This window comes from Colwellia aquaemaris (assembly GCF_057548755.1).
Genome location: NZ_BAAJLV010000004.1, coordinates 403,701 through 499,625 on the forward strand (window position 1 = coordinate 403,701; position 95,925 = coordinate 499,625).

Annotated in this window: 80 protein-coding genes, 1 other RNA gene and 1 pseudogene (1 of these 82 cut by a window edge); 35 read left to right on the top strand and 47 right to left on the bottom strand. The window is 39.1% G+C overall.

The genetic code is table 11. The annotated features are described in order from the left end of the window. The 21 genes from AC27HL_RS13780 to AC27HL_RS13880 all read right to left on the bottom strand — a co-directional run. Window positions 1-10: the beginning of a DUF2971 domain-containing protein gene (locus AC27HL_RS13780; RefSeq protein WP_487081627.1), read on the bottom strand. Its footprint begins 935 nt before the window's first position; the window shows 10 of its 945 coding nt (coding positions 1-10); the start codon lies at window positions 8-10; its stop codon lies beyond the left edge, outside the window. Window positions 11-19: 9 nt separating this feature from the next. Then, window positions 20-2,485 carry a hypothetical protein gene (locus AC27HL_RS13785; protein ID WP_487081628.1) on the bottom strand — a complete coding sequence of 822 codons (2,466 nt, stop codon included), beginning with the start codon at window positions 2,483-2,485 and terminating at the stop codon, window positions 20-22. After that, window positions 2,475-6,392, bottom strand: a complete 3,918-nt coding sequence (locus tag AC27HL_RS13790) for a hypothetical protein (protein ID WP_487081629.1) — start codon at window positions 6,390-6,392, stop codon at window positions 2,475-2,477. Before AC27HL_RS13790 ends, AC27HL_RS13785 begins: the two co-directional genes overlap by 11 nt. 171 nt (window positions 6,393-6,563) lie before the next feature. After that, window positions 6,564-6,959 carry a group I intron-associated PD-(D/E)XK endonuclease gene (locus tag AC27HL_RS13795; protein WP_487081630.1) on the bottom strand — a complete coding sequence of 132 codons (396 nt, stop codon included), beginning with the start codon at window positions 6,957-6,959 and terminating at the stop codon, window positions 6,564-6,566. Between the two features lie 247 nt (window positions 6,960-7,206). Continuing rightward, complete coding sequence (locus AC27HL_RS13800; protein WP_487081631.1) at window positions 7,207-7,551, bottom strand: hypothetical protein; 345 nt, start codon at window positions 7,549-7,551, stop codon at window positions 7,207-7,209. A gap of 44 nt (window positions 7,552-7,595) precedes the next feature. Then, a complete protein-coding gene (locus tag AC27HL_RS13805; protein ID WP_487081632.1) occupies window positions 7,596-8,468 on the bottom strand; it encodes an MbcA/ParS/Xre antitoxin family protein in 873 nt (290 codons plus the stop codon). Next, the gene (locus AC27HL_RS13810; protein WP_487081633.1) at window positions 8,461-9,930 is read right to left on the bottom strand and encodes a TnsD family Tn7-like transposition protein; all 1,470 of its coding nucleotides are present in this window, start codon (window positions 9,928-9,930) and stop codon (window positions 8,461-8,463) included. Before AC27HL_RS13810 ends, AC27HL_RS13805 begins: the two co-directional genes overlap by 8 nt. Then, complete coding sequence (locus AC27HL_RS13815) at window positions 9,903-10,895, bottom strand: TniQ family protein (protein WP_487081634.1); 993 nt, start codon at window positions 10,893-10,895, stop codon at window positions 9,903-9,905. The genes AC27HL_RS13810 and AC27HL_RS13815 overlap by 28 nt, the downstream gene beginning before the upstream one ends. Window positions 10,896-11,003: 108 nt before the next feature. Then, the gene (locus AC27HL_RS13820) at window positions 11,004-12,308 is read right to left on the bottom strand and encodes an ATP-binding protein (protein ID WP_487081635.1); all 1,305 of its coding nucleotides are present in this window, start codon (window positions 12,306-12,308) and stop codon (window positions 11,004-11,006) included. A gap of 12 nt (window positions 12,309-12,320) precedes the next feature. Continuing rightward, entirely contained in the window at window positions 12,321-14,525 is a 2,205-nt protein-coding gene (locus AC27HL_RS13825) for a hypothetical protein (RefSeq protein ID WP_487081636.1), read from the bottom strand. Then, complete coding sequence (locus tag AC27HL_RS13830; RefSeq protein WP_487081637.1) at window positions 14,522-15,394, bottom strand: TnsA endonuclease N-terminal domain-containing protein; 873 nt, start codon at window positions 15,392-15,394, stop codon at window positions 14,522-14,524. Before AC27HL_RS13830 ends, AC27HL_RS13825 begins: the two co-directional genes overlap by 4 nt. Then, window positions 15,394-15,540 carry a hypothetical protein gene (locus AC27HL_RS13835; protein WP_487081638.1) on the bottom strand — a complete coding sequence of 49 codons (147 nt, stop codon included), beginning with the start codon at window positions 15,538-15,540 and terminating at the stop codon, window positions 15,394-15,396. The genes AC27HL_RS13830 and AC27HL_RS13835 overlap by 1 nt, the downstream gene beginning before the upstream one ends. Before the next feature lie 747 nt (window positions 15,541-16,287). Further along, window positions 16,288-18,141, bottom strand: a complete 1,854-nt coding sequence (locus tag AC27HL_RS13840) for a hypothetical protein (protein WP_487081639.1) — start codon at window positions 18,139-18,141, stop codon at window positions 16,288-16,290. Between the two features lie 474 nt (window positions 18,142-18,615). Next, complete coding sequence (gene eruA / locus AC27HL_RS13845) at window positions 18,616-22,659, bottom strand: NACHT domain-containing antiphage protein EruA (RefSeq protein WP_487081640.1); 4,044 nt, start codon at window positions 22,657-22,659, stop codon at window positions 18,616-18,618. A 299-nt stretch (window positions 22,660-22,958) separates the two neighbouring features. Then, on the bottom strand, window positions 22,959-25,844 hold the full coding sequence (gene gcvP, locus AC27HL_RS13850) for an aminomethyl-transferring glycine dehydrogenase (protein WP_487081641.1): 2,886 nt from the start codon (window positions 25,842-25,844) through the stop codon (window positions 22,959-22,961). Between the two features lie 238 nt (window positions 25,845-26,082). Next, window positions 26,083-26,472: a glycine cleavage system protein GcvH gene (gcvH, locus tag AC27HL_RS13855; protein WP_487081642.1), complete on the bottom strand. Its 390-nt coding sequence runs from the start codon at window positions 26,470-26,472 to the stop codon at window positions 26,083-26,085. A gap of 147 nt (window positions 26,473-26,619) precedes the next feature. Then, on the bottom strand, window positions 26,620-27,708 hold the full coding sequence (gcvT, locus tag AC27HL_RS13860) for a glycine cleavage system aminomethyltransferase GcvT (protein WP_487081643.1): 1,089 nt from the start codon (window positions 27,706-27,708) through the stop codon (window positions 26,620-26,622). A 398-nt stretch (window positions 27,709-28,106) separates the two neighbouring features. Beyond that, window positions 28,107-29,390: a UbiH/UbiF/VisC/COQ6 family ubiquinone biosynthesis hydroxylase gene (locus AC27HL_RS13865; RefSeq protein WP_487081644.1), complete on the bottom strand. Its 1,284-nt coding sequence runs from the start codon at window positions 29,388-29,390 to the stop codon at window positions 28,107-28,109. 66 nt (window positions 29,391-29,456) lie between these two features. Then, window positions 29,457-30,710, bottom strand: coding sequence for a 2-octaprenyl-6-methoxyphenyl hydroxylase (gene ubiH / locus AC27HL_RS13870; protein WP_487081645.1), 1,254 nt, complete (start codon window positions 30,708-30,710; stop codon window positions 29,457-29,459). Window positions 30,711-30,804: 94 nt separating this feature from the next. After that, window positions 30,805-32,148, bottom strand: coding sequence for a Xaa-Pro aminopeptidase (pepP, locus tag AC27HL_RS13875; RefSeq protein ID WP_487081646.1), 1,344 nt, complete (start codon window positions 32,146-32,148; stop codon window positions 30,805-30,807). 61 nt (window positions 32,149-32,209) lie between these two features. Beyond that, a complete protein-coding gene (locus AC27HL_RS13880) occupies window positions 32,210-32,779 on the bottom strand; it encodes a UPF0149 family protein (RefSeq protein ID WP_487081647.1) in 570 nt (189 codons plus the stop codon). Between the two features lie 252 nt (window positions 32,780-33,031). Here AC27HL_RS13880 and AC27HL_RS13885 point away from each other — a divergent pair, with 252 nt between their 5' ends. Beyond that, window positions 33,032-33,337, top strand: a complete 306-nt coding sequence (locus AC27HL_RS13885) for a cell division protein ZapA (RefSeq protein ID WP_487081648.1) — start codon at window positions 33,032-33,034, stop codon at window positions 33,335-33,337. Between the two features lie 141 nt (window positions 33,338-33,478). Further along, window positions 33,479-33,660: non-coding RNA, 6S RNA (gene ssrS, locus AC27HL_RS13890), on the top strand. A gap of 435 nt (window positions 33,661-34,095) precedes the next feature. On the opposite strand, the gene AC27HL_RS13895 is transcribed toward ssrS, so the two are convergent. After that, window positions 34,096-35,379 (bottom strand): MDR family MFS transporter, encoded by a 1,284-nt coding sequence (locus AC27HL_RS13895; RefSeq protein WP_487081649.1) that lies wholly within the window; start codon window positions 35,377-35,379, stop codon window positions 34,096-34,098. 225 nt (window positions 35,380-35,604) lie between these two features. Between AC27HL_RS13895 and murI the strand changes: the two genes are divergently transcribed. Both murI and metK read left to right on the top strand, forming a co-directional pair. Then, complete coding sequence (murI, locus tag AC27HL_RS13900; protein WP_487081650.1) at window positions 35,605-36,417, top strand: glutamate racemase; 813 nt, start codon at window positions 35,605-35,607, stop codon at window positions 36,415-36,417. Window positions 36,418-36,593: 176 nt separating this feature from the next. After that, window positions 36,594-37,781: a methionine adenosyltransferase gene (gene metK / locus AC27HL_RS13905; RefSeq protein WP_487081651.1), complete on the top strand. Its 1,188-nt coding sequence runs from the start codon at window positions 36,594-36,596 to the stop codon at window positions 37,779-37,781. Between the two features lie 133 nt (window positions 37,782-37,914). On the opposite strand, the gene AC27HL_RS13910 is transcribed toward metK, so the two are convergent. The 3 genes from AC27HL_RS13910 to AC27HL_RS13920 form a co-directional block, all read right to left on the bottom strand. Next, window positions 37,915-40,440 (bottom strand): ABC transporter permease, encoded by a 2,526-nt coding sequence (locus AC27HL_RS13910; protein WP_487081652.1) that lies wholly within the window; start codon window positions 40,438-40,440, stop codon window positions 37,915-37,917. Between the two features lie 8 nt (window positions 40,441-40,448). Beyond that, on the bottom strand, window positions 40,449-41,129 hold the full coding sequence (locus tag AC27HL_RS13915; RefSeq protein WP_487081653.1) for an ABC transporter ATP-binding protein: 681 nt from the start codon (window positions 41,127-41,129) through the stop codon (window positions 40,449-40,451). Window positions 41,130-41,195: 66 nt separating this feature from the next. Further along, window positions 41,196-42,530 carry an efflux RND transporter periplasmic adaptor subunit gene (locus AC27HL_RS13920; RefSeq protein WP_487081654.1) on the bottom strand — a complete coding sequence of 445 codons (1,335 nt, stop codon included), beginning with the start codon at window positions 42,528-42,530 and terminating at the stop codon, window positions 41,196-41,198. A 222-nt stretch (window positions 42,531-42,752) separates the two neighbouring features. Here AC27HL_RS13920 and AC27HL_RS13925 point away from each other — a divergent pair, with 222 nt between their 5' ends. The 4 genes from AC27HL_RS13925 to AC27HL_RS13940 all read left to right on the top strand — a co-directional run bounded on the left by AC27HL_RS13925 (window position 42,753) and on the right by AC27HL_RS13940 (window position 47,108). Next, the gene (locus tag AC27HL_RS13925) at window positions 42,753-44,210 is read left to right on the top strand and encodes a sigma-54-dependent transcriptional regulator (RefSeq protein WP_487081655.1); all 1,458 of its coding nucleotides are present in this window, start codon (window positions 42,753-42,755) and stop codon (window positions 44,208-44,210) included. Next, entirely contained in the window at window positions 44,200-45,579 is a 1,380-nt protein-coding gene (locus AC27HL_RS13930) for a sensor histidine kinase (protein WP_487081656.1), read from the top strand. Before AC27HL_RS13925 ends, AC27HL_RS13930 begins: the two co-directional genes overlap by 11 nt. A 287-nt stretch (window positions 45,580-45,866) precedes the next feature. Further along, entirely contained in the window at window positions 45,867-46,847 is a 981-nt protein-coding gene (locus tag AC27HL_RS13935) for a helix-turn-helix domain-containing protein (RefSeq protein WP_487081657.1), read from the top strand. 81 nt (window positions 46,848-46,928) lie between these two features. Continuing rightward, window positions 46,929-47,108: a glycine cleavage T C-terminal barrel domain-containing protein gene (locus tag AC27HL_RS13940; protein ID WP_487081713.1), complete on the top strand. Its 180-nt coding sequence runs from the start codon at window positions 46,929-46,931 to the stop codon at window positions 47,106-47,108. Window positions 47,109-47,220: 112 nt separating this feature from the next. Here the strand turns inward: AC27HL_RS13940 and AC27HL_RS13945 are convergent, their stop codons facing one another. Together AC27HL_RS13945 and AC27HL_RS13950 are read right to left on the bottom strand one after the other, a co-directional pair. Next, window positions 47,221-50,346: an efflux RND transporter permease subunit gene (locus AC27HL_RS13945; protein ID WP_487081658.1), complete on the bottom strand. Its 3,126-nt coding sequence runs from the start codon at window positions 50,344-50,346 to the stop codon at window positions 47,221-47,223. Between the two features lie 10 nt (window positions 50,347-50,356). Continuing rightward, window positions 50,357-51,550: an efflux RND transporter periplasmic adaptor subunit gene (locus AC27HL_RS13950; RefSeq protein ID WP_487081659.1), complete on the bottom strand. Its 1,194-nt coding sequence runs from the start codon at window positions 51,548-51,550 to the stop codon at window positions 50,357-50,359. 349 nt (window positions 51,551-51,899) lie between these two features. Here AC27HL_RS13950 and rsmE point away from each other — a divergent pair, with 349 nt between their 5' ends. From rsmE to AC27HL_RS13975, 5 genes are all read left to right on the top strand, one after another. Next, on the top strand, window positions 51,900-52,658 hold the full coding sequence (gene rsmE, locus AC27HL_RS13955) for a 16S rRNA (uracil(1498)-N(3))-methyltransferase (protein ID WP_487081660.1): 759 nt from the start codon (window positions 51,900-51,902) through the stop codon (window positions 52,656-52,658). A gap of 95 nt (window positions 52,659-52,753) precedes the next feature. Beyond that, window positions 52,754-53,710 carry a glutathione synthase gene (gene gshB / locus AC27HL_RS13960; protein WP_487081661.1) on the top strand — a complete coding sequence of 319 codons (957 nt, stop codon included), beginning with the start codon at window positions 52,754-52,756 and terminating at the stop codon, window positions 53,708-53,710. 69 nt (window positions 53,711-53,779) lie between these two features. After that, complete coding sequence (locus AC27HL_RS13965; protein WP_487081662.1) at window positions 53,780-54,334, top strand: YqgE/AlgH family protein; 555 nt, start codon at window positions 53,780-53,782, stop codon at window positions 54,332-54,334. Beyond that, window positions 54,334-54,783, top strand: coding sequence for a Holliday junction resolvase RuvX (gene ruvX, locus AC27HL_RS13970; RefSeq protein ID WP_487081663.1), 450 nt, complete (start codon window positions 54,334-54,336; stop codon window positions 54,781-54,783). The genes AC27HL_RS13965 and ruvX overlap by 1 nt, the downstream gene beginning before the upstream one ends. Before the next feature lie 147 nt (window positions 54,784-54,930). After that, on the top strand, window positions 54,931-55,860 hold the full coding sequence (locus AC27HL_RS13975) for an AEC family transporter (protein WP_487081664.1): 930 nt from the start codon (window positions 54,931-54,933) through the stop codon (window positions 55,858-55,860). Between the two features lie 84 nt (window positions 55,861-55,944). Here AC27HL_RS13975 and AC27HL_RS13980 read toward each other — a convergent pair whose 3' ends face one another. The 3 genes from AC27HL_RS13980 to AC27HL_RS13990 all read right to left on the bottom strand — a co-directional run bounded on the left by AC27HL_RS13980 (window position 55,945) and on the right by AC27HL_RS13990 (window position 58,807). Next, entirely contained in the window at window positions 55,945-56,490 is a 546-nt protein-coding gene (locus tag AC27HL_RS13980; RefSeq protein ID WP_487081665.1) for a DsrE family protein, read from the bottom strand. Window positions 56,491-56,599: 109 nt separating this feature from the next. Next, complete coding sequence (locus AC27HL_RS13985) at window positions 56,600-57,727, bottom strand: PilT/PilU family type 4a pilus ATPase (protein ID WP_487081666.1); 1,128 nt, start codon at window positions 57,725-57,727, stop codon at window positions 56,600-56,602. Window positions 57,728-57,763: 36 nt separating this feature from the next. Further along, window positions 57,764-58,807, bottom strand: a complete 1,044-nt coding sequence (locus AC27HL_RS13990; RefSeq protein ID WP_487081667.1) for a type IV pilus twitching motility protein PilT — start codon at window positions 58,805-58,807, stop codon at window positions 57,764-57,766. 70 nt (window positions 58,808-58,877) lie between these two features. Here AC27HL_RS13990 and AC27HL_RS13995 point away from each other — a divergent pair, with 70 nt between their 5' ends. The 4 genes and pseudogenes from AC27HL_RS13995 (at window position 58,878) to AC27HL_RS14010 (ending at window position 61,681) form a co-directional block, all read left to right on the top strand. Then, on the top strand, window positions 58,878-59,558 hold the full coding sequence (locus tag AC27HL_RS13995) for a YggS family pyridoxal phosphate-dependent enzyme (protein ID WP_487081668.1): 681 nt from the start codon (window positions 58,878-58,880) through the stop codon (window positions 59,556-59,558). Window positions 59,559-59,664: 106 nt separating this feature from the next. Next, window positions 59,665-60,486: pseudogene (gene proC / locus AC27HL_RS14000) on the top strand (pyrroline-5-carboxylate reductase); the annotation flags it as partial. A gap of 146 nt (window positions 60,487-60,632) precedes the next feature. Continuing rightward, window positions 60,633-61,181 (top strand): YggT family protein, encoded by a 549-nt coding sequence (locus tag AC27HL_RS14005; RefSeq protein WP_487081669.1) that lies wholly within the window; start codon window positions 60,633-60,635, stop codon window positions 61,179-61,181. Between the two features lie 59 nt (window positions 61,182-61,240). Beyond that, a complete protein-coding gene (locus AC27HL_RS14010) occupies window positions 61,241-61,681 on the top strand; it encodes a DUF4426 domain-containing protein (protein WP_487081670.1) in 441 nt (146 codons plus the stop codon). 85 nt (window positions 61,682-61,766) lie between these two features. On the opposite strand, the gene AC27HL_RS14015 is transcribed toward AC27HL_RS14010, so the two are convergent. Next, window positions 61,767-62,663: an EamA family transporter gene (locus AC27HL_RS14015; protein WP_487081671.1), complete on the bottom strand. Its 897-nt coding sequence runs from the start codon at window positions 62,661-62,663 to the stop codon at window positions 61,767-61,769. Window positions 62,664-62,770: 107 nt separating this feature from the next. Between AC27HL_RS14015 and AC27HL_RS14020 the strand changes: the two genes are divergently transcribed. From AC27HL_RS14020 to tadA, 3 genes are read left to right on the top strand one after another with little or no spacing between them, the layout of a single operon-like run. Further along, window positions 62,771-63,382: an XTP/dITP diphosphatase gene (locus AC27HL_RS14020; RefSeq protein ID WP_487081672.1), complete on the top strand. Its 612-nt coding sequence runs from the start codon at window positions 62,771-62,773 to the stop codon at window positions 63,380-63,382. 1 nt (window position 63,383) lies between these two features. Next, entirely contained in the window at window positions 63,384-64,529 is a 1,146-nt protein-coding gene (gene hemW, locus AC27HL_RS14025) for a radical SAM family heme chaperone HemW (RefSeq protein ID WP_487081673.1), read from the top strand. A gap of 3 nt (window positions 64,530-64,532) precedes the next feature. Further along, window positions 64,533-65,084 carry a tRNA adenosine(34) deaminase TadA gene (gene tadA / locus AC27HL_RS14030; RefSeq protein ID WP_487081674.1) on the top strand — a complete coding sequence of 184 codons (552 nt, stop codon included), beginning with the start codon at window positions 64,533-64,535 and terminating at the stop codon, window positions 65,082-65,084. Between the two features lie 32 nt (window positions 65,085-65,116). On the opposite strand, the gene AC27HL_RS14035 is transcribed toward tadA, so the two are convergent. Next, entirely contained in the window at window positions 65,117-65,536 is a 420-nt protein-coding gene (locus AC27HL_RS14035) for a VOC family protein (RefSeq protein ID WP_487081675.1), read from the bottom strand. A 256-nt stretch (window positions 65,537-65,792) separates the two neighbouring features. On the opposite strand from AC27HL_RS14035, the gene soxR reads away from it, so the two are divergent. Beyond that, on the top strand, window positions 65,793-66,257 hold the full coding sequence (gene soxR, locus AC27HL_RS14040; RefSeq protein ID WP_487081676.1) for a redox-sensitive transcriptional activator SoxR: 465 nt from the start codon (window positions 65,793-65,795) through the stop codon (window positions 66,255-66,257). A 3-nt stretch (window positions 66,258-66,260) separates the two neighbouring features. Here the strand turns inward: soxR and AC27HL_RS14045 are convergent, their stop codons facing one another. Both AC27HL_RS14045 and AC27HL_RS14050 read right to left on the bottom strand, forming a co-directional pair. Continuing rightward, window positions 66,261-66,641, bottom strand: coding sequence for a hypothetical protein (locus AC27HL_RS14045; protein ID WP_487081677.1), 381 nt, complete (start codon window positions 66,639-66,641; stop codon window positions 66,261-66,263). A 30-nt stretch (window positions 66,642-66,671) separates the two neighbouring features. Then, window positions 66,672-67,256, bottom strand: a complete 585-nt coding sequence (locus AC27HL_RS14050; protein WP_487081678.1) for a MarR family winged helix-turn-helix transcriptional regulator — start codon at window positions 67,254-67,256, stop codon at window positions 66,672-66,674. Window positions 67,257-67,460: 204 nt separating this feature from the next. Here AC27HL_RS14050 and AC27HL_RS14055 point away from each other — a divergent pair, with 204 nt between their 5' ends. After that, on the top strand, window positions 67,461-68,051 hold the full coding sequence (locus AC27HL_RS14055; protein ID WP_487081679.1) for a carboxymuconolactone decarboxylase family protein: 591 nt from the start codon (window positions 67,461-67,463) through the stop codon (window positions 68,049-68,051). Between the two features lie 37 nt (window positions 68,052-68,088). Here AC27HL_RS14055 and AC27HL_RS14060 read toward each other — a convergent pair whose 3' ends face one another. Beyond that, window positions 68,089-68,247: a hypothetical protein gene (locus AC27HL_RS14060; protein WP_487081680.1), complete on the bottom strand. Its 159-nt coding sequence runs from the start codon at window positions 68,245-68,247 to the stop codon at window positions 68,089-68,091. Window positions 68,248-68,361: 114 nt separating this feature from the next. Further along, the gene (mltF, locus tag AC27HL_RS14065; protein WP_487081681.1) at window positions 68,362-69,807 is read right to left on the bottom strand and encodes a membrane-bound lytic murein transglycosylase MltF; all 1,446 of its coding nucleotides are present in this window, start codon (window positions 69,805-69,807) and stop codon (window positions 68,362-68,364) included. Between the two features lie 185 nt (window positions 69,808-69,992). Here mltF and purL point away from each other — a divergent pair, with 185 nt between their 5' ends. The 3 genes from purL to AC27HL_RS14080 all read left to right on the top strand — a co-directional run bounded on the left by purL (window position 69,993) and on the right by AC27HL_RS14080 (window position 75,274). Beyond that, on the top strand, window positions 69,993-73,919 hold the full coding sequence (purL, locus tag AC27HL_RS14070) for a phosphoribosylformylglycinamidine synthase (RefSeq protein ID WP_487081714.1): 3,927 nt from the start codon (window positions 69,993-69,995) through the stop codon (window positions 73,917-73,919). Between the two features lie 266 nt (window positions 73,920-74,185). After that, window positions 74,186-74,461 (top strand): hypothetical protein, encoded by a 276-nt coding sequence (locus tag AC27HL_RS14075; RefSeq protein ID WP_487081682.1) that lies wholly within the window; start codon window positions 74,186-74,188, stop codon window positions 74,459-74,461. 138 nt (window positions 74,462-74,599) lie between these two features. Then, on the top strand, window positions 74,600-75,274 hold the full coding sequence (locus AC27HL_RS14080; RefSeq protein ID WP_487081683.1) for a nitroreductase family protein: 675 nt from the start codon (window positions 74,600-74,602) through the stop codon (window positions 75,272-75,274). Window positions 75,275-75,313: 39 nt separating this feature from the next. Here AC27HL_RS14080 and AC27HL_RS14085 read toward each other — a convergent pair whose 3' ends face one another. Then, on the bottom strand, window positions 75,314-75,523 hold the full coding sequence (locus AC27HL_RS14085; RefSeq protein WP_487081684.1) for a hypothetical protein: 210 nt from the start codon (window positions 75,521-75,523) through the stop codon (window positions 75,314-75,316). A 27-nt stretch (window positions 75,524-75,550) separates the two neighbouring features. After that, complete coding sequence (locus AC27HL_RS14090) at window positions 75,551-75,898, bottom strand: ribonuclease E inhibitor RraB (RefSeq protein ID WP_487081685.1); 348 nt, start codon at window positions 75,896-75,898, stop codon at window positions 75,551-75,553. Window positions 75,899-76,283: 385 nt separating this feature from the next. Between AC27HL_RS14090 and AC27HL_RS14095 the strand changes: the two genes are divergently transcribed. Then, window positions 76,284-77,153, top strand: coding sequence for an RluA family pseudouridine synthase (locus tag AC27HL_RS14095; RefSeq protein WP_487081686.1), 870 nt, complete (start codon window positions 76,284-76,286; stop codon window positions 77,151-77,153). Window positions 77,154-77,235: 82 nt separating this feature from the next. On the opposite strand, the gene dapA is transcribed toward AC27HL_RS14095, so the two are convergent. From dapA to AC27HL_RS14120, 5 genes are all read right to left on the bottom strand, one after another. Beyond that, window positions 77,236-78,144, bottom strand: coding sequence for a 4-hydroxy-tetrahydrodipicolinate synthase (gene dapA / locus AC27HL_RS14100; protein WP_487081687.1), 909 nt, complete (start codon window positions 78,142-78,144; stop codon window positions 77,236-77,238). 66 nt (window positions 78,145-78,210) lie between these two features. Beyond that, window positions 78,211-78,606 (bottom strand): Ig-like domain-containing protein, encoded by a 396-nt coding sequence (locus AC27HL_RS14105; protein ID WP_487081688.1) that lies wholly within the window; start codon window positions 78,604-78,606, stop codon window positions 78,211-78,213. A gap of 19 nt (window positions 78,607-78,625) precedes the next feature. Next, window positions 78,626-79,423: a hypothetical protein gene (locus AC27HL_RS14110; protein WP_487081689.1), complete on the bottom strand. Its 798-nt coding sequence runs from the start codon at window positions 79,421-79,423 to the stop codon at window positions 78,626-78,628. A 74-nt stretch (window positions 79,424-79,497) separates the two neighbouring features. Continuing rightward, complete coding sequence (locus AC27HL_RS14115) at window positions 79,498-80,364, bottom strand: LysR substrate-binding domain-containing protein (RefSeq protein WP_487081690.1); 867 nt, start codon at window positions 80,362-80,364, stop codon at window positions 79,498-79,500. A gap of 223 nt (window positions 80,365-80,587) precedes the next feature. Then, window positions 80,588-81,355 carry a DUF4097 family beta strand repeat-containing protein gene (locus tag AC27HL_RS14120; protein ID WP_487081691.1) on the bottom strand — a complete coding sequence of 256 codons (768 nt, stop codon included), beginning with the start codon at window positions 81,353-81,355 and terminating at the stop codon, window positions 80,588-80,590. A 160-nt stretch (window positions 81,356-81,515) separates the two neighbouring features. Between AC27HL_RS14120 and AC27HL_RS14125 the strand changes: the two genes are divergently transcribed. The 4 genes from AC27HL_RS14125 (at window position 81,516) to AC27HL_RS14140 (ending at window position 85,875) form a co-directional block, all read left to right on the top strand. Beyond that, window positions 81,516-82,790 (top strand): CinA family nicotinamide mononucleotide deamidase-related protein, encoded by a 1,275-nt coding sequence (locus AC27HL_RS14125; protein WP_487081692.1) that lies wholly within the window; start codon window positions 81,516-81,518, stop codon window positions 82,788-82,790. Between the two features lie 213 nt (window positions 82,791-83,003). Beyond that, window positions 83,004-83,330 carry a hypothetical protein gene (locus AC27HL_RS14130; RefSeq protein ID WP_487081693.1) on the top strand — a complete coding sequence of 109 codons (327 nt, stop codon included), beginning with the start codon at window positions 83,004-83,006 and terminating at the stop codon, window positions 83,328-83,330. A 39-nt stretch (window positions 83,331-83,369) separates the two neighbouring features. Next, window positions 83,370-85,055 (top strand): flagellar assembly protein A, encoded by a 1,686-nt coding sequence (locus AC27HL_RS14135; RefSeq protein ID WP_487081694.1) that lies wholly within the window; start codon window positions 83,370-83,372, stop codon window positions 85,053-85,055. A gap of 46 nt (window positions 85,056-85,101) precedes the next feature. Next, window positions 85,102-85,875, top strand: coding sequence for a DUF2884 family protein (locus AC27HL_RS14140; protein WP_487081695.1), 774 nt, complete (start codon window positions 85,102-85,104; stop codon window positions 85,873-85,875). Between the two features lie 155 nt (window positions 85,876-86,030). Here AC27HL_RS14140 and AC27HL_RS14145 read toward each other — a convergent pair whose 3' ends face one another. Then, entirely contained in the window at window positions 86,031-87,680 is a 1,650-nt protein-coding gene (locus AC27HL_RS14145) for an electron transfer flavoprotein-ubiquinone oxidoreductase (RefSeq protein ID WP_487081696.1), read from the bottom strand. A gap of 289 nt (window positions 87,681-87,969) precedes the next feature. Between AC27HL_RS14145 and AC27HL_RS14150 the strand changes: the two genes are divergently transcribed. The 4 genes from AC27HL_RS14150 to AC27HL_RS14165 all read left to right on the top strand — a co-directional run bounded on the left by AC27HL_RS14150 (window position 87,970) and on the right by AC27HL_RS14165 (window position 90,948). Continuing rightward, window positions 87,970-88,722, top strand: coding sequence for an electron transfer flavoprotein subunit beta/FixA family protein (locus AC27HL_RS14150; RefSeq protein WP_487081697.1), 753 nt, complete (start codon window positions 87,970-87,972; stop codon window positions 88,720-88,722). After that, entirely contained in the window at window positions 88,719-89,645 is a 927-nt protein-coding gene (locus AC27HL_RS14155; protein ID WP_487081698.1) for an electron transfer flavoprotein subunit alpha/FixB family protein, read from the top strand. Before AC27HL_RS14150 ends, AC27HL_RS14155 begins: the two co-directional genes overlap by 4 nt. 80 nt (window positions 89,646-89,725) lie before the next feature. Then, window positions 89,726-90,121, top strand: a complete 396-nt coding sequence (locus AC27HL_RS14160) for an SUI1 family translation initiation factor (protein WP_487081699.1) — start codon at window positions 89,726-89,728, stop codon at window positions 90,119-90,121. Between the two features lie 38 nt (window positions 90,122-90,159). Next, complete coding sequence (locus AC27HL_RS14165; protein ID WP_487081700.1) at window positions 90,160-90,948, top strand: response regulator; 789 nt, start codon at window positions 90,160-90,162, stop codon at window positions 90,946-90,948. A 26-nt stretch (window positions 90,949-90,974) separates the two neighbouring features. Here AC27HL_RS14165 and AC27HL_RS14170 read toward each other — a convergent pair whose 3' ends face one another. Then, window positions 90,975-92,519: a sigma 54-interacting transcriptional regulator gene (locus AC27HL_RS14170; protein ID WP_487081701.1), complete on the bottom strand. Its 1,545-nt coding sequence runs from the start codon at window positions 92,517-92,519 to the stop codon at window positions 90,975-90,977. Window positions 92,520-92,847: 328 nt separating this feature from the next. On the opposite strand from AC27HL_RS14170, the gene megL reads away from it, so the two are divergent. After that, complete coding sequence (megL, locus tag AC27HL_RS14175) at window positions 92,848-94,059, top strand: methionine gamma-lyase (protein ID WP_487081702.1); 1,212 nt, start codon at window positions 92,848-92,850, stop codon at window positions 94,057-94,059. Between the two features lie 71 nt (window positions 94,060-94,130). Here megL and AC27HL_RS14180 read toward each other — a convergent pair whose 3' ends face one another. Next, a complete protein-coding gene (locus AC27HL_RS14180) occupies window positions 94,131-94,568 on the bottom strand; it encodes an HIT domain-containing protein (protein WP_487081703.1) in 438 nt (145 codons plus the stop codon). Window positions 94,569-94,589: 21 nt separating this feature from the next. Then, window positions 94,590-95,522, bottom strand: coding sequence for a ribosome biogenesis GTPase YlqF (gene ylqF, locus AC27HL_RS14185; RefSeq protein WP_487081704.1), 933 nt, complete (start codon window positions 95,520-95,522; stop codon window positions 94,590-94,592). Window positions 95,523-95,925 lie beyond the last annotated feature (403 nt).

The following is a 95,925-nucleotide window of genomic DNA, read 5'->3' on the forward strand; positions in this document are numbered from 1 at the left end:
CTATATTCATCGGAATTTATTACCTCTCAAGCAGGTCTGCGCCCAGTGACTGATTTGGCTCACTTTGGCAGTCTCGCCAACGCCTTATCAATGTTGCGACACATGGGTTTCCTGCAAGTTGATTCATCCTTACCCAGTCAACATCAACTAAGGCTGCTATCAACTCAGGACTAAACTCTCCCATCAAACTATGCCATTGCCTAATACTTGGCTGGCGAGTAATTTTATTCTTAGGTGAAGCAATACCGCCGACAACAAAATAGTGCTGTTCTTTGTCGTACCATAGTTTAGATATACCCGGGATATCTCTTACCCACCCCTTCGCATCTCGCAAGGGTAGCTGTAACACATAACTCAGTGTTTCATCCCACACAGATATAAGCTTAGTATCATTCTTAGGTTTTCTTTCTTCGTCAGTCAAATCTGGATACTTGTTTAACTTCCACTTATCAAACATTAGTGACTTTATTTTTCTATAGGTACACTCTTTTGTGCGCTCAGCAACAAGCTCTTGCAGCGCGCCCCTCCAAAAAGCCATTAACAAACCCAGCTCATTACCAAGCTTTTTACCGTCAGTCTCTCTAATAATATTCTCTGCAACTAACTGCTCAACAATCTCTCTCACTTCTTGCTCTTCAGGCAATAGCCAATGCTTAAGTTCGTACATTTTTTCTTGCTTGAGTAACTTGTCCCTTGTATCGACAAGGCCATCGGGCAACATGTGAGGTGTTTCATACTTAGGGTCTTGAAACATCACGCTAACGTTAGTTTCATCCTTTTCAATCACAAACGTTAATCGTCTGGCAAACTTAGTTAGCTTTTCATCAGGGCTACCAAACCCCTGCATTACAACTTCGGGTCTATAGTTATATGGCCACTGACTATGCAACAAGCCAAGTAGCATCGCTACAGACAAACCAAACTCACTGAGAAGTTCATCACACAACGTAGTCCTTTCTTTGTTTGGCGGGTCAAAAGGAATAAGTACTGGACGATCGACCCTAGTCGTAAATAAATAACCGTCAGTTATGACAATATGATTTTCATTGAATAAATTAGCTTGCTCAGGAAAAGTATCATCAAGCTTAATTTTAGTATTTAGTAGTACGTGCTTTAGCTCGAGCTCTTTAATAACGACCTCTAGCTTCATACGGAGCTCTTTATCTTTACCCTTTATATCTAACTGTTCAACTGTGTAGCGATAATAATCAGAATCTCCTTCTGGGCTTAATATGCCGTCATGTTCAACTAGTAAACCTTTTTCTACAGGATCTGAGTCCAAGTCGTTTGGGTTTACATTAATATGTTGGCACGCAACTTTATGCCTCAGTTTCAAGGTAAGAGGGTACCGATCATCTACAACATTTGGAGTCTGATCTAATAGCACCAATACACGCTGATCTGGCTGAAACTTTATGTCGTCTAGTTCATCTGGATTAACAGAAGGAAGTACATTTAATTTTGCCCCGATGTTTTTTGCATCAAGCAGTTTTTGCAACTTTCCAACAACTTCATCGGTAGTAACGGTTTCAGACACCCGTAAATCAATAACATCAATCACCTTATCTAAACGAAGACTAGAGAATGAACCACGATTGGCGCTGGTTTTATATTTTGTTTTGATTGGTAAAGGGCTTAATTTAAGTTCTTTAGGTATTAATTCAAAACCATAATTAGCAGCTTCAGCAATAAAGGCATCTTGCACAGGTTTTAAAATATATGGCCAACTTCTCTCTAAAGCCTTTGCAGAGCCGACATCTAAGAACGCTCGTTGAGTTCGCTTATTTTTACTTTTCCTTATCTCTTGGTAAGTAGCACCTGATAACTTTTCCTTTGAGCTAGGAAGGTAACGAAAAAGGACATTATTCTTACTGTACTTCCATAATGAGCCTCGCCAACCAGATTTCGTTTCGCTTGGCTTCACTTCTCGTAGAGGAATATTCTCATGAAATAGCACAACCTCCGTTGCCTCTCCTGACTTCAGCAGTTGAGTTCTGCAATCCAAGCTAATGGCATTTATACCGCCAGATGCACCACCTTTACCAGACCACTTATCAACTTGAAGTAAAGGACGCCCCATGGTGTGGCTTCCCGCGCAATGGGCGTCGAACGCTCTCGCTTTTCTCATTATTAGACGAACCCAAACAGGATTTTGATCCGATGAGTATCGAACGCGTTTGGGTGGTACCTGAATTCCATCATCATTAATTATAATCGGCGGCTTAGCGGATTCATCGGCAACGGCAACAAACAAGCCAAATTGTCCCTGATAGCTTTTCATTAAATAAGGAGTATGGTTCTCTGGTGCAGAGAGTTGATCATCAAGCCCTTGCTCCCAGACTTTCCACCGGAATGTCTTTTTCAACTCATAGTGGTACACAACTAACTTTTGTGCTTTTTCAGCATCAATTAAGTCATCGCGGTATATCAGGTGTGATAGAGGCAGTTTCTTTACCACTACATCTTTATTATTCTTACTGCTCATCGTATTCAACTCCATGATTATTTATAACGCGTACTAACTCTTCAAAACCTAGTGTAAGTTCTTCATAAGCAGCCGAGGAGAGGCAACCGTCCAATACAAATATTGATGCGTTTTCTTTAGTGCTAGGACGCAAAGCTTCATCAAAACAATGAAGAGGTTGTCTCGCATCTCGTCCAATAAAATTGGTAATGACTAGTTTTGCATTTTTGCCGTATACGGTTCGCAGGTTAGCTAACTTATCGATTAAACCCAAGGGCGCATCGGAAGCAACGGCTCCTGCTGCTAACCAATCTTGATATTGCTTATCTGCATCATCAAGCGTATTTGTACCCCAGAATTTTGCATCAATATAAAAAGGCTCATTTTTCACCTTAAAGTCTACTAATTCGAGCGCCCGTATATCATCTAAGTTTGCATCTGTTTCAATTTCTTCTTGCGCTAAACAAGCTCTCACCGCTTCTTCCCCAAGGCGTCCCTGTAACAATCGCTGTGTAACTTTCGGGTGGAAAATATACATTTCTTCTAGCGCATTACCAGGTGGATTAATTGAAGTTCTGTAACCTCGCTTATTGAACCAATCGAGTACTGCTGAAGATTTCTTTATATGTTCATATAATCGATTAGGGTTATATTTGATCCTTCCTGGTGCAGGATCTGAGAAAAATTGCCACGTGTCTGGGTCATACCAAATATTTTCAGTTAATCCGGCTTCTGGCTTTTCTATACATGCCCATTTGTGCAACTCTGTATTTAAGCGAAATGAGTTTTTCAGTGGCTTCCATGCATAATCTAGCTGTAGAACGGCTCTTCCTAAGTTTCGCCAAATAGAAGCAATGTTTTGTATGTCGATACCTTTACTACGTGCCTCTCTCAGAGCAGGTACTAGGATAGTATCTATTAATTTTACTGCCTCATCACCGGTTTGCTGCGGTGTCATGAACAACGATATTAAATCGATATCCGCCTTGTCCTGACGCGTTAAAAGCATATCAATAAGCTGATTATTAAGATCTGAAATTTGCGGCTTGTTATTTGTATATTCAGGTAAAGCCGCAAAATCCGTTAATACTCTCGCTAAGTCTTGTGAAAGATGAATTTCAACTTCTGGAACTTCTACCCAAGCTCTTTCTATCCTGCCAACCTGTTGTTGTATATCTGCAGCTGTATTTTTTATGCAGTCAGAGCTTCGCTTGTAAACATCATTTACAATAGATAGACCTTCTTTACGGTTTTCCATGATAGGTAAGATAAATTGCTGATGTTGTCGCCGTGAGATATCACCCGCCCTCATCAGTTTTTCTAGATTACGCAATTGATAACCGGCATGTGCCAGTTGACTCCCGCTATCATCATGCTCTGATTGCGAAAAGTAAAAATGCTTCGATTCAAGTAAATAGAGGCAGGTTAAATCCATCTGTTTATTGCTTGTAGCATCGATAAAATCTAAATTTATCCCATTTGTTGCTGAGGCAACCTGCGTTAAAACCAACACTATTCTGCCGGTATCAAAAGCAGCTTGATACGCTTCATAAAATCCTGAGCGTTTTTGAGATTCTGCTGCAAGCAAACAAAGCATAACCTTTTGCCCATGGACCGTTACAGGAATAAATGTATCCTTAAAAGAGGCTAGTATTTCATACTGGCTTTGCTCTATATCTAGTGACTTATCTTTAGTAAACCATGTTAAATAGGACTCGTTTTCTATGCCATTCAACCACTTTTTAAAGAAACGAGTTGAGTTGACAAATGCTAATTGTCCCTTATGCGCAGATCTCTTGCCCGCTTTTTCAACAACATCAAGTAAGCCAAGTAATATACTCAAACGGTGTTTGAAAGTAGTCTCAGGTATAGGTAGATCACCATCTTGGAAAAATGAAGGGGCTAAACTAGCCTCTAGCTCACTATATTTTTCGCTCTCTCGTTCTTCATCAACAATTAGTGTTAGCTTTGATTTTCGGATGGCTTTTTTTGCTTTAATGATTTGAGCAATGACTTGTTGCTGCAAAATTCGGTCTTCTTCAGTTTGAATATACGGAATAGGCTTTTTAAACCAAGACTTGGGGCGGTCTATAAACTCTTCACCTATAGTACTCTTAGTTATAGATTCGTTTCTAGCTTCGGCAATATGTTGTAATGCAGACTCTACCCACCTAATGTCGAAAGAACCTACAGCTCTTTCTATACATGAGGTTGCTGACAAACCAAAGACTAAGTTTCTACTACATAATGAAACCAGAACACCTTCTGGTGTAGTAGGTAAAAACGCCCGGCGGATCTGTAGTCTATAAGGATCGATATCTGCGTCACTAGCATTTTGTTTCAATTGCCAATTAGCTAAACCATAAATATTAGCGTGTGAGTTAGGCAATAAGTTCGATTTACTAAGCTCTTCGAGTTCAGCTAAATCTGCGCGCGGTAATGAAAACATAGCAATGCTAGGTAAAGCTGAACCGTAATACGAAGGGCGATAATCATTAACAGCATCAAAAAGTAAGTGGCTCAGCTTATACAGATAATCTTGTGCATCTTCTAGTGTTCCTGATAAATCAGATAACATCAGGCTAAAACGCCTGATAAATTGTTCCATCAACCTTAAAAATTCATCAACATGGATCCCATTTTCCGATACCGTTTCACTTGGGGTCATTACCTTAACATCATAACCACAATCACCTCTTGTCATTGAAAGCCGATTACTTGTCACTAAATGATCGGAGCGAAACAAATACTGCGTTTTAAATTCTTCCTCTTGTCCTATTGGTACTAACAAAGCCCGAGCATCCGATAAGTTAATCGACTTTTCTTCAAGCTGTTGTTCGAGATCATTAATTAATTTTTCTAAACTATTACTGATCGTTTGAGCGGGCTCTTTATCAACCAACTTCATTCGCTTCAAAAGACGTTTACCGCCTTCAAGTAATTGACCTAAACATTCCGGTGGCTCTTGCACCAATTGTGCTTGAGATAGCGCCTGTTGAAGAACATCAGCTTGATAATCAAACTCATCGATAAAAATAACATGCCCATTAAGTTCACCACTCGACATACGCACTTTGCGCTTGCCATCATAAAAAGAAGAAAACATTTTTTGAGTAGTCATGATCAATAAATGCTGCTGCTCATCATGCCAAGCAATTGCTGGGAAAACGCGTCTAATCCAATCGTTTCCCCTATATTCTCTTAATCGTTTATGGGCTATTTCAAGCTCTTGATTGTCTTTGCTATCACGACGAGAGAGTAGCTTTACTTGACGCTCAAGCTTCGCCATATTTTTAAGTAATAGCCGTTCAATAGTGGAGCATAAACGACCTATTTTTTCTTCATCTTGTTGAACATAGTCGCTAACATAATTCGAACCAGCTTTAATGCGCTGGACTCGAACAGCCAAGCTTTTCAACTTTTTGCATAAACTTAACAGATCGCCTTTAAGATCATGTTGAGCAAACAATCCTCGACTCTGCATGTTTTCAATTGATTCAAAGCAGCAGGGAAAGTCTTTAGCGCTTGTTTGTTCTTCATGTGGCAATGGTGACTTCGTAACTGCAGCAATTAGGTTGTCATCCTGAGCATATAAAACAGAGACTTGCAAAGGCTCTCCGCTTGAGTCGGTCTGCTTTGATGCTTGATGAAATACATCATGAAGTATATTCCAACGATGAGTAACAAAGATTGACTGGTAGTTAAGGTTTCTTATCGATTCAAGCGCAGCAAGAGCACCATCTTCAAACCCTTTGGTGTGCAAAGAGCTGCTTTTACCGCCGCCAGTAGGGCCTTCTATCGTGCAGAACCCTGCTATATCGTGACGGTTATACTTTCGGCTTTTTGGGGACTGGACTGCAAGTTTAATTGCTGCAGCTACTGTATATTCAATAATAGCGTTATACGAACGCATTTGTGGTGTGTTCATTTTCTTACCTCATTCATTTCGGGTTATCGAGGTTAAGCTCAACTTATAGTTGAGCATCAAATTGTAGTTACGCATAAATGGCGCACTTCATTTATGCCATACAAACATAAACAGTTCAACTTTTAATCACTTACAATAACTAACAGGCTCAATTACTATTTAGTTAAGAAGTTAGATTTGCTGAAATGCCTTAACAAAGTTCTTCGGGTGCTGGTGAAACCTGACATGGTCTGGTGAATTTAACCGCTTCTTGCGTTGGGTGAATTGCCTAGCGATGTAACCCCAGTTACCAGTGCGAGAGAAGTAAACCACATAATCGATGTTTACGCCTTTCCACTTGTTTTCAACTAATGTTGCTTCATCATTACTTTCAATTGATTTGACTTGAATCCGGTAAAAAGTTGAGCCGTCTGAAATTACAACATCTGTTTTCTGGCCATGATCTATCATTGGCATGAAAACATCCCAGCCATCATTAAGCAACCAACTGGCCGCTAGGGTTTCATATGAAAGAGTTTTATAGTGTTTAATGGCGCTAGATTGAGGTGTAGTGTTTTTAATAGGCATAGCAATATCCGATAAAATTGATGCCGTATGTCAGATTATGGCCTTCTGAATACGAACCGGATCCGCGCATGCGTAATCCCCAATTAAATCTCACTATATAGCTAATGCTTATATCGAGTAGTAACGAGCTGCCAGCCCTGGTTATCCCTTTATCGGTATTCGCCATTAATACTACTTTCAGACCTGATGGCCGTGAAATGAGTGTAGGTTTAATTTAAACGATGTTTTTAGAGTTTACAACCATGGTTTACGATAACAGCTCTGTGTAGCTTATAACCTCAAGTTCCGCACCTACTACTGGTGGATTATCAATGATTTCAAACAAGACATTACGAGCGTAATCACTGAGCAAACCTTCATTGCGTTTTACCATTTGATAAGTACTACCTGAGCACTGTTCCCACTCAATTACTCCATGTGATTCAATAAGTGTCGAGGTGTCATCTGCACCAGAGGATAGACGCCAGTTATCCGGTCCAAAGCTGCCAAATACTTTATAAAATGTATTTCCATTGTGCTTAACTTTAATGATATTCCATCCATCTGGTGCGTAAATTCGTGGCTTATTGGTATCAAATAGAGATCGCATCATAATTCAACTCATAAATAATTAATTTGGTTATAGGCTGGTATTTTTTAACACTGCTCAGCCCTTCTTCGACTATCAGCAGCACCGACAAGAGCGTCATGCAAAGTTGTATCTTTAATTGCTTCTGCAGGTTTAAAACCTAGCAATGAATTTTGAGTACAAAACCACGCATACTTAGCTTCATCTGGTATACAGTTTAAAAAGTGCAAAACATCTTGTAAGACTGGGTAAATCTGCTTTCTATGCTGATTGACTTGAAAAAGAGGGATAACAAGAATGCCTTCATGAACAAAGCCAAAGAGCTTGTTTAAATAGATAAGTTTGTTGATATGCTCTAAGCCGTTATTACCTTTGTAGCCAATCAGATTGGCAAAATCTGCTGCGTTAACAACTGGGTAATTATCAATATTTGATGTTACCAATGAACGCCAAAGCTCAAATTGTTTTTCTTCAAACTCAGTGTTAAACACATCATTACAGGAAGTGGGTGTTACAGCCTTTATAGGGTTCAATATATGGCGTTCGTATTTCTCGCTAATAATGTCTGTGCCAGATTGTGAAGAAAGATAGGCCTGAACTTCCTCTAGCTGCGCTTCTCCTTTGCGCATATACTCAAAAGCAGACTGACCATTGAACACTTCATTGGGTTTCTGCACCCACGCATCAGCTTGCTTTGAATCACTAAAAACGGTTTGGAGCGAGCGGTAAATATTTATTATGCGTGATGCGCACAAAACCGTAACAACTTTATCGATACTAGCTTTATTTATACCAAGCAATTCATTCTGGTCACTTTCATCGATGAACCAAAGCGTCATAATTCGCTTGGACACTTTAACTGCCACATCATATGTTTTATCGTCAATTCGGCCTTCATTTATGCTTTGAATAATGCCAGTAACTACATCTCCTCTAATCATGCTCTCTCCGGTTATTACGTTCGTTGCGAGGTATTTCGCTAGGTAAGTTTTGATATAGCCACTTTTTATCGTGCTTATAGCACCAGTAGTAAGAGGCTCTTACTTGCTTTTGGATTTCGCCACGAGTTGCACTAGGTCGCTTGCGTAAATGAACAATAATTGATTGGCGATGACGATATCGCTTTTGATAAAAACGGAGCTTTTCACGTAGCTTTTTGACCGATGGAAATTGCGTTAGTAACTGTTCTACAGCACCTACTGAACACTCCATAGCCTTTGCTATTTGCTGTGTTTTGAGCCCTTCCTTTAGCATATCTAGAATTTGCTTGCGCTCTGCTGCAAAAAGGTGCTGAGCACGCCTTTCTATTTCAATCCCATTTTGGATTGCTGTAGATTTGGCAAAACCAATACTCACCTTTGCTGCTTTTGCTGATTGACGAAGGCTTTCGCCATTTCTCAGCTTTTTAGTCAACACCTCAATCTGGGATACGCTTACCCTAAGGTCATTATTTTCAGGCGACAAGCTAACTTGCTTGTCATCTTCAGGATTCTCATAAGCATCAAGAAAACTTTCGATGCCACCAAAAAGGGGAATTATTACGGCTAGGTGCTTAAGGGGGTGATGTTGAGCGTCTGGCTGGTACATTAGATTTACCGGAAAAGTACATATCGATTTAAGTCTAAACAATACCTCATAAACGCTATCAGCAAGTAAACCTTGCCAAAAGCCCTCAAGAGAGCCTAGCCATATAGTTTGTCTAACATTGCCACTGGCTGTCGCTAAACCGTTTTGCTTAAGAGCGTTAATATACGTAGAAGTAATTCTTTCAGGCACTAGCTCTTCATGATTTTCTTGCAAAAGACGTGTACTTTGCTCGGCTAGTAAAGAAGAAATATGGGATCCTTCCACTGCATTGAACTCGTCATCAGTTAAACTTTGCGGGGGCAGTACAAATACTTTGCGTTTTCTGCCTGTGCCTTTCAACTTAGCTTTGTGCAAGTAGCATACATTAACCCAAGGTAGTTGGTGTTCACGATGCCAATATGCGACACCAACCTTTTTTAAGTCATTCTCAACGCAATGCGGGCAGTAAAACAACATTTGCTGTTCTGGAATACGATTGGCAAGTAGTGAAAACTTACTATAACCATCACAGCAATCAGACTTGGCCAGTACTTCAAAAACATCGTCGTAAACATGCGCGCGAATAAACGGGCGAAAGTATGGGAGGATCGTATGTTGAGTTAATAGTTTCTCGGTACTGATGCCAGAATAATCTGCTAATGGCTTAACATACGCGGGAAATATGCTAGTCAATTGCTCACCGCTATATTGCATAAATGATTGAAGAAATTGACTATCGCTGCCAGCATGACTCAACGAACCGATCCTACAGAGCCAACTGTATAGTGTTTCGTTAGGGAATGGCGAAGCTAAGCTACTGCACCTAGCGTCGGCCATGATTCACCTATAAACGCCAACCACAGCAAGACGCTTAATGGAGGCCAGTTTCTTGCTTGGTAAGCTCCAACTTCAATGTTTAATACTTTTCCCGTCAGTGCGCGCTCTGGCTGGCGGAAAAAGATATCAAAGCCATTGGATATTACCCAACTTTTGAATTCATTTTGTATTTCTTCAATAGCAAAAATTGCGCGTTCTGTATTGTTACGGATAACCTTTGAATGAAAGTTCTGCACGCCTCGTTGCATAATATGATTGTGACGATGACTAAGCAGGCTTTCTCGACTATTTAATAAGTCAAAACTAGCATGTTCTACCCAATCTAATGTATCGCTTGGTAAGAACTTTATTGGCTCAACCTTTTCGCCACATGCATAGCAAACACCATCGATAGGCGGTAATGGTGCTTCACGCAAGTCTTTAACTTCAAAACCACACCATTTGCATGTTGAGCTCAGCGCTTTTTTGCAATGTTTATAACAGCGAACTACAGATGGCAATTGATGTGCAACATGCCAGTAAGGTGTGCCAAATTTATCTGTATCTTCTTCTAAACATAGATCACACCAACGCCACTTTTCTGCGTACTTCAATACCGAGTTGTAGCGTGTCGTAGGTGTTGATGTTTGCTTCACTCTTTTACGAGTCTTGCTAAAACATCCTTGATACTTGGTCTGTTTGATAATAGAAAATAATTGGCCGTACTTCGCCAGCGGAGCATAATAAGGTAACAACGTGTGTTCAGCTAATGCCTCTATTCTATTTAAGCCCGCACCATAGTGGCGCAAGACATCGTCAACCATTGGGTGATGAACATACTTGGTAGACAACCGCATGGCATTTTCAGACAGTATATTTAAAACCCGTTTATCATTCTTACCGGACAATAAATACCATCTAGCAATAACACTTAGCATATGCTCACCATCGAGCGGTTGTGGCAAAAATGAAACAACGTTATTCATTAGCGCCATCTTGCAGATAGTTCTTCATATCATTGGCATCTATTGGTTTATGAGGCTCCGGCATACCAAAAGGTGTTGAGTTATTTACAGGGACTGCTTTTGCTTGTTTTACACGACGTTTTTCTCGATTACTTTTAACTTCTTTGTCAGTAATACAAACATTTCCATGCTCATCTTTTTCGATTGCTTTTTCAAACCCCTTAATATTGCCTGTACGAAGTTTTTTAGCGCCACTGATATAAGGCTGAACTGACTTTTATACACCGACTCTAAACGCGCTACATCGTCAGTTTTATAAGCTGCTGCCTTCTCTGGATTCTTGTCTCTAAGTTGACACAATGTCTCATGATGTAAGTACGCTAATCTCGTCATCACGGCAGGTAAGCCAGCACTCAAGTGATGAAACCTTTCCCTAAACTTTTCGCCAGGAAGTTTTTTATTTGAGCAAAGTTCAGGCATAAATAGCGCATCAAACATTTTATTGAAAAAGCTATCTGAAAGTCTGTAGGTTGTGAAACGAAACTCTCTATTGGTCAGCATTCTTCGAGCAATTGTGAAGTCTGCCCCGTTATCTTCAACAAGTAGCGAATCTCTTCCTGTGCTGGTTGTTGATAAAATAATAGGGATACCGAGTTTATTAAATAGTGCTTCAAGCGTAGTTAGGTCGGGGGAATCCTTTGTTTTTCTATACTTCAACATGAACTGCAGCTCATCCACATGTACAAGACCTAGGTGATGGATTACAGCGATAAGCTGCATTTGCCCTAAATGTCGCTCGACGCTTCTACTACCACCTTTATCTTTCCACTCATCGTAATAGTTAGTACCTAACGCTTCATCCACGGCGGCAAAAAAGTTTAACGCCAAAGCTTTGGGCGCAGAAGTTGCGGGTAAATCAAACGAAACCCATACCAGTTGGCTTTGTTTGAATGCTTTTCCTGCGAAAGATTCATGATCAATAATCTGCGGAATAAGGCTAAGCGCGGCTCTTATGGTTGTCGTTTTACCTGTGCCGCTATGGCCACTGACCAGCACACTATTAGCGGTTGTTCTTCTCAGCGACTTATCTTTAAATAATTTACCATCTCTAGCTGACTGCGCGACATCAAGCTGAAGCTTGTTTGTTTCTGGTCCCAATGGGGAGTATAAAGAGTAAGCGTGAAGGACTAGGCTCATAAACTTGTTATAAAGTGCATACAGCTGTGGTACCGGGATATGTATCTGGTCTAATTTCAGCAACTCAACCTGCTGATATACCTCCGGCAAGTCCCAGTAGTTATTTTCAATTACCGGCACAGCGGTCAACGATGAAACGATACTTTCTCTGCTAGTACAAACAGGTATAGCAGCTGTTAATGGGTTCTTGTTTAGTGCTTCAACTTGGTGTTGGTTGTATTCTGCTTTAATTCTCATAAGTTACCTTCCTTAGTTTCCATACATCTCATCATCATATTCAGCCAGATATTCTGTCTGCGGTTCATCATAATCATCAATACTCAGTACTTCGTTTGTGCCTATAACGTTCTCAGCTGTCTGAAGCGCCTTTTGAACTTGTTTTCGAGTCTTAATTCCTGTTTGTATTGATTTATTACGATTTGGTGGAGCAAGCTCTAGCTCCGTGCGCTTTTCTTCTCGGCTAGCTTCGGTAACAGAGTCCCAATAGAGTTTTGAAATTAATGCATTATTACGATTCGCATGTTTTAGATCTTTCTCACCGTCGAATAGGTGTAAGACACTTTCCCAATGATGATTCATGAGTGGATTGGCGCCATTAATATTCTTTGCTTCAAGCTTGATATAGTGCCCCTCATCAGTCTTGTGCCAGATGTTATCAATCCAGTCCCTAACTGGTTTTACCATAATTTTGAATGACTTATGATGACGCGCCTTAGCGTAAAGCTTATTTTCTTTGAAATACGGGTGATGGTACTCAACACCTTCGTAATAAACGCAGTCTTTTCGTACTGTTGCTTGCTTCTCTGGCATGAAAGCCCAGCGCACTTTAGCTTCATCTTCCTGTAATGTTTTGCGCATTCGCGAAGGAAACTCCTTAATACTGCTTTCGTATATATCCTGCGGAGTGATACCTGCGTTGTTAGTTATTGCAAAAAAGTTACGACGTTTAGTTCTATCTGCTGATTGATCGTGGTGAATAATCTCTGCGATGACTTCTTTCATTAAATCATCATAATCTAACTCTGCTTGGTTAGAAGGGTGTTGTTCATCACGTCTTGGTGCTTGTGGCATTGCGCCAGGTAGGTAATGAATTTTCTCGTTCAGCACACCAAATTTTCGCTCTACAACCCCTTTTGCATCGCCGCGAAACACGGCTGTTAGGTTAAAAGTTTCTACGCCAATTTCCGACTTCAAAACGCTACGAATTAAGTCATTAGGGTACTCATTACCATTGTCGATTGTAATTTCACGCGGGATGTATCCGGTTGGCCATTGCTTTTTGTCTAGCCGTAAACCATACCTAGCGGCAAAATCTACCTTATCTAAGCAAGCATTTGCTAACGCCATCGCTGCACCTTGCCAATTTGGGCCATCAAAACCGATATACATGCCTACAATCATCGTTGAGTAAACATCAACAACGAGATATAGAACGGGTCTTCCCATGCTATATCGACCCGAATTATCAAACGGATACTTTACGTAAATATCTAAAACAGTAGCGTCAACTTCATAGCGTTGATTTGCACACATTACTCCATCGAAGGAGCTTCCTTGTTTATCCTCGCAATCTTTCTTAAATGCCAGCTCACCAACTTTAAGTTTGAGCAAGTCTGCTCGTCCAATCACCTTCTTAAAGTGATATCGAAACTGATCATATGTAATAAGCCGCCCCTCTTCGTAAGGAATACGGATAACTTGTTTGTTTATACCTTTTCCTCGGATGAGTTCATGACTTAGAAAATTTTTAACAAACAAACGATATGCAAAAGCAAACGTAAAGTTTGGGTGATTTTTCTTAATAAAAGCCGCAACTCTTTTAATCCACTTTTTATCTTGCTTGGTAACCGCGCGTGCTTTAGATCTTATTTTTTTCTTCTTTTTCTTACCGTTTGGGCCACGTTTAGTCGCATTATTTTCCTCATTCTCGCCCATTTTATAACCAGTACCGCAGTTTTTTAATTTGAACGGTAGCAAAGCATTCTTCACGCTTAAGAAGAAAACAAAGCGATTGAGGTGGCGATAGAATAGGCCTTTGTGTTTTACTTCACTTGTTTCAATCAGGTCATTTATTTCATTAGCTACGCCGCTGCCATACAAGTATTGGTCAATCATTTCACTCGTCGAAAGTGATTCAATCTCACGAAAGTTTTTATCTCTTTTTTCTAACCACGACGAGCGCTTCAATTCATTATTGATCCATTGATCACTTTGGGTAAGTATCGTCGGATAGTTATACTGTTCCGTTTTTAGCTTCTTTTTTCGGATCTGCTCTTCTAATTGATCAACAGCCTTAACTGTGGGCTTACGATAGCTTTTATTCCCAGCATCTTCGTCTGCCCTTAAATTTAAATCATAAATTGCGCAATACGACATGTCCGAGCGAATGTGGCAAATTAGCCAATCGATTTCATGCTTTTGGCTGACTAACCGAGATCCTACTGAAATACTCATGAGGCTAGCTCCACAGGACGGTTTAGCTGAAGACACGAAGAGTGCTTTAGTGGGAGCATCTGATGCAGCACAGTATGTTGAAAAAGACTCAACGAAAGGCTGTCACCTAAATTAAGTAGCTTTGCAACTTCTGAAAGTAGAAAAGACAAAGGTTTGCGAAAATAGGTGTTCCATACCGAAATAAATACTGTCAAATACTCAACAAGTAACGGTTTTTCAACGTCAAGATCCCACGCAGGTTCGCAGAACTTGATATTCCAGTATTCCTCTTTAGTGGCGTCCTTTTCTGTAACCTCATGATATTTAACGCTTCTACGTCGCCAGTACTCTCGTTCAATCGCAAATTTTTCCCATGTGCGTATATTCTTACGCTTTTTCTTTCCCTTTAATTCATCACCTCGATGCCAACTAGCGATCTCTTCACCACTAGAGTCGAGTTCAAATATTTGATCGAAGCATTTAAAACTGTATGCTTCTGTGATGACTTGAGTTGCATTATTGGGGTCCAATCGCTGTGCAACAAAGTCAGTTGTCATAACAAATGCTTCAGACGTTTCCCAATTTCTTGCATGTATGAGATTTCCGGCAACAGCAATATCTAGCGTTTCATCGAGATCAAGAGCGTATTGCTCCATCACTCTTATCGTCCCTGGCTTCCAAAGTAATTTGTGATACTTACGAAGTTCGCCATCACTAAGCAAATGTACTTCGCGCTTTTGTTTTTTGCAGAAGTGCCAATGTCTACGACCAACTTTATTTACCTGCCGCACCGTTAGATACGGGCGATAGTTTTCTATATCAGCAATATCTTTTTTCCACTGGTTAAACTTCTTAACCGTTTTTGGTGTTGGTAAAATTTCTTTAGTCATTACGCACTAGCCAATTTAGTTAGAGCAACAAGCTTTCTAACAAGTCGACATTCACCATCACTCAAAACGTGAACAGTTCGACTTTGCTGATTCCATTTCTTATGCTTTTTAACTTGTGCCAGTTCAGGTAAATATTTTTGCTGCATAATCACTAATCTTTTTTCTAAATACTTATATAATATTTACACCACAAAAGGCTGTATGTAAACACAGTAAAAATCACACAGCGTAGACATAACCATTTGTTTTACTTGCGATTCGCAAGTGTTAAGCCTTGTGGTTTTTATCATTGCGAATCGCAAGTTTTGTTTTCAAGATCGATTAAATCTCAATAAGATAGGAGAGAAGAAATTTTGCTTTTTGTTGCAGATGAATCGGTCTTTTCAGGGGTAAAAAATTAGAAAAATTTACCAAAAAAAATGTGAAAAAAATTAGATTTTTTTATCTGGTTGGTTATTTTGTGTACAAAATAAAGATCTTAATCTTCAATTAGGCTAAGTAATTTTGACTCAATTTCGCCAGATGACAGGCTTAAATCGGCGATAATGAATCACAAACCTTCCTCTTGGGTTTCAACTTATTGATCGTAATTATCACCAACGGATTAAATCAGTAAATAAAATTTTTACGTTACGGGCTATTAAGAGCAAACAATAGGCATCCACAAAATGCAAATTACTATTTGCACAAATGAAAGTTAATAGTGTTTAGTTCCAAATTGAATCGAACCACCAATACTATTAATAGGTTGTTAACTAGGTTATATAATAGTTTGCTACACAAAATAATTATGCAGATTTCTATATAACTAACACCATAAATTTAAAGTCAAAATCTGCAATATCAGCTACCGCTACTACCATAAAATGCTCAGTTAAAATGGCCACCTTAAATTACATTGAACAGGCGTCATTGTCAGGAAAACGAAGCCAGTCAGGTAAGCGATTACCCCTCTTCCATTTTCGAATTGAAGATACGAAATGTTCAGGTGAATTAAAAAGCTCTTGCAGCCACTTTAACTCTTGCCAAGCTCCAGACATTGGCCGAAAGGCATGCCACTTGTCATCATGGAATATTTCTATCGTTTTTGCTGCATTGTGTCGGATCTGTCGACCTGTAGTCGACGTTATTTGACACGAAAGATTTGCACCAGTGATTAGGGGGTATATAGGTTGACCATCCAAACCATACACATTCATTCCTGCATCAAAACCTACTCCTTCTACAAAAAACTTTTCTCTGCGCTTCAGAAAATAGGCCGAAACAGTGGATTTTAACGAATTGGTCTCTCTGGCCGCTTCCGCACAACTTTTGTATACTCCAAAGTTGTACATTACACCAGAAGATGGCGTATAACGACACGGCTTGCTATGCTCAGGATAAATAGGCTCGCCAGTTAAAGTATCATACTCATTGAAACCAAAGGGAAAAGGTATTTTTTTTGTCTGATACCTATTTTTGAAGGTATCAAACATACCTGCAGCTGAATTAGGACGAGCAAGATTTAATTGTTCACTTGCTTGCTGAAGCGATGTATAAAAATTGCCGCAAAGCTTATAGAAGTATTTCAAGCGACCACTAGACATGAGCAACTCAGGCTCGATTTCTGGATATGGCCCGCCATCTGATTCCGGTAAATTTAACCCGATCGGGAACGCACCAAAAGTCTTCCACCTTTTTACCTGTGCCATAAAGTTGAAGTATCCGCCTCTGGTATGTTCATACACCTGGTACGCTGCTTTCATATTTTTAACAGGCTCCCCATAGACAATCATTGGGCGACTGCTCATTTCTGTCATTTGAATAGCTGATTTTGCAAGCCTTTTTTCAATGAGTGTAATGGGCCTCTCAGTGTAAAGTGTTAGCCCCTCCTCATCGAGGATATTAAATCCCTGTTCAAAGTGGTCTAACTCAGTCATGAGCCTGAATTTCCTTACAATATTGGCTGCGCTATCGTCCATCGCAACTGCTGCATCCGTTAGAGTTTTAAAGTCTCCTTTAGGTACGCGGTACTTAGGATAAGTATATCGAGATTCCCAGGCTTTCTTGTTCCCATCAAGCTGATTTTGCTTTTTAACTTCAGCAATTTCTTGGACTGAATTTTCGGGATAAATTCCATGCATTTGATCATCTGATAGGTAATTAAACCCACTTGGGAAACAATTTCTAGAAAGCCAACCTGAATACAAAGCTTTAAAGTTTGAGTAACTGTGGCAATAACGTTTTTCAAGGGCTTCTTCAGTTGAAACATTCAAAACCTTGGAGAGGATATCTGCAATTTCCTCGGCACTGTGTGCCTCAAATGCATCCTTGATTCCAGCATAGTTTTGCTTGTTAAATTTGACTGGTGTTAATGCCTTTTCTCTTAACATTTTGGCTACATGCTCTGGCATTTTCAAGCCTCTTACACCATCTCCCCCTTCAGTCAGATTAGTTAATATACCACTGTTATCACACCGTCTTCCCCAATGCTTAATGAGTTGAATTTCAAGCTCTTTGGCTCGCTCATATGTATCCATATTGATCAACTGGATAAGCACATTATCCCTGCCCACATGACGTATTGCGTTATATTTGTGAACGTTCTTGACTGCATCCATATATGTCTCTGTTCCTGCGGCTTCAAGATAATGGAATGCAAAACGTCGTTCTTTACCAATACCAACGTAAAAAGGGAGTGGTTCTCCCTCGTGTACCTTGTCCTGGCGCCGCAATATGTATAGGTAGGCATCTACATTACTCTTCAAAGCCAAGTGTGACCGAACAACTAGATCAATATAAGGAAACGATCTTATTTTCCCTACGAAGGGTATGTTGAAATAAGGGTGTGAAATGGTCTTCTCCTTGCACAGCTATAATGGGAAAGCTAACCATAAAAACAGTGAGCTACGCTATTATTCAATTCTCGATTTATCTAATAAGATCAATGTGATATGTCACACTCACCTCATACAAAACCTGTAGTATTGTTCGTTGTCGTAAGTCGATGCAGCCTGACTTGGAAGTAACCGTGAACCACGGACTGTCGCAAGAACATGTACTACTGCATTTGTTTGTTAATACGTCCTGTAAAATAAACGACACACATATGGCTAGTTTCTTCAGCAACTATTTCAAGCAGTCTATAGAAGCTTAACCATATGTCTGTTTTTGGCACAAAATAACAGCCAGAGTTGATGACATCTATTTATCTAGCCTAAATCAATACCTTTCAACCTGCATTAGCTTCGAGATACATCTAAAACAAATACATCAATAAGTTTTTTTAGCTCTGGTGGTAATTGCTGTTCTATCTCTACTTTTAGCTCATTGGCCGTAGTTATTCCGTGTAATTTACGATTAGCTACTTTTTCACTGGGGCCAAACCAAATAACGAGGTAAATTCCCTGCTGCTCAGCATCAGGGTGAATTGAGTATCGTTCGTAAAGTTGAGTTGTAGCTGCAGAATACAACTCTGAATGCCATTGCCCTTTTGCTTCGATAACAAGAAGCTTTTGCTCCCCTCCAAATGCCTTTGTTGCCGTTATATCAATTCGATTTTGATTTTTAGTTTGATGTTCTGATCTAATAATTATATTCAAAGGCTGAAGCATAACATGAAGGCGCTCGGCAACAATTTCAACTGAATTAACTTCATCTAGTCGACCATAGTTTCCATTGGTATCTTTGTTATAAAAACGATTAGCTGCATTGAACTCCCCACCTTGTATTTCTTTTTGATAGCGTTCTAACGTATGAATAATTAACGCACGTAGTCCTTCGACAGTAACCACCTCATTATTATCTAACAACTCAACAATATCCTGGGCTGATGGTGGCTCAAAATCTCTTAAAGCCAACTTTCTTTGCTGCTCCGCCTTAATACCTTTTAATGGCAAATGAATGTCTTCATAGCATTTATTATGAAGTAGACGATTAATGACGGTAATTGCTTCCTCGGGTACATCACTGTTCATACACCAAATAATATCTGTTATAAATCGATAAGCTACTTCATTTTTGGGGCTACCTGTTCCCCAATGGCTTGGTAAATGGACTTTTGGCCACTTGTCATAGAAAGCAATTAATATAGCCTCAACCATTTGAGAATTAGGTTTAGGCCAGTAAGGATGTTCTCCTCTGTTAAATGACCCCGAACGGCTCTCAAGTAAAAAAATAGACTGCTTATCTGACTTAAGCCAATCCCAATAAGGCTCAGCCTCTTCTAAGGTTAAAAAATAAAAGGCCCTAATAAACCAAAACTTACACTGATTTAGATGTTTTTCGTCACTTTTCATTTCTGGCAATTGTGAAAGTAAGGCATGACAACGGGTACGTATAACGTTATCTAATTTACTTCGCTCAGAGTATTGAGCAGCAATATCAAATAACTCATCTAAAGCATATATATCAAGTTTTTCAAAATGAGATAACCAGTTAATCGCAAGTTCTCCGCGTAACGAAGCGAAAACTTCATCATACTTTAGTAAACCTATCTCTGGATGTTTACAGTTTCCATTAGCCAACTGTGGTTCTAGATATAGAATGAGAAATTTTTTGGCCGACTCGATATCGGGAAATACTAGACGATCTACTTCAGCTTTTAGCGAGTCTCGTTCCGCCTGCTCAAATTCCTGATAGCTCACGCTTAAGTTGGTTCGAAGAGCCAATAACATTGCTGGCTTAACGTTCTCTAGGTGGCCATTTAACCTAAAAATTTCTATGCACGCTGCTAATAATATAGTTTCGACGTACATACATTGGGAAGCGCATTGCAATTCTGCGAGCTTTTCTAAACTAGGGACGTCTGGTTCAATAAAGTCAAGGCATTTGCATAACGCCATTCTTACTAACTTTTCATCCCCTACTTTTTCGTTAATTTCGGCTGGCTTGTTAAGTACTAGGTATGAAAAAAAACGAAGAGCACCAAAATCTTCTCCTTTTTCAATCATCTCTCGATTATTGTTAAAGTAAGCGATGTTTTCTATACGAGTTTTATCCTCTTGATTTTGCCTACGCCTCATAATACGGCGATGTCTCTGCTCCCATTTAACATATTCTTCCTTTCTCGCCATCCTTGCTTTTCTTACCTTTAATGCCCACTTACGCATAAACGCTGGCTTACTATTAGCTTGGCTACGCATATGCTGTTTAATAGGATTTTTATTGCCTTTTTTATTGTCTTGGTGATAGTGAGCTGGGATGAAATGTTCCCATAATTCAACATTATTATTGTCATATGCGAAATCTACAAGAAACTGAATATCATTTGGACGCAAGCACAAGCCTGCATGAGAATAATGCCCATTGAACTTATCGATTCGCATTTGAAAAATAGCGTCACTATTGGTTAGGTTTCCAAATACATGAGCAATAATTTCTTGCCGTAGTTCATGGTTTTCTTGCAGTGCTTTAACAGAAGCTATATCGTTTGTTCTTCCGTATCCCGAGAAGTTTAGATTTTCTACCCATTGCCATATTTGCAATGGCTGTAATGGTGGTTTTGCTAATTCAAAGAAACGATCTAATAGCGCCCCAATAATTTTGCTAATTCCAATACGACAATCACATTCATAAGCTTTTTTGCCACAAGTACAGGCTAAATCTTCACTTAATCGATCTAATAAAGGAGTAACCACGCTAAGTGATAAACTCGAAATCAATGATTTAATATAGTATCGGCTTTCAAATGTTCGTTCAGAACGTTCTGAGCAATTAGAATAAAGTTGAGCACAGTTTCTAAAATAACGTTCTAGCTCTTGTAGTGAAAAATTATCAATAGAGGTTTTGGTTATCACATGAGTTGCAAGTCTTAGTGAATCATTATTTGCCTCATCAATTAATTGTAACACGTCAGGGTAAGTATCATATTCATTGCAATCAAGAAGGCTAATGATAGCTTGCAAGCGAGTAGTAAAGCTTTCGCTTGAACAGTGAACTATTTGCTGCAACTCCACTAAAAGTTGCGAAACGGCAGGTGAACCTTTTAGTAACTCCAAAATAAATTTACGTAAATCACCATCATTATTTGTCGTAATAATCGTTTTGATTTCGGCTACAACCTCCTCTGTGAAGAAGCCTGCCACACTATAACTACGCCAAAAATCGCCACGCCTAAAATATGGATCGGCTACTTCAACTTCAACCAGTCTAGTCAACAGAAAACGTTTGGATGAATGAGATAACTGAGATGGATCTCCATTAGCAATAACAGCGTAAGGATCCAGTTCAATAATTACCCTTTCAAGGTCTTGATTTCCTAACGATGCCATCCAAGCAACTAAGCCACGTAGTTCATCTCGAACTACGCCATTAGGAGCAATTACTGAAAAACATTGTTCAACTGTAAGCGAATCTGATGGAGTACAAATGCGTTTAACAAGGTTAGTAGCTGCGCCATACTCCGCAACTATTTTATGAATAGGTCGGTGTTGGTCGGAATTGTCACCTAGCTTGAACAGCTTAGTCGCTAATAGTGCATTTTGATCATTTTTATCCACCTTTAACAATGAATATATCGAAGGGTAGATCCTGTCTTGGCTAGTTTCGCTTACACTAATACCCTCTGAGCCCGATAAAAGTAGTTTCGCAAAGACTTCTGATGCTAAAGAAACTTTATCCTCTACGGTTAGCGTAGAGTTAACTTTAACTGCATTATTTACTTCACGCGCTAAATGGTACAAGGCTTGTTGGAATATTGTGCTTTTATCTGAAAAGTGTCCGTCGCTTTCTATGTATGCATCAGCAAACAACTTCAAAAATTGAGGGTTAGGTAGTATAGGGCTAAGCTCAAACCTCCCGATTTCAGCATTGAAGTCGTCAAAATCATCTCTACCGGTATGATTAGAATAAATAGCTCTCTGTTCTACTTCATCAAACTCAGAGAGTTTAACAATTAAAGGCTCTTGACCAATAAACTGTTTAAAAACGCTTGATGATGAATTGCCCCACTCCGACGAGCGACTTGAAATTATGACGTAGTTTGGACGTACAGATGAAACCTTGCCTAATAACTTATGAATACCAGCATCATCAATTTTAGCCAGTTCATCAAAAGCATCTAATACTATTGCACCGTCGTTTACTGCAACATCGATATAATTAAATACGCTTGCAGTTATCGTATTTGTATTTAGCTTACGAGCTAAACTGTTTAATAACTCTGTTTTTCCTGCGCCTGGCTCGGCAAGAATAATAATGTATTTAGATTCAGTTAACAGCTGAACCTCAGTGAAAATATGGTCTTCACGAACAAGTCTTCGTTCAATATAAAAGTCGTCGCTCATCTTATTAACAAATAACCAATATGAGAGTTTACTCAAGCAATTTTATTACTGTGACTTTCACATAACTGTAGGAAATTTCAAGGCAAAATATCAATTAAATAATAGTTATTTCCCTGTTTATGCAGCTAACTAATCATCGTGAGTTTATATTTAGTTATAGACTTCTTTTACCACAAAAAAGGCGAATCATTTCTGATTCGCCTTTAACTGCTCTATGAATTACTCAGTCACAAACTTAATTCCGGTCACAAACTTAATTACGACAGTCACAAACTTAATTCCCGACTGACAACTAGTTACTAGTCTTTATAAGTATCCACACTCGGACAAGAACAAATCAGGTTTCTGTCCCCGTATACATCATCAATACGGTTAACCGTTGGCCAGAATTTATTTTCTGCCACTGCTGCTACTGGGTAAACCGCTTCTTTAATAGAATACGCTCTATCCCACTCGCTGGTAATGTCAGCCATAGTATGCGGTGCATTGTGTAATGGGTTGTCATCGCTTGACCACTCGCCAGATTCTACTTTACGCACTTCGTTACGAATACAAACCATAGCTTCAATGAAACGGTCAAGTTCAACTTTTGATTCAGATTCCGTTGGCTCAATCATGAAGGTACCCGCTACTGGGAACGACATGGTTGGCGCATGGAAACCGTAGTCCATTAAACGTTTTGCCATATCCACTTCAGTAATACCTGACTCGGCTTTAATTGGGCGTAAGTCGATAATACATTCGTGAGCAACACGGCCATTTTTACCTGCATATAAAATTGGGTAATGTTGACTTAACTTAGTCGCTAAGTAATTGGCATTAGTAATCGCGTATTTCGTTGCATCTGTTACACCTTTTTTACCTAGTAAGGCAACGTATAGGTAAGAGATACATAAAATACCGGCACTACCGTATGGTGCTGCAGATACTGCGCCATTGCCTTTGTTGTCTTCAGTGATGTTAATCAATGAATGATCAGGTAAGAATGGTGCTAAGTGCGATTTAACGCCGATAGGTCCCATACCTGGGCCGCCGCCGCCGTGTGGAATAGCGAATGTTTTATGTAAGTTTAAGTGAGAAACATCAGCACCAATAAAGCCTGGTGATGTTACGCCCACTTGGGCATTCATGTTTGCACCGTCAAGGTAAACTTGGCCGCCATGTTCATGAATGATATTACAAATTTCTGCAATTGTTGTTTCGTATACACCGTGTGTTGACGGGTATGTGATCATAATACAAGAAAGGTTGTCGGCTAACTCACTTGCTTTGTTACGCAAGTCGTCCATGTCAACGTTACCTTCTTTATCACAGTCAACCACAACCACTTTCATGCCAACCATTTGCGCTGACGCAGGGTTAGTACCGTGTGCAGAAGCTGGAATTAAACAAATGTTACGGTGTGCATCGCCACGGCTTTCGTGGTATTTGTGAATAGCGATAAGGCCAGCGTATTCTCCTTGCGCACCTGAGTTTGGTTGCATTGAGATGTTGTCGTAACCCGTTAATTCAACTAACCAGTCACCTAACTCATCAATCATTTGCTTGTAACCTTGAGCTTGGTCAACAGGCGCAAACGGATGCATGTTAGCAAATTCAGGCCATGATACTGGGATCATTTGTGCTGTTGCATTTAACTTCATGGTACAAGAGCCCAAAGAGATCATTGAGTGGTTCAATGCTAAATCTTTGTTTTCAAGCTTTTTGATGTAACGTAGCATCTCAGTTTCACTGTGATACGAGTTAAATACTGGGTGCGTTAAAATTGCTGACTCACGTTGTAGCTCAGCCGGAATTGACGAATGACCACAGTCAAGTATTTGCTGATCAAGCGCTGCAACGTCTAAACCGTGCCCTTCACCTAATAAAATGTTAAATAAACGGTCGATGCTTTCACGAGTGGTGGTTTCATCTAATGAAACACCTACTTGGCCTTCAACGTCGGTACGTAAGTTAACGTTGTTAGCTAATGCACGAGCAACAATTTCTTCTTTGTTGTCAACATTAAATGTTAACGTATCAAAGTAATGCTGGTGAATTGCCGTTAAGCCTTTGCTTGCTGTACCTAAACATAAAATGTCAGTAAAACGGTGAATACGTTCAGCAATAACTTTTAAGCCTTTAGGACCATGGTAAACCGCGTAAAACGCTGCCATGTTCGCTAATAATACTTGTGCTGTACAAATGTTTGAGTTGGCTTTTTCGCGACGAATATGTTGCTCACGTGTTTGCATTGCCATACGTAGTGCTGGGTTATCGCGAGTATCTTTTGAAACACCAATAATACGGCCAGGTAATGAACGTTTGTATTTGTCAGATGTTGTAAAGAAGGCTGCGTGTGGTCCGCCGTAGCCCATAGGCACACCAAAACGTTGGCTTGAACCAATAACTGCATCGGCACCTAATTCACCCGGTGCTTTTAATAGCACTAAGCTCATAATGTCTGCCGCTACTGCTACAATACCTTTTTTCTCGTGTACTTTTGCAATTAATGCTGAAATATCGCGTACTTCACCGCTAGCACTTGGGTATTGTAGTAGGGCACCAAATACGTCGTGATCTACTACTTCATCAGCCGGCGCAACGATAAGATCAAAACCAAACATTTCGGCGCGTTGTTTCACAACGTCGATCGTTTGTGGGTAAACATCTGATGAAATAAAGAATAAGTTTGATTTTTTATTTTTAGATACACGCTTAGCTAAGGCCATAGCTTCTGCTGCTGCAGTGCCTTCATCTAATAACGACGCTGACGCTAGGTCTAAACCTGTTAGGTCTAAACACATTTGCTGGTAGTTTAATAATGACTCTAAACGACCTTGGGCAATTTCTGGTTGGTAAGGCGTGTATGCCGTGTACCAGCCTGGGTTTTCTAACACATTACGTAAAATAACGTTTGGTGTTAGTGTGCCGTAGTAACCTAAACCGATATGGGTATCGTTAACTTTATTTAGATTTGCCACTGCTTTTAAGTCAGCTAGAGCTTGAACTTCTGTTTTACTTTCTTCAATCGCTGGTAAGTTTGCTAAGCGAATGTCTGAAGGTACGATTTCGTCGATAAGTGCGTCAACAGACTCGGCGCCAATGTCGTTTAACATAGCTTGAGTTTGTTCTGCATTCGGGCCAATGTGGCGACGAATAAAGTCTTGAGTTTGCTCTAAGTCTTTTAATGATTGAGTAGTCATAAAACAGCTTCTCTATAAAATAGCTTACTGATTAACTTGAGTTAATCGTAATTAAAATATTTAAATAAAAGAAAGCCCCGGTATTCAGATGAATCTTCGAGGCTCAAATAATTCTGTAGCTAAGATAATCGATATTTAGGCAAAGCCGTCAAAACGGAAATTGCATGAGCTTAGTAAGCTAAGTGATTGCAATTTACTGCGCAGACAATGCAGCATAAAATCGATTAGCGACGCTAAATTAATCTTCGTCGATTGAGTTTGCGTAGCCTTCGGCATCAAGTAAGTTCTCTAACTCACCTTCGTCTTCAATTTTCAACTTGAATAACCAACCGTCACCAAAAGCGTCAGAGTTTACTAACTCTGGAGAGTCTTCAAGGTCTTCATTCACTTCGACAACTTCACCAGTAACTGGAGCGTAAATGTCAGAAGCCGCTTTTACAGACTCTGCAACAGCAACGTCGTCGCCAGTGCTTACTGTGTCACCAACATCTGGTAATTCAACAAATACCATGTCACCTAAAAGATCTTGTGCGTGTTCAGTAATACCAACAGTAACAGTACCGTCACCTTCGTTACGAACCCACTCGTGTGATGTTGCATATTTTAATTCTGAAGGAATGTTGCTCATTGTTTTGTTCCTAATCTTTATTTTTAAATTTGTTTTAACTTTACGTTCTATAGTTTGAAGCTCGGCCTTTGCCAGTCAATCATACTATAGCCTAAATATTGTGCATTATTAACCTAGATTAATAACATTAAAGCTAGATCAAAGTTTTTAAAAAACTTTCTTACCGTTACGCACGAAGCTTGGCTTAATTACTTGAACTTTAACTAGCTTTTTACGCATTTCAACTTCAACTGTGTCACCTACTTTAACACTACGCGGTACACGAGCCATCGCAATACTGTGACCTAATGTTGGTGAGAAAGTACCAGAAGTAATAACCCCTTCACCGTCAGTTGTAACCACTTTAAGGCCAGAGCGTAATACGCCTTTTTCTTCAAGTACTAAACCAACAAGTTTAGGTTGGTCGCCAGCAGCACGTTGCGCTGCTAATACTTCACGGCCATTAAAGTTACGATCTTCAGGCTCCCAGCTAATGGTCCATGCCATGTTAGCTGCCAGTGGTGATACGCTTTCGTCCATGTCTAAGCCGTATAAGTTCATACCGGCTTCTAAACGTAAAGTATCACGAGCACCTAAACCACATGGTTTAACACCAGCGTCTAGAAGTTGCTGCCAAAGGTCAGCGGCTTGTTCAGCAGGTAAAGCGATTTCATAACCGTTTTCACCAGTGTAACCGGTAGTGGCAATGAATAAGTCGCCTGCTTGTGCAGAAAAGAATGGCTTCATGCCATCAACAGCGGCAGTTTGTTCTGCATTTAATAATGTTGCTACTTTCGCTTTTGCTTGTGGGCCTTGTACGGCGATCATGGCAAATTCTGGACGTTCAGTTACGGTAACGTCAAAATCAGCTGATTGTTCTGCAATCCACGCTAAGTCTTTTTCACGTGTGGCTGAGTTAACCACTAAGCGGTAGTCAGTTTTTGTAAAGAAGTAAACGATTAAATCATCAATTACGCCGCCTTCGTGGTTACACATACCCGTGTAAAGTGCTTTACCAGCAACATCTAATTTAGCAACATCGTTGATCACGAGTTTACGTAAGAAGGCTTCTGCGTCTGCACCTTTAACGTCAACAATAGTCATGTGTGAAACGTCAAACATACCGGCATCGGTGCGTACTGCATGATGCTCTTCAATTTGAGAACCATAGTTGATTGGCATATCCCAACCGTAGAAATCAACCATTTTGGCGCCAGCTTCAATATGCTTAGCATGTAATACTGTTTTATTTGTCATCGTACGTTCCACTTACGTTAGTTGTTTCATCTTAGTTTTCATGTGCTATTGCTAAGTACTATGTATTACTTATCAAGTAAAACTAGGATAAAGACGGAAGATTTACAAAAAGTGAGCAAGATTATAACTGCGCGACGCTGTTGATTCAACAGATAAAACGGCTTTTAAAAAATTTAAAATGGACAAATAAAAATTTTCCAAATTTAATTTTCAAAAGTACACCTTTAAAAAATTAAATTCCACAGCGAGGTTGTAAATATCCTCAGCAGCAAATTAAAATTTTATCTGGAAAAAAAGAATTAAAAAAATGCTGTGTTTAACCAGTTAACTTTGCATTAACTGGTTGATGAAAATGGCACTTTCTTGACTTGGTGGTCAACAAAAATAACGTTGTCGTACTACTTAGCGTGCTGATATGTTGGTTTGGCGAGTTCGGGCAATTGGCCTTTAAAACCTAAGGCTTGGTTTACCATCAGTGTTTTTGCCGGTTTAATTGTATTAAGCAGTGACATACCTAAGCCACGAATTAACTTTACAGCGCCTTGTTGTGGTGAAAATGCTTGTTTTATCGCTTCCATAGCCGCAATCATTTCCGCCGCTTCACTTTTACGCCAACGAGCAAATTGTTGCAGTGATTTATTGCTATACCAAGCGTTGCTGTCAATATCGCCATTTGCTTGTGCTTTTATCAACTGCTGGGCAATGGTTTGTGCCAGTGCAGCCGCATCGAGCAAGCCTAAATTAACGCCCTGCCCCGCTAACGGGTGAATAGTATGGGCAGCATCGCCCACCAAAACAACGCGGTCTTTAACAAATTCTTGCGCGAAGCGCATGGTTAATGGATGGGTAAAACGTTCACTTTCCAGTGATACTTGTCCTAACTTGCCATCACTTGCGGCAGTGATTTCTTTAGCAAATTTTTCTGCTGATAAGGCTGTAAGTCGCTCAGCCTCTTCTGGGCTTGTTGACCAAACAATTGAACATAAGTCATCTTGAAATAAGGGTAATAACGCTAACGGACCAGACTCTAAAAACACTTGCCATGCTGTATTGTGATGACCTTGCATGCATTTAACCGTAGCAACGATGGCGTGATGGTCGTAATCACGAAACGTTAACGGTACTTGCATTTGCTGACGTACCCACGAGTTGGCGCCATCGGCACCCACCACCAATTTAGCCATTATTGGCATTTGTGTATTGCCTGTTACATTGTTGGCTTCAAAAGTGGCAAACACTTCGTTATCACTAAAACTTAACTGCTGTAATTTATTATCGGTAAAGAAGTTAATACCGCTGTCTTGTTGAGCCTTATGCCATAAAGCATTGCGAATGACTTTATTCTCGATGATATAGCCTAGTTGTTCTGGCGCAATTACCGAGTGGCTAACATCTGATAGTGAAAAATCTAATTGCCCATAACCCGCTTTATCCCAGATATGCATGTCAAAATATGGCTGAGCACGTTGAGCAATTATATCGTGCCAAACATCGAGGTTAGTGAACATTTGTTGGCTTGCGGCATTAATGGCACTAACTCTTAATTCTGGCTCATCGCCCAATGCATCGACAGGCGTATTGTCAACAATGGCGATGGTTAGCTGAGTCTGCTGACGAATAGCAAGTGCCAGTGTTAAGCCCACCATGCCACCACCAACAATTAATAAATCAAATTTTTGCATTATTTTTCACATTTATTTAAATAACTAATAGCGCTATCACTATTATTGAATCGTTAATGTTTTTACTTAATATCCCATGGTTTTCTTAACCAAAGCGTTTTTCAAACTAGGTAAATAATTTAATACTTTCAAGCCAATGTTTCGCCCTGCGACTAAAGGCGGTAATTCATTTGAAAACAAGGTCACTAAAGAGTCGGTTAAGGTGATCACTTGTTTTTGATCTTGCTTACGTGCGTGTGCATAAGCCATTAAATGTTGAAAATCACCAATATCTTGTTGCTGTGCCAAAGCATGGCGAATTACATCGGTCATATCACTAACATCTCGTAAGCCTAAATTAAAACCTTGGCCGGCAATAGGGTGAATGGTGTGTGAGGCATTACCAATTAATGCCATTCGATGATAAACCTGGTCTTTAGCTTGCAATAGCTTTAACGGGTAAACCACGCGCTTACCCACTTGTGTGATGTTACCTAACCAAAGGCCAAAAGAGTTTTCTAATTGCTTGGCAAATTCATCTTCAGGCAAATTCAACATTTGTTCAGCTAATTCTGGGGGCAACGTCCACACTAAAGAACATCGCCCATTATTACTTGGCAAAGCTGACAGCGGCAACATAGCAATCGGACCCGTTTCGGTAAAACGCTCATAAGCAATGTTTTGATGATGTTTCGCGGTACCAACATTAGCAATTAGTGCGGATTGCTGATAATCAACACTGGTTGAGGCTATCTTGGCAAACGCTCGACATGTAGAATGAGCACCATCACAAGCTAACAGTAATGCGCACTTAAGCTGTATTCCTGAATTTAATGCAATATTAACTTGCTCACTTTGCCAGTGAATATCACTAATACTGTCAGGGGCAAACCAAGTAATATTCTGCTTAAGAGCCAAAGCTTTTAACAGCGCACTGCCAATAAAAGACATTTCGGCAACATAGCCTAAGGCATCAACTTGGTGATGCTCTGCATAAAGTCGAGCTTTTCCGTAGTGGCCGCGATCTGAAATATGAATATTACTGATTGGCTCTGCATGTGCTTGCAAATATTGCCACGCGCCAACATTTTTTAAATATTCAGCACTGCCATGCGATAACGCTAAAACACGATCGTCAAAGCTTTTTGAAGGATCGGTTAAAACGGGGTTAGCTTCAACAATTGCAATACGCAAAGGAGATTGCTGATGATTAACAAGACTAGAAAGACTTAACGCCATTAAAGCACCTGACAAGCCACCACCAGAAATAACCACGTCAAAATGTTCATTCTCTGCTTTATTAGCCTGGTCGCTTTTCGAGCCATGCTCACTGTTATTCATCGTTAACCTATTATTTTACTTGTTATATTAATAACAGAAAGTTTAACCTGTTATATAGGTTATCACTTTGTGTTTAATCAATGCTTTACCGGTTTCATTTGCGATTAGCCATCAAGTGCTCAATATCTGCGATAGTTTTTGCGGCATTAATTGTTAGGTTTTCAAAGCCAGTTTCAGTAACGGCAATATTATCTTCAATACGAATACCTATGCCACGCCATTTTTTATCGACACTTTCATCATTTAGTGGAATATAAATCCCTGGCTCTATGGTCATCACCATATTGGCCGCAAAAGGACGCAGTTGTTCTCGCTGCTGATTGGCATGATAATCACCAACATCGTGCACATCTAGTCCTAGCCAATGACCTAAACCATGAATAAAGTATTTTTTACAAGCACGCTGCGCCAATAATACGTTTAAATCACCTTTTAATATGCCTAAGTCGTATAATCCTTGCGTTAGGAAATTACAAACAAGACGATTCAATTCAGCAAAAGTTTGCCCAGGTTTAATCGCTTCTATAGCGAGGCTTTGGCTATCAAGAACCAGTTGATAAATTGCTGCTTGTTGTTCATTAAATTTACCATTAACGGGAAATGTGCGAGTAATATCCGCTGCATAACCCGCCAGCTCACCGCCAGCATCAATCAATAACAAGTCGCCGTCATTGAGTATTTCGTCGTTGTCAGTGTAATGAAGAATATTAGCGTTATCACCACCAGCAACAATAGAACTATAGGCAGGTTGACGAGCACCATTACGTGCAAACTCATGCAGTAGCTCAGCTTCTATTTGGTACTCATATTTACCAGCCCTTGTTTTTTGCATAGCGCGTTGATGGGCAGCACCACTAATAACATTCACTTGTCGCATAATATCAAGTTCAGCAGTCGATTTATGTAAGCGCATTTCGTGAATTATATCACTGCAATCTAGTAAAGATTTAGGCGCTTTAGCGCCTGTGCGCACAGCCTTTCTAATATCAGCCAACCAAGCCATAACTTGCTGCTCGAACGTTTGCTCTGTTTGCTGACATATCAAAACCGCTTCTTTACCTTCAATTAATGGTAAAAGTTGTTCGTCTATTTCTAAAAAACTAAAACATAAGTCAAGTTGATAGTCTTTTACCGCGGCAACTTGGCCAACACGCCGACCATGCCACACCTCTTGCAAAGCATCTTTTTCACGTGAAAACAAAATACTTTGTGCTTGCCCATTGGCATCTTTTACTAACGCTAAAATAGCATCGGGCTCATTAAAACCTGTTAAAAAGTAAAAGTTTTTGTTTTGGCAAAATGGATATTCAGTGTCATTACTGCGAGTCACTTCCTTCGCAGCTGAAATAAGGGCAATGCTGTTAGCGGGCATTTGCCCGATAAAGTCGCTTCGACGCTGGCAAAACTCAGCAGCAGGTAATAAGGTGTTTTTGATCATTGATGTCAATTTCAGGTTAGATAATTGATGAATAACATAATTACTTTATTCAACTTAAAAATTAGTGCAAGGTTGCTTCTTTATCTTTCGACTTAGGTGGTGTGCCTAATTCGGTAAAACACAACAGGGCAGATATTCTAACGTATTCAGCAATTTCAAAATAAGCTTGTTCGGTATCTTCGTCTTCTTCCATGTCATCAGACAAATTAGCAATTTCGCCAAAATCAGCTAGCACTTCTTTTACGTCGTCAGAGAAAGAAGAATTTTTACTTTGCTGTAATCCAAAGCCTAAATTGAAACCCTGCACCCATTTACCAAGTGCATGACCACGTTCAACAATTGAGTCATCATCATCTGGCAGCATCAATTGAAAACTGTATGACTCATCTAATATTTGTTGCCAAATATCACTGTAAATATCTTTAACTAAACCTTTAACTGCAACAGGTAAACCTTCTGCGTTATTTAACATGTCGTTGACCATAGCAATATAATCACTACTTTCAAACTCAAAGCCAGCAGAAATCAAACCTGTAAGAACACCGTGAATTTCTGCTGCATGCGCTTCAACACTTTCGCTGGTTAAAATAGCTTGTGCAGAGGAAAAATCTAATGAGGAGTTGTCAGTCATAAAAATATAAATTCAATCGAGGGGATATTAGCGGCTATCGTAACACTGGCCTTACTTTGATTCCAGAAAAAACCATAGAGATCACTTGCATAGTGCAACACTCACCGTTATAGTTCCTCTTTATGGAGGCTAAGTTTTAGTAATTATTTACTTTTCTTAGAGTTAATTCATATTAACGACTTTCCATTAGCGTAAAATATACTGAGTTATTTGCTCAGTGAACTAACCGCCAGCGTTGAGAAAAACTAGAGAATGAGCCAACACACTGTAACAATAAATGTTGCCAACAAACGATTAAAAATCGCTTGTCCTGCTGGTCATGAATCGGCGTTATTGCAAGCCGCCGATGAAATTAATAAGCGCTTAGAGCACGACGCAAAAAAAAGCCACTCCGCTAAAACACCAGAACAGGCATTAGTGATGATGTCACTCAATCTTGCCAACGACCTCATTCAAGCACGCAATGAACTCGCTCAAGAGCGTGAAGAAATGCAAAGTAAAATAGAACTCCTACAAGCGACCATTGAGCAAGCAGTAAATCCTACTAAAACGGCATAAACCAGCCTTTAATTGTACAAAATTCAAACTACTGTTTTTGTTGTTGTCTAAAGAAACTTCAATTTGTTCAAGCAATAAGCATTCAGGTCTTACAAGTAATAAAATACTTAATACCACTAGCATTATTAGCTATAATGAATTTGTCTTCTGGAGTGTTCGTTTGCGAACTACGTCCCTGAGCCGATAAGTTTTACCTAAGGATGTTGACTATTAACTATTGTGCAAGCCCGGCTCGTATCGGGAAGCCTACGGTTAGCATGATATTTCCGCCCTGAACACCCGGTGTTCAGGACTAATGTGAGCTGCGGCATTCTGGAAGTCACCTTTCCTGTATTCATAACAATATCAACGATATTTCCGCGCACTCTCTAGAAAAGCACCCGCTATTAAAGGCTAATGGGAACTGCGGCATTCTGGAAGTCACCTTTCCTTTTATTCATGACAATATCAACGATATATCCGCGCACTCTCTAAAAAAGCACCCACTATTAAAGGCTAATGGGAACTGCGGCATTCTGGAAGTCACCTTTCCTGTATTCATAACAATATCAACGATATTTCCGCACACTCTCTAAAAAAGCACCCACTATTAAAGGCTAATGGGAACTGCGGCATTCTGGAAGTCACCTTTCCTGTATTCATAACAATATCAACGATATTTCCGCACACTCTCTAGAAAAACACCCGCTATTCAAGGCTATTGTCAGCTAAAATTATTTGCTTCTAATTCTTCTATGCGATTAAACATATTAATAACTTTAGCTAATACGAGAGTGTTGCTTGCCTTGAGTGAAGTCCGGCCTTGGTAGCTTGTCTAATATACTGTAAAGATAAATAACAAACAGTGTTAAGACTGCAGTAATAAAAAACAACCAAGAGCCACCAAAATGGTCAAGAATAATCCCACCACCTAACGGTGCAATTGCAAAGCCAAACTCGTAAAACGAAGCAGCGCCAAAATATGCACCACGTAAATGCTCTGGAGCTAAGCGGTCAATATGCACATTCATGGTAGGAAATAGAATAGTTTCCGCTAAACTCATAACCACAATAGCGCCAATCCACCCCCAAAAGAGTGTTAATGGATTAACTGCCAGCCATACTTGCGAACACATCAGCAACACTAAACCTACTTGTATTCGGTTAACCAAAGCTAAACTCGCCATGAGTTTTAATAATAAGAATTGCGTTGAAATAATAACAATGGCATTGGTAAAGATCATTGCTGAGATAAGCTCAAGTAAATCAGGTACTTTTGCCCTTGTTAAGTATTGTATTAACGAACTATCCATTTGCGCATATATAAACATGCACAAAATATTGGCAAAAATTAAGCATTGCAGTAACTTATCAGTAATTAGTACATTAAGAATTTTATTATCTTTAGCGCTTGTTTTTGTTCTTTCTTGCGCTATTGTTGATGCTCTAACTTTGCTAGTGGTTTCAACATGTTGTTTGTTATGTTGCTCAAACCCCCACCATAAAATAACTAATAAGAATGCAAATGCGCCAGCAGTGATGTAAAAACTTGACTGCTCTCCTGTTAAGCCGAGCCACAATCCCAACATTGGCCCGACGGCACAGCCAACATTAATAACAAAATACAATGATTGCATCGCAAGTTCGCGGGTACTGTTATCTTTGATAATATCGCCAATTAACGCCGAGGTTAACGGTCGCCACAACGCAGTTGCGACCGAGCATAAAGTTATGACGATGGTATAGCCAGCAATAGAATTCACTTGTGCTAACAAAGAAAAAGAGATGATATATAACATACCACTAAGGTACATTAGTGGCCTGCGACCAATTCGATCAGATAGCGCACTACCAACAAAGCTCACTAACACAGAAATAATGGCAGCGCTTGACAATATAAGCCCGACATTGGTGGCTGACAAAGCAAAATTTTCATAGAGAATCACGGCCAAGAATGGCCATACCATGTAATAACTTCCGCGTGTAATGAACGAACCAAATAATAAAATCCACATTAACAATGGAAATTGTTTAATTCGTGCTAGTGATACATGGCTTTTCATGGTTATCTTTTTACCTTATATTTCAATATTCAAGCATATATATAAACAAAAAACTTTACAATATTTTTATCAAGCTGAAACAAATTCTCTGTGCAACTTTACTATTAATTAATAGACCTACTTTGCCTGTTGATAATATACTTAGTGCAAGATAATTGTTCCCTTTGTAAAACTGCACTAAACCTAATGCCCACAAACTGTAAACTAAATATTCAAACACCTGCAATGAGTCAATTAGAGAGCGAGCACATTAGTGACAATCGACCCATTGGAATTTTTGATTCTGGTATTGGTGGTTTATCTATTATGCAGTGCATTGCTAAGCAACTTCCCAGTGAAAACCTTATTTATGTTGCAGATACATTACATGCCCCATATGGTGAAAAATCCACGCAATTCATTCAACAGCGCGTACATGAAATTGCTAAATGGTTTATCGAAAAAAACACCAAAGCAATAGTTGTTGCATGCAATACCGCTACCGTTAGTGCCATTGATAAGCTTCGTGAGAATATTAATATTCCAGTAATAGGTGTTGAGCCAGCAATTAAACCCGCAGCTAGTTTAAGCAAAAATAAAAAAGTGGCTATTTTAGTAACCAAGGCAACGGCAGAAAATCAGCGTTTTTTATCCTTAGTAAATCAGTACCGAAATAATAGTGATGTGTACATTCAACCTTGCCCAGGCTTAGTTGAACTAATCGAGCAAGATCAAAAAAATTCAGCAAGCTGTAAAGACTTACTTTCAAGCTATTTACGCCCCCTACTCGAAAAAGGTGTAGATACTATAGTATTAGGGTGTACGCATTACCCATTAGTAAAATCTTTGATCAGCGACATTTGTGGTAAAAATATCATGATAATGGAAACTGCGTTGCCTGTGACGGAACAATTACAAAGGCGACTTAACTCAAAACAATTACTTAATAACAATAGTCAAATAGGCAGCACACATTTCTTTAGCTCGAAAAATTGCGCGGCACAACAGCAACTTTTTTCTCATCTTTGGCAACGCCCTCTTATCGTCAATAAATTTTAAAAGCATTTTTCCTGACTTAAAACGTCGAAATATGGCGTTATTTTGTCTTAATTTGACTTAGCACAAAGACGTTTAGCCATCTAGGCGTAAAAAACTCTAGGAAATAGTTAACTAAACGGTTAGAATGTCGCTATTAAAACGGATATTGTTTTTCAGCTTATTTATACAGAGGTTTTATGTCTACACACCTTTTTACTTCTGAGTCAGTGTCAGAAGGTCACCCGGATAAAATTGCCGATCAAATTTCTGATGCGGTATTAGATGCAATTATCGCAAAAGACAAGAACGCACGCGTTGCTTGTGAAACTATGGTAAAAACCGGCGTTGCCATTATTTCAGGCGAAGTATCAACTAATGCTTGGGTTGATTTGGAAAAACTAACCCGTAAGGTTATTAGCGAAATTGGCTATACCTCATCAGACGTTGGTTTTGATGGTGAAACCTGTGGCATTATGAACTTAATTGGTCAACAATCACCAGAAATCGCTCAAGGTGTTGACCGCTCTAGCCCTGAAGAACAAGGCGCAGGTGATCAAGGCTTAATGTTTGGCTATGCAACTAACGAAACACCAACCTTAATGCCTGCACCGTTATACTATTCACATCGTTTAGTGGAACGCCAAGCCGAGGCGCGTAAATCAGGTGTTTTACCTTGGTTACGCCCAGATGCAAAATCACAAGTAACGTTTATTTATGAAGACAATAAACCTGTTGCTATTGATACTGTGGTACTTTCTACTCAGCACAACCCTGACATTAAACAAGAAGATTTAGTGAATGCGGTAATGGAAAACATTATTAAGCATGTGTTACCTGAAGAGCTATTAACTGCCGACACTAAATATCACATTAACCCTACCGGTCGTTTCGTTATCGGTGGTCCAGTAGGTGACTGTGGTTTAACAGGTCGTAAGATTATTGTTGATACTTATGGCGGCATGGCGCGTCATGGTGGTGGTGCATTCTCAGGTAAAGATCCATCAAAGGTTGACCGCAGTGCTGCGTATGCTGGCCGTTACGTTGCTAAAAACATTGTAGCTGCTGGTTTAGCAGATCGTTGTGAAATTCAAGTGTCTTATGCTATTGGTGTTGCCGAGCCTACTTCAATTTCTGTTGATACCTTTGGCACAGGTAAAGTCTCTGAACAGCGCTTGGTTGAACTAGTACGTGAACATTTTGACTTACGCCCATACGGCATTACTAAAATGTTAGATCTTCTACATCCTATGTATCAGCAAACTGCAGCATACGGACATTTTGGTCGTGAACCATTTGAAATGACAGTAGGTGATGATACCTTTACGGCCTTTAGTTGGGAAAAAACCGATAAAGCTGAAGCTTTACGTCAAGCAGCAAATATTTAAGTAAACATTAATATTTGGGTTAGCGATAAATTAACGCTTTCTTTCAGATGTTAAAAAACGCAGTCTAATTAGACTGCGTTTTTTTATGCTTACTAGGGTTAGTTAACTAAATCTAGCTCCCCTTGTAATTAGGTTACTCATAACGCAACGCACTTATTGGATTCTTACGAGCGACTTTTGCGGCATTGGTGCCAACGGTAAACCAAGCAATAAATAATGATAATGCGCCGACGAATAAACAAATAGGCAATAACCAAATTTGCTCAATTCGATAAGGAAACGACTCCAGCCAAGTTAACATAGCGTATGCGGCAATAGGCCAGGCAATAATATTAGCCAATACGACTGGTTTCGAGAACTGCCAAATTAACAACTTAACGATATCTTTAACACTCGCCCCCATCACCTTGCGAATGCCAATTTCTTTGGTGCGACGCTCAACGGTAAAGGCAGACAAGCCATATAAACCTAAACATGCAATAATTATAGCTAATACAGAGAATGCTAAAAACAATTGCGCCATTGTTAGTTCGTCTTGATATTGCGCTTGCATCATCTCTGACAAAAACTGCAAATTAATCGGTTGCAGTGGCACATTAGTTTTCCATACTTGCTCAATTTTCTCTATTAATTGCGGTAAGCGTTCAGAATTAAGTACCGCCGAATCAACAGTGATATTCGCAACATTAAAACGGTTAGAGTTCAGCATAAATGCTGTGGCGCGAATACCAAATTTGATCGATCTAAAATGAATATCTGGTATTACACCAATCACAGTTAAATCTTGTTTACCTAAGGTTAGTGTTTTTCCGATAATCCCCTCTGGAGTACTAAAACCAAATTTGACCAAGGCACTTTCATTTAAAATAACACTAGCCTGGCCGCGCTCTGTTGCATTTTCTGCAACTGGCGTTATTTGGTCATTACCAAAATTCTCATCAAATAAACGCCCAGCAATAGGTTTAACTTTGTAAGCTTCAAAAAAACCATAGTCCATATTGTGATAATTGAGTAACGTCGGTTCAACCTTTTTTCCACCTTCATCAGTCCCTAGCAAGGTAAAGTAATTATTGTTTTCATTATCTTGTGTAGGTGCTTCTGATGAAAATGTTACAGAAGTTATTTCTGGAATATTTAACAATTCTTGCTTTAAGCTCGGTAAATTACCGCGAGCCGGACGAACATTTAACACAAGTTTATTGTCACTTTGGTAACCAACATCGACAGAGTTTGAATACAGTGTTTGTCCAAAAACAACTAAGGTAGCAATAACTAAAACAATTGAAGTAGTAAACTGAAATATCACTAAGACACTGCGTAATTTAGCTGAATTTCCAGATTCGCCACTTTTACTCGACTTTAAAATATGCCCTGGTAAAAACCGTGAAAGATACATGGCCGGATAGATTCCAGCACCAATACCAACAACGGTTGCAACAACAATAAGCGACAATAACAAATCAGGTTCATTGAACAGTCTTAGTGCCAATTGTTTACCTAAAATATCATTGTATATAGGCAAAACTAACTCTGACGCCGCAATAGCAAACAGTAGCGCAACAAAAACAATCACTATTGCTTCACTTAAAAACTGTATCGCCACTTGCAAACGGCTCGCACCCAGTACTTTACGCATTGCTACTTCTTTGGCGCGCTTGCTCGCTTTAGCGGTTGATAAATTCATAAAATTTATACAGGCAATCAGCAGAACAAGTAACGCAACAACGGTAAAGGTATTAATCATTTCCTGATCGCCCATTGGCGTAATATCTCCGATATTACCAGCGTGCTTTTTGGCATTGAGGTGTAAGTCTGTAACTTTCATGACTGGTTGTTTCGCAAAGTCAGTAACTTGCATACCGTTACTTTGCTCCCCTAATAGTTCTTTAGACATTTCAACTAATGGACTTTCATTATTCATCCAGTAATCAATACGTTCTTGCAACTGCATAGGTGTTATACCTGCATTCAGTTTGAAGTAGGTGTAAACATTCACACTAGTCCATGTATCTAATATATTGTTATTTGGCGGAAATAGTGCTGGCTGTAAATAAAACAGCATATTAATATTCAAATGTGTTTCATCGGGTAAATCTTTTAGTACGCCAGTAATTCTCACGTCGCTAGGAGGGTTACGACCAACACAACAAACCGTTAAGGTTTCGCCGATCACGTCGCTGCGACCAAAATACTTTTGCGCAAATTCTTCTGTAACTAGCAAGTTCATTGGTTGATTAAACGACGTGGCTCTCGAACCATGTACAAATGGCAGATCAAAAACATCGAAAAAGCTGCCATCTGCTAAGGTAATTGCTTCGTCAAAAGCATTATCGTCTTTACGAACGGTTAATGACCATTGTATTAAACGTACACCGGTTTCTATTTCATTTTTTGCGTAGTCTCGAATGGCTTCCATCATTCGTCCGGCCGAACGCACCGTTAGAAATGGTGCTCTGTCTGGCATAGTGTAGGCAGTATGCATACGTACTAATCTGTCACTGTCTTTTAACCATTTATCAAAGCCTGTTTCTTCTTTAACAAACAACATGATCAAAATACAACTCATCAAAGCTATGGCTAATCCAAAAATATTAATTGCTGAAAAAACACCATTTTTGATGATATTTCGCCATGCGGTAATTAGGTAATTTTTAAACATAGTGCCTCCTATGCAGCCTTAACACTTTCGGTAACCACATGGCCATCAAACAAGTTAATTGTTCGTTTGGCATAATCTGCATGGGCTGGGCTGTGCGTTACCATTACAATTGTTGTGCCTTCATCATTTAAGGTTTGCAGCATTTCCATCACTTCTTGGCCATGCGCACTGTCTAAGTTACCAGTCGGCTCATCGGCAAGAATCATTTTCTGATCCCCGACTACAGCGCGCGCGACAGCTACCCTTTGCTGTTGACCGCCAGATAGTTGACTTGGTAAATGTTTAGCACGATGCGCAATTCCTACCTTATCCATAACCGTTGAAACACGATGTTTGCGTTCGCTGGCAGGAATATCATGATAAAGCAAGGCTAGCTCAATATTCTCAGCAACAGTTAACTCATCAATTAAGTTAAAATTTTGAAAAATAAAACCAATATTTTGTTTTCTGATCACAGCTAGTTGCGCCTCAGAATAGCCAGACACGTCTTCTCCATTAAAGTAATATTCGCCACTACTTGGTGTGTCTAACATGCCAATGGTATTTAGTAAGGTTGACTTACCACAACCAGAAGGCCCCATAATGGCAACAAACTCTCCTTGTGCTATTTCGATATTCACATTATTTAATGCCATTGTTTCAACATCGTCTGTTTGATAAACGCGTGATAAATTGTGAAGTTTCAACATAATAAAGTCCTATTGTTATAAATTTGATAAAGAGCTGGCTTTGCTCTACTGCTAAACTTGCTCTGGTTAATTGGTACTGGTATTGAGCTTCAAATGCTGCATGTCTTGATAACTACTGTATGGGCTAGTAACAACTTGCTCACCAACTTCTAAACCGTCCAATACCTCAATAAATTGGTTATTACGACGCCCTAAACGCACTGGTCGACGCACCGCTTCATCACCATTTTCGGTAACAACAAAAATCCAGTTGCCGCCTGTGTCTTGATAAAAAGCCCCATTAGGAATAAGCACCGCTTTACTGGCATCGCCAAGTGTTAGTTTGGTTTGAATTGTTTGTCCGCGACGAATACCGCTAGGTTGTGCACCTGCAAAAGTAAAATCTACCTCAAACTGGCCATTTTGTACTTGCGGATAAATTTTCTTAATAATTAATTGATAATCTTTAAATACTGCTCGCTGACCAATATCCACACGACCTAAATAGAATTCATCGATATAAGCAGTTACTTTATAATCATTGGGAGTATCAATTTGCCCTAAGCGTTCACCACGGCCAATACTCTGGCCTATTTCAATATTAAAGCCCGATAACTTGCCATTTACTGGGGCTTTAACATTCATGTTGTCTAGATTTTGTCGTGATATTTCTAAGTTACTTTCCAAACGTTGGCTAGTTGCTTTTAAAAACTTGAGTTGCTCTTCTTGCATTCGGGTATCTGAAGCTTGGCTTTCTTGGGTAACTAGAAGTCGCTGCTGGTACCAATTAAGCGTATCTTTTGTGTCATCAAATGCCGATTGACTTACCGCGCCACTCGCTACTAATTCTTGCTCACGCGCCAATTGGCGAGTCAATAATTTAATTTGATATTCAATATCAATAATATTGCTTTTATGACGTAAGCGATTTTGCTCTAGGCTAAGCTCTATCGAGCGCATATTATTCAGTTGTTCAGCAACACGTGCTTCGTTACCCAAAACATTTAATTGTAAACTGGCGTTTGACAACTCAACAATTAAGTTACCAGCAGTTAATTGCGCACCGTCTTCAACTAGAATACGCTCAACTCGACCACCCTCAACCGCATCAAGAAACACTGTTTTTGCTGGTGCTACACGGCCACGTACCGGAATAAAATCTTCAAATGTGCCCGATACAACAGTTGAAATTACAATGCGATTACTATCAACACTGAGCGATTTACCACTTAGCTTATTGCTAAACTGCCAAGCTACTAAACCAACAACAGCAGTAATAGCGACTGTCAATAAAGCTTGTTTTGCTTTCGACTTTTTACGAACCACCTTACGGTCCATACCCGCACCCGACACTGCTGTATTGGTTTTATTGATTGTGGTATTTGCATTATCAACACTGACGGATTTTAATGAATGTGTCATTACCCTACTTTCGCTGTATAAAAATATTCGTTACTGACACATTACAATATTCGTTCCAATTACCAGAAAAGCACATAACCAATTGTTTAAATTAAATTTTTCAATATTCAACCGCAACAAATTTAAATAAATACCAACAAAAGACTGTACGTTTTCGGACACTAGGTGTACGTTATTGAACAGTTTGTTTCCTTAACTCGCTGTTACAGCCTCAAAATAAACATGAAGATAGACGGAAAAATACTTATCGTCGATGACGATCAAGACATATTGGTAGCTGGAAAATTATTACTCAATCGTAAATTCTCGGAGGTCAGCATATGTAACCGCCCCGAGCAAATACCTAAACTCATTAAAGAAAATAACTTTGATGCAATTTTACTGGATATGAATTTTGGCCCAGGCGAGAGCTCGGGTGAACAAGGTTTTTATTGGCTAAAAGAGATCTTACATATTAAGCCTGACAGCATTGTTGTGATGATTACGGCACATGGCGGTGTCGATATTGCTGTCGATGCCATGAAACAAGGTGCCACTGATTTTATTGCCAAGCCTTGGCAAAACGAAAAAGTTATCGCGACACTATCAACTGCGGTACAACTTGGAAAGTCACGTTTTGAAGCGGCGCAATTAAAGGTAACAAACCAAGCTTTAGTGCAAACCTTAGCGGAAACATCTGGGCAGGCTAATAATCAATATACTCAACAAATGATTGTCGGCCAATCTCAGGCAATGCAAAATATTCATGCACTGATCAATAAAGCGGCGCCAACCGATGCTAATGTTCTTATTTTAGGTGAAAACGGTACCGGCAAAGAACTTATAGCACGCGACATTCATAATCAAAGCCAACGTGCTGGTAACATTTTTATGTCAATCGACTTAGGCGCGATTTCAGAAAGCTTATTTGAAAGTGAATTATTTGGCCATAAAAAAGGCGCATTTACCGGTGCTCAGCAAGACCGTATCGGTAAATTAAAAGCCGCAGATGGCGGCACTTTATTTCTAGATGAAATAGGCAACCTACCACTTTATTTGCAGGCAAAATTATTAACGGTACTTGAACAACGCCAAGTAACGCCATTGGGCAGCAATCAAGCACAGCCTTTTAATGTTAGAGTGATTGCAGCTACTAATATTCCTCAACAGGTGTTAAATAATGAGGAGAAGTTTAGGCAAGATTTATTATTTAGATTAAATACTGTCACGATAAATTTACCACCACTTCGGGAGCGTCAAGAAGACATAGTGCCAATTGCGGAGCATTTTATTGCTTTATACCGTAAGAAATATAACAAGTCGGTTAACAGTTTAACAAGCGACAGCAAACAAGTTTTACTTCAACAGCCTTGGCAAGGAAATATTAGAGCCTTACGCCATGCTATTGAGCGTGCCGTTATTCTAACTGAACACAGTGACTTACAAGTCAGTGATTTTCAATTAGAGTATAAATCAGCGCCAGGCTTAAATCAGCAAACCGAGCACAATATAGGCACATCATCTCCTGTACACCGTACAATTACTAACGAAACAGCTAAAGAGTTAACTCTAGAAGAAATGGAAAAACAAGCGATAACTGCGGCACTTAAAAAACATCGCTACAATATCAGCCATTGTGCTAAAGCGCTGGGTTTAACACGAGCAGCGCTCTACAGAAGGATGGAAAAGTATGGGCTTTAAACAATTTTCCTTACGGATCATCATTCGCACAGTCGCGGCAATGGTTGGCTTAGTGTTACTAACAATAACATTAACAACTTCAGGTTATCATGCAGCAACAATTTTGCTAATAGTGTTACTCGTTAGCCAATTTATCGAGCTGGTTAACTTTGTTTCTAAAACCAATAACGAGTTAGCTCGTTTTTTTGATGCTGCTCGCTATGCTGACTTTTCACAGCGCTTTGACTTATCTAATGTTGGCGCTGGCTTTGAAGAACTAGGCCAAGCTTTTACTGATATTTTAACTCGACTACAAAAAGCAAGAACGGCGCAAGTGACAGAATTAAAGCATTTAAAAGCGGTCGTTGAGCATGTACCTGTACCTCTTATGAGCCTCAATCAAGATAGTCAAATCACCTTATGGAACAATAGTGCCAGACGGCTATTTGGTACAACACCGGTAATAAAGCTTAGTGACTTAAAACAATTTTCTCAGCATTTTCCACAGCAAATAAAGTCAATGCAGGCAGGAGATCGCCAACTCATAAAGCTAAACATTGATGGCATTGAACACCAATTAACGGTTGCCGCAACTGAGATAAGGCTCGCTCAACAACAGGAGCTGTTATTTAGTTTACAGGATATTCAAAATGAGCTGGTATCTGCACAACTACAAGCTTGGCAAGATCTGGTCAGTGTATTAACCCATGAAATAATGAACAGCATCACACCTGTTGCCTCTTTGGCCAGTACTGCCGCAGATTTAGTTGATGATATTGTTGAAAATATTGCACAACACCCCGCGGATAAAAAAGATATTAGTAGCCAAGATATCAGCGCGGATCTCCGTGACGTAACTGACGCAGTAACAACCGTAGCAAGGCGCAGTAAAGGGCTAATGACATTTGTCGATAGTTATCGGCGTTTAACCCGGCTGCCGACTCCAAATAAAAACAACAGCTCAGTCAGCTCTTTGATTCAACAAGTAATTGATATTTCCTGCCAACATTGGCCTGAGCATAACATTGCTATAAATAGCCACATTAGCCCAGAAAGTTTGGATATTAACGTTGATCAAAATATGTTGTCACAAGTATTAATTAACCTACTAAAAAACGCTGAACAAGCAACAATAGGTTGTGAAATTAGAAAGGTGCAATTAAATGCCTTTATTAATAAACGTGGCCACCCTGTTATTGAAGTCAACGATACTGGTTGTGGCATGAGTAAAGACGTAGCCGACAACGCATTTGTGCCTTTTTACACTACAAAAAGAGATGGCTCTGGCGTTGGTTTAGCGCTTACTAGGCAAATAATGCTTGCGCATGGCGGCCATGTTACGCTTGAAAGTACAGTTAACGAAGGCACCAATATTCGGCTAATTTTTTAATCGATAGTAAGTAAAGCTGACTTAGTAAAGCACTAAAACGTGTTAATTAAGTATTATATTTTGACCAAATAACTTTGGCAATAACCGGCAATGTCAGCAGCCTTATGTTGTCGTCGTTGCAACTATTTATCTTACAAAGCAGAATAAAATTAAGTATAAAAGCATTAAATTCAGCTATATAAAGAAATTGCAACCACAGGTTGACAAAATAACAAGCAGACTTGCTAGTTTGCAACTAGCTAAATTTCTAAGCTTAGTGCTCAACATTAGACGAAGAAGTGAACAAGATGATATTAGCAGATAAGATTATCAAATTAAGAAAACAGTTGAGCTGGTCACAGGAAGAATTGGCCGAGAAAATGAACATTTCGAGACAGTCAGTTTCAAAATGGGAAAGCGCAAATAGCATTCCTGATTTAAATAAGGTAATTATGCTCGCGGAGATTTTTAACGTTTCCACTGATTTTTTATTAAAAGACGAACTTGAAACATTTGACACGATTAATGAAAGTAAAGAGCCAAGTACACTTCAACTTAGCATAGAGCAAGTAGCTAATTACATTGAAAACAAAATAGAAATATCCACCTTGGTCACCAAAGGAGTCATACTATGTCTATGCTCGGTAATCCCATTACTTTTCTTTTTAGCAATGGCTGAAACTGGCCGTTTAAACCTAACGGACGATATTGCCACGGCAATAGGTGTTGTTTGCATATTGGTCATGGTGTCTATTGGAGTCAGTTTCTTTATCAAAACTAATCAATATGACAGTGAGGTTGTAGGAATAGACAACGAGCCTTTTGAGTTAGCCTATGGTGTACATGGTGTTTTTAAAGAAAAACTAGAAAAGTTTCGAGCGAGTTATAATCTTAAGTTATCCATCGCTATATTCATGTTTATCATCAGTTTTGTACCGCTTATGATGGTCAGTATGTTTTCTGGTGGCTCAGACTTAGTCTTAATGATGCTTATTGTTTTGATACTGTTTATTGCTGTTGGTATTTATATCGTTGCCCCTGTTTCGGCAAAATACGATGCCTACAATAACCTCTTAAAAGACAGCTTTTCAGGCAAAGAGAAAAGCAAACGTAGCAAACGAGCAGAAAAACTTGCCGCCTTTTATTGGCCATTATTAGTTGCAATATTCCTTGGCTGGAGCTTATGGACGATGAACTGGGGCGTAACTTGGATTATTTGGCCTGTGGGGGCTGTGCTTTTTGCTGCCCTGGTTGGATTAATGGAGTTATTTGAAAAAGAAGAAGCTTAACATATCAAATATAACCGGTAAAAAAGGTCTACAACTTGTAGACCTTTTTGCATTTTTCTTTTAGAAACGGTAAAGAAAAAAATTGGCATTGTTACCAGTGGTACAGCCGGCCCTAGTAAAGGTGCTCCTATTGCTAAGGGCTATGTAGAAACCAAGTATGCTGTTTTAGACACTGAAATTTATGCTGACGTTCGAGGTAAGAAATTACCTATGCTGATTCAAAGAATGCCATTTGTTTCACAACGCTACTATCGTGGCTAAGTTACGTGGCTAAAGTACGACAATAACTGCCAACCAATGGCGATTTATAGATGTAAATTGCCATTAAAAAAGCCGCTCGATGAGCGGCTTTTTTAATGTTCAAAGATTAAGGTTAACCTTCTTTAGCTTCAATAACCGGCTCACCTTTAATGTACTCACGCATACGTTGAATAATCATATAAAAATAAGGCACTAGCAAGGTACCAAATATAGTTGCTGCCACCATACCAGCTAATACGGTTAAACCGAGTGAAACTCGGCTACCAGCGCCAGCACCTGATGCAAACACTAACGGTAAAACACCAAGTACGAACGACAAGGCCGTCATCAATACGGCACGAAAACGTAAGCGTGCAGCATTTAAAGCAGCATCAAATATGCTATGCCCTGCAGCCCTTTGTTCCATAGCAAACTCAACAATTAATATTGCCGTTTTCGTCGACAAACCTATCAATAATATTAAGCCGACTTGCGCATAAATATTGTTAGCCATGCCAACGGTATATAAAGTTAACATAGCACCAAAAATAGCTAATGGCACTGCGGCAATAACCGAGAATGGTATGGTCCAACTCTCATATTGTGCAACTAAAAATAGGTAAACGAAAATTATCGCTAGGCCAAATAATATTGGTGCTAAATTGCCCGCTTCAATTTCTTGTTTAGACTGACCAGACCATTCAAAAACATAACCTTGTGGTAATTTAGCCGCTAACTCTTCCATCGCAGCAATAGCTTGACCAGAAGAATAGCCTGGTGCAGCTTGGCCACTAATAGCCGCACTACGATAAAGGTTAAAATGAGTAATACTTGTTGGCCCAAGAATCGGCTCAAGTTTAGCTAACGTGGTTAACGCCACCATTTCTCCAGCATTATTTTTCACGTAGTAATGGCGTAAATCAGATGGGTCTTTACGAAATTCAGACTCAGCCTGTAGTGTGACTTTATAGGTACGACCAAATTGACTAAAGTCATTAACATACATAGAGCCAAGTTGAGCTTGCAGAGTAACAAAAATATCTGATAACGCTACCCCTTGTGCTTTGGCTTTGTTACGGTCAACTTCTAAGAAGTATTGCGGTACATTAGCGCGATAAGTACTAAATACACGACTTAACTCTGGACGATGATTGGCCTCATAGATTAAGCCATTCATTACCTGTGCAAGGTCTGCCGGACTACGACCTTCACTATCTTGTAATTTAAACTCAAAACCAGAACTATTACCTAAACCAGGAATTGGCGGTGGGTTAAAGATCATAATTTGTGCATCAGGCATTGCCCATAGCTGCCCCATTAAACGACCAATAATGGCACGCAACTTTAACTCAGGCGTTGTGCGCTCTTCCCAGTCTTTTAACATAATAATACCAAGAGCATTATTTGAACCGGCACCACCTAACAGTGACGTACCCGAAACCATAATAACATCAGTTACCGCTGGGTCTTGCTTAATAATAGGGGTGATTTTAGCTAATAAGGCTTCTGTTCTATTGCTTGATGCGGCATCAGGTAACTGAACATCAACAAAAACATAGCCTTGATCTTCGCCTGGCACAAATGCTGTTGGCACTTCACTCGTTAACCACGCAGTGGCACCAAACATAATTAGCACAAGAACACCAACACGTGCAGCTCTCCTTAATAAGAAATTTACACCACTAGTGTATGCAACCGTTCCTCGTCCAATTAAACGTTCAAATGGCAGTAACCACCCTATCGGTTTCATTTTTTCAGCACTTAATAATACCGTACATAATGCAGGACTCAAGGTTAGAGCGTTGATAGAAGATATTAGTACCGCAAAAGAAATCGTAACCGAGAATTGTTTGTAAAGTTCGCCTGTTATACCTGGCATAAATGCGACCGGCACAAATACGGCCAGCAAAACTAATGTTGTAGCAATAATAGGGCCTGATACTTGCTCCATTGCTTTTGACACGGCCTCTTTAATTGGCAGGCCTTCTTCTTTCAAAATACGTTCAACATTTTCAATAACGATAATGGCATCATCCACGACAATACCAATGGCTAATACTAAACCAAATAATGTAATGGTATTAATTGAATATCCCATTAATTGCATAAAAGCAAAAGTACCAATTAAGGATACCGGAATAGCAATAGAAGGAATTATCGTTGCCCGCCAATTTTGCAGGAATAAAAATACGACTAAAATAACTAAACCAACAGCTTGATATAGGGTTACTTGTACTTCTTCAATCGAGCGAACAATAAACTCAGTAGTGTCATACGGAATCGCATACTCTAAACCATCAGGAAAACGTTGTGATAACTCTTCCATTGCCATTTTAACTTGTGCAGCAACTTCAGTCGCATTGGCATCAGGTAACTGGTAAATAACTAAGAAAGCGGTTTCAGCGCCATTTAATCGTGCTTGGACACCGTAATTTTCAGAACCTAGTTCAAGGCGAGCAATATCTGCTAAACGAATAAATTTGCTATCTGAATTAGAGCGAATAATAGTTTGCCCAAACTCTTCTGGAGTTTTCAAACGCCCCTTAGCTTGAATTGAATATTCAAATTGTTGATTTGGTAATGCTGGGCTAGCACCTAGTTTACCAGCAGCGACAATTAAGTTTTGCTCTTGCAGTGCTTGTTGTACTTCAGCGACAGTGATGCCTAAAGATGTCATACGGTCAGGATTTAACCACGCACGCATGCTATAACTCATTTCTCCCATTACACTTGCTGCAGCAACACCAGGGATCCGCCCCAATGGTTCAGTTAAGTAATTTGTTGCATAGTTACTTAAAAATAATTGATCGATATTTTCTTGTTCAGAAAACAGCGTAATCGCCATTAGCATAGCACTAGATTTGGTTTTTACACTAACACCTTGTTTAGTTACCTCACTTGGTAATGAACTTTGTGCAAGTGCGACTCGATTCTGCACATTAACTTGTGCAATATCACCATCAATACCGACTTTGAAGAACACGGTAATGGTCGCAGTGCCATTATTAGAAGCTGTAGATTCGATATACAGCATGTCTTCTACACCATTGACTTGCTCCTCAATGGGCCGAATAACAGACTCTTCAACAACTTGTGCGCTAGCACCAGGATACACGGCCGTAATTTCTATTTGTGGCGGAGTAATTTGTGGGTACATATTAACCGGCAATAACAACATTGCAATAAAGCCAGCCAGTGTAATCAATATCGAAATAACAAAGGCAAACTTAGGCCGATTGATAAAGGTTTTACTTATCATTATTTGCCCCTTACTGTGTCAAATAATCAGAAATAACACCCGTTATAGGGTCAACACGCTTGTCAACTGGCCCTACTTCAATACCATTTCGCACTTTTTGTAAACCTTCAATAATCACACGCTCATTTTCTTTCAAACCAGACTCAACCAGCCACATAGCATTAATGCGACGACCAAGTTTAACAATACGCTGTGCAACCTTGTTTTCTTGATCAACTACAAGCACAAATTTACCTTGTTGATTTTCTTGCACCGATGCTTGTGGAATTAAAGCCATATTTTTTTTGTCTTTACTTTCAGCAACTAAAGTTACAAACAAGCCAGGTAAAATAATATCGTCAGGGTTTTGAAAAATAGCACGCAATTCTACGGTGCCCATGCCTTGTTCTATTTTAGTATCGGCAAAAATAATTTCGCCTTTTTCAGCGTAAGTGGTGTTATTAGGTAAGCGTAAACTAAGATCAAGCTCATCTTTTACATCATCTGCACTAGTTTTTTTATCTTGTAAATATGAAATAAACTCACTTTCTTCAACCCCAAAACTAACATACATAGGATTAGTTGCGGTCAAGGTTGCAATTGCTCCCTTTGACGGGCTAACAATATTGCCAATGTTGAAGTTAACTTTGCCAATATGCCCTGCAAATGGTGCACTAATCGTGGTGTAACTTAAATTTAGCTCAGCCTGCTCAAGTGCGGCCTTTGCAACATTTACCGCTGCTTTTGCCTGTGAATCATTAGTGATTAATTTGTCTAAATCAGATTGAGAAATATAACCTTGTCCAGCAACCTCTTTACCACGTTTTAAATCTCGTGCGGCGCCTTGTGCACCAGCAACTTTACTGGTTAAGTCAGCTTTGGCTGACTCCAATGCGGTAATATAAGTTGTTGGGTCAATTTTTAATAGCACCTGGCCTCTTTCAACAATAGCGCCTTCTTTAAATAAACGTTCAACAAGTTCGCCTTCAACACGTGCCGTTAATTCCACTTCTTTAGACGCCACTGTACGAGCAACGAATTCACGGTAATCACCAATTTTATCCATCGACACAACATAAGTTGAAACCGCCGGTGGTGGTGCTTTTTGCACGGTTTGTTCTTTTTGGCCACAGGCCGTTATAATCAGCAAAGTAGCAACTATTGCAGTATTTCTTATAAACCTAGGCGATGAAAGCTTTGACATATTATTCAGTTGAATGAACATCAACTAACTCCTTTAAACTCATAGTAAGATAAACCAGAATATGATTTTATTTTTATAATTAAAAATATAGTACATCAGCTGATATTAAATATCGTAAACATTTGTAACTTAAGCAACAATTTATGCAAATTATCTGTACTTTAGTGAAACATTAAAACAATTCAGCACAAATGCTTGACGCTGAATTGTTTTGATATGCAACTATTTTTTTGTAGACAATTGAAAGTTAGATAAGTTGCCCTTATTTACAGGCTATATAAACGAAATGATTCACCTAATAATTATTAAGGTAATCAAGTAGATTTTAAAATACTTAATAAAACTAGCTGGCAAACTACGGAAATTTTTCATGCGTAATCCAAGAATTTACCAAGCACAAGCGTTTCATATTGGTCAAGTACAAGCCTTGAGTGACGATGCTTTTTCGCACGTTGTCAGAGTTTTACGATTAAAGGAAGAAGATTGCATTACTTTATTTAATGGCTTCCTTGAAACAGACAATGGCAAACAAGGTTATTATGAATACCAAGTGAAGTTATGCAATGTTGCGAAAAAACGCGCTGATATTGAAGTCATAAGCAAAAGTTTAGTTACTAATGAATCGCCGTTAAATATACATTTAGGGCAAGGTATTTCTCGTGGTGAGCGTATGGATTTTACTTTGCAAAAGTCGGTAGAACTCGGGGTAAATACTATTACGCCAATTTTTACTGAACGCTGCGGTGTTAAACTTTCTGGAGAGCGACTAGAGAAAAAAAGAGAGCAATGGCAAAAAATTGTTATTAGTGCCTGTGAACAAAGTGGCCGATGCGCGGTCCCAATGGTTGAGCAAGCAATTTATTTAGACGATTGGCTAGCACAAAACACCAGTGCCCTTAAACTAAATTTACACCCGAAAGCTCAACATTCAATTATGAGCTTACCAATTGAAAACCAGCGAGTACGTTTGCTTATTGGCCCTGAAGGTGGTTTAAGCGATGATGAGATAGCACGTGCTAACAATGCAGACTTTCACGACGTATTACTTGGGCCACGCGTGTTAAGAACAGAAACCGCAGCATTAACAGCAATTACGGCATTACAGTGTCGATATGGTGATTTAACATAACAAGCGATTAACCTAACTGGCTAAATCGTAAATTTTAAGTTGTTGGCAAGCGCTAACATGCCTAGGCATATCAAAAATTAACAATAGGAAAAAACATGAGCATAAAAATTGGCGTTGTTATGGACCCTATTTCTCAGGTCAATGTAAAAAAAGATTCTTCAATGGCAATGATGCTTGAAGCGCAAGCACGTGGTTATGAAATTTACTACATGGAAATGCAAGACCTTTATTTAGAACAGGGCGACTGCCGCGCCACGACCGCAAAAGTAAAAGTGTTTAACGACCCTGAGCATTGGTATGAACTAGGTGAACAACAAGATATTAATGTCGCTGAATTAGATGCGGTGTTAATGCGCAAAGATCCGCCATTTGATACTGAGTTTATTTACGCAACTTACATGCTAGAGCGCGCAGAAGTGGCAGGTACATTAATTGTTAATAAGCCACAAAGTCTACGCGATTGTAACGAAAAACTGTTTACGGCTTGGTTTCCTGAATTAACACCAAAAACATTAGTGACACGTAACAATAAAAAAATACGCGAATTTCATCAGGAAAATAAAGATATCATTATTAAACCGCTTGACGGTATGGGCGGTTCATCAATATTTCGTATTGGCGAAAACGACCCCAATGTCGGGGTTATTCTTGAAACCCTAACAGCACATTCCACACAATATGCTATGGTTCAAGAGTACATGCCTGAAATTGTTGATGGCGATAAACGCATCTTAATCGTTAACGGCGAACCTATGCCATATTGTTTAGCGCGTATACCGGCACAAGGTGAAACACGCGGCAACTTAGCTGCAGGTGGACGTGGCGAAGCTCGTCCTCTGAGTGCTAGCGATAAACTTATTGCTGAAACTATTGCTCCAGAGCTGAAGAAACGTGGCTTATATTTTGTTGGCTTAGATGTTATTGGCGATAAAGTTACTGAAATTAACGTTACTAGCCCAACATGTATTCGCGAAATTGAAGCGGCATACCCAATCAATATTAGTGGTAAATTGATGGATGCCATTGAACAAAATATTACCCAAAAAAATTAATTTGATTATGCGTCAGCGCACTAAATGGTGCGCTTATCATCCTTATTTTATTAGTGACAGGGGAATTTTATGGATAGTTTAGAGAATCAATTATTAATCGCTATGCCCAGTTTAGAAGACTCTTATTTCAATAAAACAGTAACTTACATCTGTGAGCATAATGCTGAAGGTGCCATGGGCTTAATTATTAACTTACCTATTAATGTGTCCTTGAATGAGCTTTTAACACAAATAGACGAAGAAAAAGTTGATATACCTGAATTAGATCAACAAGTGTTAACCGGTGGCCCAGTCTCTCAAGACCGAGGTTTTGTACTACATAGCACGCAATCAGGTTGGAAAAGTTCACTTGCGTTAAGTGAAGAGGTTATGATCACTACCTCAAAAGATATCTTACTAGCTTTAGGCACAGACGAAGCGCCTGAAAAATATATGGTAACACTCGGCTATGCTGGCTGGGGACCCGGGCAATTAGAAGAAGAAATCAAAGAAAACTCTTGGTTAATCACCCCAGCTGATGAAGAAATATTATTTAACACGCCAATTGAGCAACGCTGGAAGAAAGCAACGGATATGCTAGGCATAGATTTAGCTCACTTATCTCAAGATGTTGGACATGCATAATGGCAAGTAAAACCCCGGTTGGCGAACGCACTGTGCTCGGCTTTGACTTTGGCAAAAAATATATTGGCGTAGCTGTTGGCCAAGAACTTACCGGCTCAGCCTCCCCTTTGGGGTCAGTAAAAGCTAATAATGGTATTCCACACTGGGATAACATGGCCAAATTTATTAATGAGTGGCAGCCAGACTTTATTGTTGTTGGCTTACCCTTAAATATGGATGGCAGCGAGCAGCAGTTAACATTAGACGCCAAAAAATTTGGTAATCGAGTTTCAGGTCGTTTTGGAATTAATGTTAAATTTCAAGATGAAAGGCTCACCACTGCAACGGCTAAAGAAGCATTATTTTCTCAAGGCGGTTACCGTAATCTTAAAAAAGATAATATTGATGCTGAATCAGCTAAACTCATTATCGAAAGCTATTTTGAAGCGCAGTATTCAAAACTAATGTAAAACAGCATACAGCCACCATTTATACTTATGCAAATGGTGGTAAATTCAACGTTCAGAAATGCATGAGTAAATTCAAATAAGCAACTAACTACCGTAATAACTCACTTATAACGAGTTAAATAACTTAAGCCTAAAACCTAACGTCCTATGAATATTATTGCCATTATCAGCCCATTAATTTTAGTAGGCATAACCGGTTTCTTTTGTGCTAAAAGAGGCCTTTTTAATAAAGGCCAAGTCGATACGTTAAGTAAATTTACCTTTAATTTAGCAATACCGGCATTTTTATTTCAACAGCTCGCAGGTGCAGATTTAAGTGCTGTTGATTTATCAGTATATGGCGCTTTTTATTTACCTGTACTCATAGTTTATGCACTGGGCTGGCTCGGTAACTTTTACTTTCATCAAAAGCTAAAAACAAATACATCGGCATCAGCGGTTTATGCACTCGCAACAAGTTACTCCAACAATGTTATTGTTGGCATGCCCGTCGCTTTAATGTTACTGGGTGAACAAGTACTGCCAACCATTTTCCTGGTTGTCAGCTTGCATAGCGCACTATTATTTGGCCTAACTAGCATATTAGCTGCCAGCATTAGTCAATTTAATTGGCGATTATTTTTAAAACAAACCTTTTTCAATCCATTGTTAATTGCCATTACCAGTGGCTTTATTGTTAACCTATTAGGAGTAACATTACCTGCAGTAGTTAACGACAGTTTGTTATTATTAGGGCGCCCAGCAATCACGCTTGCACTATTTCTCTTAGGGGCTTCACTCGCTTATTATCATATTCACAGCGAAATTCGCTTTATTATATCTGCAAGTTTATTAAAGCTTGTGCTGCTGCCGGTACTGGTATTATTAAGTTGTCAGGTTATATTCGAGTTTTCTGCAGTGATAACCACAACCTTAGTTATTTTAAGTGCTAGCCCAACGGGTGTTAATGCTTACCTTATTGCCAAACAACAGCAAAAGCATCAAGAAACAACAGCCGGTGTTGTTGTGGTAACTACCTTATTATCTATAGGCACTTTACCAATTTGGCTTTGGGCGCTTAGCTATTACTTAAGATAGTTTTTTATACACCCTCTTTGCATTGCTTTATGGGTTTGTCTTATACATTTGGCTTATGCTTTAGCACGTGAATATTTATAAAACTTAAAACGGGTTTAGGTGATAGCCTTGGTTTTGTAACGTAGCATGGGCCGTCATTGCCGAAAGTGCCATTTTAATGCCAGGTTGTAACATGTCATTTTTAATATCATAGTAAGCCGCAGATTGACCACATAGATAAACTTCAACTTGGTTTTTCATAAGTTGCGCTAATAATTTTTCATTAGCATTACTTTGCTGAAATTTTTCTTGGTAAAGCGTATCTTTAATTAAATCAAACCCCGCTTTACCATGAACCACTAACGCGAGATGAATATTTTTCGGGGCAATACCGTTTGCTGCATGCATATTAATAAAGCGTGCCAAGGTATCTATTTTTCGATTAATTGCACCAATTTTTCCCTGTTCGCTAATATCAAATACTACTTTTAAAACATCGGTATCGTTTAAATCTAAATCCTGTTGAACTTGAGCATGTTTACCGAAATTTTTAATCACTGGCCCCGCTGCAAAACTATCGGCACCTGCAATAGCAAACTGACTAACAATTAAGCTGATTACGATAATAATAAAACGTATATGCATTAACATTGCATTCCCTCTTTAATTTAATTTGCTCATAATGTGTCACGTAATATAAATAAAAAAACATGCCAAAATCAGCATGTTTTTATTAGTCTTCTATAGCTAGTAACTGTAATTAATAGTCGGTAGGCTCTAGCCCATCAATAGTGACACCTGCTAATGAGCCAGTCCCCCCCTGATCGTTACTGCGTAACTTAATCATTAAGCGTAAATCATTTGGTGAATCAGCGTGATGTAGGGCGTCAGCGTAATTTATTAAACCTTGTTGGTATAAATTAAACAAAGCTTTATCAAAGGTTTGCATACCTTGGTCAGTTGATTTTTCCATGACTTCTTTGATGCTACCCACTTCGCCTTTTTTAATTAATTCAGCAACATAAGGAGAGTTAAGTAGTATCTCAATGGCAGCAACACGGCCATTACCATCACGTGTCGGTATTAATTGCTGTGCAACAATACCGCGCAAATTAAGCGCCAAGTCAAAAAGTAATTTACCGTGTTGCTCTGCGGGTACTAAATGCATAATACGATCAATGGCTTGGTTGGCATTGTTGGCATGCAAGGTCGCAATACATAAATGCCCAGTTTCAGCAAAGCTTAAGGCATGCTCCATGGTTTCTTGATTACGGATTTCACCAATTAAGATTACGTCTGGTGCTTGGCGTAACGAGCTTTTTAATGCCGCATCAAAGCTTTCAGTGTCTAAACCAACTTCACGCTGGGTAACCATACACTTGCCATGTTCATGAACAAATTCCACCGGATCTTCAATGGTTAGGATATGCCCACGAGAATTCTTATTGCGGTAACCAATAAGTGCCGCCATCGAGGTTGACTTACCTGTACCTGTACCACCAACAAACAACACTAAGCCACGCTTTGACATGACTACGTCTTTTAATACGGTTGGTAAGCCAAGATCATCTGCTTCCGGAATTTCGGTAACAATACGGCGAATAACCATACCGGCCATGTCTCGTTGCCAAAATGCTGAAACACGAAAACGACCAATGCCGTCAATTGAAATCGCAAAGTTACATTCTTTGTCTTGCTCAAACTCCGCTTTTTGCTTTTCGGACATAGCATCATGTACTAAACCCAATGCTTCATCTGGCGTTAAAATACGCTCATCAATCGCCGTTAATTCACCATTTATTTTCGCACTAACGGCAAGTTTAGCGGTAACAAACATATCTGATGCTTCTTGCTGCACCATTTTTTGTAGTAAGTCGTTAAAGTTCATTAAATTAGCCTTTTCTATTCGCTATTAACTCAGTGCTTAATAACCCATAAACTGGTTTTTATCTTGCGCTTTTTCCATGGCATCTTGCTTGGTGATCATGCCGCGGTTAACTAAGTTTTGTAGACATTGATCCATAGTTTGCATGCCACTCGACATACCGGTTTGAATGGCTGAATACATTTGCGCAATTTTATCTTCACGGATCAAGTTTCGAATGGCTGGTACACCCATCATAATTTCATGTGCTGCCACTCGGCCACCACCCACTTTTTTCACTAAGGTTTGTGAAATAACAGCACGTAACGACTCTGATAACATTGAACGTACCATAGCTTTTTCTTCACCAGGGAAAACATCAATAATACGGTCAATAGTCTTTGGTGCTGACGTGGTATGCAAGGTACCAAAAACTAAATGACCCGTTTCCGCCGCAGTCATTGCTAAACGTATGGTTTCTAAGTCACGCATTTCACCAACCAATATCACATCAGGATCTTCACGCAATGCTGAACGTAGCGCAGCGTTAAAGCTTAACGTATCGCGATGCACTTCACGTTGGTTAATTAAACATGAATGGTTCTCGTGAACAAATTCAATCGGATCTTCTATGGTAAGAATATGATCATGTTTGTGCTTGTTAATATAATCAACCATAGCTGCTAAGGTCGTTGACTTACCTGAGCCTGTAGGGCCAGTAACTAAAACTAACCCACGAGGAAATTCAGAGATATCGCGGAAAATATCAGGGCAACCTAAATCATCAAGTGATAATATTTTACTGGGTATAGTACGAAATACCGCCGCTGGGCCACGGTTTTGGTTAAAAGCATTAACCCTAAAGCGCGCTAAATTAGGTACTTCAAAAGAAAAATCGACTTCTAAATTTTCTTCGTACTCTTTGCGCTGGCGGTCATTCATAATATCATAGACCAAAGCGTTAACATCTTTTTCGTCAAATGCTGGTATATTTAATTTACGTACATCACCATCAACACGAATAGACGGGGGAGTTCCCGTTGACAAATGTAAATCGGAAGCGTTATTTTCCACGCTAAATGCAAGTAATTCGGTAATATCCATACAAACCTCTAAGTCGAATTAAAAATTGAATAAATAACTATATAAGTCATCGAGAACTGAAATAAACCATATGATTGCTATTAAAGATAATATTGCTGAAGTTGAACTGCAAATTTCTTCTGCTTGCCAACAAGCTCATCGCAATATGAGTGATGTCACTTTGCTGGCAGTAAGCAAAACAAAACCCATTGATATGATTAAACAAGCTTATAATGCCGGCCAACGTGCTTTTGGCGAAAGCTATGTACAAGAAGCGGTTGAAAAAATTACCGCCTTGCAATCGAAAACGGACATTTGCTGGCATTTTATTGGGCCAATTCAAAGTAATAAAACCAAATTAATTGCCAACCATTTTTCTTGGGTACACAGCATAGACAGAGCTAAAGTCGCAAAGCGCCTCAATGACCATAGGTCTGGTCAAGATACCCCGCTAAACATTTGTTTACAAGTGAATATTAGCGGCGAAGAAAGTAAATCGGGTGTTTTAGTGGCTGAGCTACCAAACTTACTGGCTGAAATTAGCCAGTATCAAAACCTGTGTATTCGCGGTTTAATGGCGATCCCTGAAAAAAATGCCACACAAGCAAGCTTTAATGATATGCAAAATTTATTTAAATCATTACAAAAGCAATACCCGAGTATGGACACTCTTTCTATGGGGATGTCTGCGGACATGCAGCTCGCTATCAATGCTGGCTCAACCATAGTGCGCATTGGCTCAGCTATTTTTGGTGCCCGAGCGCAAAAATAATAATTATACAAAAGTCGTCTACTCGTTAAGCAATGAGTTAGATAAACTTAAAAAAAACTCTACCTTTATGCTGATGGTTTAATCCCCACAGGCTAAAAAGACACTTAGGAAAAACATGAAAAACGTAGCATTTATTGGCGCTGGTAATATGAATAGCGCAATTATTTCTGGCCTAGTTAAAAACGGCTACCAAGCTGAACATATTATCGTTTCAAACCCTACTCCAGAAAAAAGAACCGCACTGGCTAAGCAATTTGGCATTCAACAGACCGCAAGTAATATTGAAGCTGTACAGTTTGCTGATGTTATTGTGCTTGGCGTCAAACCGTACATTATTAGCGAAGTTTGCCAGCAATTAAGTGAAAATATCGACCTTGCGGGTAAATCATTCATTTCCGTTGCCGCCGGTACCACGCTTGCCCAAATTGAGCTGGCTCTGGGTCAACCATGTTCAATTTTTAGAACTATGCCCAACACACCTGCGCAAATTGGTTATGGCGTAACCGGTATTTTTGCCAATAGTAAAGCAACCGACGATGAAAAAACATTTGCTGAAACCTTAATGGCATCGGTTGGTATCGTTAAATGGCTTGAAACCGAAGAGCAGATTGATCACATTATCGCGGTTTCAGGTTCTGCTCCGGCTTATTTTTTCTTGTTTATGGAAGCAATGGAGAAGCAAGCACGTGCCTATGGTTTTAACGAACAAGACAGCAGAGAGTTAGTTCAACAAACGGCAGTAGGTGCAGCAAAAATGGTGGTGGAGAATCAACTTTCAATTAGTAAGTTACGTGAAAATGTAACTTCTAAAGGTGGTACCACACAGGCAGCCATCAGTGCCTTTAGTGAAGGTGGCTTGGAACAATTAGTAACAAAAGCAATGAATTGTGCCTTGAATCGCGCTAAAGAAATGGCACAGAATAGCTAATCGTATTACTATCGCTCTACAGTGGCTTTTCATGGTTTAAAAATCAATAAATGTTGAATAGTTTAAGCCATTGATATCTCTTCGTTATGCCCTAATATTTAAAGGGATAAATGGTGAAGTTTTTTCTCATAATTTTGGAGTTTTAAATGGAAGCAATTAATTATTTGCTTAAGTTTGCCTTTGACGCATTATTAATGATTTTAGTGTTACGGGTGTGGTTACAATTGGTCAGAGCCGATTTTTATAATCCGTTAAGCCAATTTATTGTCAAAGTCAGTAACCCACTTGTTATTCCGCTGCGCCGTTTAATTCCTGGCTTAGGTGGCGTTGATTTACCAACCATTATTTTGGCTTATCTTGTGGCAACGTTAACCTTTGTGATTATTCCATTAATTAATGGCGGGCCAATTGATTTTGCTATGGCATTCTATCTAGGCCTGATCTACCTGTTCAAACAAACAGGTATGCTGTTATTTATTATTATGCTTGTGATGGCGTTAATGAGCTGGGTTGTGCAAGGCTATAATCCAACCCAAATGATATTTCATCAACTAACGGCACCTGTTTTAAGCCCGATTCGAAAAGTTATTCCAAGTATTGGCGGTCTAGATCTATCGGTACTCATCGCCTTCTTATTATTAAATGTTATTAATATTTTGTTGCGTGGCTGGGTACCTTATTGGGCGATGATATAACACTTGCCTTTTGATCGTATATACTTAACTTAAAGGACTTAATTTTTAAGGTCACTATCATGAAAAACATTATTAACAAACTCATATTAACCGCGCTGTTAGCTTTTTCATGTGCCAGCTATACTAATGCGGAAAACATGAAAAAAATGGACGATATTAACGTTCATTACATGGCAATTAACTCGACCTTTTTAACTCCAGAAATAGCCAAAGCTTATGGTTTGGAGCGCAGCCGTTTTAAAGGTCTTGTCAACATTTCAGTATTAGACAATAGTCAAAAAGGTAATCCGGCAAAAACCGTGATCATGACGGGCAAAGCACGAAATGATGTCGGCCAAATAAAATCTTTAGAATTTACCGAAGTAAAAGAAGGTAATGCCGTTTATTACCTTGCTCAAGTTAGTTATGCCAACGAAGAAACTATCTATTTTGATATTAATATCAGTGATAAAGGTAAACAACATAACTTAAAGTTTTCTCAAAAATTTTATGTCGACTGATGTTTAGTAATATAAGGTTTAATTAAAAGCAAAAAAACGGTAACTGAGTTACCGTTTTTTATTTTTAAATTACCGCTAAATACTGTTATATAGATTTTACCGACTTGCCGCGAAAAAGCTTTCCACCAAAAGTATTTACCAATAAACCTGCCATAACAATCGATATCCCCCAAATTTGCTGGTTAGACATGCTTTCACCGAGCAATAACGCTGCTGATACCATACCAACAATCGGAACGGCTAATGTTAACGGTGCTACCTGCCCCGCAGGGTAGTGAGTCAATAAATAGCTCCAGAGGCTGTAGCCAATAATTGACGCGGCAATTGCCAAATAAAACAGCACCACAACACTTAGCCAATTCAAATTGACTAAACTTTGCTTTATTGCTTCTTCCCCCTCAACCAAATAACTCGTTAAGAAAAATGGCAACATAGCAAGCCAAGAAGACCATACTACCAGCCCTATATTCGCTCGGTACCCCCGTTGATTTATCATACGATTCACCACGTTACCTAACCCCCAAGCAATTGCTGCGGCAACAGTGAAAGCAAAACCTAATAAAGTCATGTTAGCTGATTGGCCAGAATAGCCAATAATAACTAGCCCTATCGCTGCTATTATCATGGCTAGAATTTGGTTAAGCTTTATTTGTTCTTTTAACAGTATGACAGAGAATATCAGCGTAAATAGCGCTTGCGATTGTAAAACTAAAGAGGCCAACCCTGCCGGCATACCAAAGGCTAATGCTGAAAATAGCAATGAAAATTGACCAAAACATAAAGTAAAGGCGTACAATGCCATCCATCGCCATGGAATATCAGGTTTACTTACCAAGCAGCTGCCCAATAAAGCAACAAGTAAAAAACGTAGTCCACCCATCAATAGCGGCGGTATTGTTTCAACACCCCAGGCAATGATTATAAAGTTAAAGCCCCATATAAATATGATCAGCAATGCAATAAATGTATCTTTTAACGACATACAACCCCAACTGAGTTAATAAGAGCCAACAAGCTGCTCCCTCTTTTCATAAGATTAAGGTATTATGCGCGCCAATGTTATGAATAATTTAATCTAAGGTATTAAAGATGGCGACCATCGTATTAGCAACAGGTAATCAAGGCAAAGTGAAAGAATTGGCACGCCTGCTAGCAAATCAAAATATAGACATAAAGCCACAAAGTGAATTTAATGTCCCTGATGTTGCTGAAACAGGCACCACCTTTATTGAAAACGCCATTATCAAAGCTCGCCATGCTGCCAAAATAACTGGCTTACCCGCTATTGCCGATGACTCAGGTTTAGAAGTAGATGCTCTTAATGGTGCCCCCGGCGTATACTCTGCCCGATACGCCGGTGAAAATGCTACAGATGACGACAATACTAATAAACTTTTAAACGCCTTAGAAAATATTGCTGATGATAAACGTAGCGCACGCTTTCATTGCGTTTTAGTTTATATGAGCCATGAACATGACCCAACACCAATAGTTTGCCACGGTGTTTGGCAAGGTAACATTTGCCGAGAAAAACATGGCGAACAAGGCTTTGGCTACGATCCTGTTTTTTGGCAAGAAGCACATCAAATGACCTCAGCACAATTACCGAGAGATTTAAAAAATAAACTAAGCCATCGTGGCCAAGCGTTACAACAGTTAGTGCCATTACTTACAAAGCAACTTAAAGAAGAAATAGCTTAAGATGTTAGTTGCGCCGCCATTATCACTGTATATCCACATACCTTGGTGTGTGGAAAAGTGTCCTTATTGCGACTTTAATTCTCATGCGCTAAAACACCAGATTCCAGAACAAGCATATATTTCACAATTGTTACTGGACTTAGACACAGATATAGCAAAGTTTAATTTACAAAATCGGCCATTACATACAATCTTTATTGGCGGTGGCACACCAAGCTTGTTTTCTGCGCCAGCTATTGAGCAATTACTAACACAAGTACTTAAACGTTTTGAACATAAAGCAGATATAGAAATTACACTTGAGGCTAACCCAGGAACGATTGAGGCAGAAAAATTTATTGGCTTTTTTAACGGCGGTGTTTCGCGTTTATCGGTTGGTGTACAGAGTTTTGAGTCAGATAAACTGATCAAACTAGGTCGTATTCACGATAGCCAGCAAGCAAAAACAGCCGCTAACCTTGCCAGCGAATGCGGCGTAAAAAGCTTTAATTTAGATTTAATGCACGGTTTACCTGAGCAAACGGTTGCCCATGCGCTTGATGATTTAAAAACCGCCATAGCATTAAAGCCAACTCATATTTCATGGTATCAGCTTACCATTGAGCCTAATACTGCGTTTCATTCTCGACCACCAAAATTGCCACAAGATGAAACCCTATGGAGTATTCAAGACCAAGGGATAGCATTGCTTGAACAAGCAGGATATCAGCAATATGAAATATCGGCATACAGTAAACCTCAATATCAATGCCAGCATAACCTTAATTATTGGCAATTTGGTGACTACTTAGGCATTGGCTGTGGCGCCCATGGCAAAATAACCGACATCGAAAAACAAAAAATATATCGCACCGTAAAAGTAAAACACCCGAAAGGCTATTTAGATAAAAGCAGAGTCGCCCTTGATAAACTACATACGGTGACTGATGAAGAGTTGCCATTTGAATATATGATGAATCGGCTAAGATTACATTCAGGATTTTCTTTAACTGAATTTCAGTCACGTACCGGTTTAAACGAACAAGCCATTTTACCGACATTGCAACAAGCACAAGCGAAACAGTTAATGGAATTTGATGGAAAACTTTGGTCAGTGAGTAAACTAGGCCACCGATACCTAAATGATTTACTGGAAATGTTTTTATAACTTATGACCAATAACAATCCAGAGATAGCAAACACTATTAAACCAACTGAATTTTCTAGCGAAGATGAACAGTTTATGCGCCGCGCTATGGCTTTGGCTGAAATTGCACAAAGCCACAATGAAATTCCCGTTGGCGCAGTAGTCGTTTTCAATGGCAAAATTATTGGTGAAGGCTTTAATCAATCCATTATGAATAGCGACCCTTCAGCTCACGCTGAAATGATGGCAATTCGTGATGCCGGTAAAAATATAGAAAATTATCGGCTACTAGACTGCACCTTGTATGTAACCCTTGAGCCCTGCCCTATGTGCGCAGGACTCCTTGTTCACAGTCGAATAAAGCAATTAATATTTGCCAGTAATGATTTAAAAACGGGTGCTGCCGGCAGCGCCTTTAATTTAGTCAATCACCAAAAGCACAATCACCAACTTGAAGTTAAGTCGGGGTTACTCGCTGATGAGTGTAGTACTATGCTCTCCGCTTTCTTTAAACGTAGGCGAGCAGAGAAAAAGGCAGAAAAGAAAGCAAACAAGTCTGCAACAAAGATGATTTAATGCATTAAAATCAACTTTGTTGCAGGTAGCAATTATTTGTAGTCATTCCTCTCCTTAACTACTTCTGTTAAATATTCTACAAATTCAATTTCATAACCATCAGCATCTGTAAAGTAGGTATTATTGCGAATTCCAGGTGACCCTTCCCCTTTTTCAGCGGTAAACCCTGCAGCTTCTAATCGTTGGGTTACTTGTGCTAATTCATCTGTAACAAAGGCAATATGGCTTAGTCCTACTTGGTAACCGCTGTTATCACGAATGTCGCTTTCACCGTGATCGCTCAGTGCCAAATACAAATAGTCATCACCAAAATGCAGCCAACGTCTGTCTTTACCATACCAAGTTGAACGCCCTTCGCCACGGATTCTCCAATGGGGAAATGCCGCCTGGTAAAACGCTAACGCCTTAGGAATGTCTTTAACAACTAAATTTAAGTGCTCTAAATACAACATAATTATATCCCTCTATTCTTACTTTTAAATTAACTATTTATTCATGGTTTTACTTATTAGCTAGGGTTGCGCAATAAAGTTTTAATGCCCGTTGGAGTGTAGGTGTCATTAGCTGTGCCTGTACTTTGCTGCCGTTACTTTTCTTAATATTTTTCATTTTTCTCTTCCTTAAAGTTATTGATGAGGTAAAGCATAAAACCTAAAGTAGACTTGAGGTAAAGTGTTTTTTTTAATAAAGTTAAAAAAAGGAGAATTTATGTTAGAAGAAGCAAATTTAAGTGTCGGAAAAGTCGCTAAACGCTGCGGTATAAAAGTGTCTAGCTTGCACTATTACGAAAGCTTAGGCTTGATCAAAAGCCTGAGAAATAATGGCAATCAACGACGATATAAACGGGAAGTAATCAGGCGAGTTTCAGTAATTAAAGCCGCGCAAAAAATGGGCGTAAGCTTAGAAGAAATTAAAAGTGCTTTTGCGAATTTACCTGACAATAGAACACCGACTCAGGACGATTGGCAGCGGTTGTCTCGCCATTGGCAGCAAGGCCTGAACCAAAGAATTGCTTATTTAGAAAAATTGCGAGACTCACTTGATGGCTGTATTGGCTGTGGTTGTTTATCAATGAACAATTGCCCAATTTACAATGCTGAAGACAAATTAGGAAAGAGTCGTTCTGGCGCTGTGTTACTTGAAAATACCCAAACGAATAATACCATTAAATAACGGCTAAACTTGCGAGCGTAACCAATCGTTAGCTTCCGATAGATGATAAAACTCTCGACGATTTTGTAGCTCAAATAACGCTGGCTGTTCGTTTTTTACAATATCAAAATAAAGCTTTTTACTGTAAACAATGGCTCTAGCACGACAAGCTTGAGCATTTAGCCAGTGTAAAAAATTATTAGATATTTTGTGGGCTTCTGGTGTGCTGCCTTCATAAAAGGTGCAATCAATTAGCATGCAAAAACTTTCGCCATTTAACTGGTTAATACTACTTTGAATATTTTCGCAAACAACTTGTGTAGCAAGCTCATTAAACATTCCAGATAAACGAATACTTAACTGGTTGCCGGAAAGTGTAATTGAGTAGTCGCCATGCTCTTCCATAAGGCAATCTCCATACGTGCATTCAAATAATTATTTTTGGCTTTTTTTATACCATCTTAATAGCTCTTTTTGATCGGCCGGTATTTCTAATCCTTGGTTAACAAAAGACAATGCTTGATGGGCCAGTAATTGCTCTGCTTTAGCTTCTATTTTTGTTAAACAGCGATAAAAACAGGCTCTTTCTTCTTCAGATAAAACGCTTTCCAGTGCTTGAGCCCTAGGCTCTAAAGCATGAGTAAGTTGCTGATAAAGTTCTATTCCTGCTGCACTTAAAGTTAAATGTTTAATATTTTTACTTTTGGCATCAGGCTCAGCATTTACTAAGCCTTTACTCAATAACACTTTTACGGCACGGCTCACATTAGATGAATCAATTCGAGATTGATAAGCAATATCAGCTGCTTTTATTGGCATATATGAGCCAATATTTAATAGTACGCGTAACTCTCTAGGCTCTAATTCAGATAATGAGCGAATGCTCAGGTCGCGGTTCAACGCTAAAAGATTACTAACAACCGCCACGCGAAATGGTAAGTGATTAGACAAATCCAGTGGTTCATCATTTAATACGGACAGCTCAAATGCCTGCTCTCTAGTTGATAATGAAATAGTCATACCTTCCTTAAAGACTCAAATTGGCAAAGTCACTTTACCTTGTCAGGCCATTTGACACAATTAATATTGAAAAGTTTAAATGTTTCAAAATTTAAACTCACAGGTCGTGCTATTTAGTACCTTTCAATGAATTTAGATATTGCATTTGCAACATCTTAAATGCTAAGGTAATTATCAAATATCTATCTACCAAGGAAGTTATCTATGCCATTAGTTACACCATTAGCGCCAGATGAAAACGAAGAAGTTGCTGAACTTGCACGATTTTTTAATGAAACTTTGGGTTTTTGCCCGAATAGTGTTTTAACCATGCAGCGTAGACCCGCCATAGCCAAAGCCTTTATTAACCTTAATATGGCAGTTATGGCCAATGACGGACGAGTAACTGCCGAGCAAAAGCGCTTAATTGGTTACATTACAAGTGCAAATACTGGCTGTCGATATTGTGAAGCACATACAATTTTAGCGGCAGAAAGGTACGGTGGTAGTGATGAACGTTTAGCCAATATTTGGAATTTTCGCGAAAGTACACTGTTTACCGCTGCAGAGAAAGCAGCATTTGAGTTTGCTTTAGCTGCTTCAAGCGTGCCAAATGCCGTTGATACCGAAATATCAAATGAACTCCATAAATTTTGGGATGATGGTGAAATTATTGAAATATTAGGAGTGATTTCTCTATTTGGCTACTTAAACCGCTGGAACGATTCAATGGCAACACCTATGGAAAGTGGCGCTGTTGATGCCGGGGAGCGACTATTACAAAAGAGTAATTGGAGCCAAAGCAAACATGTTTAACCGTAATTAGTTCACCATAAAGTCAAAAGATAATGAGCTAGCTATTATCTAGCTCAATATTTGCTTGCACAGATGATTCCTCATTACTGTATTGCTCTAACGTAAATTGCATATGACGTCGATTCGCTAGTCTTACTTTATTGCGATGTAATGTTCTTTTTCTTTGATTATGAGTTGTACATTTTTTAATTCTCATTTTACCTCTTTAGCACGCCTAATCACGTACATTGCCTACATAGCTAAATTTCATTGTTTACTATTATCCTTAGTCTCTATGACACTTTTATGACATTGCTTATTTTTATTAAATTCAGTCACTAATAATTTCATCTGTATTATTTTCTAATTTCGTTTTTGGCGTTAAGCTTTTTTGCTGGTTATCAACCCAAGTTAAGGTATCGTAATATCGGCGAATATTCTCAACATAATTTACAGGTTCATCGCCACGAGCATAGCCATAGCGTGTTTTCTTATAGTATTTTTTTTGCTTCAACAATGGCAAACGCTCTTTAACTTCCACCCAACGATCAGGGTCACCGCCTTGTTGCTTAGTAATTTCTCGAGCATCATTTAAATGCCCTAAACCGATATTATATGACGCTAAAGCAAACCATAGTCTATCAGGGCTCGGTACCCTAGCGGGCATACGCTCAATAAGTTGTTTAAAATACTTGGCACCACCTCGAATACTCTGCTCGGCATCTAAACGGCTTTTTATACCCATTTGTTTGGCCGTTGGTAGGGTTAACATCATCATGCCTCGAACCCCAGTATAAGAACGAGCATGTGGATTCCAGTGTGATTCTTGATAACTAATTGCTGCCAATAGGCGCCAGTCTATTTCTTGGCCATACTTTTCAAATAAAGGACGATATTTTGGCAATTTATTGTCAATAGCTTTGATAAACATCCGAGTATCAACATAATTAAACTCTTCAATATGGCCATAATATTTGTCATCTAATGCTAATAACACACCGTTGTGATGAACTTGTCCAAAAAACTCAATTAAACTGGCTAATATGCTGTCATCGCTATCTTTACTAACAACCCATGCCAACGGCTCGGCCTTTCGTATGGTAAAACCTATGCTAATTTCCGGATAATAACGGCGATTAATCGCTAACGTATTACTATCAACTACGGTATAATCAATTTCGTCATTGAGTACCCTTAGCAGTAATTCTTCACTGTCTAAATCGCTTGTTTCCGACCACGTTAATTCTGGATTAGATTGCTTAAGATATTGCAAGTTTTCAACATGACTTGATTGTGCAACAACTTCTAATTTTCCTGTTAAATCCGCTAGCTTACGTGGGCGGGTATTTCCCTGCTTAAAAACCAATTTTTGACTAATATTGTCGTAGCTCGGAGCAAATCTATACTGCTGCAAACGCTCGTCGGTAACAGACAAGCCTGCGGCAAGCACATCAACTTCGCCGTTATTGAGTTGACTAAATAGCTCATCAAGGTTGTAGCTTGGCTTCATTTTTAAGTCGACACCGAGAGTGTCAGCATATTTTTTTGCCAGCTCATATTCAAAACCAGCAGCGCCTTGTGCATCAAGGTAATAACTGGTATTGCCATACAGCGTACCGACAGTTATATAACCACGATCAATTATGCGCTGCAAATTTGCTGTTGTTCGTTCTGATTTACATCCTGTGAGCAACAACAAATTAAACAGCAAAACAAGCGTTAAAGCCTTACCAAGAAGGACATTGTTAGCAAATGATTTTATTTGTTTTTTTATCATAGTGCCCTATTGTCACGTGAATTTAATTTTTAAAACAGTTCTTTTTACAAATTTATAAAATTAGCCCTAAATAATTGCCCTCAAATAGGACAAATCATTTCTCTAATCTTCTTGCTTCATCTATAATACGCGCGTTTTTTATCCTTAATTAATCTAAACCGGTGAAATAGACTATGTCGATGTTGATGAAAACCCTTCGCGGTGCGCCAGCACTATCTGATTTTAGAGTAAACAAGCTACTAAATCAGTGTTCTGAGCTGCAACTGCCCGTCACGGATATCTATGCTGAATTTACCCACTTCGCACATATTTCAGAAGAATTAAATGCTGAAGAAACTCAAGTTTTACAGCAACTTCTTAAGTATGGACCAACAATAGAAGAACATGAACCTGTTGGACAATTTTTATTAGTTACCCCTCGCCCAGGTACTATTTCACCTTGGTCTTCAAAGTCAACCGACATAGCTCACAATTGTGGCTTAGCAAAAATTACCCGTTTAGAGCGTGGTATTGCTTACTATATTGTTGCCGATAAATTATCTGCAGAGCAACAAAGCCAACTTAATAATTTAATTTCTGATCGCATGATGGAAGCAGTATTCACGGAAATGGCTCAAGCAACTAGCCTTTTTGCCACTGCAGAGCCAGGTGAATTAACCGCTATTGATATTGAACATGGCGGAAAAAATGCCCTCGTACAAGCCAATATCGATTTAGGTTTAGCCTTAGCAGATGACGAAGTTAATTATTTATTTGAAAACTTCAGCAAACTTGGCCGTAACCCTCATGATATTGAACTTTACATGTTCGCCCAAGCAAACTCTGAACATTGTCGACATAAAATTTTTAATGCTGACTGGACCATCGATGGCGTAAAACAACCAAAATCATTATTTAAAATGATCCGCAATACCCATGAAGTAAATCCTGATTTTGTTTTAAGTGCTTATAAAGACAATGCAGCGGTGATGGTAGGTAACAAAGGCGGTCGTTTCTTCCCAAATCCTGAAACCAATGTTTACGGTTACAACCATGAAGATATTCAAGTGCTAATGAAGGTTGAAACCCATAACCATCCTACGGCCATTTCTCCATATCCTGGTGCTGCAACTGGCTCAGGTGGTGAAATTCGTGATGAAGGTGCAACAGGTGTGGGTTCTAAACCAAAGGCTGGATTAGTCGGGTTTTCTGTCTCTAATTTACGTATTCCAAATTTTGAACAACCGTGGGAGTCAGACTTTGGCAAACCAAGCCGCATAGTATCAGCGTTTGACATTATGATGGAAGGTCCATTAGGTGGCGCGGCATTTAACAACGAATTTGGTCGTCCAGCGATTTTGGGCTATTTCCGTACTTATGAAGAACAGGTAAATTCTTTCAATGGCAGCGAAGTTCGTGGTTACCATAAACCTATTATGCTGGCCGGTGGTTTAGGTAATATTCGTGATGAACACGTACAAAAAGGCGATATTGTTGTTGGTGCTAACTTAATCGCTTTAGGTGGCCCAGCCATGAACATAGGTTTAGGTGGCGGCGCGGCATCTTCAATGGCATCGGGTCAATCAGCTGAAAACTTAGACTTTGCCTCCGTACAACGTGAAAATCCTGAAATGGAACGCCGTTGTCAGGAAGTTATCGATAAATGTTGGCAGTTAGGCGATGCCAATCCAATTCTCTTTATTCATGATGTAGGTGCAGGTGGTTTATCTAATGCCTTCCCAGAATTAGTATCTGACGGCGGCCGTGGTGGTGTTTTTGAATTACGCAATGTTCCAAATGACGAACGCAGCATGGCACCACACGAAATTTGGTGTAATGAATCGCAAGAGCGTTATGTATTAGCAGTTTCTGATGAGCAGCTAGCACAGTTCACTGAAATTTGTGCTCGAGAGCGTGCCCCATTTGCTGTCGTTGGACGTGCAACAGAAGAAGAGCATTTAACCGTTACTGACGAGCATTTTGCTGGCAATGATAAATTAGCAACGCCAATTGATTTACCGCTTGATGTCTTACTTGGTAAAACACCCAAAATTTTCAAAGATGTTGAAAGTAAAACGGCTGCAGGTGATGAACTGCCATTGTCTGATATTGAACTAAGCGATGCCGCCGACAGAATTTTATCTTTACCAACCGTTGCTGAAAAAACTTTCTTAATTACCATTGGTGACCGCTCAGTTACTGGTATGGTTAATCGTGACCAAATGGTCGGTCCTTGGCAGGTACCTGTTGCAGACTGTGGCGTTACCGCTTCTGCACTTGACTCATATCACGGTGAAGCTATGTCACTCGGAGAGCGTACGCCAGTTGCCTTATTAAACTTCGGCGCTTCAGCTCGTTTAGCTGTCGCTGAGTCATTAACCAATATTGCAGGTACTGATATTGGCGACTTAAACCGCATTAAGCTTTCTGCAAACTGGATGTCTCCTGCTGGTCATCCTGGTGAAGATGCTGGTTTATACGAAGCGGTTAAAGCCATTGGTGAAGAACTTTGTCCGGCACTCGGCTTAACTATTCCGGTAGGTAAAGACTCAATGTCAATGCGTACCCAGTGGGAAGAGAACGGTGAAGAAAAATCAGTAACCTCGCCAATGTCACTTATCATCACAGCGTTTGGTGTTGTTGAAGATATTCGCAAAACTGTAACACCACAATTACGTACTGATATAGGCGAAACACGTATCGTTGCTATCGACTTATCAAAAGGCAAGAATCGCTTAGGTGGCTCTTGTTTAGCGCAAGTTTATAAGCAATTGGGCAACGAAACCCCAGATGTTGATAGCCCTGAAACATTAAAAGGCTTCTTTAATGCCATGCAAACACTTGTTCGTGATGAAAAGTTAGTTGCTTACCACGATAGATCAGACGGCGGTTTATTCACCTCAGTTGTTGAAATGGCATTTGCTGGCCATACCGGTGTTGATATTGATTTAAGTGCATTAACATCAGCTTCAGGCAATGACGTTGATGTATTATTTAATGAAGAATTAGGCGCGGTTATTCAAATTCGTGAAAGCGATGTTGATGCCATTCACGCGGTACTGGCCGAGCACGGTATTCTTGATTGCTGTACTGATATCGGCCGCATTAACAATGAAGATACTATTCGCTTTAGTCGCGACGGCGAAGTTGTATTAGAAAATTCGCGCACATACTACCGCACAACGTGGGCACAAACCACGTTTAAAATGCAGTCATTGCGTGATAACCCAGAGTGTGCGCAGCAAGAACACGATGTTAAATTTGATACGGAAGATCCTGGGTTAAATACTGAATTAAGCTTTGATATTAATGAAGACATTGTTGCCGAATTAATCGCCAAAGATGCTCAAAATGGCACGAACCCACGCATCGCTATTTTACGCGAGCAAGGTGTTAACTCGCACGTAGAAATGGCGGCGGCGTTTGACCGCGCTGGCTTTATGGCAATTGACGTGCATATGTCTGATATTTTATCAGGACGTACTGATTTAGCTGACTTCAATGGTTTAGTTGCTTGTGGCGGCTTCTCGTACGGCGATGTATTAGGTGCTGGTGAAGGTTGGGCAAAATCAATCTTGTTCAACAAAGATGCTAAAGCCATGTTTAAAGCTTTCTTTGAACGCGAAGACACTTTCTCTTTAGGTGTTTGTAACGGTTGTCAAATGCTGTCTAACCTAAAAGAAATTATTCCTGGCTCAGAAGCTTGGCCTCGTTTTGTACAAAACAAATCAGAGCGTTTTGAAGCTCGTTTTAGCTTAGTTGAAATTCAAGAAAATCCATCTATCTTCTTTGAAGGTATGGCGGGCTCTCGTATGCCAATTGCTGTTTCACATGGTGAAGGTCGTACTGAGTTTAGTTCTGATGATGCTGTTGACGCTGCTAATGAATCAGGCACAGTGGCAATGCGTTATGTTGATAACTATGGTCAAGTCACTGAAACTTACCCTGCTAACCCGAATGGTTCACCTGACGGTATCACAGCGCTTACCACGACCGATGGCCGCGTTACCATTATGATGCCTCACCCAGAGCGAGTATTCCGCACAGTTGCAAACTCATGGCATCCAGATGAATGGCAAGAAGATTCACCTTGGGTACGCATGTTCCGTAACGCACGTAAATTTATCGGTTAATAGATACTATCGTGTAAATTGAAAAAGCGCCATCTGGCGCTTTTTTTATCCTTTGCCAGTTAACTTTATCACTTCACCTATTACTCAAGTTTAGGTTAAAACTATCACAGCTCAACTGAACACTTTAAGAATCTGTTCGGGCAATTTGCTAGAAACTTATCCTCTTTCATATATCATATTTGAATAGATATTAACTTATATATTCCTCTATGCTTATTTATACTGTTTTATTCAATGGTCAAATAGCGTCAGAAAGAATACAAACAGTGAGAACTAGCCAACAAACACAATCATTATTAACGCGTGAATCTTTGCGTGCAGTCTATATTTGGCTGCGAATCGCGTTAAGTTATTGTGTCATTGGCGCAATAATAACCACCTTAGTGTCGGCGTATACTCAAGAAGTTCAACTCATTCCTATTACCTTAATTATGGCGACATTTGTTGCGATAGGTGCCTACAAAGCAGAGGTTATTCGCCGTCATACTGGACTCAATGATTATTTTGATAAACTAGTTCAACATAAACATCATGATTTTTAAGCTGTAATTTTCAACCTTTCTTTAATTGGCACTATTTCATTCCACTTTAGCACTGAACATTCGTTAATTATTCACCGAATTTGGCTTGCTTTATAATTTCCTTTTTCGCTAAGCTAAACGAAAAAAATAGGAAGTTATATGCAAGCACATAATGCCTCACCATTAAGCGATTACATTGAATATTCGAGTGAAGAAATGCTCGAACGCTCTGCAACGTTTTATCAAGACATTAAGCGTCGCCACAGTATTCGAAGCTTTAGTAACCGTCCAGTTGCCAAAGAAATCATTGAAAATTGTATAAAAGCTGCCGGAACGGCTCCCAGCGGTGCGAATCATCAGCCTTGGCACTTTGTTGCAATTAATGATATTGCGGTAAAAAAGCAGATAAGAGAACAAGCAGAAATTCATGAAAATAATTTTTATCAAGGGCGCGCGGGTGAAGAATGGCTTGATGCTTTAAAACCCTTAGGCACTGATGCGCAAAAGCCCTACTTAGAGCATGCTCCTTGGTTAATCGCTATTTTTAGTGAGAAAAAAGGCGGGATAACCATTGAAGAAAAAAACACTAATTATTATGTCCATGAATCGGTTGGAATTGCCACTGGCTTTTTAATTAATGCCTTACATTCAAGTGGTTTAGTAACCTTAACCCATACGCCAAAACCTATGTCATTTTTAAGTAAGGTGTGTGGTCGCGACGATAACAGCCGACCTTATATGCTACTAATTGCCGGTTACCCAAGTGAAGACGCGACTGTGCCACATCATGCCAGCATAAAAAAATCACTGACTGATATTGCGACATTTTTATAGCTGTTTTGAAATTAGCAAGCTAGTTTAACTGGCTTGCTATTAGGAAAAATCCAAAGCGATATTTGTGCAACCTTTACCGCAATATAACCCTGTTGCAGATTTATCTTCAGGCAGTACAACCTGAATTAAAGTACCGCATTTCTGACACGCAATTTCTCGCCCCGCCAATACTTTTTTAATTAACGCTTTTTGATCGTTAAATGACTTAGCACTGGCTTTTTTTAAACGACTAAATTGTTGTTCATCCATATAATCTTCCCACTTATATAGGGCAATTTACTTGCTGGTATCAACACAATACCAACCATCATACTTTCCAGAAAATGGCGTAGCACTCGTCGTGAGCAATTCTTGATATGCGGCAATATTTTCATAGCTTGCAGCCATAAACGGGTATGCGGTTATTTCCCAAGGAAACTCATCATCCCCTTGGTACGGACAAAATGATAATTTTTGGTTATTTTCTAATAATAACTGGCCAAACTTAAGTGCTTGTTCTTGGCTGGCAAAAATCACTGAGAACTCAAACTCTCTTTCAATCGTTAAGTCATCACCACCTTCTAACATTCCCCATAAAGCATTACCGACATTATCTAAAGGAAATAACTCTTCATCACGCTGCATTCTATTTCTCGTTCAAAGTTGTTCAACTAGCGTTATTTTATCGCTCTATTTCATTAAAAACCATGAACATTTCATTTAAATAACCAGAACTTGGCAGAATAAGAATAAAAAACACAACTAATTCAAAGTATTGTCATTATTCAATCTTCAGTAGTGGTATTTATGTCTAGTTCAGGGCATTTAAGTGTGCCCGATAATGAGTCATTAGCGACTTGAACAACACCAAAATGCGTTTTAATAGTGCTGTTGTAGCTTTTCGCTTATCCCGAACTCAGGTTAAATAGTTCTTTCCTGATATTAATCTCTCAAACTTAACATTAGGAGCAGCAATTGCGGCCATAAGTTTGTTAAACTTACACAGTGTTTTTAGTGAAGTTGAATTGTTTTGAATAAATTTGAATGCCATATCAATATTGACCAGCCCATCAGCATTATTGAGGCGATACAGCAGCAATGTGAATTAAGTATAGCTGACATCAAAAAAGCGATTGATAAAGGCGCACTTTGGCATCATCGTGGTAAAACAATGCAGCGTTGTCGGCGTATTAAAAAGCCATTACATATTGGTGATGAGTTACACTTTTACTATGATTGCTCAGTGTTATCACAAGTTCCAACAGCAGCAAAATTAATTGCAGATTTAACGGATTACAGTGTTTGGTATAAACCTTATGGCATATTATCTCAAGGCTCAAAGTGGAGTGATCACTGCACAATAACACGCTGGGCACAAAAGCATTTATCTCCAGAGCGAGCCGTTTTCCCAGTGCATCGACTTGACCGTGCAGCAACAGGCTTAATTTTAGTGGCACATAGTAAAAAAGCCGCGCGAGCATTAAGTAAAATGTTTGAACAGCACCAATTTGAGAAAGTTTATAATATTATTGTTCATGGCGACCACCAGCAACGCCCACAACCAGAAACAGTAACATATGAGATTGACGGTAAGCCGGCTTGTAGCCATTTTGCTACTTTGGCATATGATCCACAACAAGATCTATCATTAGTGAAAGTTAATATAGAGTCTGGGCGTAAGCATCAAATACGCATTCATGCTGCAAGTATTGGTTTTGCAGTTGTTGGCGATAGATTACATGGTCAACAAAAAATGAATACAACAGTTTCCGCTGATATTAAGCATGTAGATTTACAACTTTGCGCGGTACAGCTTAAATTTACTTGTCCAATCCATCATATTGAACAGAGCTTTACTCTGCCAGAGAATTTACGCCCTCAACTAAAAGATTTAAATTAGCGCATATTAAAAGCAGCTTTCACTTTAAACTAAAACGGTGAGCCTAAGCTCACCGTTTATAAAACATATCTTTCCTATCGCGCTAATAACTATATTGAAAGTCATCATCTGCCATTAAATTCAACTGCTCACCAACACGTTCATCTGGCGACAATTTGGATAACAACGCTAAACCTTGCTGACGTTGTGCTGTGGTTAATGCTTTATAAGGCATTCTAAAAATGGGTGCTACTGCACCTGTCATCATCAACGTCGTGTTAATAGCAATGGGATTTGGCTCACAAAACAACCAATTCATTAATGGCTGTAAGCTTTGATCTAAAGCTTCATTGGGCGCATCCATTAATTGCCGCATTAACCCTGGGACAATATTTGAGGTTACCGAAATAACGCCATGAGAGCCATGTTGATGACGCCCCACAGCACATTGATCATCGTTACCTGACCAACAAGCAATTCCGCGCTCTTCGTAATAAGCAATACGCTCATTACCGGCACACTCTTTAACACCGATAAAGTTTTCATGTGTAGAAAGTGGCTCGATTAAATCCGGCGTTAAATCTTGCCCAGTACGACCTGGTACGTTGTAAATAAAGGCTGGGCCAATATCGAGAACTTTTTTAAAGTGTGCGCTAACGCCCGCAAAGGAACTGCGACCATAATAAGGGTTAATTTGCAGCGCAGCATCCATTCCAGTTGCAAAACCGTGTTGCGTCGCTTTTATTGCTTCACGAGTATTATTACTGCCCGTATTGCCTATAATAAGTAAGTCTTTACCGTGTTTGTGAACACTATGAGCAATAAGAATTAAATGTTCTTCCCACGTGAGTAAGTGCCCTTCTCCTGTAGTACCACCAACAACAATACCATCAACACCAGCTTTAACTTGTTGAGCAACAAGCTGATCAAAGGTTGCAAAGTCTATGTCACCTTTGGCATCAAACGGGGTTTTAATCGCGGTAATTAAACTGGCAGCTTTAATTTGCTTCATTGGTATTCTCAACAAGATAATAATTAATTTAAAAGGAAAATTTTTAGACGTAAAACAGTACGCATATCAACTGAGTGCGATATTATCAATAACTCGCCTTAGTATAAACACTTCATTGGTTAAGATATGCTGATATTCAAATATTTGGCTATTTAAGGTAAGCACCTTATATGCGTGGTAATTATCTTCATGACTTAAGTCAGCAGCATAATGCTCACCATCAATGAATTCGCTTTTACTTATAGTAAAATGAATATCACCAACCAATCCCCAATCACCTGACTCGACACTCTGCTCACTAATATTGCCAGCATCGTCATGTTGAATAAAGGTGAATTCATAATGCCCATCTTCTGTCAGCTGGGCATATTCAGTAAACACTTGACCACTTTCATCATGTTCGCTTCGATACCACTTGCCAAATAAAAATGAACGATGAAATTGTTCAATATGCTCTGTCATAGGGAAAGTTCCGGGTAAATTACTTTGTATGGCTGTTTTTTTTGTTGGCTTCTATTATGCCATATTTAAGTTTTATACGAGCAATAAGTTGTTGGTTTTCTACTAAGAAGTGATTAAATTCTTCAATTATTCTTGGGTAACTAATTGATGAGAAATGGTACGCATATTGTTCATTTTTAATTTGCTTATTCAATACTATTCTCTCCCTACTTTGACCAAGTAGTTGCAAGTTATAGTTAATAACATTCTTATCAATATTGGTTGCATCAACATTACCATGCAACATGTGTTTAATAATGCTGTAAGGAGATGACAACTCCACTAGTGCTGTCGAATTGTCTTGTATTTTGTCGTACCACAATGTAGGAAAAAAACCCAATATAGTACCAAGCCGTTTAACATTGTCGCGAGGCTGCTCTGCTTTTTCTTTGATCACATATGTGCCAGCGGTCAAAGTTAATACCGGCGTACTATATGTAATACTCAATTTTTTTGATTCACCCATACGCCAGCGCACATTGTCTGGAAACTTAAAATCAATTGCCTCTTCAACATACCACTTATCGAATCGCTTTATTGGCAACGGGACAAACTTATACTGATAACCTTTGCTATTAAAAAAACTACTCAGTAATTCTTTAGTAAAGCTTGCGCGATTAGGGTATTGTGGAGAAAAGTCATATAGCGGAAAGTAACTAACATCTTCAACGCCGATACTATATTCTTTACTGTGAGATGTGCTTGCTGAAACAAAAAAGACCAAAATGGCACTTTGTACCAAAGCAACAAACAATCCAGTGTTAACAGAGTGCTTCAATTGATAACCTAACTAATGTTCTATGTCATTATTATACTCATACTAGTGCAAAAATTCAGACAAGTTATAGAAAATTAAATTAGTTGCTCAGTTAAATAATCAACCAGTAATCTTATCTTCGGAGATAAATGACGATTTTGCGGGTATACCGCCCATATCCCTTCATCAGGCTCACGATAATTATCGAGTAATGTGATCAACTCACCACTTTCTATATAATGCTGAATATAATAATCGGGTAATTGTACTATGCCTAATCCTTTTAAAGCGGCATCAACAAGACCAAAACCACTGTTGTAACGCAATTTACCAGTAACTCGAATATTCTTTTCTTTGCCAGATTCTCGAAAGTGCCAATAATCAAGAGTGCCCAATAAACAGTTGTGCTTACTCAGTTCGGGCAAGGTATGTGGAGTGCCATATTTATCAAGGTACGCCGTTGATGCACAAACATAATTTGTTCGCTTGCCTAATTTTTTTGCCATCATCGACGAGTCACTTAACTTACCAAGACGAATAGCTAAGTCATAACCTTCTTCAACTAAATCAATTTTCCGATTACTTAAATAAGCTGAAACTTCAATATCACTGTATTGCTGCATAAAGTTATTTACCAAAGGCAAGATCTGCTGTTCACCGTAGGTAACAGACGCGGTAAGTTTAATTTTCCCTTGAGGTTTAGATTGGAGGTTCGTAACCGCACGTTCAGCTGCGTCAAGTCCATCAAGCACACTACGACAATGCTGATAAAAAACTCGACCTTCTTCAGTTAACGAAACTTTACGCGTAGTACGATAAAATAATTTTATGCTAAGCCTTTTTTCTAAGGCACTAATTTGGCGGCTAACATGGGCCGTAGAAATGGCCATTTTTTTTGACGCTTTAGTAAAACTTTCGTTTTCAGCGACAAAGACAAATTCGCTGATACCATCCCACTGCATTATTATTACCTATATGTATAAGTAGGATTAAAAAATACCATATTATTATATCTAAAGAAATAAAGGTGCTCAGCTTTATATGTGGTAGGTTTTATAAATTGCAGCTCACTAAATACTGTAACCACTTATTCATTCAGCATTTAAACAAGAAACTAAGGGCATTTTCTACACCAAACTTAATCAGGTATCCAAACGCCCATTATAATGTGAGAGCAACTATTATTTAATGGCTCAATAATTTAACACTGCCATTGACACTTTCCATGGTAATTCTAATATCACCATTACCCACCTCTCCGTTTAAATGACGACCCGTAAATAAGTTCTTTTCTGCAACTAAACCAAAATCCGTTTTAATACTGCCGTGCATAGTTTCTGCTGCAACAACGGCGCTAAGCGATTTAGGTACAGACACCTTAATGCTGCCATTAACAGTTTCTACGTCAATATTATCTAATTCATTAGCAAATTCATCATAGCTAATTTTAATACTGCCATTAACCGAACTAAATTCACTATTATTGGCTAAACCATTCGCTTTGATAGAACCATTAACCAACTCAGCATTTATTTCGCCTTTTACGTCATTAATACTCAATGAGCCGTTGACTAAATCAATATCTGCTAATGTTGTATTAGTTGGCACAGTAACGACATACTCAACTTTGCCAGAGTTACTGTTTCGGCCCCAACTTTGTTTTTCTTTATAGCGTGTTTCAACGCTCACACCTACCGATGTTTGCTGCATATCAACAACAATATTTTCTCTATCGTCTTGATCATCAGCCGTAATCGTCGCTAATACATGAATTTCAGCCTTATCCCATGTCGATATTTTTACCGAGCCGTTAACATTATCAAGTTTAAAAGACGCCTGTTCGCTAACCGCAAACGTTTGCTCGATTTCTTCTGTTATCTCCGCCTGAGCAGAAAAACTTAACAGGGTGATTACGCTAGTAGTTGAAATAAATTTAAAAAAAGATGATGGCATAGTATTTCCTAATATCAGTATCATTGTTATTTAACCTATTAGTAACTTGTTTAATCAAAAAGGTTTAAAGCAAATTTTCAAAAAGTTAAATTATTTTTCCGAGCTATCGCCGTTAATTTTAGTTAACATAATGTCATATATTGCAAGAGGTTAATTGTGCATGAAAACCAAAGTAAGCCTACTTTTAACTGGCAGTGAGTTAATGAATGGTGATGTTGTTGATACCAATTCGGTAATGTTTGCCCAACATTTAAACAATATCGGCCTAGAGATTGGAAAAAAAGTAACCATTGGCGATGAACAATTGCAGCTTGCTACAGAAATTCAACACTTGAGCCAGACATCAGATATATTATTGATAAATGGTGGTTTAGGTCCAACTTCAGACGATCTGACTGCACAAGTATTATCGTCCACCTGCGGCGTAGCTTTAACACTCAACGAACAAGCCCATCAGCATTTGCAATCATGGGCAAAAAAACGAAACACAAACTTAAATGAACCTAACTTAAAACAAGCGTATTTACCGAGTAATTCTAATGTCATTGCAAATAAAACAGGTAGTGCCGTAGGTTTTAGCATTGAATTTAATCAATGTTTAATTATTTGCACGCCAGGTGTGCCAAGTGAACTAGAAGATATGCTGAAAGACGAGATCACACCCATGTTACAAACTCGTGTTATTGCCCCTGCATATCAACATATGCACCGCATGCAAACTTTCGGTATTGGTGAGTCTAGTATGCAAGCATTAATTAATAGTCATTTTCCCGATTGGCCAAATGAAATAGTTATCGGCTTTCGTGCAGCGATGCCAATATTAGAAATTAAACTAGCGATAAATTGCCAACAAGGACAAGCATTGTTGCCACTATGGACAGCAAAGTTAAAAACATTACTAGGTGAGCATATACTGTCACAAGGCTCGACAGAACACTCTACACTTGCTGACTATCTTGTGCCACAACTCATACAGAAAAAACAAAAAATCACCCTTGCGGAGTCTTGCACCGGCGGCCTAATTGCTAGCCAAATAACAGCTGTTTCAGGCGCTTCAGCAATATTTGAAGCTGGTTTTGTAACATATTCTAACAAAATGAAAAGTAAAATGTTGAATGTGTCTGAAACAGTATTAATAGAGCACGGAGCCGTAAGTGAAGCTACGGTAATTGCTATGGCAAACGGTGCACTTGAAAATTCTGCCGCCGATTTTGCCATTGCAGTCTCTGGCATAGCAGGACCTAATGGCGGTAGTGAAAATAAACCTGTTGGCTCCGTATGGATTGCGTGGGGTAGTAAAAACAATATTAGAACAAAATATTATTGTATTCCTGTTGCTAGAAAGCATTTTCAACAAATTGTAGCGGCAAGAAGCTTGGACTTAATTAGACGAATGTTAATACAAAGTAACGAGCAGCCATATTATAACAAATAACCCACTTTTCATCCTATATATTGCCTCAGTGAACGGCTTTTATATTGCTTAGTCATTAAAATATTTATATATTCGGTGTAATTAAATGTGATTGTATAAACAACTTACTATTTTTTATCGAACCATATTGCCGCCTAACAAACAGGCAAATGCGCCTATAGCAGTTATAATAAAGAAAGTACGATAATCATAAATATATTAAAGGAGAGAGTTTTGGTAGAGAAAAATTATATAACAAGTGGTCGAAATACTATTATCCATAAAAACAAAAAATTTGATCTACTCGTGGTTAATGGTAATAACCCTGTTGTTATAGTAAGCCATGTTGGTATGGGATTATATAAAGGTCCAATTCCCAAAAAGCGTTCTGAGGCCAAAAAAGCATATCAAGAAGTTGTTGATGTTAGCGTTGCTGAAGTGTTTGGTGAAGAAAAAACATTAATTTTTATACAAGCATTAGATAATAAAGAATACAAACTTGATTATTCTAAAGTCGGTACAGCTAACTTTATTAAGGTTCATCAAGAAAACTATATCTAAGGAACGCACAAGTTTTATAAATCATGGAGTTATACGAGTGTGAGCAAGGCAACTTTAGTATCGAATAATAAAAATAATATAGACCTAGTGCTATCTCCAGTTAAAACAACTACACCATTAACTGAAGTAAACATTCATGAGTTAATTGAAAACTCAGAGTTTAGTAATTTATATGTTGACAACGGCAATATTAAAAATGCCATTGCTGAATTAAATAGTGTATTAAAGCCGCTACAAGCAAACCAAACCGGACGTGAAGTCAAGTATCAAATTCTTGAACGTCGTGACGCCACCATAACTATTAGCATAGAAAGCGACAATATGTCAGCATCGGCCGAAATATCGACCGCGTTAGGTGGTAAGCATATGAGTGCAAAAGCCATCTTAAATGCTGCTCAAGAGGCGGGGGTTTGTAAAGGATTTAGTAAAGAGCAATTAATAAAACTTGCAAAACAAGCAGCTAAAGAACCCGCAGGATCATTAGTAAAAGGCGAAATCGCGACAGGAAAATTACCAATAGATGGTAAAGACTCCCGCGTAAAGCTATTAGTGGAAAGTGCACAAGATCGAATTTTAAAGCCGAAAAAGCGCGAAGATGGTAGCGTTGATATGCGTGACCTTGGCGATATTATTTGCGTGAAAGTTGGAGAGCCTTTAGCCAAAAAAATCCCTCTTACCGATGGTATTAAAGGTTTCACCGTTATTGGTGATGTTTTAGAACCAACACCAGGTGCCGACTTGGAAATGCATGTGGGCGACGGCACAGCACTTAGCCCTAAAAATAGTAGTATTTTAGTCTCTACCTTAGTTGGCTTACCGCGAATAATTGAAAATGGCATGGAAGTTGACAACGTTTATCAAATTAAGAATGTCGATATCAGCACAGGTCATGTAAAGTTCCAAGGTAGTGTCATTATTGATGGCGACGTCTGTGAAGGAATGACGGTGCAAGCAACTGGCGACATTTCAATCGGTGGTTTTGTTGAATCGGCAACCTTAGATGCTGGCGGCGACATCACAATTGGTACCGGTATTATTGGTAAAAAACAAGAAGTTGATGACCGCGAAGTCGACCAAATCCACATGAGTGTCAATATTAAAGCTGGCGGTAAAGTTTTTGCAAAGTACAGCCAATATGCCGAAATTTCTTGCGATTCACTTCGTATTGAAAATCAAATGATGCACAATATTGTCAAAGTTAAATCAACACTTTGGGTTGGTACAGAAGACAAGCCTAACGGTAAACTTATTGCAGGATATATTCGAGCAGGTGAATCAGTACGTGCGGGCACAGTTGGTGCAACAGCTGGAAGTACCACCATTATTGCCTTCCAAGAAAAAGTAAATCATTACCATGAACAAATAGCTGAAATTGATGAATTAGTCACTAGTGAGTCAGAAAAAACCGCCGAGCTTAAATCTGCGGTTAATAAGCTCAAGAAACTGCCTAAAGATAAAGCCAAGCCAGAAATGCTAGCCAAGGTTTTATCAACGTATCAACATCACGCAAAGGAGATGGGCAAGCATTTATCGAACAAGGAAGCTACGGAAGAAACTTTGCAAGAATACATGACCAGTGTTTACGTTGAAGCAACTGAAAAAGTCTACCATGGCGTGCAGCTTTACGTCGGCGAATTTCACGACAAAACTCGTCGCGAATACGGGCCAAGTAGATTAATTTATAAAGAAAGAAAAATTCACGTAGATCCTATTGTGAATACCTAAATTGTTATAATATTGGCGATAAACTATTTCCAATCTGGAGCTTACGATGGCATTTATTGCCCGCGGCCTTTTTGTCGCTAGCCTTTTAACAGCTAGTGTTCAGGCGCAACAATGCGATATTAATTTCACTCACGGTGTCATTATCGACCCAGCTCATATTCGCATTGTGAATCATGGTCAAACCTATATTCAAATTAACGGTCAACACCAGCTATTTGTTAATGGCCGTGAAGTCGAACTGAATAAAGAGCAACAGCAACAATTAAGCCAATATAGTTCGGGGATCAGAGATGAAGTGCCTGAAATAGTCTCAATTGCAATAGAAGGCGTTGAACTGGGCCTTAAAGCCGTCAACAAAGTGATAAGTAGTTTAACGGGTGAAAACAGTGCATCTCATCAACAATTTCAAGAAAAATTTGATGAAATGAAATGGCGTTTGCGTACTCGATTCAATCATAGTGACGACAGTTACTATATCGCACCACAAGATTTCGATGATTTTGATGAAGTATTTGCGGGCGAATTTGAAAAAGAAATTGAGGCTATTGTGTCAGACTCTGTAGGGACTATTTTAATTGCCGTTGGTGAAGCCATGACACACCGTGAGGAGCAAAGTAGTGAACAGCGTGTGGAAACTTTCGATCAGCGAATTGAAACTATGGCAAACAATATTAAACTCGGTATTAGTAATCAAGCAAATGCCCTTGAGAGCAAAGCTGAAAAAATTTGTGCTCGATTAATTAAACTTGATGAAATAGAGAATAAATTGCAACTCGAAATTCCAGCATTGTCAGAATTTAACTTAATTGAAACTAATTAATCCCGTTATGGTTATGTAAAAACCAGCATAGAAGTTAAATGCGATAAAAAAAGCCTGCAAATGCAGGCTTTTTATGTTCAGGATGAACGGTATATCACGATCGCATGGATGCGAAAGAGTGATGACGTACTGTAGACAGTTAACTAACTAGCCAATTACATATTTGGATAATTTGGTCCACCGGTACCCTCAGGTGTTACCCAAGTAATATTCTGACTAGGGTCTTTAATATCACAGGTTTTACAGTGCACACAGTTTTGCGAATTAATGACAAACTTATCGCCTTCCTCTGTACTTTCAACTTCATAAACACCAGCTGGGCAATATCGTTGTGCAGGCTCAGCATATTTAGCTAAGTTAACACTAATTGGAATACTGCTATCAGCCAGCTTTAAGTGGCATGGCTGCTCTTCTTCATGGTTAGTGTTGGATAAAAATACTGATGACAGTTTATCAAAACTTAATTTATTATCAGGTTTTGGATAATTAATCACCGGTGCATCTTTAGCTAATTTAAGTTGCTCATGATCTAAACGTTCATCTTTAAAATTGAACGGTAACTTACCGCCAAAGAAATTTTGATCAATAGTATTGTAAGCGCCACCTAAAAAGGTACCAAACTTATGCATCGCCGGACCAAAATTACGCGTGTTATATAGCTCGTCATATAGCCAAGAATTTTGGTATTTTTCAGTATAACTTGTTAACTCTTTACCGCCTTCATCACCGGATGCTAATGCTTCAAATATCGACTCAGCCGCTAGCATGCCTGATTTCATCGCCGTGTGATTACCTTTAATTTTGGCAAAATTAATGGTACCAGCATCACAACCAACTAATACCGCACCAGGCATGGTCATTTTAGGTAATGAATTAAAGCCGCCTTTTGCCATAGCTCTAGCACCGTATGATACGCGCTTACCGCCCTCAAGGTATTGAGCAATTTTCGGGTGATGTTTATAACGTTGGAATTCATCAAATGGACTTAAATGCGGGTTGCTGTAATTTAAATCAACAATTAGCCCAACAAATACTTGGTTGTTTTCTGCATGATATAAATAACCACCACCTGTGGTATCTTTTTCTAACGGCCAGCCAGCGGAATGCACCACTAAACCTTCTTGATGCTTAGCAGGGTCAATATCCCAAATTTCTTTAAAGCCTAACCCATAATGCTGCGGCGATTTATCAGCATCTAAAGCATACTTAGCAATAAGCTCTTTGCCTAAATGACCACGACAACCTTCAGCGAAAACCGTGTATTTCGCTTTTAATTCCATACCCGGCATAAATGAGTCTTTTTGATTACCTTCAGCATCTAAACCCATATCGCCAGTGATAACACCGCCAACACTGCCGTCTTCATTGTAAATAACGTCTTGTGCAGGGAAACCTGGGAAGATTTCTACGCCAAGTTGTTCTGCTTGCTCTGCTAACCAGCGACAAACATTGCCCATACTGACAATGTAATTACCTTCGTTATGCATAGTTTTAGGCACGCTAAAGCTTGGTAATTTAACCGCGCTATCTTCGCCATTAAATAAATAAATATCATCGCCAGTTACGGCGGTATTTAAAGGTGCGCCTTTTTCTTTCCAATCTGGAAATAACTCAGCTAATGCTCGTGGTTCAAAAACAGCACCAGATAATATGTGAGCCCCTACTTCCGAGCCTTTTTCAACCACACATACCATTAGTTCTTGTTCTTTTTCTTGTGCAAGTTTCATTAATTGACAAGCAGTTGATAGGCCTGCAGGACCAGCTCCAACAATTACAACGTCAAACTCCATTGATTCGCGTTCCATAACATCTCCCATCATTTATTTCTTTACGAAAAATTCAAACACTCGTTTGATTTTCAAACACCTGTTTGATAACATCCAACATTATAGATATTTTCGAAGTAAATACTATCCTGTATTGCATTATTTACCGATAATATTTGTTTAAGCGCAATTTGATTGACGATATAAGAAGAAGACGTTGACGTAAACGTAATCTACAAGTAGTCTTTCAAACCATAATTATAGCGTTAAGCTGAAGTTTATTTAGTTTAGCCAATATTACCAACAACAAGCACACTCAGAGGCAACGATGAAAGTATTAGTACCCATCAAACGCGTTATTGACTATAACGTAAAAGTACGTGTTAAAGCAGACAACTCCAATGTCGATCTTGCTAATGTAAAAATGGCAATTAACCCATTTTGTGAAATCGCAGTTGAAGAAGCGGTTCGTTTAAAAGAAGCAGGAACAGCGACAGAAGTTATCGCTGTATCTATTGGCGATAAGTCATGCCAAGAGCAGTTACGTACAGCATTAGCCCTAGGTGCTGATCGCGCAATTCAAATCGATACCGATCAAAATTTAGATTCATTACATGTAGCGAAATTACTACAAAAAGTCGTTGAAGAAGAGCAACCACAATTAATAATCCTTGGTAAGCAGTCAATTGATAGTGACAACAACCAAACAGGCCAAATGCTTGCTGCATTAACGGGTATGGCACAAGGTACATTCGCTTCAGCAGTTAATGTTGATGGCGATAAAGTTAACGTTACACGTGAAGTTGACGGCGGCTTACAAACCGTAGCCTTAAACTTGCCTGCAATCGTAACGACTGACTTACGTTTGAATGAGCCACGTTATGCTTCATTACCAAATATTATGAAAGCAAAACGTAAACCACTTGATGTTAAAGCAGCCGCTGACTTTGGTATTGATTTAACCGCACGTACAAATGTCATTAAAGTAACACCACCAGCAGAGCGTCAAGCAGGTATTATTGTTGAAAGCATTGATGAATTAGTAGAAAAATTAAAAAATGAAGCGAAGGTGATCTCATGAGCGTATTAGTATTTGCCGAACACGATAATAGCCAATTAAAAGCTGATACCTTAAAAACAGTTGCGGCTGCACAAGCTATGGGTGGCGAAATTCATCTATTGGTTGCTGGCCATAACTGTCAAGCAGTTGCCGATGCAGCAAGCAAAGTTAACGGCGTAGCAAAAGTATTAGTTGCTGATAACGCCGCATATGAGCACCAACTAGCTGAAAACGTGTCATTGTTAGTAACTGAGTTAGCCGCTGACTATGACCACATAGTTGCCACAGCATTAACAACGGGTAAGAACTTTATGCCACGTGTTGCTGCCTTATTAGATGTTGCACAAATTTCAGACATTATTGCCGTAGAAAGCAGCGATACTTTCGTTCGTCCTATTTACGCAGGTAACGCCATTGCTACCGTTCAAAGTTTAGATAGCAAAAAAGTAATCACTGTGCGCCCTACCGGTTTTGATGCAGTAGCAACTGATGGTAGTGCTGAAGTTGTAGCACTAGATAAAGCAACTGATGCCGGTACTTCTAGCCATGTTAGCGATGAACTATCTGAGTCTGAAAGACCAGATCTTGGCGCAGCTGGCGTAGTTATTTCTGGTGGTCGTGGTATGCAAAACGGTGATAACTTCAAACTCCTTGAAGGTATTGCAGACAAATTAGGCGCTGCTATTGGTGCATCACGTGCTGCGGTTGATGCGGGCTTCGTTCCAAACGATATGCAAGTTGGCCAAACAGGTAAAATTGTTGCCCCTGACTTATACATAGCTGTCGGTATTTCAGGTGCTATTCAACATTTAGCCGGTATGAAAGATTCAAAAATCATTGTAGCAATTAACAAAGATGCTGAAGCGCCTATTTTCCAAGTGGCTGATTACGGTTTAGTTGCTGATTTATTTGACGCACTACCTGAGCTAGAAAGTAAGCTATAAGCTAATATTCTCTACGCAAAAATCATGTATAATAAAGCCACTCTTGTAGTGGTTTTATTTTATCTAAATTTTAAATATATATGACAAAAACATTTTCGAGCCTGAGTGACTTAGCAGGTGCTTTTGGTAAAACAGTTGCAGCTGACGAAAGCCAGACACCAAATGACGACTCATTAGTTTATTCAACCTCGCAAGGGAGAATTAAACAATCAACACAAAAAACAGTAACGCCCTCAGACGGTTTCGCGAAAGTACGCCGTGAAACTAAAGGAAGGAAAGGTAAAGGTGTTGTTACTATTGCGGGTCTAGGGCTTGATGAAAAAGCGCTAAAAGATCTAGCTAAAAAATTAAAGAAAACCTGTGGCAGTGGTGGTAGTGTCGTTGGAGAAACTATCGAAATCCAAGGCGATAAGCGAGATGAAATTAAAGCCGTTCTCGAAAAAAGCGGCTTTAAAGTTAAGTTTATTGGCGGTTAAAGCCAAATTTCCTTTTCATTAATGTATTGAGAATTATCATGAATCCAAGTGAATTGTCCCTACTAGTTGCTGAGCCTTCAGATCTACAACGAAAAATTATTATCAAAGAATTAAAGCAACAAGGTGTAACGCAAGTATCGGAAGCTAAAAGCGTTAATGAAGCCTATACCAGTGTTGAAAAGCATCATCGTGATTTAATTACCAGTGCAATGTATTATAAAGATGGTACAGCTTTAGAGTTACTGCATAAAGTTAGACAAAACCCTGATATTGCTGACACTCCCTTTATGTTGGTGACCAGTGAACATCGCCGTGAAACACTTGAAGAATTTAAACAATCTGGGGTTATCGCACTATTGCCTAAGCCATTTACCCCTGACCATCTTGCGACAGCGATAAACACCACTATTGATTTACTTTCAACTGATGAGCTAGAGCTAGAGTATTTTGATGTCCATGAAGTAAGAGTACTTTTAGTTGACGATAGTAAACTCGCGCGTAACCATATCAAGCGTGTATTAAACAACTTAGGTTTGTCAAAAGTTTCAGAGGCCGCTGACGGCAATGAAGCAATCGCGTTATTAAAAAGCAATATGTTCGACCTTGTTGTAACTGACTACAACATGCCTGAAGTTGATGGCAGAGAGCTTACTCGTTATATTCGCAACGAGAGTGAACAATCACATTTGCCTATATTAATGGTAACTAGCGAAAGTAATGACACACATTTGGCTAACATTCTAACCGAAGGTGTTACTGCGATGTGCGATAAGCCATTTGAACCTCAAAATGTCAAAAAGATCCTTTATAAAATCTTAGAAGATTAAAGCGAAGGCAGTTTGATTTAATACACTTATAACTTAAGGTTAAACTGTCGTAATTTCATGGCTATTTTGTTATGAGATACTTTAAGTCGTTCAGCAAGTTTTCTAGTGGTTGGGTAATAAGGGTACAAGTCGGAAATTAACTTTTTTTCAAACTGAGCTTGCGCACTTGCCCAACTTTCAATGTCATTATCATTGAGAACATCTCTAACATCTTCAGTCTGTTTTACTTGTGCAAGTGCAACCGCCATATTTTGAGATGTTATGTCGCCGCTTTCATTAAGCGCAACGGCTCGAAACAGAACATTTTGCAACTCTCGAATATTACCAGGCCAAGTATAAGAGGTCAGCAATTGCATCGCCCCTGTCTCTATAATGGGCTTGCTCAGATTCATTTGGTCAGCAGCCATAACAATGAAGTGATTAACCAATAAGTTGATATCTTCAGCTCTATCTCGTAATGGTGGTGAAGTTAAATTAAGTACATTCAGACGATAAAATAAATCTTCTCGAAACTGTTGTTTAGCAATCATGTTAAGCAAATTTTGATGAGTAGCGCTGACAATTCTAACATTGGAATGCAACTCTTTTGTGCCGCCTAGCCGACGATAGGTAAAGTCTTGCAAAAACCTTAGTAACTTAGCCTGTAAATAGGAAGACATTTCCGCAATTTCATCTAAGAACACAGTGCCTCCTTCTGCTAGCTCAAATAAACCTGGTTTACCTCCTTTTTGAGCTCCAGTAAAAGCCCCTGTTGCATAGCCAAATAATTCACTCTCTAATAAATGCTCAGGCAATGCTGCACAATTTACAGCAAGAAATGGTGCTTTCTTCCGATGGCTGGCGTTGTGTAATGCGCGTGCAACAAGCTCTTTACCTGTGCCAGTTTCACCATTAATTAACACCGGTAAATCTAACTCTGCAAATCGGCTTGTTTGCTCTTTAAGTAGCTGAATTCCAGCTGAGCTACCAATAATATGATCTATGCCATGCTCTTCGCGAGTTTGTAAAATTGCAATTTGCCGACCAAGCTGACTTATAGATTTTATCGAAATCACAGCACCAGAACTATTGCCTTGCTCAGTGATAGGTGCGATTTCTGCAATATAACTTTGCCCTGCAATTTCGATTGTTTGAGAGCTAACACGATCAAACAAAGGAAGATCAATTTCAAACTCTAATAATTCGGTTATTTTACGACCTTCTAATCTTGTTGCTCTATTTAATTTATGTTGTTGTCTTAGTAGGCTTTCTCCAGACTTATTCATCGCTATTACACTCGATTCATCGTCAATATCAATGATTGCATCTGGCAAACGATTTAATAACGCTTTTAAGTGACGTTCACGACTTTCTGCCGGCAATAAATCTATTAATTTACAGCTATTAACCCCAGCAATAGTCATCAATGCTTGCTCAATCAGCGAAAAAGCAATTTTTTTATCATCCAAGTGCGCAAAAATACGTTGGGATGTCACTTCCATCGCTTTGATATCGACCTTAAGTGCCGCTAGTGCTGTAAGTATTTCTTGACTAATACCCAGCCTGTCCTCAGAGATAACTTCAATACGCATTTTTAAATTCCACATCAAGATATGTAACAATAATATTACAATGTATTAAAATTATTACAAGCATGATTGCAATAACTTTTGCTGCAATAAACCTTGATTTGCGTTAGTGAATTCAAGAAATACCGTTAAATAACGATATTTCAATCGCAACTGTAATATTTTTATTACGGTTAAATTCCTTAATATTACAAAATCAAATATAAGCAACTGTTTAATATAGACTTTACGGTTTGGCAAAATTATTGCTTGTAGAAGTTATCTACTAAGCTAACCCACTACATTTTGTTTTGGCTAACAATAAGAATAATGTCAAAAAAGAAGGAAAATTATGTCTGACAGCAAGCATATCGAAACGCAAGCAATTCATTCTGGTCGTATTAATGATGAACAATTTGGTTCATTGGCGACACCGCTATATCAAACATCAACGTTTATTTTTGATGATGCACAGCAAGGTGCAGATAGGTTTGCAGGCGAAGCAGATGGTTACATCTATAGCCGCTTAGGAAATCCTACAACACGTCAGTTAGAAATGCGTGTTGCAGCGATGGAAGGCATGGAAGATGCTGCGGCAACGGCAACGGGAATGGGCGCTGTTTCAGGGGCATTATTAGCAAACTTATCTTGTGGTGATCACTTAATTTCTTCTAAAGCAGTTTACGGGTGTTCATTTGCTTTAATGAATCATCAACTGACTCGTTGGGGAATTGAAGTTAGCTTTGTTGATATGGCAAATCCGCAAGAAGTTGCTGCAGCAATAAAACCAAATACTAAAGTGATATTTTTAGAAACCCCAGTAAATCCAAATTTGGAAGTTTACGATCTAGCGGCAATAGGCAAAATTGCTCAACAGCACAATATCATTTCAATTGTTGATAACACCTTCCTAACACCAGTTTTACAACAGCCGAAAAAATACGGTATCGATATTGTTGTACATAGTGCAACTAAATACCTTAACGGCCACGGTGATGTTGTTGCCGGCATTATATGTGGTAGTAATGAAATGATCATGAATATTAAAATGACAGTGCTTAAAGATATAGGTGCGACCATTAGTCCACATGACGCATGGCTTATTATGCGCGGCCTTAAAACCTTACCAATTCGTATGGAACGCCATTGCAGCAATGCACAAAAACTTGCCGAGTTTTTAGAAAATCATGAGAAAGTTTCTCAAGTTTACTACCCAGGTTTAAAAAGCCACTCAGGTAACAGGTTTATTGGTGAGCAAATGAAGGCTGCTGGGGGGGTTATTGCCTTTGAAATTGCAAGTGATCTCGCTGGTGGTAGTGACTTCATAAACAGAATGAAGCTATTCTCTATTGCTGTTAGTTTAGGTGATGCAGAATCGCTGATTCAACACCCTGCTTCAATGACACATTCACCGTATACACAAGAAGAGCGATTAGCAGCTGGCATTAGCGACAGCTTAATTAGGATATCTGTTGGTCTTGAGAATGTTGACGACCTAATAGCTGACTTAGAACAGTCACTATTATTAATTAAAACTGCGAACTTCAATAAAAATGTTGCTTAGTTGATGTGAATTTAAATTAAGCAAAAGCCCATTACTTTATCGTAATGGGCTTTTTAATAATAAATACACCACTAAATTTTATTCTTTAAAATCGTATCCAACTTAGGTAGTACACGCGCCTTTAAATTGCTAAACTCTTCATCAGTATAAGGCGTTAATGCTTGTTGCCCCCAAATAGGTTTTGGCCAACAAGGATCGGTTTTATAGCGAACAATATGATGCAAGTGCAGTTGCGGTACAACATTCCCCAACGCAGCAACATTCATTTTATCACCATTAAACTCTTGCATTAGTACTTCACTCAACATACTAGACTCATTTAATAATTGTTGTTGGTCCTGCCAGTCTAATTGATAAATATCTTGAACATTGTCAACTTTAGGCACTAATATAAACCAAGGGTACGCACTATCATTACACAATAGTAAACGTGATAACGGAAAGTCAGTAATAACAAAGCAATCATTGACTAATTGTGGATGTAAGACAAATTCTTTATTCATACTCATACCTTAATTATAGTTTTCCTATTAACGCTTATTACGACGTCCTCTGCCACGAGCTAGTTTTTTAGCTTCTCTAGCGGCGACTTTATCAGCTTCAACTTTTTCAAAATAAGCCGTTTCCTTAATGATCATTTCTGGTGTTTCAAACGTTATGCCACCAAGTGTCTTATCTCTAATCTCATTAATTAAAATTTCAGAGGCTTTATGAAAATCTATTCGACCGCCACTCTTTACACAGCCTCTGCGTTTACCAAGCGCTTCAATTAATTCAACTTCTTGTTCTGGCAACTCATCAATCTTATAACGCTCTTGTAAACGCTCAGGGTAAGCCTCTAGCAAATATTCAGCAGCAAAGCAGGCAATTTCTTCATGATCAAAAGCCGTATCTTTAACCGCGCTAGTAACAGCTAATCGATAACCACTATTTTGATTGACAATTTTAGGCCACAACATGCCCGGAGTATCGTACAAATACAAACCATCTTCTAAGCGTATTCTTTGTTGGCCTTTGGTAACCGCTGGTTCATTACCAACTTTTGCTTTAGCTTTACCTACAAGCGTATTTAATAAGGTTGATTTACCTACATTAGGAATACCCACAATAACGGCATTTATTTGTTTGCCTGCTTCATCTTTCGATGGTGCCAACTTTCGAATTAAATTAGGAATGGTTTTGGCAACCGACGGCGACTCAGTGGTCAGGGCAATCGCTTTTACATTGTGTTGTGACTCTAAATAGCTCAGCCATAACTCAGTTATTTTAGGGTCAGCTAAATCTGATTTGTTTAAAATTTTTATTAAAGGCTTATCACCACGAATTTCCGTGATCATTGGGTTTTCGCTACTAAAAGGCAAGCGAGCATCACAAACTTCAATCACCACATCAATTTGCGGTAATATTTCTTTAATCTCTTTTTGGGCCTTATGCATGTGCCCTGGAAACCAATTAATCGCCATAACATTTCTTTCGATAAATAAAAGAGATCTTACCACTGATAAAAATGAAAAGCTGCCAAATTACCCGAAGTTTTAACGATTTACTAATGAAACAAAGAGCCGATTTATTAATTTATAGATCTGAATTAGCAAGAAAAGAGTAAGGTAAAGAGCCATTTTTTAATAAAAAATAATGTAGTGGAGCATAGATAACCTGGCACAAGCTTTTGACGTGCAAGGATGCAGTAATTAAGCGAAGTTCGATGCGTTTAAGTTGTCACATCTAAATACTGCTGTGACAACGAACGCATGACCAACATGTGTGTTGGCCGGCTGAGCAATGCAAGAGCAATTGTCGAGGATTTAGGTGGCCCGACAGCGCTATTTCATTAGACATAAGTTTATTCTTTTTGATAGCAAAAAG

What these genes read in the sequence shown, in the direction of transcription:
- gshB (WP_487081661.1), top strand. Translation starts at nt 52,754, where the DNA reads ATGAGCATAAAAATTGGCGTTGTTATGGACCCTATTTCTCAGGTCAAT.
- AC27HL_RS14015 (WP_487081671.1), bottom strand. Translation starts at nt 62,663, where the DNA reads ATGTCGTTAAAAGATACATTTATTGCATTGCTGATCATATTTATATGG.
- gcvP (WP_487081641.1), bottom strand. Translation starts at nt 25,844, where the DNA reads ATGACTACTCAATCATTAAAAGACTTAGAGCAAACTCAAGACTTTATT.
- AC27HL_RS13910 (WP_487081652.1), bottom strand. Translation starts at nt 40,440, where the DNA reads ATGTTTAAAAATTACCTAATTACCGCATGGCGAAATATCATCAAAAAT.
- AC27HL_RS13805 (WP_487081632.1), bottom strand. Translation starts at nt 8,468, where the DNA reads ATGATTAGAGGAGATGTAGTTACTGGCATTATTCAAAGCATAAATGAA.
- AC27HL_RS14150 (WP_487081697.1), top strand. Translation starts at nt 87,970, where the DNA reads ATGAAAGTATTAGTACCCATCAAACGCGTTATTGACTATAACGTAAAA.
- AC27HL_RS13820 (WP_487081635.1), bottom strand. Translation starts at nt 12,308, where the DNA reads ATGAGAATTAAAGCAGAATACAACCAACACCAAGTTGAAGCACTAAAC.
- ubiH (WP_487081645.1), bottom strand. Translation starts at nt 30,710, where the DNA reads ATGAATAACAGTGAGCATGGCTCGAAAAGCGACCAGGCTAATAAAGCA.
- AC27HL_RS13930 (WP_487081656.1), top strand. Translation starts at nt 44,200, where the DNA reads ATGGGCTTTAAACAATTTTCCTTACGGATCATCATTCGCACAGTCGCG.
- AC27HL_RS14020 (WP_487081672.1), top strand. Translation starts at nt 62,771, where the DNA reads ATGGCGACCATCGTATTAGCAACAGGTAATCAAGGCAAAGTGAAAGAA.
- gcvT (WP_487081643.1), bottom strand. Translation starts at nt 27,708, where the DNA reads ATGACAAATAAAACAGTATTACATGCTAAGCATATTGAAGCTGGCGCC.
- AC27HL_RS13915 (WP_487081653.1), bottom strand. Translation starts at nt 41,129, where the DNA reads ATGTTGAAACTTCACAATTTATCACGCGTTTATCAAACAGACGATGTT.
- AC27HL_RS13800 (WP_487081631.1), bottom strand. Translation starts at nt 7,551, where the DNA reads ATGATGCGATCTCTATTTGATACCAATAAGCCACGAATTTACGCACCA.
- tadA (WP_487081674.1), top strand. Translation starts at nt 64,533, where the DNA reads ATGACCAATAACAATCCAGAGATAGCAAACACTATTAAACCAACTGAA.
- pepP (WP_487081646.1), bottom strand. Translation starts at nt 32,148, where the DNA reads ATGATCAAAAACACCTTATTACCTGCTGCTGAGTTTTGCCAGCGTCGA.
- AC27HL_RS14155 (WP_487081698.1), top strand. Translation starts at nt 88,719, where the DNA reads ATGAGCGTATTAGTATTTGCCGAACACGATAATAGCCAATTAAAAGCT.
- AC27HL_RS14055 (WP_487081679.1), top strand. Translation starts at nt 67,461, where the DNA reads ATGCCATTAGTTACACCATTAGCGCCAGATGAAAACGAAGAAGTTGCT.
- AC27HL_RS14140 (WP_487081695.1), top strand. Translation starts at nt 85,102, where the DNA reads ATGGCATTTATTGCCCGCGGCCTTTTTGTCGCTAGCCTTTTAACAGCT.
- gcvH (WP_487081642.1), bottom strand. Translation starts at nt 26,472, where the DNA reads ATGAGCAACATTCCTTCAGAATTAAAATATGCAACATCACACGAGTGG.
- AC27HL_RS13880 (WP_487081647.1), bottom strand. Translation starts at nt 32,779, where the DNA reads ATGACTGACAACTCCTCATTAGATTTTTCCTCTGCACAAGCTATTTTA.
- AC27HL_RS13950 (WP_487081659.1), bottom strand. Translation starts at nt 51,550, where the DNA reads ATGTTCATTCAACTGAATAATATGTCAAAGCTTTCATCGCCTAGGTTT.
- metK (WP_487081651.1), top strand. Translation starts at nt 36,594, where the DNA reads ATGTCTACACACCTTTTTACTTCTGAGTCAGTGTCAGAAGGTCACCCG.
- AC27HL_RS13975 (WP_487081664.1), top strand. Translation starts at nt 54,931, where the DNA reads ATGAATATTATTGCCATTATCAGCCCATTAATTTTAGTAGGCATAACC.
- AC27HL_RS14045 (WP_487081677.1), bottom strand. Translation starts at nt 66,641, where the DNA reads ATGGAAGAGCATGGCGACTACTCAATTACACTTTCCGGCAACCAGTTA.
- eruA (WP_487081640.1), bottom strand. Translation starts at nt 22,659, where the DNA reads ATGAGCGACGACTTTTATATTGAACGAAGACTTGTTCGTGAAGACCAT.
- AC27HL_RS14120 (WP_487081691.1), bottom strand. Translation starts at nt 81,355, where the DNA reads ATGCCATCATCTTTTTTTAAATTTATTTCAACTACTAGCGTAATCACC.
- AC27HL_RS14050 (WP_487081678.1), bottom strand. Translation starts at nt 67,256, where the DNA reads ATGACTATTTCATTATCAACTAGAGAGCAGGCATTTGAGCTGTCCGTA.
- AC27HL_RS13980 (WP_487081665.1), bottom strand. Translation starts at nt 56,490, where the DNA reads ATGTTAATGCATATACGTTTTATTATTATCGTAATCAGCTTAATTGTT.
- AC27HL_RS14035 (WP_487081675.1), bottom strand. Translation starts at nt 65,536, where the DNA reads ATGTTGTATTTAGAGCACTTAAATTTAGTTGTTAAAGACATTCCTAAG.
- hemW (WP_487081673.1), top strand. Translation starts at nt 63,384, where the DNA reads ATGTTAGTTGCGCCGCCATTATCACTGTATATCCACATACCTTGGTGT.
- mltF (WP_487081681.1), bottom strand. Translation starts at nt 69,807, where the DNA reads ATGATAAAAAAACAAATAAAATCATTTGCTAACAATGTCCTTCTTGGT.
- AC27HL_RS14090 (WP_487081685.1), bottom strand. Translation starts at nt 75,898, where the DNA reads ATGCAGCGTGATGAAGAGTTATTTCCTTTAGATAATGTCGGTAATGCT.
- AC27HL_RS14085 (WP_487081684.1), bottom strand. Translation starts at nt 75,523, where the DNA reads ATGGATGAACAACAATTTAGTCGTTTAAAAAAAGCCAGTGCTAAGTCA.
- AC27HL_RS13965 (WP_487081662.1), top strand. Translation starts at nt 53,780, where the DNA reads ATGGATAGTTTAGAGAATCAATTATTAATCGCTATGCCCAGTTTAGAA.
- AC27HL_RS14160 (WP_487081699.1), top strand. Translation starts at nt 89,726, where the DNA reads ATGACAAAAACATTTTCGAGCCTGAGTGACTTAGCAGGTGCTTTTGGT.
- soxR (WP_487081676.1), top strand. Translation starts at nt 65,793, where the DNA reads ATGTTAGAAGAAGCAAATTTAAGTGTCGGAAAAGTCGCTAAACGCTGC.
- AC27HL_RS13835 (WP_487081638.1), bottom strand. Translation starts at nt 15,540, where the DNA reads ATGCAGCAAAAATATTTACCTGAACTGGCACAAGTTAAAAAGCATAAG.
- AC27HL_RS13995 (WP_487081668.1), top strand. Translation starts at nt 58,878, where the DNA reads ATGATTGCTATTAAAGATAATATTGCTGAAGTTGAACTGCAAATTTCT.
- AC27HL_RS13895 (WP_487081649.1), bottom strand. Translation starts at nt 35,379, where the DNA reads ATGAAAAGCCATGTATCACTAGCACGAATTAAACAATTTCCATTGTTA.
- AC27HL_RS14105 (WP_487081688.1), bottom strand. Translation starts at nt 78,606, where the DNA reads ATGACAGAGCATATTGAACAATTTCATCGTTCATTTTTATTTGGCAAG.
- AC27HL_RS14010 (WP_487081670.1), top strand. Translation starts at nt 61,241, where the DNA reads ATGAAAAACATTATTAACAAACTCATATTAACCGCGCTGTTAGCTTTT.
- AC27HL_RS13815 (WP_487081634.1), bottom strand. Translation starts at nt 10,895, where the DNA reads ATGAATAACGTTGTTTCATTTTTGCCACAACCGCTCGATGGTGAGCAT.
- murI (WP_487081650.1), top strand. Translation starts at nt 35,605, where the DNA reads ATGAGTCAATTAGAGAGCGAGCACATTAGTGACAATCGACCCATTGGA.
- AC27HL_RS13865 (WP_487081644.1), bottom strand. Translation starts at nt 29,390, where the DNA reads ATGCAAAAATTTGATTTATTAATTGTTGGTGGTGGCATGGTGGGCTTA.
- rsmE (WP_487081660.1), top strand. Translation starts at nt 51,900, where the DNA reads ATGCGTAATCCAAGAATTTACCAAGCACAAGCGTTTCATATTGGTCAA.
- ruvX (WP_487081663.1), top strand. Translation starts at nt 54,334, where the DNA reads ATGGCAAGTAAAACCCCGGTTGGCGAACGCACTGTGCTCGGCTTTGAC.
- AC27HL_RS14145 (WP_487081696.1), bottom strand. Translation starts at nt 87,680, where the DNA reads ATGGAACGCGAATCAATGGAGTTTGACGTTGTAATTGTTGGAGCTGGT.
- AC27HL_RS14060 (WP_487081680.1), bottom strand. Translation starts at nt 68,247, where the DNA reads ATGAGAATTAAAAAATGTACAACTCATAATCAAAGAAAAAGAACATTA.
- dapA (WP_487081687.1), bottom strand. Translation starts at nt 78,144, where the DNA reads ATGAAGCAAATTAAAGCTGCCAGTTTAATTACCGCGATTAAAACCCCG.
- AC27HL_RS14170 (WP_487081701.1), bottom strand. Translation starts at nt 92,519, where the DNA reads ATGCGTATTGAAGTTATCTCTGAGGACAGGCTGGGTATTAGTCAAGAA.
- AC27HL_RS13925 (WP_487081655.1), top strand. Translation starts at nt 42,753, where the DNA reads ATGAAGATAGACGGAAAAATACTTATCGTCGATGACGATCAAGACATA.
- ylqF (WP_487081704.1), bottom strand. Translation starts at nt 95,522, where the DNA reads ATGGCGATTAATTGGTTTCCAGGGCACATGCATAAGGCCCAAAAAGAG.
- AC27HL_RS13830 (WP_487081637.1), bottom strand. Translation starts at nt 15,394, where the DNA reads ATGACTAAAGAAATTTTACCAACACCAAAAACGGTTAAGAAGTTTAAC.
- AC27HL_RS13885 (WP_487081648.1), top strand. Translation starts at nt 33,032, where the DNA reads ATGAGCCAACACACTGTAACAATAAATGTTGCCAACAAACGATTAAAA.
- AC27HL_RS14005 (WP_487081669.1), top strand. Translation starts at nt 60,633, where the DNA reads ATGGAAGCAATTAATTATTTGCTTAAGTTTGCCTTTGACGCATTATTA.
- AC27HL_RS14115 (WP_487081690.1), bottom strand. Translation starts at nt 80,364, where the DNA reads ATGCAGTGGGATGGTATCAGCGAATTTGTCTTTGTCGCTGAAAACGAA.
- AC27HL_RS13795 (WP_487081630.1), bottom strand. Translation starts at nt 6,959, where the DNA reads ATGCCTATTAAAAACACTACACCTCAATCTAGCGCCATTAAACACTAT.
- AC27HL_RS13825 (WP_487081636.1), bottom strand. Translation starts at nt 14,525, where the DNA reads ATGAGTATTTCAGTAGGATCTCGGTTAGTCAGCCAAAAGCATGAAATC.
- AC27HL_RS13785 (WP_487081628.1), bottom strand. Translation starts at nt 2,485, where the DNA reads ATGAGCAGTAAGAATAATAAAGATGTAGTGGTAAAGAAACTGCCTCTA.
- AC27HL_RS13945 (WP_487081658.1), bottom strand. Translation starts at nt 50,346, where the DNA reads ATGATAAGTAAAACCTTTATCAATCGGCCTAAGTTTGCCTTTGTTATT.
- megL (WP_487081702.1), top strand. Translation starts at nt 92,848, where the DNA reads ATGTCTGACAGCAAGCATATCGAAACGCAAGCAATTCATTCTGGTCGT.
- AC27HL_RS13985 (WP_487081666.1), bottom strand. Translation starts at nt 57,727, where the DNA reads ATGAACTTTAACGACTTACTACAAAAAATGGTGCAGCAAGAAGCATCA.
- purL (WP_487081714.1), top strand. Translation starts at nt 69,993, where the DNA reads ATGAAAACCCTTCGCGGTGCGCCAGCACTATCTGATTTTAGAGTAAAC.
- AC27HL_RS13990 (WP_487081667.1), bottom strand. Translation starts at nt 58,807, where the DNA reads ATGGATATTACCGAATTACTTGCATTTAGCGTGGAAAATAACGCTTCC.
- AC27HL_RS13920 (WP_487081654.1), bottom strand. Translation starts at nt 42,530, where the DNA reads ATGACACATTCATTAAAATCCGTCAGTGTTGATAATGCAAATACCACA.
- AC27HL_RS14165 (WP_487081700.1), top strand. Translation starts at nt 90,160, where the DNA reads ATGAATCCAAGTGAATTGTCCCTACTAGTTGCTGAGCCTTCAGATCTA.
- AC27HL_RS13935 (WP_487081657.1), top strand. Translation starts at nt 45,867, where the DNA reads ATGATATTAGCAGATAAGATTATCAAATTAAGAAAACAGTTGAGCTGG.
- AC27HL_RS13810 (WP_487081633.1), bottom strand. Translation starts at nt 9,930, where the DNA reads ATGGCCGACGCTAGGTGCAGTAGCTTAGCTTCGCCATTCCCTAACGAA.
- AC27HL_RS14180 (WP_487081703.1), bottom strand. Translation starts at nt 94,568, where the DNA reads ATGAGTATGAATAAAGAATTTGTCTTACATCCACAATTAGTCAATGAT.
- AC27HL_RS13790 (WP_487081629.1), bottom strand. Translation starts at nt 6,392, where the DNA reads ATGAACACACCACAAATGCGTTCGTATAACGCTATTATTGAATATACA.
- AC27HL_RS14080 (WP_487081683.1), top strand. Translation starts at nt 74,600, where the DNA reads ATGCAAGCACATAATGCCTCACCATTAAGCGATTACATTGAATATTCG.
- AC27HL_RS14125 (WP_487081692.1), top strand. Translation starts at nt 81,516, where the DNA reads ATGAAAACCAAAGTAAGCCTACTTTTAACTGGCAGTGAGTTAATGAAT.